Source organism: Bacillus sp. FSL W8-0770 (assembly GCF_038008705.1).
Classification (GTDB): Bacteria; Bacillota; Bacilli; order Bacillales; family Bacillaceae_G; genus Bacillus_A; species Bacillus_A cereus.
This window is the reverse complement of sequence record NZ_JBBOZR010000001.1, coordinates 2,445,148-2,560,490: the sequence shown is the minus strand read 5'-3', so window position 1 is coordinate 2,560,490 and position 115,343 is coordinate 2,445,148. Positions and strand designations below refer to the sequence as shown.

The window sequence follows — 115,343 nt, the reverse complement described above, 5'->3', positions numbered from 1 at the left end:
ATTCCTACAAATCGTTTAAAAATAACAAAGGCGTAAAAAGTATATGGAATTAAAATAGAGAAAAGACACCATTCAAGGTGTCTTTTCTCTATTTTGAATATGAAATGTAAGTAACTCGATTGTATGTAATAGTATGTGATATTTTCACACTAACTGATTAAGAAAAATTTAAAACTCTTTTCTTAATCTATTTGTAATAAATTACATCATAAAATTTTATCAATATAATAAATAAAACTTTCTCAACATTATTTGATTTAATAACTATATTCAACCGCTCTCCAATCCATTACAATAATTTCACATTGGAAATACATGAATATTCTCAATGTTATAAATGGTTTATACCTTATAGGATTACTATGGGAAAGGATGTGAAGTATCCAAAAAGAAATCATTTTTTATGATGAAATAAAAAATTTTAATGAAGAAAAAGTTATTTCATTATTTTCAGGTTTCGTTAAAGTACATGTATTTATAATCACTATGAGACAAGGAGCAGAATCTGAAAAAATTTTTGTAAATTAGAAAATTGCATTTCAAAAATAAGTTAAACGTTTATGGAGGGTTATATGAGCGAGAAAATTTATTACTGGTCTCCGATTAAGCATTGGGAGAAGTTGCATAATGAAGTTTTGATAGGGGAAATGAGATTTACAGGTATTCTGTCTGAGTGGTTTCCAGATTTTTATTTTATGGCTCAAAAAGGTGTGAAAATTAGTGAACTAGTAGAGCGCTTTTCGTTAGGAAATGTAGAAGAGACACAAAAAAACATAGAGCTCATGATAAAAAATCGTGTGTTAGTAAGTAATATATTACACCCAAGAGAAGTATTTTCTTCACAAGAAAAGATTTTTTCAAATCCATATAGCAACCAGATTCGCTTTTCTAAAGAAAAGTTAGATAAGTATATGAGTGAACAATTAAATCGCACGCACGTTGCTGCACGGTCGACCGAAATTCAACTTGAAACAACAAATGAGCTACCTACTATAATCAAGGAACGTAGGTCCTGTCGTCAATTTGATATGGAAAAACATATTAGTTTTTCGGAATTTTCCCAACTCTTATCAACTCTAAAACAGGTTAGGGAAGAAAAAATATACTATCATTACGCAAGTGCAGGCGGGCTCTATCCCATTGATATCTTTGTTTATGTAAAACCAAAACGTATAGAGGATATGAAAGCTGGATTTTATTATTATAACCCATCAAAAAATAGTCTTGTGATTGTAAACAACATTGATCAAGTAATCAAAAGTGATCATGAGTTAATTAATCAGGATTTATTTACTCAATCTGCCTTCTCAGTTTATTTGGTTTATAATGCGAACGCTTCCATCCCGAAATACGGTTCAGATGGATATTTATTTGCTTGTATTGAGTCAGGCATTATCACTGCTACCTTAAATATGGTTGCTGAGACATTAAATTTAGGGATTTGTTCAGTTGGTCATATGAAATTTGAAGATATTCAGCAATTTTTATGTTTGGATAATCATCAAGTGTTTCTCCATGGGCTTGAAGTTGGCTTAAAAATTAACGAGTAGAAGAAATGAATATTAGGGGGAAAAAGATAAAAATGCACATTAAAGATCGAAGTTCGATTCATGAAAATAAAGAAGTAGAAGCGTTTTGGAAGGAGCAATTATCTTCCGAGATTCTCGATTTTTCTGTATTTAAATTTAATAGCGATTACCAACTAAATAAAGAAATACCTTGTGAGTACGTTCAAGTCATAGTGAATGTAGAATTTAGTAAAAGTATACAAAAAATAAGTAAGTCTCAAGATTTATTATTATTTAGCTGGTTTCAAGCCGCTTTAAGGGTTTGTTTGGCACATTATACAGATCAAGAAAGAATTACTATTGGTATTCCTATAATTGAAAAGAATCTTGAACAAAGTGAGAATCTTAATAAGTTGATTCCTTTAGGAAGTGAAATCCATCCGCATCACACCTTTAAACAATTAGTAAATGAGATTGAACAAACGACTTTATTCGGGTATGAAAATCAGGAGTATCCGCTCTCTGAATTATTAGTTAAACACAATTTAACTCCTTTTCAAATTGTAATCGGGATGGAAGGATTACATAATGAAAATTCGCTAGAAGAATACGCAGAGAATAATTTAGTCCTATGGATACGAAGAAAATGGAATGAAATACATAATGAATTTGAATTTCAAATTTCTTGCAAGTCCCGTTCATTCTCTTCTTTGCAACAGTTTGCCAATTCGTATTGTTATGTTTTAAAGCAAGTTTCACAAAATCCGAATTTGGCATTGAAAGATATTTGTATTATTGCAGAAGAAGAAAAAGAGTTGTTAGAAGGATTGAATACTTTTCAAACGGGCATAGATTTGTTTCAATCATTTCAAGATTTGTTTGAAGCGCAAGTATTAAAAACTCCAGATCAAATTGCTGTTGTTTGTAATGATCAATCTTTGACATATAGAGAATTGAATAAGAAAGCGAATCAATTGGCTTCTATTCTTCAAAGTAAAGGTGTTTCAAAAGAAAGTATTATTGGCGTTATGGTAGATCGGTCATTAGAAATGATTATTGGTATGATGGGGATTTTAAAAGCAGGAGCAGCGTATTTACCAATCGACCCTAACTACCCAACTGAACGAATTGAATATATGTTACAAGATAGTCAAGCAAAATATTTACTTAGTAAGCGAACAGAGGAAGTATTGCCGCAATTTGCGGGTGAAGTACTGTATCTTGATAAAGAATATCTTTTCCAAGATGAAGAAAGTAATTTAGTACGAGAACATAATCCTAATGATTTGGCTTATGTTATTTACACATCAGGATCGACAGGAAATCCAAAAGGGGTAATGATCGAACAAAAATCGCTAGTTCATTTTTTAAATGTAATGAGAGAAAAAGTAAAGGCTAATCAATCATTCTTGTTTCTTGCTAGTGTATCTTTTGATATTTCCTTGTTAGAAATATGTCTTCCTTTAACGCAAGGTTCAAAAGTAGTAATTGCTACAGAGGACCAGTTTGCAACAAAAGAATTGGCTCTTTTAGTCAAAAAACATAAGGTGGATTTATGGGAATCAACGCCATCGCGAATGGAAGTGATTTTGAGTGATCCAGAAGGGGCAAATTTTCTAAAAGATTTAAAATCTATTTTATTAGCAGGAGAATCATTTTCCATTGATTTGGTTGAAAAAATTCGTTGTATCAGTGAAGCAACAATTTTAAATATTTATGGTCCCACAGAAACAACCATTTGCGCAACAGTAAAAGACTTGAGCACTTCCAAAGAAGTTACGATTGGCAAACCTAACCCGAATTATCATTCCTATATATTGAATAAGTATGGCCAATTAAAACCATTTGGAATTCCCGGTGAACTCTGCATTGCTGGCGTAGCGGTAGCACGAGGGTATCTTGGTAAAAATAAACTGACAGATGAAAAGTTTATACCGAGTCCTTTTGCGGCAGGGGAAATGATGTATCATACAGGTGATCTCGTTCGTTGGTTGCCTAATGGAGAACTTGAATATTTAGGTCGAATGGATCATCAAGTGAAAATTCGGGGGTATCGGATTGAATTAAGAGAAATCGAAACTCGATTAAGGGAATATCCAGAAATAAACCAGGCTATCGTTGTTGATCAAGTGTATGGAAATAGGAAATTATTAGCTGCCTACTATGTATCGGATAACAAGGTGTCTTTTGGTGAAATCAGAAAATATTTAAGTGATAAACTACCTGAGTTTATGATTCCTGAAAAAATGATTCAGGTAGAAGAGATTCCATTGAATCCAAATGGAAAAGTAGATAGAAAAAGATTGTTGGATATAACACAAACGGATTATGTATCAATTCCATACGTTGCTCCGCGCAATGAAATTGAACAAAAATTAGTGCGTGCATGGGAAAAAGTTATGGAGATTGAGGGAATCGGTATTCATGATAATTTTTTTGCATTAAAAGGAGAATCTATTAAAGCACTTCAGGTAATTAATTTATTAAGAAAAGACTGCTTAAAAATAAGTACAACAGATTTTTTTAAGCACCCCACAATCGCTCAATTGAGTTCTTGTGTAACGTTAGAGCATAAAGAGGAAAACCTTGAAAGTAGACCAACTCATGTTAAAGATTTGTCTAAGCCATTTTCCTTAACAGAAGTTCAGACAGCGTATATGATAGGACGGAATTCACAGTTTGAATTAAGCGGTATTTCACCTCAAACATATTTTGAATATGAAACAGCATTGGATATCAATCGTCTTTCAAAAAGTTTTCAAAAGGTAATTCATCGTCATCCAATGTTGCGAGCTGTAATTTTACCAGAGGGAAAACAGCAAATATTACAAAGCGTTCCTGATTACGAGATTGAAATAGTGAGTCTCATAGATTTAGATGATAGGAATCAACATGCTCGCTTACAAGAAGAGCGTTCTCGAATGACTAACCATGTATTCCCTTTGGGGCAATGGCCTTTGTTTGAATTGAAAGCTTTTCTTTTAAAAGAAGACACGTATTTATTATGTTTTCGATACGATGCTTTATTAATGGACGGAGCAAGCATGAACATTGTTGGACAGGATTTGTTGCATTATTATTATAAACCAAATCAAAAATTAGAATCTTTATCTTTTGATTTTCAAGATTATATGTTTATCTATGATGAAATGGAACAAAGCGAAGAATATAAAACAGCAAAAGATTATTGGACAAGTAAGCTTCCTGACTTTCCTTTTGCACCTTCTTTGCTGTTAAAAAAGGATCCAGCAGAGATTGCTACTCCTAACTTCCAATCACTTACAAAAATCCTGGATAATAAAAAATGGACAAAGCTACGAAAGTTAGCACAAGAGAAAGAGGTAACGCCTTCCGCTCTACTTTGTACAATATATGGTGATGTGTTGGCATATTGGAGTAATCAACGTCGATTAGCAATTAACTTGACTGTATTTAACCGTTATCCTGTTCATGATGAAGTAGAACAGATTGTTGGAGATTTCACATCACTTATTTTATTGGATGTTGATGTAAAACCAGAGCAAACTTTCTTTACTAGAGTAAAAGAAACGCAAGCTACTTTATTAGATGGCCTTGAACATCGTCATTACGATGGAGTTAACTTTATTCGAGATTTTACTCGATATCATCAAATGACGCCAAAAGCAGTTATGCCAATCGTTTTCACCTCGATGTTAGCAGGTGCAGGTGCTTTCTCTTGGGAACAACTTGGTTCTCTTCGCTATATTCATGCTCGGACTCCACAAGTGTATTTGGATAATGTAGTAATTGAAAAAAATGGAGAGTTATTAATTAGCTGGAACTACGTTGAAGAGTTGTTTGATGTTGATGTAATAGAAGCAATGTTTTCTCAATTTGTTGACTTATTGGAACAATTGGTGAAACAAAGCGATATAACATCTTTGCAGATGAAAGAATCGGATCAAACTTTAATTAAGCAATACAATGAAACAACAGAAAAAATACCTTCAACTACTCTGTATCAATTATTTACAGACCAAGTAAAACGTACACCCGATGAAGTAGCAGTGGTATTTGAACAAGAATGGTTAACATACTCAGAACTTCATAAACGTTCTAATCAAATTGCCCACTTCTTAAAAGAGCAAGGTATTGGTCGAGGTGACAAAGTGGGTCTTTTAGCAAAAAGGCGAGTTGACACAATTGTTAATATGTTAGGTATTTTAAAATCAGGTGCCGCTTATGTTCCGATTGATCCCGATCATCCTTTAGATCGCCAAACATATATTTTAAAAAATAGCTCATGCAAGCTTTTATTAGAACCTAGTCTTTATGAAGAAAATCATTTGTCATTTTATACAACAGAAGATATGCCCGCTATTGCTGGTCCAGAAGATATTGCCTATATTATATACACTTCAGGAAGTACAGGAAAACCAAAAGGAGTAATTATTACTCACCAAGCGGTTACAAATACTATTCAAGACATAAATCAAAAATATGAGGTGAATGAAGATGATCGTATTATTGGTATCTCTTCCATGTGTTTTGACCTATCTGTATACGATATTTTCGGAGCTTTAAGCACAGGTGCAATGTTAATAATGATTCGTGATCCAAGAGACATGCAAGAATTAATCCGCACTGTCGAACGTAGAGGGATTACAATTTGGAATACAGTGCCTGCAATCATGGATTTGGCATTGGATCAAGTAGGTTCTCATTTTGAATATCCTTCTTTACGTTTAGTTTTACATAGTGGAGATTGGATTCCGCTTTCTTTACCAGAAAAAATAAAAAGACATTTTCCAATTGCAGAAGTAGTTTCACTAGGAGGGGCAACAGAAGCATCGATTTGGTCAATTTATTATCCGGTCAAACAGGTGGAATCACATTGGAATAGTATTCCATATGGGATGCCCTTGGCAAACCAAACGTATTATGTGTTGAACTATGAAAAGAAAATTTGCCCTGTTGGTGTAATTGGAGATTTATATATCGGGGGAGTGGGCCTTGCTAAAGGATATTTAAATGATGAAAAGAAAACAAATGAAGCGTTTGTGTCACATCCTGATTTTGGTCTTATATATAAAACAGGAGATTGTGGAAAAATGCATTCTGAGGGATATATTGAATTTTTAGGCCGCCAAGATTACCAAGTGAAAATTCAGGGATATCGAGTAGAGTTAGAAGAAATCTCTCATTGTCTTCTAACTTATAAACAAGTCGAACATGCTGTCGTAATTGATCAAACAGATGAGAACGGAATAAAATTTTTAGTTGCATATGTGGTAACTGAGCAAAATATTAGTACAACAGAACTACGAAAGCATTTGCGAGATCACTTGCCAGATTATATGATTCCTTCTTATTTTGTTTATTTAGACCAATTACCCCTGACTCCAAACGGGAAATTAGATAGAAAAGCGCTCCCTACTCCGGAGAAACAAACAAATGAAGTATTTATTGCCCCAAAAACTGAAATGGAAAAAATATTAACTAGTATTTGGCAAGAAGTACTCAAAATAGATCAAGTTGGAGTAAATGATCATTTCTTCGCCTTAGGTGGAGATTCGATAAAAGCGATTCAAGTGTCCGTTAGACTGTATCGACAAGGATTCGAGCTTGAACCAAAAAATCTATTTTCATTTCCTATATTAAGGGACATGGTTCAATTTGTTAAAAAGCTAGACCAGTTTTCAAGTTCACAAACAAATGATGTAAATATAATGAACGATAATAAAGCTATATTACTAAATGTTAAAGATAAACAACTTAATCAACATACACTTACCAAAATACAAGAAAAAATGCCGGATATAAAAATAGAACGTATTTATCCGTTAGCACCTTTCCAGGAAGTTATTTATGAGCATGCTACGAATGAACCTGATACAAATGCATATTTTGAACAAACAATTTGGGCACTTGAGGGGGAGCTGGATATTAAACTCTTTATTCAGTGTTTTCAACAATTAGTTGATCGTCATGATTCTTTAAGAACAATAATTGTGCAAGATGAACAAGCAAAACCTTGGCAAGCTGTTCTATATGATGTTCAAATAAATTCAGAAATAAAAAACTTAATTGAGATGACGAAACAAGAACAGCAAGAATTCCTAGATCAGTGGATGAATGAAAATTTAAGTCAAGGATTTAAAAATGGTGAACTTATGACCCGTCTCTGTATATTCCAACTAGGTAATAACGAGCATAAGGTAATTTGGAGTTCCCATCATCTATTATGTGATGGTTGGAGCGTTAGCATTTTGATAGACGAATTATTCCAGCTCTATGAAACAACAAATGCGGGAACTACGGCGGAGTTACCTATGGTAAAACCTTTTGAAACATTCATAGACTGGACTTTGGCACAAGATCATGAGAAAGCACGTCATTTTTGGCAGGATTATTTATCAGGATACAATCAGAAAATTAGTATTCCTAAAAAGAAAGTCCCATCTAAAAGTGAAGGGTTAAACTTCACTTTTATGGATTTAACATTAGAAAAGGATTTGACTAATCAGTTACAGACATTTGTAACTAAAAACAATATAACTATGAATACAGCACTACTAGCTGTATGGGGAATATTACTTGGCAAATTTAACGGAACGAGAGAAGTAGTATTGCCTAATCTAGTATCAGTCAGACCTCCCGAAGTAGAAGGAATTGAAAATATGTTCGGGCTGTTCACAAATGTTTTGCCTATCCGATTAGCATGGACAGAAACACAATCTTTTGTGGATTTCCTGCAAAAGGTACAACTAGAGACATTGAAATGTAATGAGTATGCATACTATTCATTTGTTGATATACAAAAGCAAAGTGAATTAAAAACTGAGTTGACTGACCATCTTTGGGTTTTTGAAAACTATCCAACTAATCCAGCAATCTTTTCTTCAAATGAAAACAGACATTTTGCTATCACGGATTACGAAGTTGTTGATGAGCCACATGTAAAGTATGGAATTATGTGCTTCCCTGAAGAAAAACTTACAATAAAGTTTGGATTTGATCAAACGGTATATGAAGCAGAGAAAATACAGGAAATATTAAATCACATCCATGGATTAATCAACATGATTCTTCAAAATCCAATACAAGCAATTGGTGATTACAAATTATAAAAAATGAAAAGGCGAGCAAGAACTCGCCTTTTTAAATAGAATAGGAGTAAATCAAATGACAAAAAACTTGCAGTTATCAGCCGAAGAGATGCGTCAGTTAGGATATCAAGCGGTTGACTTGATTGTTGATCATATGAATCATTTAAAAAGTAAACCAGTTTCAGAAACGATTGATAATAATATTTTTACAGACAAGCTAATTGAAACGATTCCGGAAAACGGATCTAATCCAAAAGAATTACTTCATTTTCTTAATAACAATGTGTTTAATCAAATTACTCATGTGGATCATCCTCATTTTATGGCTTTTGTGCCAGGTCCTAATAATTATGTTAGTGTATTAGCAGATTTTTTAGCAAGTGGGTTTAATGTATTTCCTACAGCTTGGATAGTAGGTGCAGGTGCCGAACAAATTGAATTAACGACAATTAACTGGTTAAAATCAATGCTAGGATTCCCTGATTCAGCTGAAGGACTATTTGTCAGTGGTGGTTCCATGGCTAATTTGACTGCACTTACTGTAGCGAGACAGGTCAAGCTGAATAATGACATAGAAAATACGATTGTTTATTTTTCTAACCAAACTCATTTTTCTGTAGATCGAGCACTTAAAGTATTAGGTTTTAAACAGCATCAAATTTGCCGAATTAAGACAGATGAAGATTTAAAAATTTCAGTTAGTACTTTAAGAAAACAAATAAAAGAAGATCGATTAAAAGGGAAAAAACCATTCTGTGTTATTGCTAATGCAGGGACAACGAATTGCGGAGCGGTGGACTCCCTCGATGAATTGGCTGATGTATGTGGCGATGAAGATATATGGCTACACGTGGATGGAGCTTATGGGGCTGCAGCAATTCTCAGTGAAAAAGGAAGGGAGTTATTAAGTGGAATTCATCGTGCCGATTCTTTAACGTTAGACCCGCATAAATGGCTTTTTCAGTCTTATGATGTTGGTTGTGTACTTATTCGAAATAGCCAATATTTAAGTGAAACATTCCGTATGATCCCAGAGTATATTAAGGATACAGAAACTAATATAGAAGAAAAAGTGAATTTTGGGGAGCGTGGAATTGAACTTTCTCGTAGATTTAGAGCATTAAAGGTATGGCTTTCTTTTAAAGCATTCGGAGTTACAGCTTTTCGTGAGGCAATTGATCATGGCATTATGCTAGCTGAACAAGTTGAAGAGTTTTTAAGGAAAGAAAAAGATTGGGAAGTAGTAACACCTGCCCAATTAGGAATTGTTACTTTTCGTTATATTCCATGTGAGCTAACATCTACAGATACAATTCATGAAATAAACAAAAAATTGGTGGAAGAAATTAATCAAAGAGGATTTGCTATGCTAAGTACGACTAAATTAAAAGAAAAAGTAGTAATTCGACTTTGCTCTATCAACCCAAGAACCACAAAAGAAGAAATACTTCAAATCATGATGAACATAAAAGCATTAGCAGAGGAAATAAACACATCGCCTAAACATCTTATATCTGTTTCTCAACCTTAATATATTAGGCGGATTTTACATATTAATAGCCGATTCTTATTTAGAATCGGCTATTATATTTAAATGATAAATACATATATACTATTTATAAGTGTTTCTCTTGTAATGGGATTAAGCCTCAACCTTGGATACTCGTTTGAAACCAGTCTTTATTGCTTGTACTATTTCGTTCACAGCATAAATAGATACATCGGCATTTGGATTTAACCCTTCAAACCAGTGATAGGCATTTGGATATAAATGAAACTCCACATCAACACCAGCTTGTGCTAGTTTGCTTACATAGGTTAATGTTTCGCTGCGGAATGGATCTAATTGACCAACAAATGTGTAAGTATACGGTAAGTCACTATAATCCTCAGCTCGAGAAGGTGCTGCATAGGCAGGGATTTGATCCGTTCCATACATTTCTCCTAAATACATTTTCCAGCCAGCTTCATTTGCCTTTTGGTTCCAAACAAATCCCTCTTTAATTTCATTCGCTGAAGGTGTATCATTTCTGTCATCAATCATTGGATATAGTGGCATTTGTAAACAAATTGAAGGATATTTTCGATCTCGGGCTAATAATGATAATGCTGCTGTTAGTCCACCGCCAGCGCTTACTCCTGCAACCCCAATTCGATTCGAATCAATGTTTAATGACTTTGCATTATCAGCAATCCATTTTAAAGCTGAATAACAATCCTCAATTGGTGCTGGGTAAGGGTGTTCAGGTGCTAAGCGGTAGTCTACAGACACAATCACACAGCTAGCTTCTTTTGCAAACCTCATACAAGTATCATCGTTATCATCTATAGACCCTAAGATATAACCTCCACCATGTATCCATAATAAGACAGGTAAAGATTCATGATTTGATTTTGGACGATAAATTCGTAATGGTAACGGATTATCATCAGGCCCAACAATGACTTTATCTGTTAAAGAAAGAGAGTCATCAACAACGGTAGGTGGTCTCATTTGAGCTATTCCTTCTCTGATTGATTGCAAATTTTCTGGGCGTAAATCGAGATCCGGAAACATCTCTAACCCTTGTAATAATTCTGGATTTACTCTAGTTTTCATTTTAGCACCTCTATTTGTAATTGTTTTCAAATAAATGAAGTGTATTCTAAGTAGTTTAATTGTGAAAGAACACCACAATTAAATTGTAAATTGGATATGTTATAACGGTCAACAGAATATTCGGAAATTAAAACCTTTCTCAAGAAGGAGTTTCATGCAATTAATAATACAAGTAGCGGATTTAAGAGCAAAGTGTTTTAATGTCGTTGTAATTATGTACATTAGAAAAATTTATTTTCTAGACTCATGAAGAATTATGAAAAGCAAAATTTTATAGATAGTTACCTTAAAAATAAACAAAAAGAGAAGAACTAACCAATGTTCTTCTCTCTTTTTCATATGTAATTAGGGTATCCATAAATGTAAATAAGGATGGTATAGATTAATGGATGAATAATTTATTTTTAAATTAATAACGTAATAAATAAATATTTTTGTATGTAATATTGCATATACAGGGACCACTGGTGAAAGTGCTGAGCAATGTTTTTCCATATGGTAAATTAGTTCTTTAGTTATTTATTTTATTTCATTTTCAATCGTGTAAGGCTTGGGGCTAAGATTTACAAAGGTGACTAGTAAAAAATATAACAATATAAGTATAAGATTTTGTACTTAGTAATCTCGCGATTTAAGGCATGGCATTAGATAAGTGCGGGGTGTTCAATCGATTTTGAATAAAATTGATAGTATCAGTTGCAATTTTTTTACGTTTAAGAACGATCCCGGCATGCCCGCATGTATAAATATATCGTGTAGGTTTTTCCCAAGCTTCCCACAAGTAGTCTGTATCCTCAGAATGCACATATAGATCGTGCTTACCTGAAATTAATAAAATATTTTCTTTTTGTACTTTTGGTAATGCTTGACTCGGTTCAGTGATTTTCCAATAATCTATTAAATCAACATACGTAACACCATGATTTTCCAAGTCTTCTCTAATAAATTTACCTGGAGTTGTATTCCAAATAGAATAAGAAAGTCGATTTGCATAGAAAATGGATGCTAACACATCAATTTCTTCTTCAACAAGAGAGGTTAAGTTAGTAATAAATCCGCCTAAACTAATTCCTATTAGAATCAGGGGCCCCTTTTTATTTGCTTTAATCCATTTAATCAAAGCTCGTAAATCAGCTACCGCTTGTCTAGTTGCTTGTAATGTTCGTTCAATATTTGCACTTACCATATACTCTCCACTGAATAAGGATTGATCGGGTTTTCTTTCAAAATGATAGGGTAGAGTGAAATAATACATATTCCACTTCAGGCTGGTCATATGATCGTGGAATATTTTTTTCACACGTTCGTTAGAATCCATTCTCCAACCGTGAACAAAGATAACATGAGGTGCATTTTCATTTTTATGTAAGAATAATTCCCCAGTTACAGAGTCGTTGCGTGAATCACCGGATTGAACCGAACTTTTATAGTTGAATTGCCCAACCATGTATTCATTTTCCTGCTTTGAATGCTTAATGTCAAAATGAAAATGTGATGGTTTTACTTTATAAAAAGATTCTATGTTCTTTATATTTAATGAAGTGTTAGAAAGGGAAGTAAACTGAAATGCTACACTTCTTTTTTTGTGTAAATCATATAAGGCGTACCGATCAATGAGTTTTGAAAAAATCAAATTAACCTCCTCCAAAATACATATTGTTTAAAACATAGACAAAATTTATGTTTTAAATTAATTAGGAAATATACTCTTTTCCTAATAGTAGGTGCTTGAATTATAAAAATAGGTGATAAATTTGTATATTATATTATAAATCGTGCAATAAAATAAAACTATAAATAATTTATATTAAAATTTAAGAAGAATGTTAACTTGTTTCTTTTCTTATTAAAAGATGTAATTTTTATGAGGAACTTAAATTCCCATCTAGATATTCACAAATAGCTTCTCTATATTTATTGTATAGAAATTATACAATAAATATATTTTTTATATTATATACATTAAATTAAGCTTAACCTCTCTTTTCTATAAGTCTCTTAAATTGACTAACTCCTTACCAATATTCAAAAACGACTGCATTTTTGAATTTGTGTTCTAGTTTTTCTTGAACAGGTAAATGAATAACTACACATAAACTCCTTATATCTCTAGTTAAACTACCGATTAGCTCCATATAAACTCTAGATAACCTATATAGAATACAAGTTATCAAGGAGGTAAGAAAAATGAATTTTATGAAACGAGCAATTCTCAGTATGAAAAAAAGGATAGGAACATCATTAATTTTGATGGCAGTTTTTCTGATTGTTACAAATTTGGTTCTTTCAGGTTTCACAATCCAAAATGCATCAAAAAAAGCAGCGGATGCTGCAAGAAAAAAACTTGGTGCAGATGTTACTTTAGGTCTTGATTTCGACAAAATAGGTCAAAAAGCTAAGGAAACTGGAGAAATGCCAAATCCGCCGCAGCTCGATGCAAAAGAAACAGATCAATTAGCGAAGTCCAAGTATGTAAAAGATTATAATTACATAGCTAACACTTTCGGTATTTCTGATGGGCTTAAACTAGTAGGAGCTTCAGAAGGAGAAGAAGAAGGAAAAGGTAAAGTGGGAATGACGGCTGCGCGAGGCGGTTCAAGCTCTGGTACAGAAATAGATATGAATGCTTCTTTTATGATTGAAGGAGTTCGCAAGACTGCATTACAAGAAAGCTTTAAAAACGGAAAAAGTAAAATCATTGATGGAAAACCAATAACAGAGCAAATGAAGGATCAGAATGTAGCTTTAATGGAAAAACGATTAGCGGAATTAAACAATTTGAAAGTAGGAGACAAAGTTAAAGTACAATCAGGGGATAAGAAGGAAACTCTTGAGGTTGAAATTATCGGCATTTACGAAACAAATGAGCAAGCAATGGGTCAACAGGCTCCTCCTATTATGGATCCAGCTAATAAACTATATATGCCGCATTCAACTATGAAAAAATTAGAAGTAGACCAAGGTATAAGTAGTGGTCAAGTCGTGTATTTCTTGAATGATCCACAATATATTGATGCATTTAAAAAAGAAGCAAAAAAATCTAACATTGATTTTAATTATTATAAATTAGATGCGCATGATTCATTGTACAAGCAAATGATTGGTCCTATCGAAAATATCTCTTCGACTTCTCAAATGATTATTTATATTGTATCGATTGCAGGTGCAATTATTTTAGGATTAATCATTATGCTATCAATTAAAGGACGTCGTAAAGAAATGGGAATTCTATTGTCTATTGGAGAGAAAAAGTGGAAACTGATAGCGCAATTCGTAGTAGAAGTAGTGTGTGTCGCTATTTTAGCATTTGGATTATCCATAACAACAGGAGCTAAAGTTTCTCAATATATCGGAGATAATTTACTTTCGAATGAAATTGCTACTGCAAGCGAAGAAACAGATACTTCGCAACATGGTACTGTAATGATGGCTGGATCTGGTGGTACTCTACAAAATCAAAAAGAAGATCCAATTGATAAAATTGATGTAAGTGTAACAGGAGAAGATGTAGGGAAAATGGGTGGAATTGGACTAGCTATTGCTATAATAGCAACGCTTCTTCCAGCATTATCTATTCTACGTTTAAACCCAAAACAAATTCTTTTAAAAGATGAATGAGGAGGCTTAATATGAAGACGATTTTACAGTTTAAAAATTTGGATTATTATTATGAAAGTAATGGGAAAAATGTAGCGATACTAGATAATGTTAACTTTTCTTTTCAAAAAGGACATTTCTACACGATTTTAGGACCATCTGGATCTGGTAAAACCACAACTCTGAGCTTAGGTTGTGGACTGGATGTCCCTAAAAATGGTTATGTACTGTATAATGGTAAAGATATTAGAAAAATTGGTTTGGATCGATACCGTAATCAAAATGTATCTGTAATTTTCCAATCTTATAATTTGATAACCTATATGACAGCTCTTCAAAATGTCTTAACAGCAATGGAAATTACGGGTGTTAAAGTGCAAAATAAAACAGCAAGAGCATTAGAATTGTTAGAAAGGGTAGGACTCACAGAAGTTGAAGCGAAACGAAACGTCCTGCAACTAAGCGGCGGACAACAACAGCGTGTAGCAATTGCTCGAGCACTATCTTGTAATGTTGATTTACTGATTGCAGATGAGCCGACAGGAAACCTCGACGAGGAAACTGCAATGGATATAATAGAACTATTTCAAGAACTTGCACATAAAGAGAATAAATGCATTATTGTTGTGACGCACTCACAGGAGGTTGCTAAAAAATCAGATCGTGCAGTGTATTTAAGTAAGCAGAAGTTGGTCGTAAATGAAATCTAATATAAACATCGTAGCTTTTTAATTCACATAATTTTCAAAATCTAGACCTTTCAAAAGCTTATATTTGATTTATAATAAAATCAAGCCATAATCAAAATGGTCTCCCTGTACTGAATGTTAAAATAGTTTGTTGTTCCCGTTTTAATAATATAATAAAAAGAACTTGTAGGATATTCTACAGGTTCTTTTTATTATAATTGGTTACCTATATCATGGGATAATCACACATAAAAAACGGGACATTACCTAGATGTATGACCTAAATATCGTCCCGTTTACCTACTCTGTATAGTTATTGCAGAATTAAACCTACAATCATAATTAAACTAAATACTATTATCCAACCAAACGCACAATAGCCAAAAATTCTAATCCATTTAGGTAATTGATGCATGTTAATTTTATTTGTGGGAACTCCTTGCATAGAAAACATCATTTTTTGATCTCTATCTCTATTATTTTGTTGTTCATACATACTATCATCACCTTTCCAGAACTATTGCGTTTATAGTATATCAGCCTAAAGAAAATTATGTACAGAATAAGAAGGGATAGCATAAATATTATGTGGTGAATTTTATAAATAAATGCATTTAATTGCCATGGTTCTAAGCGCTAATTCGTTATAAATACTGAAAAAGAGCACTACATAAATAGGACTCATTTTCTTCAAATATTAAGTTGCTGGATATAAATCAGAACCAAGGTAACGTTCTTTTATAATTTGAAGATGATGAAGCTCATGACCAGCAATAATGTATGCTAATGCACGAACTGTAACTTCAGAATTATTCGCATTTCCTCTTTGTGACCAAGCTTCTTTATCTAAGCTTCTAAGTAAATGCAGGGTAGATTGGCGAACAACTATTAAATTCCCAAGAAGATCTTGCATAGATTGCTTATCAAAAGCAGCTCTAAGAACATACATATCATCATTATAGCCTGGAAGTTCTGCTGTCTCGCCTCGAGCGATTGATAGCAATCGATACGCCATAATCCGTTCTGTATCTGCTATATGACCGATTACTTCTTTTATACTCCATTTAGTAGGAGCATACCGGAAAAGTCCCTCACTATCAGAAATTCCCTTTAATAAAAGATTTGTTTCCTTCATTTGTTGTTCTAGAATATGTATGATATTTCCGTCTGATACCAAGTTGGTATACGTTGCATAATAGGAGTTATATTCACTTACCTCTGGTCTTATTTGCATATGAATCCTCCTTTATGTTTTATATTTAATCTTTACATATAGCTTATCATAAAAGAATTCTAAATTAATCTGAAAAATGGAGGGAAATATGCATTTTTCATCTTCCTTTTCATCTTCATAGATGAAATGCATCTCGAATAAGAGAATCTAATTTGCTGTTAAGCGGAATTTCGTTTTTTTGCTATTATAGTAGAAGATAAATATGTAAATTGAATACAGTTTGTCACTACTTATGATAATCGCCATTTAAGAAGCAGCATTTGTCCATTAAGTGAAAAACCTGTTAATAAATTTATACTTACTACAAAAACAAACAAACTCGTCCTATTTAAAGGAGCGTTTGTTTGTTTTTATGTTTAGATAATGGAATACTCATGTAAAATTGCACACTATGTTCCATATTTTTTATTGAATACTTTATATCTAGCGTTTCAAGAATTTGCTTAACAATATATAGCCCTAAACCATTTCCTCCAGTATTTCGATTTCTTGATTTTTCAATTCGATAAAATGGTTTGAAAATTTGTTGTAAATCTTCATCTTTAATATTGACACCTGTATTTATAATTTGCATTTTGATTTGACCTTGTTTCGAATCCTCACTTAACTTTATATAGACTTTTTCATTATGTGGTGAATACATAACCGCATTGTGAATAATATTTTTACATGCTTTTTCTAAAAGAGCACAATCGGTATAAATAGAAAGGTCAGAATCAATTTCTTTTATTATTTCAATGCTTTTTTGAGAAGCAAAAAATTCGAGATCTTTTGTGATTGCACCTATTAACTTTGAAAGATTAACTTCCTCTACTTTTAGTTTGAAGGTGTGTTGTTCTAATTTCGATACGCTTAAAATTTCACGAACTAATTGTTCCATACTTTCAATAATTTGATGATTTTTCTTTAAATATTGATCGCGATTTTGATAAGGGCCAATATTGTATATCATTCCTTCTAAGTATCCTTTCATTACAGTAAGAGGGGACTTTAATTCATGTGCTACAATCGCAAAAAACTCTCTGCGTTTTGTTTCTATTTCTCTTTCTTTTTCAATATCATTTTTTAATTGTTCATTTGCTTTTTTCAAATCAAACATAGCTTGTTGCAAGTTAATAGACATGTCATTCAAACTATTAGATAATTCTCCTAACTCATCTGTAGAGCGAACCTCAATTTTTTCGGAGAAATCTAAATTTGCCATCTTTTGTGCACCTTCATTAATATAAATAAGTGGCTTTGTAATAAACCTGGAATAAAAATAAGCACTTCCTATACCAATAACGAGCACAATGATACTAATATAGGGGAGAAAGCGTACTAAAACCTGTGAAGCTTCATCAATCGGTTGAAATGTAGCAAACACTATAAGCGTTAAACTACCATCTTGAAATTGAATTGGTTTCGTAACGTTATATGAATTGCTAAGGGTACTTGCATTCTCGAATCGTGTTGCTTTAGTAACTACTGTTTTTTGCGTACCACTTTGAATAAAAGAAAATGAAGGAGAGTAAATAATTACTCCTTCTTTATTTTGAAGATAAAGCATCGCATTATTTTTTTTGGCGTATTCATCAAAAAGTGGTATCGCATCTTGAAACATAAGATTTTTAGATTTATCAATGATTTCGTTTATCCCTGTTTGAAGTTGATCTGTTTTATATTGCTCATAAAACGTCGGAAGAAAGAAGTATAAAGTTAAATAAATCAATACTGCAAAGGATAATAAAATGAGAGATGTAGTCATAAAGAGTTTATAAGTAATTTGCTTCATTTTCATGAGTTTCACAATACTATTCATCAATTTTATATCCAATACCCTTTATTGTTTTAATATAAGGGATAGCTAATTTTTTGCGTAGGTTTTTAATATGTGTATCAATTATTCGTGTTTCTCCAAAATAATCGTAACCCCAAACCTTTTCAACGATATTTTCTCTTGTGAGTACTTTTCTCTCATTTTGAAATAGTAGTTGTAGAATTTCAAACTCTTTTGTCGTTAATATAATTTCAACGTCATTTACATATACTCTATATGCATCCACATCAATACGCACTTCTTTAAATATCAAATGATTATTTACATTTTTATCATAACTTCTTCTAAGTACAGCTTCGACTCGTCTAATCAAAACATGAAATGAAAAGGGCTTTGTTATATAGTCATCGATCCCAAGGTCGAATCCTTTCATTTGATCTTCCTCTTCTTCCAACGCAGTTAGCATAATAATTGGTACGTTTGACTGACTTCGGATCATTTTAGAAACTTCAAACCCATTAAGATTGGGCATCATGACATCTAGAAGAATTAAATCAAATGATTGCTTATTAAATTGTGTCATACCCTCTAGTCCATCTGAAGCGACTACCACTGTATAATGCTGTGTCATTAAAAATTGTTTAATTAATTCCTGAATTTCTTGATCGTCCTCTACCACGAGAATATGATAGTTTTTCATAATATCACCTCTGGTAGTCATTATAGCCGTACTATCTGGAGTTTATGTGGAGATACAATAGGAACTTCATAGGACGTTTAACGTAGTAGCTCCATTTTCAAGATTGTGTATTCTCCATAAAAAAGTATTATTACCCATATTCCTTTTTTATAGAGAAATATTTGTGCGCTTGAAAAAACTTATTATATAAAAAGCTAAACAATTAATATTTACAAAAAACTAATGTATAATAATGTAAATTGCATGTAGTTTTTTAAACTGTTTGAAAATATACTTTTGATACTTTACTAGAAGGGGAAAGGGAGATGAATTTAAATATAAAAGAAGCCAGCGAAATTTTAGAGCTTACGCCACAAATTTTTTAGTTTTTTTGCTAATTTAGTAAAGGCTTAAGGTGCAAACAAGGGATTATTTAAATCATGTGAGAAAGGTTGTGAAATTATTTGATGGGTTATAAAGCGATGCTGTTTGATTTAGATGATACGTTAATTGATAGGGATAAGGCAGTAGATAACTTGTTTTTATTAGTTTTAGAAAAATGTTATGAGGATGTTAGTGATACAGTCAAAAACAATATGTTACAGAAATTCAAAGAATACGATAAAAGGGAATACGGCATTAGTGATAAAACGATAGTTTTAGAATCATTATTTGATGAATTCGCGCCGAAATATAGATTGCCACACAATTATATCCAAGATTTTTGGAATGAAAATTTACCTAAATGTTTTTCAATAGACCAAAATACTATTCATTTCTTAAATCAAATAAAGAAGCACTTTAAAGTTGGAATTATAACAAATGGCTCAACTCAGAGGCAAAAAGCTAAAATATTTAATACGAATTTAAATAGATATTTTGAAACAATCATTATTTCTGAAGAAGTGGGATTTAGTAAACCTGATAAACGTATATTCGAACTAGCATTAAATAAGCTAAATTTACAGCCGGAAAATACTTTATTTGTTGGGGATGACTTAGAAAAGGATATTGTTGGTCCTCAAAATGCAAATATAAAAGGTGTGTGGTTTAACCCTCAAAAAATCAAGAATACGACCAAAATACAACCATATGCCGAGATTAACACTTTGGATAGTTTGTTAAGTTATGTTACTCCACAATATTTTTATAACAAGTAAAAGCAATTTCACATATATACATTCAAAAATATAAAAAAGAGAAACTATCATTAATTTCATTGACCGTATTAGTAATAAAAAAATATATATTTACAATAAAAAATAGAGGCAATTTTAATAGCTGCGGCTAATTTAATCTATGATTAATACGAAGTTTTGTAAAACAATTTTACTCATACTCTGTAAATTATAAAGGGGTGGGACTATGGAAATAAAGAAAGTAGTAATCGATGGAATCAATATTGCGGTCATTAGAAACGATAAGGTATTAATATCGGATGTTCAGTCTGCATTAGATACTATGGCAACAGTTCAATATGAGGTAGATGCGAAACATATTATTATCCATAAATCTTTAATAAGTGAAGATTTCTTTGATCTAAAAACACGGCTTGCGGGCGATATTCTTCAAAAGTTTATAAACTACAAGGTAAAGATTGCTATTGTTGGAGATTTCTCTATGTATACTAGTAAAAGCTTAAAGGATTTTATTTATGAATGTAATAAAGGGAATGACATTTTTTACTTAGCAACTGAACAACAAGCAATTGAAAAACTAAGTACATTAAAGTAATAATTATATCCCGCTAAATTCCCCCATTTCACTTAGTTCATGATTATATACGATATAGAAGAACTGATGTTTGTGGTAAACTAAGAGATGAATAAAGGGGGAGTTTTCTTGAACAATTTTAATAATATAATCCAAAATTTAAATAATATAGTTTACAAACCTAACAACTTAATGATTACGAATCTAAAAGAAGAAAAGCAAAACGCAGAATATGCAGGATGTTTATTCCATTTAAATAACAAAACTATTCGTTTTAGAAAATCAAAAGTTACTCCTAATAAAATTGGTCAATTTGTTTCTTTTTGGGAGAAAGATGAAAATATGCGAAATAGAGCTTTCTCTTATGAAGCTGCTCCTGATTTATTAGTAATCACTTGTATTGCTGATAACAAACTAGGACAATTTATTTTTCCTAAAGAGATTCTTCTTAAAGAAAAAATATTGAGAACACAAAGTCAAACAGGGAAAATGGCAATGAGAATTTATCCTGTTTGGGATACCACTGTTAGCAATCAAGCTAAAAGGAGCCAAACGTGGCAACTTCACTATTTTGTTGATTTAAGTGATATTGATAATTTGCCTATAGATAAACTATTAAATTTATATTCGTAGCTTTTGATTTGCCCCAAAAAGAAGTAATTACAGAAAAGACATTTGTAATGACGCCTTCTATTAATTTACCTTGTGAATCGTAATTTTTGTACCGGTACAGTTAAATGAAATGTACATTGTTACAGTGCCCCTTAAAATTTACAATCAGCATATATTATTTAAACTTATAAATTTTTAAGGGGTGCTAATTATGACAAGTTTACAAAATCAGCTTTTCACAAGATTAAATCTTAAAAAACGTAATGAAGTAACGTTCGAAGAATTACCTACTATACTCTTTTCATTTGCACACACTATACCATTTGAGAATTTAGATGTTATAGCACGAAATACGAATCAAATCTCTCTGGAAAACTTACGAGAGAAAATTTTAACTAGTTCCCGTGGTGGACTCTGCTACGAATTAAATACTCTTTTTTACTATTTCTTAAAAGACTGTGGCTATGATGTACAACTGGCATTAGGTACGGTGTATAAAAATGATATAAATGCATGGGCACTGGAGGATGGCCATATAACAATTATTTTAACTTATGATAATCTACAGTATTTAATTGATGTAGGTATAGCTTCGTTAGTACCTCTTGTTCCTGTACCTTTTACTGGCGAGTCTGTTTCTTCAAAAAATGGTTCGTACCGAGTGAGACGAAAAGATACGAGTAAAGGAAATTATGTTTTAGAAAGAATAGATGCTGCTGGAGAATGGAAAGTTTGTCATGCTTTTTATAAACATATTATTGATGAGATAGTAGTAAACGATGTTCAAAGAAGAGTGATAGAAGATGAGAAGTCTATTTTTAATAAAGGACCAATTGCAGTAAAGTTGACGAACTCCGGTCATATTTCATTAACGAATACAAGTTTAACTGAAGTTATTCATGGGGAAAAAACTAAGCGTGAAATTACAGAAAATCAATATAAAGAGTTTTTATATACTTTATTTGCTATTAAGTTATGAATAATAAAGATAGCTGGTTTTTATTCAGAAGCGGCTATCTTTATTATTTTGGTGTAAATGGTTTTCTTCTAATATGTTTCGGAAACTGCGGTATAGTTAATGTTTTTAATGTTTCCTCCGCTTCTTCATATGTATGAAAAATTGGTTCTTTTCCATCATCCCCTTGTAAAACTAGCCCTTCATCTCGGATTACATATGGCATAAAACCACCCCATCTAGTAAAGAATTATATTCTTTTGCAGCAGAATAATACGATTTAAAGTTGATTTTCTTAATACATATAATACACTAGAACAGTACGCAAAAGTATGTACAATGAATTTTGAATGTAAAGGAAGATTAATATGTCAGTTATTGATAAATTGAAACTTAATAAGTATACAAATATGGTCGTTATTAACGAACCAAGTGATTATGACATTTTTACAGGTAAAGAAACTGCATTCTCAAAAGAACACGATGCTATCTTTATATTTGTAGAAACGCTTGATGAAATGGTGAAACAAACGAATTTTATTATAAGTAATGAAGAATTACTAATTGAAAAAGGTTACGTATTCTTCGCATATCCGAAAAAAGGTAATGCTCGTTATAGTACGTTTATTCACCGTGATGAGATGTTTCCGGCATTAAATGTTGGAGAAGATGGTTATGTGGGAGAAAGTGATATTAAATTTGCACGAATGGTAAGTATGGATGAAGTCTTTACTGTTGTAGGTTTAAAACGCGAGAAGAAAAAAACAACGAAAACATCTGCTATGAGTCAATGTGTTGCCGATTATGCAGATCGAATTAAAGATGTTGAAGCATTATTAGCTAATCATCCGAATGAACTTAAGTTTTATCAAAGTTTAACGCCTGGATATCAGAAAGATTGGGCACGTAATCTTTTTTCTGTAAAACAAGAAAAAACACGTGAAAAACGTCTAGAGAAAATGATAGAGATCCTTTCACAAGGCTATAAAACAATTGAATTATTCCGTAAGAAGAAAAAATAATGATTAAGAAAGTCACAATGCTGCAACAATTAATTGTGATGAGTACATTGAAAAAAGTATTCCTTCTATTATACTAAGGAATGTTCTTATATTTATATAATTAGCAAAAGAGAAAAGGTGTTTGAGATGAAATCGTATATTGTAGTTGGATCTGGAATTTTAGGAGCGTCTACTGCTTATCATCTTGCTAAGGCAGGTGCGAATGTTACTATCGTGGATCGCCAACAATTAGGGCAAGCAACTGATGCAGGAGCAGGTATTGTATGTCCATGGCTATCGCAGCGTCGTAATAAAGCATGGTATAAAATTGTTAAAGGCGGTGCACGTTACTATTCTTCGTTAATTCAGCAATTAGAAGAAGACGGTGAAACTGACACAGGATATAATCGTGTAGGTGCAATTAGTTTACATACTGACGAGAAAAAGTTAGATCAAATGGAAGAGCGAGCTTATAAACGACGTGAAGATGCCCCAGAGATTGGTGAAATCACTCGCTTATCAGCTGAAGAAACAAAAAAATTATTCCCAGCATTATCAGACGAATATAGTTCTGTTCATATTAGTGGTGCTGCACGAGTAAATGGAAGATTATTACGCAATGCATTAATAAGTGCTGCGAAAAAACATGGTGCAACTTTAATAAAAGGCGATGCTATATTAGTCCGTGAAGGAAATCATATTACGGGAGTTACAGTAAACGATGAAACAATTTTAGCGGAAAAGGTTATTGTAACTGCAGGCGCATGGGCGAACGAAATCTTGAATCCATTAGGAATTAATTTCTTAGTTACATTCCAAAAAGGACAAATTGTTCATCTGCAAATCGAGAATACAGCAACAGAAAATATGCCAGTTGTTATGCCACCGAACGATCAATATATTTTAACGTTTGACAATGGGCATGTCGTAATTGGTGCAACACATGAGAATGATACTGGTTTCGATCATCGTGTAACAGCAGGTGGTTTACATGAAGTATTCCATAAGGCATTAGCAGTTGCACCTGGCTTAGAAAATGCTACAGTGCTTGAAACGAGAGTTGGATTCAGACCATTTACACCAGGATTCTTACCTGTTATCGGACCACTACCTAACTTTAAAGGAATTCTCGTTGCGAATGGATTAGGAGCTTCGGGTTTAACAGCTGGTCCATACTTAGGAGCGGAACTTGCTAAATTAGCGCTGGGACAACCAATTGAGTTAGATTTAAATGATTATGATGTTGCTGGCGCAATTGAATAATATAGGGTACTGCTAACATTTAGGAAGAACCATGCTAAACAAATTCGACAAGGAATAAGCAGTTTTCCCTCTGTTAAGAGTAAGCCTGTTTATGAAAAATAAAATTCTTTAAAAATAGAAGGCCGACATTATAAACCTGCATTAATAATGTAGAATTGTGATGTCGGCTCTTTATTTATATTTATTTAAAACTTATTTTTGAGAGGAGCTTAAGCAATGAGAGCGCCATATCAAGTATTGATATTTCCTTATATAAAAACTACTGATTCCATTCAATATGCTATTTTCAACCGAAGTGATTATAGTTATTGGCAAGGAATAGCTGGTGGCGGAGAAGTCGGTGAGATTCCTATTGAATCAGCAAAACGGGAAGCGTTTGAAGAGGCTGGTATTACAAGAGAATGTCCATATATACAATTAGATTCTGTGTCTTCACTACCCGTAGAGGATGTAGTTAGAGGATTCCTTTGGGGAGAAGAGGTTTATGTAATAAAAGAATTTTCTTTTGGAGTTAAAGTCCCTACAAAAAACATATCATTATCTAAAGAACACTTTAATTATAAATGGTTATGCTTTGAGGAAGCAGTAACGCTTTTGAAATGGGATAGCAACAAAACAGCATTGTGGGAATTAAACAAAAGACTATTAAAACAATAAAAGTTTTTGCTAACAAAAATAGTTGTGGAAGAAGAATTGAACCATTAACAAACCCTTGCTACATTTCTAAACAATGTTTTAGGTTATAAAATAGAGTAATATAGATTTGGCATGTTATGCTAAAATTCGCTTAGTGTATATTTTCGTTAAAATGTGGGTGGGCCCCCTTTTAGCAAAACCGGAGTGGGAATGATGAGTATAAATAGTTTTGTGGGATTGATAAATGACGAATTATTAAAAGAGGTAAGTATAAGAAGTGATGATGAATTCGAGCCTGTAGTAGTTAAAGATATTCCTAGACTTTGGAAGTGTTTAGGAACAGGTAATTATGCCGCAGTATTCATGCACAGAGAATACAAAGATTGGGTAGTGAAAGTTTACGTGCGAGAAGGAGAAGGAATTGAAAAAGAGTCAGAAGTATACCGAAGAATTGGAGATCATCCTTCTTATTCAAAGCTTATATATAAAGGGAAAAATTTCATAGTATTGAAACGTTTAAAAGAAATTACCTTATACGATGCCCTTCATAAGGGGATTAAAATTCCTAAGCAGGTGATCCTTGATATAAATAAAGCTTTAGAGTATGCGAGGGAACAAGGATTAACTCCTTGTGATGTTCACGGGAAAAATGTGATGATGGAAAAAGGAAGGGGATATGTAGTCGATGTATCTGATTTCTTAAAAACAAAAGAAGATAGTAAGTGGAGGGATCTAGAAAAGGCATATTTCACCTTTTATTTTCCTTTCATTTATAAATTGCCTTTCTCTGTTAAAATACCGTATTTTATGTTAAACATTGTTAGACGTTCGTATAGAAAATATAAGAAGCTTAAAAAGAACTTCAAATTATAAAAGGACCACATATGTTCCTGAAAACGAGTTAAATTCACATAAATAACTTTAGAAAAATTTTAAATTTTGTTTAGGGGCTACTTCAAGACCTTAGCTTGCTGGGCATGTGGTGCTACCTCAAAATATAAAAAGATTAGGAGTGAACCCTAATCTTTTTATTTATACATATTTTTGTTAGTTATATATATCACTATCAATTCCAAAACGGGATATTTTGAATAAATGAAACCGTCAAAATAAGTGTTGATGCGGAACCAGCAGTTACTAAAGTTACTATTTTTCGTACGTTCTGTTCTTTTGAAGGTTTTATAAGTTCTGTAATTAACACAATCCATATTATGATAGAAACTATTGAAATAATATTTATAGACATATGTAACACATCCCTTCTTGTTTTCACATAAATATTGCTTCTTTTATAAAATAAAAGCAATTTAACAAGAAAATATGTAACGCATTAAAAATCAATATTTTCCTGTTAAACCACCTTTTTTAAATAGAAATACGACTGATAAAACGATAACAACAGCCTTCAAACTGCCCCAATATGGATAAATAGCATGATCAGTTAGACTAGCATGCTGAAAAATATTCTCTAAACCGAAAATTCCTATCATGACTGCTAAAAGGAATGAAGCTGATCCATACGTCCCTTTACGATAGAGGGTAAATAAATAGACTGCGAAAATTAGTGGTAAGATGATTTGTAGTACGATTATCATAGTTCGTCCCCCAGATTATTTATAATTATATTATATACAAAATTGTAATAAAAAGGAATAAAACTTATTTGATACTAACAGAACTACTCTAATCATATTCTTCTATAAAAAAGAAGAAAAAGGGGTGTACAGTTAATTGACAAAAGTTAAAGTTAGTTTACGACCCATTGTTCATAACGTAAATTTACCAACTGTATTGAAAACAACGATACTTCCAGGTGAATCGACCGAAAGACTATTTATCGCAACTCAATTAGGAGAGATTTTTTACATAGGGGACGGAGTTATAAAGACATTTTTAGATATTCGTCACCTAATTATTAAATTAGGTACATTTGAAGAAGGTGTTTCTAGTAGCGGTTATGATGAACGCGGATTGCTAGGACTTGCGTTCCATCCACAATTTTATCAAAATGGGTTATTTTATCTTCATTATTCAGTAGCCGGAACTCAAGGACCAGGTGCACTTTCTGAACAATTTAAACCGAATCCTTGTGACCCTAAAACGTTAAATTTAAAGTGGGTTAATAGAAATACGCAATATGATCACATTGATACAGTGGAAGAATGGACTTTACAATCTAATGGTCAAGCTCAAAAGCGACGAACATTACTGAATGTAAGAAGACCATTTTTTAATCATAACGGAGTCAATAGTTTAAACTTTTCACCTGAGACTGGAAAACTTGTTTTTACAAATGGAGATGGTGGATCAGGTTATGATCCATTTAATTTAAGCCAAGATGATTTAGAAATAGCAGGAAAAATAATTGAAATCGATGTAAGTAAAAATACATTTATAAATAACCCTCCTGTAGTTACACGCTTTAATGAACTTCCTTTATCTATACAAGAAACACTTACAGTAATTGCAAAAGGAGTACGTAATATAACCGGCATTTCATTTCAAAGGTTTTATAATCAATATATCAAATACGCCGGAAATGTCGGACAAGATATTGTAGAGTCTATTTTTTCATTTGTTCAATATAAACCTATACCGGTAACAGAACTTGTTCAAATGCATTTTATGAGGTTAACTCCCAATCAAGATGGGTTTATCAATTTTGGGTGGCGAGGATGGGAAGGGGATTTACCTACTTCTTTTATACGACATTGTTCTGAGAATCAGACTTTGGATGAGAGAACGACGGTTTATTATGATGAAACAATACAAACCTCAGTGAAGCGTATTCTGCCTCTACTTAGTTATTTTCATAAAGATTCTAGAACAGATAAGTTTGGAGGAACTTCACTTACAGGAGTTCAGCCATATATGGGAAATGCAATTCCAAATTTAACAGGTAGCGTTGTTTTTACTGACCTTGCGAAGAAAGGAGAATCCCAGTCTCCAATTAAGGGTGTTTTAGCCTATACTAGAGCAGGTACAGACGGTAAACATGCTGACTTTTATGCTATTGAAACCAATTATGATTTTGGTACGCAAGCAGCTTATTATATGAGTTTAGGAACAAATTCGAATCAAACTAAATTATATTTAGGAGTTTACAGTTCTATGAAAGTAACTGATTTTAACAAAGGTACCATTTTTGAAATTATTCCTTGATACGATATAAATTCTCAGTTTAAAAACATAAAGAGTTTATTCTGCTTCCAAAACGCACAACTTGACTTGTCCCCCTAAAAATCTTCAATCTATAAGTATCTATTTTATATAGTGATTTATAACTAGTAGAAAGCAACTCATAAACCATAAGTGTATGAATAATATAGAAAGTAATGAATGTGGTATCTTTAGGGGGGATTTTAATGAATTGGTTTGTACGTTATTGGTATCAACTGATGATAGAACATGATACGAGCTTTGTTCATAAAAGAAAATTGTCCCTTGCGAATAAGTTAGTACTTACAGCTTTGATGAGTGCATTAGCCACCATGTTTCAAGCAGCTGGGAACTTAGTTCCTGGTATAGGTTTGCTCATTAGTCCATTTTCGACATTACCGATTTTTTTTGCTATTTTCTATTCTATTCGTGAGGGAATACTTTCTTATATTCTTACTATTTTTCTATTATTTATTATTGAGCCCAGTGAACTAATTGTCTTTCCTTTTACTACAGGCTTATTAGGTCTAGCCTTAGGAGTATCCTTTTTAAAATTAAAGAGGAGAATATGGATTGTTTCTTTTTCAGCAACTTGTCTACTTATAGGTATTATGATCGTTCTCGATGTTTTCCACTTTCCGGTACTTGGTCCTGCTGTTCATACAACTATGGATATAAAAATTATTTTATCAATATTTATAATGAGCTTTCTATACTGTTGGATTTATGCAGGTTTTTGCAGAATAATGATGAATAGATTATATAAAGTGTTGTATTAACAATGGCATAATGAGGATTGGAGATTGAATTCATGACTAACGTTGCAGTTAGACGACCGAATTTGAATGATGTAGATGAACTATATTTATTTTTCCGTATAGTTATTACGAATACATACAAAAATGAAGGATTGTCACAATTATTGGATGACATAGAAAATGAAATTAACTCAAAAAAGCAGTATTTGAAAAGTGATTTTGATAGTAACGGAGAAAGTCGTTACTTTTTATTAGCAATTGATACAAGTAACAATAAAATCATTGGAACAATCGAAATCGGTCCAGCAAGTACATTGATTAATAGTTGTACAGGTGGTGTACTTAAAAATTTGTATGAAATAGGAACTGTATTCATACTTCCGGAGTATCAAAGAAAGGGAATAGGGAGTTTATTACTACATACAATGTTTCTTACATTACTTAGCAGAGGGATAACAGAATATTGTTTAGATAGTGGATATAAAAATGCGCAAAGTATATGGACGAAAAAGTTTGGAAAACCTAACTATGTATTGAAAGATTACTGGGGAGAATCCAGTGATCATATGATTTGGAAGAAAAGTTTACATGATACACCTATAATATTTGAATTATAAAATGAAATATGCCTCTGAACATAGCTTTTCTTACTTATGTATGCTATTATTTATCTTTATAATAAAAGAGGACGTGAATGAACTTGATTAAAATTAATATTCCTGAAGCTGATGTTTCAATTACTGAACGTAAACAAGTTATTAAAGGAGACGAGCCAATCATTACTCCAATTAATGGATTTATCGATTTCCACTTGTTCCCTAGAGATAAAGGCGGCATTTTTATGTTTTACAATATTAATGACGAACTTCTTTTCGTAGGTAAAGCTCGTAAAATTAGACAACGTATTAAGAAGCATTTTGAAGATAATGTTTCACCAATTAAAAATCACCGTGATGAAGTATACCGCATTGATGCATGTATCGTAGAAGATCCAACAGAAAGAGAAATTTACGAAACATATATCATTAATGAATACAAAGCGAAATATAACGTTGATAAAGTATTCTACAAATAATCAACATTAATAAAAAACAATCCTAGCTAATATGCAAGGATTGTTTTTTATTTAGATTTATTCTTCATATCTTTCTCCTTTTTTCAAATGATTAGCAGCAACAAAACAGATTACACCTATAAATATAAGTACAATACCAACCGTTTTCTGTTTTCCCTCAAAGAAAGGAATATCTGAAATAACATTTGTCATACATAGTCCTAAAAATACAAAGATAGGGCCCACCCAAAGTAATACATTACCGAATTTTGTGTGCTTCCACATAATAACCCTCCTTAACCCTCTTTACATATATATCCATAAATAAAAAGTAAATTCATAGAGAAATATAGTTTTTTTCATATCGAAAATTTAACCCTCATATATTGGTACAAGCAAAAGAGAAAGGAGACCATCATGAATTGGTTAGAAGCTTTCATACTAGGTATAATTCAAGGTTTAACAGAATTTTTACCAATCAGTAGTACCGGACATCTTTATTTAGGAAGGCATTTGTTCCGATTAGATGAGGCTGGCTTATTTTTAGATACGATGCTGCATATTGGGACTTTACTTGCGGTTTTTATTTATTACAAAAAAGAATTTATATATTTAATTAAAAACCCATTTTCAAAGCTCATGTTATTACTTATCGTTGGGACAATACCCGCAGTTGTAATTGGTTTATTGTTTAAAGACTTCTTTGAAGATATTTCAAAAACAGGAATCACGATCGGTTGGGAGTTTTTAGTGACCGGATTCTTTCTCTACATGGCAGATAAACAAAAGAATGGTCGTAAAAAAATGGATCACATAACATATAAAGACGCATTAATTATCGGTTCATTTCAAGCTGCTGCTATTTTTCCAGCCATTTCCCGTTCTGGAATGACAATTGTCGCTGCATTATGGAGAAAATTAGACCGTGAAACTGCTGCTTACTTTTCTTTTTTACTATCGACACCAGCCATCGTTGGAGCTATCATTTTGCAATTTGTAGACGTTTTTCAAGGGAAAGCAGAATCTATTTCTAGCACATCTTTAATTGTCGGAACGTTATCAGCAGCGTTTTTTGGATACATAGCCGTTTCATGGATGATTCAATATTTAAAACGTCACTCCTTAAAAGTATTCGCGTATTACGTATGGGGATTAGGTATTTTAATTTTAATGTTGCAATTTACTGATGTATTTTAAGTATAATGATAAAGAAGTTAATTAGTTTAAGATCCTGTTTCATTCATACAAGGCAGGATCTCTTTTTATTAAGGGGGAAAATATGTTTAATAAGGCTATCGTTATTGGTGGAAGTATGGCAGGAAAGTTTGCAGCAAAAGCATTATCAACTTCTTTTAAAGAAGTAATCATTATAGAAGCTGGTGAAAGATGGGATGGAAAGTCTTCGAGAAAAAGAGTTCCACAAAGTAATCATCCTCACGTGTTATTAAAAGGTGGAGAAAACGCAATTGAAGAATTGTTTCCTAATATTACGAATGAATTAATAGAAGCAGGTAGTATCGTAAATAACTTTACTCGTGATTTAAAATGGCATCAATTTGGTTTATGGAAACAGCCGTTCATAGGGGAAGTACATATGATTCAACAAAGTCGTCCTTTACTAGAATGGCATATTCAAAAACGAATACATCAAATTTCAAATATTACTATTAAATATGAAACATTGGTTAAAGGGTTATTGGTAGATGAAAAGCTTAACAAAGTGTGTGGAGTAAAAGTTAAATATTTAGAGACAGACATACAAGAAGAAGTTCATGCAGACCTTGTAGTTGATGCGAGTGGATTTGGCTCAAAAAGTATAGAGTGGTTACGAGAATACGAAATTGAAGTACAAGAAGAGAAAGTTCGTATTGATTTATTTTACGCAACGAAAATGTTCAAACTTAAAGAAAATGAGAAATTAGACTGTTGCAATGTGCTAATGTCTCCGAGTTTCCCTGATAACCCTTATGGCGTTCTTATTCAAACGATAGAAGATAATCGTTATTTTGTTACTTTCAGTGGATACGCAAACGAGAAAGCACCACAAACAGATGATGAGTTTTATGATTTTGCTGAAAACCTATCAATTTCTAATGTTACAGACTTCCTAAACAAGGCTGAGGGAATTACTGATATAAAGACATACAAAATTCCCTATCAAGTACGCCGGCGATTTGATTTAGTGAATAATGTACCAGAAGGCTTATTAGTTGTTGGAGATGCGCAATGTCGTTTTGATCCCGTTTTCGGCCAAGGCGTATCAGTTGCTGCTATGGAGGCTCACCAGTTGCAATTACTTTTGCAAGATAGAAAACAACTTGATAAAACATTTACACAACAATTTTATAAAAAGGCAGCTACTATAATAGAAACCCCTTGGGATATGACAACAACAGAAATATCACGTCACCCGCAACTAAAGAGAGAATTAACTACAAAACAAAAATTTCAACTATGGTATACGAAGCAAATATATCGACTATCCGCAAGTAATTCTGATGTTTATATTCGGTTAGTACGAGTGATGAATTTAATTCGTAGTCCATTTCATCTCTTTCATCCGAAAGTGCTACTATCTGTATTACTTAATCGAAAGAAATAGCAGGAATATAATTGATTAAAAAAGAATGTATAACAGTTAGTAAATCAAGAAGGAGAATACGGAATGGAAATATACATAGAGCAACTAAAGAAACAAGATGCTAAGGATTTATTTACGTTTGAACTTACAAATAAATCTTTTTTTGAAACAATGGTACCAAATCGTGGCTCGAAATATTTTGAATTTGAATATTTCCAAAAACTACTAGACGATTTATTAATAGAACAGGCAGATGGAGATTCTTATTTTTATTTAATTCGTAATGAAGAAAAAGAAATTGTAGGGCGAATCAATTTAGTAGATATAGATACGGAAACTCGAATTAGTTCGCTCGGGTATCGTGTCGGAGAAAAATTTACTAAAAAAGGAGTTGCTACAGCAGCCGTAAAATTAATTTTAGATGTAGCGAAAAATAATGAAATTACTGAAGTTTATGCTAAAACAACGACTAATAATCTCGCATCACAAATTGTACTAGAAAAAAGCGGATTTTCTTCTTATCAAAACGAATCAGATATAACATCTGTAGAATTAAATGGAGAACATGTGAAGTTTGTACACTATATTTGGAGAAATACTTCACACTTATAATAAGGAGGACTTATTCATGAATGATTTACGTTATCCAATTGGCCAATTTACATACAAACGTCCTATAACTGAAGAAATGATTGATACATGGATTCAAGAAATTGAAGATTTACCTAATGAACTAACAAAGGCAATTAAAGATTTAGATCAGAAGCAGTTAGATACACCATATCGCGTTGGAGGTTGGACTGTACGTCAAGTAGTTCATCACGTCGTTGATAGCCATATGAATAGCTACATACGTTTTAAATTAGCACTGACAGAAAAGAATCCAACTATTAAGCCGTATAAAGAAGAGAAGTGGGCAGAGTTACCCGATTCAAAATTACCGGTAGATGTTTCACTAGTAATGCTAGATTCATTACATAAAAGATGGGTTAATCTTTTATATTCTCTAGAAATTGAAGATTTAGAAAAGACATTTAACCATCCTGAAACTGGTGAAACAAAACTTGCTGTTGCAATAGGACTATATGCATGGCATGGTCGTCACCATACCGCTCATATTACTTCTTTAAGAAAGCGTCTAAATTGGTAACATGGAGATTATATTAGAAAAGGTGACAGAAACTGATGCAGAAGTTATATTTCAAATGCAAATAGACTCATTTAGCTCTTTATTACATAAATATAAAGACTATGAAACAAATCCAGCAAATGAAACTATTGAAAAAACTATTTTTAGAATAAATAATCCCAGCAGTAATTTTTATAAGGTGATAATAGATTCGAAACTTGTTGGAGCGATATGTATATCCGCAAAAGAACTACCTTATAAATTTTGGATTAGTCCAATGTTTATTCATCCAATCTATCAAGGGAAAGGAATTGCTCAGAAGGTACTTATTTTAATTGAAGAAATGTTTCAAGAAGCACGAAGTTTTGAACTTGCTACGATTTTAGAAGAAGAAAGAAATTGTTTTCTATACGAGAAAATGGGGTATAAAAGAACAGAAGTAATAAAGAAATTAAATGATAAAACTACACTTGTTTATTACAAAAAAGAAAGGTAAAGCATTTAAAATACGCTTTACCTTTTTACATTATTTTAGATTAAATATACAAAAATAATGTATGTTCTTCCAAAATACTCGGGTTAGTAATTTTGAAAATGAATAAAGATACAAAAACCACTACTTTGTCGTAAAGGTTACTAGCGCTTTTTGAATGCTTAAAATACTATCGTCACCTTTAAATTCTTTCGTAATTGGTTCCTCCATACTAGACACCCAAATTTTAAGTTCTGCATCTAAATCAAAATGTCCAGCTGTTTCGATGCTATATTGTGTAATACTTTTATAAGGAATAGAATGGTATTCTGTTTTTTTGCCAGTTACTCCTTGTTTATCTACTAATATAAGACGACGATTTGTAAATACGATTAGATCACGAATTAATTTATAAGCATGCTCTACTTTTTCATCGTCTAGCATAATCTTCTCTAAATCACGTTCTACACTTTCAGAACTCGTATTTGATGCATTTCCTAAAATACCGCTAAATAAACCCATATTAAATTCCTCCTTTAATATATGTGGAATGAATTACTTATATTGTAACATGTTACTCACAAAGATATTATCACATTACTTTAGTAGTTTCTGGTTATTGTTGTGATTAGTTTATATAACCTCACCTTAAAATCTTATGCTAATATGAAATTAAGAAAAAAGAAGCAGAGGGATATAGAATGAAGAATATCGGTTTAGTATTAGAGGGCGGAGGAATGAAAGGTTTATATACTGCAGGTGTACTCGAATATTTCATGGAAAAGAACTTATTCTTTCCATATGTAGTCGGCGTATCAGCTGGAGCCTGTATGGGAGCAACCTATTTGTCGCGTCAACAAGGGAGAAATAAGAAGGTAAATACAGAGCTAGTATCAGATTACAGGTATATATCTTATCGAAATTTAATTCGAAAACGTGAATTATTTGGAATGGACTTTTTATTTGATGAAGTACCTAATAAAATTGTTCCATTTGATTTTCAAACTTTCTTAAACTGTAATGAACAATTTGTTATAGGGACGACTGATTGCGAATCAGGACAAGCTGTTTATTATAATAAAACAGAACATGGAAATGATATTTTAAAAATCATCCGTGCATCCAGCTCTGTGCCGTTTATAGCACCTGCTGTAGAATATGATAATCGAAAATTACTAGATGGAGGAATTATAGATCCTATACCAGTTTTAAAAGCTCAAACTGATGGTTATGAAAAGAACGTTGTAATTATGACAAAGCCAGAAGGATATGAGAAGCAGCGGAATAAATTTTCAGGCCTAGCTAAAATTTTATATAGAAAATATCCGAAAATCGCAGAGAATTTAGTAGGCCATTATCGTTTTTATAATGAGACGATATCTTATATGAATCAAGAAGAACAAAAAGATAATTTTTATGTAATTCAACCAAGTGTACAGCTTCCTATAAGCGGAATAGAAAGAAATAAGGAAAAGCTCGTTAATTTATATAATCTTGGGTATATCGATGCTCAATATCATTATGAAAACTTATTAAATTGGATAGAGAAATAAAGGAGGAGAAAGTTGAAGTTAGGAAAACAAATTATTTTTAAGGAATTGCAGAAAATGCATATTCCACTTCATAAACCGTTTCCTTATCGTGCTACAGCAAAATTGCAGCGAGACTTAAAAAGTAAATTTACCGAAGATGACTGTATAAACGCTGATTTTAATCATTATTGGATGCATACAGCAGCTACTTTAAATTCTGTACTAAATGGAAACGAACAGAACATTACGTTTCAACAAATAAAGTGGTTAAGAAAATCGTTTTTCGAGTGGTTTCCGCAATATCGTTTTCTAGAAACAGAAATTGTGAATTATCCCATTTTGTATAGAGATTTCATAAGTTATGAGAAGACCAGAAAGCTATTACTTTATTACCTTACTGAATAAAAGCGAAAACGTACAGGTTACATTACTTGTACGTTTTTTTGTTCATAAAACATTCAATATTAACAACTAGTTTATATAGGAATTCTAATGAGAAGAAAGAAGTACATATAATAGAATGATGCAGGGGAGGAGAGAGGAATAGCTGTTTTACTTTAAGTTATTGTCCAACTCGAATACAGTTAGTTATTTATGTTAAAATATTTCGAGTGAAATCAAACTTTTAAGCATTTCATTAAACATTAAACAAAACAAGTTAGCAACGTAGAAGGGATAACATTAACATGAAAAACGTATCAAATATAGATAAAGTAGAATCAATAAAATCTTTACAGTCAACAATTAGTAAACTTGAAAATGCCTTATCACAGATGACTCACAAAGGATCAAATACTACTTTAGTGAAAAAAAGACTCAAAGCAGCTAGTGTCGGCTTAGCTATGTTAGAAAGTGTTTGGAAGCAAGAAACTCATCATTATACTCAGGAAGATTTAGCAGAAGCTCGTAATGTTCTAATTGGTTTGCTTCCATCAATTGAAAAGATTTACGTTAAGTCAAAGCTTGGGAGTCCTCAAAGAACGCTTTTAGAAAGAAGAATAAAATCATTAGAACTTTCTATTCAGGCAATTGATTATTTTTCTAATAAATAACTTCGCTAAACAAATAACTTACGACTACTTTTATATAGGGATTCTAATGAAAAAAACTACATATAGAATACTACAAAGGATGAAGAGAGGTGACTACAATAATCAGTCCTAAGTTAGAGAAGCTTAAAAATCAATTAAAGAATGGAAACGAAAAAGCTCTTTATACTTTTTTGCATGAAATAAAGTCAAATCACACGCCACTAATAGAACAATGCCCTGCAGATAATCAGTATAAGCTTATAACGTATATATGGTTAGGGGATCAAAACACTGAAAACGTTTATGTATTCGGTAGTTTTCCTGGTTGGGATTTGTCTGTAAATCAATTACAACGATTGTTACAGACAGATATTTGGTATGTAACGTTTAGGACGGATAAGAGTTTTATTTCAACGTACTATTTTTCAGTAAACGATGTTTTCGAAAATGATTGGATAAAGCGTAGTGAACAGTACGAAATAGACCAATATAGCAGTCGTTTTCCTTCAAATGATTATCCATCCGGAAAGATTGAAACATATTCTTTTTATAGTTCGATTTTAAATAACACACGCAAAATTCATATTTATACGCCTCATGATTATTCTCACACTTCACATCTTCAAGAACTTCTCATTGTATTTGATGGGAATTCATTCATTAATGACCTTTCAATCACAAAAACACTTAATTATTTAATTTACGAAAAAGAAATCCCATCGTGTATTGCTGTTGCTATAGATCCTGTCGATCGATTAGAAGAGCTAACTTATAACGATAAAATGAATGCATTTTTAACGAAGGAATTACTTCCGTGGATTCAAGCTAAGTATCACGTTTATCAAGAAAAGAATCATACAACAATTGCTGGTTTCAGTCTTGGTGGCTTAGCAGCTTTTTATGCAGCACTTCAAAATCCACATATTTTCGGAAATGTGTTGTCACTGTCTGGATCCGTACATTGGAAAAAGGATAATTATGAAAATACAATTCCTTGGATTGAAAATCAAATTTCATTAATATATTCTAATGCGACTCATCTACATTCTTACATAGCAGTAGGTGAACTCGAAAACGAACCTCTTTTAACGGCTAATAGACGGCTATATAAAGCTTTAGAAGAAATGAAACGCCAAACCCACTTACGAAGAGTTTCAAGGCGGACATGATAGCGTATGGTGGCGAGAAAAGCTATTCGATGGATTAAGGGCATTAGAATTTACAAAAACGACATTAGAAAATAAAAAGGAGAGGGAATCTATGAATCAAGAAGAACTAGATAAAAAACTAAAAAAACAAGAGATTTTAGTAAAAGATGAGAAAGTTTGGTCTTATACGTATGAGGATCATATTAGTTCTATCGTTAAACAAGCAGAACAGAAAGGAGCTTTTGATAATTTACCTGGTAAAGGGAAACCTCTTAATCTTGATAAAGATCTTTCTTACAATCCTGAAAAGCAACTTTATAGAACTTTAGCAAATAATCATGTTTTACCTAGGTGGATTGAGCTTTCAAAAGAAATTGATGATTTAAAAGAAAAACTAAAAGAAAATACAAATACTGCAGAAGCAGCGGACTTAATTCGAACTATTAATAAAAAGGTTTTAGAACATAATTTACTTTGTCCACCAAGCGCGCAAAAAATGAGGGTGAAAATGGATTTTTAACGATTTTCAATTAAGCTATCGCTTACTGTATAATTAAGTTAGGCATTTTCAATTCATTACTAAAGGGAGGCAAATGTAGTGAAGAATATGTATCAACTTCAAATTCCGAAAGAACTAGAACAGTATCGTAGTATTTTAGAAGAAAGTGTGAAACCGTATGTTAAAGTGTCTGGAACATTAGCTGAAACAACGCTTTTTGAAAGTAAGTTTGGTGGTTATCCGTATTTACCTATAGATCAAGAGCATCCTAAAGACTCAAACGGACAACCTATGATGCTACTTGCGCAGTTAAACCTTGAAGAAATACCTAACATTGAACATATGCCTCAACATGGAATGTTACAGTTTTTCATAAGTGCTGAAGAAGATCTTTTTGGAGCAGATTTTGATCATCCCACAAGCCAAAAAGACTTTCGGATTGTTTATCATTCTACAATCACAGCGGATTTAACTAAGGTGATTACTGATTTTAGTTATTTAAACACTTTAGATTTAGAGAATTTTATCATACCCGAAGCAGCAAAACTAAAGTTTGAGTTGGCATATCAGCCAGTAACACCAAGAGATTATCGATTTGAAATGATTTTTAGTGATAAAATTGATTGGGAAGAAATTGTTGATGAAGAAAATAATACAGAATTAGGCGAACTGTATGATGATTTATGTAAAGAACAAGGACATAAAATTGGTGGTTATCCATTTTTCACACAGACAGATCCGAGAGAATGGGAAGAAAAATACCAACAACATGATATATTATTACTGCAAATCGATACAGACGATTCATTAAATATTATGTGGGGAGATTCTGGCGTTGCTAATTTCTTTATACGTAAGGAAGATTTGTTAATTCTAGATTTTTCCAATGTCATTTACAATTGGGATTGTTACTAGAGGATATAAATAAAATAATAGCAAACAAAAATTCTTCCTGAAGGTGAGGAGGATTTTTTTATGTTAAAAACAAGCGTTATGTTAACTAGAATAAAAAACAATGAGTGTAATGAAAGTCAAGCATAAATAGCAACAAATAATCTAAAGTTATAAAACGTGTGCAAATAGCAACAAATTCATAAAGTAAAACATAAAATGAATATAATAGTTTATATTTTGTATAGCAATAATTTTTCTGTATAAAAAATTTCTTGTCGATCAAAAATGTTTTTAATTCGTTAAATCTTAAGTGATTATTGATTAAGATTTGCTGTGATGAATTTATAACAAATAAAAACGATAAAAACTGAAGAAATTTGTTTAGATAAGATTTCATGTGAATCTCACTAAAAATCTCTGTTTCGTCTCATTAAGTATAGTTTACTTGAGTTTTGATACCTGATATTGCTTTGTTTCTATAACTGCCTATAATATATATTATGTTAACTGTAAAAAAGTAATAAACTTACTAAGTTTTAGTTGTGTTTATTATGATCCCCTTTTCCACCGAATTAGTAATGTGTGATTGGTTATGTATTTATTCGCTTTATTAGCTATTGATAATAATATTTTCGGATATAAATTAGATTTTAAATAATAAAAATACAATTCGTTTAATCTGTTCATTTTAAACGAATTGTATTATGATGACGAATATTTTTTTATAACTAGTTTGCTACAGCGATTGCTTCGATTTCAATTAATAAGTTATCGTTAATTAACTTTCTAACTTCTACAGCTGAACTTGCTGGTGGATTATTAGTGTCAATGTATTGATCTCGAATATTTCTCACAATGGCCATTTGAGAAATATCTGTTAAGAAAAATGTTAATTTGACTACATCATTAAATTTTAATTCCGAAGTTTCCAATGCACTTTTAATATTTTCGAATACTTGTCGCGTTTGTGTAGCTAAATCGTCAATTCCAACTATTTGACCGTCAGTGTTAATCGCTACTTGTCCAGATATGTAAATTGTTCGTTTAGCGTTTGTAACTTCGACTACATGCGAGTATCCAAAAGTTGGTGGCATCGTTTCTGGATTGATAAATTTCTTTTGCAAGGCTCTTCTCCCCTTTAAACATTTCATTTTCTTAATGTTAGGTTTTGATTTCAGATTATCCTCTATTTACTAATAATTATTTATCGATTTAGCTGCTACATTTGTAAAAGTGTATTAGCACTTTAATTTAAAGTTATTAATGGATTATGTACGTTTGATTTTTTTGTGCTTGTTATAATTACACCTTGTTTTATTAATTCTTCAGTTACTTTTGTATAGAAAAAGTGATACCACCAGATAAAAAACTCTTCATAAGTAATTTCTTTTGAGTATCTGCTGCTGGCAAAGTATTCTTTTAAAGATTTATCGTTTTCATTAAACAATAAGACTAAATCTTTACTGATCCAAGATGAAGCATTACAAGTAAATATTGAAGTTTCGTTCCTTTTATTTTTATAGATGGCGAATTATCTCCAGAGAAAATCATTTTAGCTTCATAAGCTGTATGTAATATATTCTCCGGAATATTATTAGTAAACACTTCATAACCCCTCCCTTACTAGTAAATTCATTGTAAGATTTATGTATTTACTAACTTCTATAAACGAAAATAAGTATCCTCTAATAATCTCAAATTAAAAACCTTAGCATAGATATACTAAGGTTTTTTGTATTTTTATAATGAATGAATTCTTTCATAGTCTTTTTTAAATTGATTATCATTTTTTAACCAACTTTTAAAAGTTGGTTCCTTTATTTCTAAAATTGAACAAGTTTTAGCGATACATTTATTTTTCATATATTCCTTAAGGAAATTTTGTTTTCTCTGCTTAACAGCAGATTGGGTTCTTTTTAGGTTTCGATCTTTTAATTGATCTAGACTTAGACTTTCTTTCTGAAATTCTTCATATTTTCTATGCAAATAAATATCTTTGTCTTTATAAATCCAATTTGAAAATAGTTGTATTGATTTTCTCCCGGTTAAAATGACGCGATAATGTTTATTTTGATTTAGTAAATCGGCTGGTAAATTGTGATTTTGTAGTACCTGATTTAAAGAATTCATAAAGCTATATGATCCTCCTACAAAGCTTACTGTATACGTTTCATACTTGACGTAACCATCCCCATCAAAATATCCACGAACAAAATGATGTAAATATTCTTCAGGCACGAATGGAAATTTAATATTTAATGATTTACATGGCATGATTCCATGTATGTTCATAAGGTCGTCTTTTATTGTTTTGCTATTAATGTTTAGCATATATACGTCTGTTTTTTTGTTTTGATAAAGTGGCTGGTTGGTGTTTAATTCTTTTTTTATATCTTCTAAAATATAACTTTCTTTTTGTGATATACTGACGCATTGATTTTCTTTTTGTATAACGCCGTCAGCTGCTATAAATCCTAAAATATAAGCCATATTATTTGACCAAGTTTTAAAATAATTTTCTTTTATGTCATACTTTCTCTTCCAACTCCCTATAGCGCGCCTTGGGACGTTGCTGTCTGATAAAACCATACGAATATACCTTGCAGACACGTTAGCAAGCATAGCGATTTCTGAGGTGCTCTTCCCTTCAGTATACAAATGCATGATTTCAGATTTTGATAGTTTACATTTTGATTTCTTTTTTCGCTCTATGTGCACTTACATCCTCTCCTTCCTTTCTTTTATTAGAGACATATTTTCTTCTATAACATACAATGAAACATATGTTCTTTGTTGCGTATAAGAAGGAATTTACTAAATAAAAACAATTTACATGTACTTAATATTTGTCTTAGCTGCTGCTATGCGATTTGTACTTTATAGATACAAATAATGAATTTGACGGATTTATGAAATAGAAGGCATTTTAGATGAAAGGTAAAATAATATAGTTTAAACTACAAATAGCTACAATAACAACATACGTAAATTGTTAATCGTAAAAAGGAGAACGAATGAATAAGAAATATACAAATCAAATTCATACTGATATGAGTTTTAAACCGAAAGATATTATAAGTTTAATGACGGATTACTTTAAAATAAAATCAAAGCTGCGTCCTATAAAGGATTTGCCTGTTGTTTTATCAAATAAAGATAATGAAGCGTTAGAGAGTGTTACATGGTTTGGCCATTCTGCTTCTCTTTTGAAAATAGAAGGTAAAAAACTGTTATTAGACCCGATGTTTGGAGATGCCTCTTCCCCATTTCCCTTGTTTAATAGTAAGCGTTATAGTGGTGCTTTTTCTTTAGAACGTGATGACCTTCAAGAAATTGATGCGATTATCATTTCTCATAATCACTATGATCATTTGAATTACAAAAGTATTATGCAGTTAAAAAATCGCGCAAAACACTTTTATGTTCCAACTGGAGTTGCACAATATCTTATTAAATGGGGTGTTTCACCTAGTAAAATTAGTGAGCATAATTGGTGGGACGAAATTACGTTTGATAATATTAAGTTAGTATGTGCGCCTGCAAGGCATTTCTCTGGACGTGGTATGACAGATAGAGATCGTTCATTATGGTGTTCATGGCTTATTCTTGGTCAAGAGACTAAAATTTTCTTTAGTGGTGATAGCGGTTATGCCCCTCACTTTAAGGAAATTGGTGATAAATACGGTCCATTCGATCTTACATTAATGGAATGCGGGCAATATGATCCGAGGTGGTCTGCTATTCATATGTTGCCTGAAGAAACGGTACAAGCTCATATTGATGTTAAAGGAGAATTACTTCTTCCGATTCATTGGGGTGCTTTTACGTTAGCATTACACGAATGGAGTGACCCGATAGAACGTGTTACGAAAGAAGCTAACCGTTTAGGAGTTAAAATTACAACGCCACAAATTGGCGAATCTATTACATTAAAATCTACAGACTATCCTTTATCCGCTTGGTGGAAGGAAATTTAATTTTAAAATATAAAAAGAGCGAATCCTCTTATAAAGAATTCGCTCTTTTTTCTGTATTTAAACTTATTTCACTATATTGGATCTCCCACTATCTAATACTCTATTTGCTGGTACACTGGACATTTCAACCACTGTATTCATACTCTTATCAGTCAGTTCAATGAGTTCGTTTTCATGTTTTATTTTATTTAAATCCCACACCATCCCATGAAATTCATTATGTTGACCACTTACCTGTATAATGCTTTTTGTTTTATTTGAAGGCTGTATTTGAAGGTTTGTAAATTGATTCCCACTAATTTCATTTGGCGTAGTTACTTGACTATCCATATAAATCATATTTACACAGTCTTCTAAAGAAAAGTTCATAAAACGATTGGCATTTATCCAAGCTTGTCCAGTGCTCGGTTTTTTCGCTACTAATTTCAGTCCGGTTTCCATTCCTACAATTTTAATGTTTTCGAAGTTAACAAACGAAATTTCATTTTCTTTTCCAGCAGAGTATAAAGAAATTCCGGTACCTTTATTCGTTTCCGTCCAATTGATAATATTTATATCTTTTATTTGTGTTTTGTTCCAAGTGTTATAATATTTATTTTTACCGTCTAAATAAATAACTTCAGAGTTAAATTTAGGATCGTCAATAGCTATATACGCTCCTTCAATGGATGCGTTTTTCTCTAGTTCTAAAACTCTAAAGTTTCCCTCAACTACAAATTGGGATCCGTAACCAAATAATAATTTCACACCTTTTTTAACAATGATTGGTGACGTAATTTTATACTTTTTATCATCAAGCAATACAGTTTTAATTTTACTAGACTCTGCTTTATTAATAGCAGATTGTATTTTTATTGAATCATTTTCCCCTTTAAAGTTTTCTACATACAAGTTAGTACTTTTAGCTGCATAGTCTTTTTTGTTGTATTGATAAAAAGCAAAAATAATTAAAACTATACCCATGAGTAAAACAATTATTTTCTTCATCGTACTCACCCCATATCTATTAATCTATGGCTTTTATATTCAGGTTATTATTATTTTGCTTTGTATTTCAGATTACCATTTCTGCTTTGTCTATGAATTATATTATGTAGGAATTAGTAAACTGTTTGCTTTACTAATACATCATTCTTATAATGTATTAATTTATGATTTCATAAAACAACAGTCTGCTTGCACATAATGAAATCCCTTTCTCTATTCCTAATAAGCTCTTACTGGCGATATAAGATGTACTGCTGCAGATTGCTCTCCTGCTTCAATCAATATCGGTCGCATAGAACCTCCAAAACTTAAAGTAATCGTTTCTTCTTTTATTGCTCTTAAAGCATCAACCATAAAACGCCCATCGAAAGATATATTTAATTGTTTTTCACCTTGAATCGCATCTATTTGTTGCGTTTCAGATATTTTCCCAATTTGAGAAGCGTTTGAAGAAATTTTAATTGTGGATTCGTTTATGATTTCTAAGTTAACATTGTTATTAGCCCATTCACTTGCTAATAAACTTGATCGGTCTACACCTTGTAATATCTTTTTTCTATCTACGTTAATAATCGTTTTAAAATCATTTGGAATAAGGTTAGAAATATTAGGATATTTCCCTTCAATTAGTCTTGAATATAATGTAGTTGTTCCGATCGTAAATATAATATGACTCTCTGAAAGGTAGATATATACGAATTCCGAATTGCTGTTCATTAATTTTAGAAGTTCACTAATGGTTGCGCTTGGTACAATACAATTTGCTTTTACATCTGAGGAAAGTAATGTTTCGCGTATCGCTAGTCTATGTGAGTCAGTTGCAGCGCAAATTAACTTATTATTAGATAACTCTATATGCACCCCAGTAAGAACAGGTCTAGATTCATTTTTTGCTACCGCAAAGATTGTTTGTTTAAATACTTCAATCAATTGCTCTGTTTCTACCTTGATTTCTGCATGATTGTCTATAAGCGGTACATTCGGAAACTCATCTGCAGGAAATCCATTTAAACTTAATGTGATTTCTTCTGATTGTATCTTAATAATTTGCTCATTCTTACTTTTTATTGCTATATCACTTGGCATTTTCTTTATTATTTCAATGAAATACTTTGCAGGTACAACAATAGTTCCTACCTTTAAAATAGTTGCAATCTTTTCGTCTTCAATTGAAACAGGAATGAATTTTTCAATAAAAATATTTGAGTTACTTGCAATTAAAGTAATTCCAGATTGATCTGCAGTTATTTTTATACCAGATAATATAGGAATTAAAGATTTTGTTGATATTGCTTTGTTGACTTCTGAAAGTGCTTGAGTGAATTGTTTGTGATTAACGATAAACTCCATGTTTCCCCCGCCTTACATGAGATAATATTTTTATGAAGATTGATGAACGATTGTTCCGTTAAAAAAATAAGGTACTGTTTCTTTCTTTTGTAATAAATATAGTAAATGTTCTGGTATGCGTAAATACGGTGCTGCTATATGTAATTCCATCCAAGTAATCTCTTCGATTTCTTTTGGCCTTGATATATATGTCTCCCCGCCGATTATTTCGCCTAGAAAATTAAAGAAAATTGCATGATGATCTCTTTCCTCGAAAAAGGCTTCACTGATAGAACAAATCCCGTTTACGTTTATATGTAACCCTGTTTCTTCTTTTACTTCTCGAATTACTGCTTCTTCTAATGTTTCTCCTAGTTTAACTGCGCCACCTGGTAATGTATAATAAGAACCATTTTCCCCTTTGTTTTTTACCATTAAGATCTTTTCATTAGTTTTATCGTACAAAATCGCGTATGTAACATTAACTTTTTTCATATATACCTCCTCTATTTTAAATAAAAGGAATTTTCTGCCTTCTATTCATTCTACCATTAACTCCTTTTAATATATATAAGTTAGTTAAGTCTTGCCTTTACCGCTATTGTTGGAGTTAATAAGAATAGGCTACTGATATAAAAAAAGAACGTACCTTAGGAAGATTATCCAAAGTACGTTCTTGCAGTAATACTAACGTTAACAAATTCTATATACTTTTTAACCGTTTTTCTAAATAATAATGATTATGTCCTTTCGGATGATCTTCACTTACTCCAATTACTTTATATCCATGTTTCTTATAAAAATCAGGTGCTTGGAAACTAAAAGTATCTAAATTAATTAACCTACACCCTTTTTCAATTGCAAATTCTTCAATAAGCTTTATTAACTTGCTTCCGTAACCTTCATGCCTATATTCTTCAGAAACCCATAGAAAGTCAACGTGTACATGGTGCCAAAAAGTTATTGCTGTTACCCCACCTACTATTTCTTCTTTTTCATTTCTTACTATGAAACTAACCTTTTCTGAAGGTGTTTTTTCTTCATCTGCAAGATATTTTTGATTGTATTCAATTACTTTCTCTCTTATGTAATCACTATCTTCTTGTACCCACTGCTGTACTATTTTCATTTTAAGTGTCACGCTCCTTTTTACTTATCTATTCAATTTTATAATGAAATTGTCCTGTCTTTAATAAGTTCGTAAAGAAGCAAAGTTAATGGAATAAAAAAGAGCCCTAACATGAGGACTCTTTTTAAAATTAAGCTACTTTCCGATGTAAATGTTTTAGTTCCTTTTTCTTTTCTACATTTGGTGGGCGGATTAATATTGAAATAATGAAGGAAATAACACTTAAAACACCGATAATAATGAAAGTTGGTTGAAATCCCCCGAGTATCGCTCCAATAAATGATCCTGCAAGCGCACCAAATCCGAAACCTTGGTAGACAATCCCGTAATTTGTACTATGGTTTTTTAATCCAAAGAAATCTCCGACAATAGCTGGGAATATAGTTATATTACCGCCGAAGCAAAAGGCGACACTTGCTACACAAGCAAAATAGATTCCGTAATTTAGCGGAATAAAACTTAAAGTAAAGACTGACAATCCTATAATAATAAACGTTGCAGAGACAATTTTCATTCGGCCGATTTTATCTGATAACGTCCCAAGAATAATTCTACCTACTGTATTAAAAATTGCAATCATAGCAACGGCGTTTGCAGCGGTTGCTGCGCTAAGGCCAACGAGTTGTACACCGATATCTTTTACCATACTGATTAAATACAAACCACCCATACACGAGGTGAATAACATAAAAAATAGCAGATATACTTGTTTCGTTCGCATCATTTCACGCGGAGTATAGTCATTGTGCAATGTTTCAGTTACAGCATTACTTACAATTGCCTCACGTAAGAAGAACGATCCGATTAACACTAAAAGTAACACGATAATGCCCCAATATAAGAATGCTTGTGATACACCAAGATTATCGATAAGATTTCCGTTTATATATCTAAAGATTAAGCTGCCCATTCCATAAGCTGATACAGATATACCTGAAATAAGCCCTTTCCGATTTGGAAACCATTTAATTAAATTAGATAGTGATGTAATATAAGCTGTTCCATCCGCATAACCAACAACGACACCAGCTAATAAATATAATAGTGGTAAGGAAGAAACTTGTGAACTAAGTATTAAGCCGAGTCCTAAAACAATTCCTGCAGTAGCAATAAGTTTCCGAAGTCCTAATTTTTTCTGCAATTTTGCTGCAAATAAAGTTGAGAATGATAAAGAAAAACTTGTTATAGAGAAAGTTATCGCTACTGAATTAAGATTCCATCCAAACTTACTTACAAGGGGTTGATTAAATAAACTCCATGTATAAATTGTTCCAAGGCCAATTTGAACAATGATTGTACCTAGAACAATTAGTAACGGATTTATAGAAGTTTGTTTCATACTAACTGTCCCCTTCTTTTATCTTGACATAGATTTTCACAGTTAGTATATCCATCGTAAATTGCAAGATACTGTACGGAAAATGGTAATTAAGTTCATATACACAAAAAGACACTTCATAAAGAAGTGTCTTTTGCAGGTTATATCAGATGTTTCTAAAGAAAGCTTTGTTAAGATAAGCCATTTTCGAATGCTTATGTATATATGTTATCAAATAATTTCTTATATGTGATGAGACTTAAGACGTATTTTTCATTCATCATATAGTCGGATGAAAAATTAATATTCGATTTCATCAAAATCCTTCGGCTGCGGTACAGTTTGCATATTAGCTGCATCTTTAGGATCGCTATAAATTGCATTTTGCTCTGTATTTACATCTTTTATATTTTGTTTTTTATTTTTGTTCACTTTATCTTTCACTTACAATCACTCCTTTTTGTTATAGGAGTAATTATGCCCTATTACCGTTACTAAATGTATCAGCGACTAAATTACTAAATTCACGTAAATAATATAAGTAATTATCACCGCCGTAGTTATATCTTTTGTTATACATTTTTGCAACAACTACATTATATTCAGGTATTACTAAAATAGTCGGTCCAGTAATCCCTAATATTTGATATGACCCTTTTGGAACACGTTCACCAAGTTCGCTTAATTGTGCAGGTTCATTTTGAACGAACCAAAACAAGCCATTTTGTGGTAGCTCTTTATTTACATATGTTGGACTCTGCAAACTCGTAGCGATTTTTATAACTTCTTTTGGAACAATTTGCTTACCGTTTATCACACCTTGATTTAAATGAAGATTGCCCCAATAAGCAAATTCTCTAGCTGAGACAAACAGATTTTTTTCAGTACCGTCATCTACCGTACCAATTTCACTAGTCGCGTCTTCATTTGGATTATTAACAACGTCAACTAAATTTTCATCTCGCTGAACTCTCCAACCTGTTTCTTGAAAATTAGCAGGCTTAAAAACACGCTCCTTTAACAATTCAGGAAAACTTTTGTTATATAGCTGATAAATAAGACGTGTCATCATTCTTACATTAATATCTCTATATGCCCATGCTTGTCCCGGTTCAAATTCACGAAAAATTGTCCCGTCATTCATTTCTTCTAATCCGTGCGAATGTGTTACTAAATGTCTTATCGTTGTTTTACCAAGCAATGCAGGATTAAAGTCTTTAAAATATTTTATCGCTTCATCATCAATAGAGTTTATTTTCCCCTCGTAAAGCGCATACGCTATCATTAATCCTAAATAACTTTTTCTAGCAGAAGCAACGTTGAACTGCGAAGATGCGGTTACTTTTTTATTAGTCGATGTATTTGAGTGATAACCGCTATAATGCTCTAATACGACTTTATTATTTTTTATAATACAAATTGCTGTAGCAGAACTATGATTTTTTTCTTTTATATTCTCTACCCAAGAAATCAACTTATCATATGTATACAAATAAATCCCCCTTAATACACATCAAAATTACAGCATGAAAGAAAAGTATAAACAGTATTTACACCTTTCTTTCATATAAAATATTAATGATGTACTATATTTAAATAATCCACCAGTTCCAGCAATTAAAGCAACCAAAACATCCGGCACAACCTACGCAACCACCACATCTGCCACCGCCGCAACCGCCACAGCGTCCACCACAACCTCCGCATCCGCCACAACGACGTGCATCGCCTTGGATGTAATAATATGGATATTGGCTTTGTTGTTGATCCCAATACACAACATTACCAGTTTGATAATCATTAAGGTTTAATGTTTGTAATTCATGTTGAAACTGATTCATTACGAACCCCTCCATTTATAAATATAAATTTCGCCCAAACGTTAAAGTTTATATATTTTTGTAAACAAAATAGAAACAAGACTATAGACTAAATGCGTACATCAACAAAATATGAACTTACACTAGGTGATGTACCTTGTTTTTCAGCCTATTTTCTTTATATTTATTCGATGGACGTATTTACTATAAATAAAGTGATTTAAAAATTACTAATCCAACAATTTAGTAGTTCATCACTTAACTTTCTTTCTAGTAATTCCTTCACTAAAGGCATTGGCATGATTTCATAATGATTTAAGGCTTCTTTATTATAATCTATCCAGTGAAATGCTAAATGAGACTCGCTCGATTTCGGTGTTAAGTCCGTATGTAAATCTTGTGACTCTACTTCAAAAATGTGATTAATTTCATGATGGAGCACTTCTTTATCTTGCCATTGATTTTCTATGACTCCTAAAAATTGTTGTATACTACAGTTTACTCCAAGTTCTTCTCTTAACTCTCTTATTAATGCATTCTCTACTGATTCTCCAATTTCAACATGGCCACCAGGTAAAAAATAATGATGGCCGATATATTCAGCAACTAATAATTTCCCATCTTTTATCATGACTGCTCGTACAATATGATGGAATTTACTTTTCAATTGAAATCCCTCCTAGTTATTCAATGTATAGTTGCTCAAAATAGTCATTTAGTATTGGTATAATATAAATCATAGGTGTTTCATACGGATGAATATCATTAATAACTTCAAGAGCATCTTTTACAAGTTCTCGTTTACACTTTATTTCAACTTTACATTCTTGCCCTTCGCATATTCGCCCAATTTCTCCATTAAGAGGAGATGCTTCGTCTAAAGGTCTCCAATATCCTTTCACTGAACTATAGGAAAGGCAATGGTCATATTCGCCCGTTTTACATGCTCCAATTTTATTTAATTCATCCCTTAATGTTTCAATATATTCTTCAGGAATGAACACTTCAATTTTCACTTCAGTAAATTGCATATTTCATTTACACCTTTACTTCCTAATAGTTAAACAAATAAACGATATACTTGCTCACCATCATACTCTTGTCCTAATGATATGAAACCATATCGTTCATATAATTTCTTTGCAGAGAGATTATCTTTATGTACTGTTAATCTAATTTCTTTACACGATTTAAAAGTATTTTTTATTATATTAATACTTTCTTGTAATGCTGCTTTTCCATAACCATTACCTTGCTGCGATTGATCAATAATAAATCCGTTAATCCAATACATATCCGATGTCTCTCTTACAACAGCATGCATAACAAAACCAACCATAAGGTCACCATGGTATATAGCGAATGGTATGTACTCTACATTGTCACCATCTGGTTTTATATATACTTTAGCAAGCGAAACTGCTACGGATGGAACAAATTTCAACTGATTTTCTTTAACTTGTAGTTTTAATGCTTCTTCCCAATTTTCTCTCGTAACAACCTTTAACTGGATATTCAATATTGTAAGCTCCCTTATATAGAGGATGTATGTTTATATTCAACGCATTGAAATAATTCCCTTTTTCGACAACAACTTATAACATAATTTTTATAAAATCTTGAATGAATTTTTCTGCATCTATTTCTAAAGCTATACGGGCTCCTTCAGATATAGAGCTAAGGCGAAAATCAGCAAATGTTTGTCCTTTCGTATCTCCGTATGTATCAACATTCACTGTACGATGCGCAAATTCAAAAAAGTTTGGATTTACTAATCCACTTATAGCAACCACATCATGAAGCAATGGCCCTTCGATAGATGGATTAAGTTTTTGGTATGCAGAAAAATAGTAATCATACATTGGTTTCATTATCGTATGGAATGGATTCTTTGAATTAGCTTGAATATAGTCAAACACATTTGGTGTTAACACAGCTTTGTTTGTTACATTTAAAGGGAATATTAATAAATTCTTTGCTTGATGGAAAACAATTTTACTTGCTATAGGATCTCCATACACATTTGCCTCTGCTAACGGCGTAACGTTTCCTACTTCTAAAAAAACACCACCCATGAAATAGATTCCTTTTACATTTAGCATTAAATCATTCCACAAATTAAAAGCAATTGCTAACGAGGTAGATCTTCCTACATCAACAATCGTTAAATCTTTTCCGTACTTTATAAGAATCGCAGCAATACTGCCAAAATTGTATATTGGAATAGATAATACGCTTTCTGGAACATGGATGGTACCTAATCCTTCTGCTCCGTGAATTTCAGGGTAGTACGTAGTAATTTCTTCTGTAAGTGGTTTTGTTGCACCACTAATGACAGGAATGCCTTGTCTATTTGCTAACTGCAAAATATACGCTGCATTATGTGCAGCATGTATATGCTCAACATTTCCGTATCCAGTTACAATACCGACAATTTCAATTTCGGGATGCAGTAAGCCATACATAATGGCAAATGAGTCATCAATACCTGGGTCTCCGAAAAATAATACTTTTTCCAAGAAATACGCTCCTCTCACGAAAAAAACGAGTCATTAGTAACTATGTATATGAAAAAAGCAAGTATATCTATGCAAATTTTAGAATGGATAATGTTTTACAAAATATTAAAAAGGAACTAGCGTATGCTAATTCCTTTCTTGAGTAACCATTCTCAAATTTAATTAATTATCGTATCCTTCATAAATTGCATCATTTATTTGATTTTGTATTTTTGTATCATCAGGTACAGGTTTCCACCAATTTCCTGTAATGAATAACATAGTTAATAAATTATAACTATCACTAAAATAACTTTCTCTCTTATTCTTCATCCAATCCCAACCGCTATTTACCCACTTTTGATTATTGCTACTTGTTATACTTGCAGCAATAAACGGTGAAACAAATACAGCAGTTGAATAACTACCAATATTAGATCCATTTAATTGATAACCATCCACAATTTTAGAAGGATTTCCATTCGTTTTATTTTGAATCCACGAAGAAACTTTATCAGAAATGACTTTACTTCTTTTCTCGCCGTACATCGCATAGTCCATTACAATTCTCAATGGTACCCGACTAGCATTGTAATAATATGCATTTGTATATTCTGACTCCTCTAAGAAGTCTTTAGGTGCGGGTTGTGGTGGGTTTTTTACAACGAAATCTGAAATAAGTCCTGTATTTGGAGAGTACTTATTACTAAATTGCGTATAAACATCGTACAAATTATTAATAACAGTAAGCCAAGTTTTATCACCTGTAAATTCATAAAATGCTCTAAGGTGTGACATCATCCAATCAGATGGTCTCGTATCAAGTGAACTTTTAGAATCCCAATCTCCTAAATTTAGTCGGTTATTATTTGTAACATTACTAGCTTTAATACCTTTTGTAATCATGTCTTTTGCTTCTTTCAAATAATTCACTGTTCCATTAGATCCCCACTGCTTATGAGCAAGAAGAAGAGAATACGCAATATCTAAATCTCCATCAGTAGCAGAATCAAAATGACCTTGTGCTTTTTTACTATCTGCGACAACCCATCCCATTAAATTAGGATTTTGAGAACTTTTAAAAGTTCTTGCTGTTTTAAATAAACCGTCATAGATTTTTTGAGCATTCGAATCATAACCAGCCATTAATACTGTAATTATCATCCCATACCCTTGACCTTCTGAAGTTCCAAGTGGCTTAAACCCATCAGCATCACCTGTAATCTCTCCTTTTACATAATAACCACCAGGTAAAGAAGATAAATCATTTTTCAAATATTTCTTTTTCCAATTATCGTAGTAACTTCTTACAGAAGCATTTAAACTTTCCTGTGTAACATGATTCGGTTTTATAACACCTGCATAATTAACTTGCTGCGGAAATGGTTTCATTTCCTTTGCAGCAGCTACTTGTTGATTAACTACGGGAATAGAATTTTGTACTGAATTGTCCGTTACACTTGCTGCGAAACTAGAATTAGAAAAACTAGCTAGTCCGATTCCTACAATAGAAATACATGTAAAAATTTTTCTTTTTCCATTCATTATGTTGTCAGCTCCTTTTAAAATACTTACTACATAAAATGTAACATACAATATTTAACTGAAATACAAAATATTATATTTATCAACATAAGAAAGAAACTATATAAAAAAGTATCTTAAAGTCATTATTGAATTACATTATACGGATTGATTATTTGCTAAATTCCCATGTTTTTCTTTTCTTAATACTGGTATATGAGCAATCACAATTCCAAGTATAGTAATTCCGCCGCCAATTATCGAAACTAAAGTTGGCACTTCTCCTAACCATATCCAAGCAATGAAACACGCAGTTATTGGCGTTAAATATAGGGAACTTGTTGCTTCAGAAGCACCAGCACGAGATATAATATAGGCCAATGCAATATACGGGAGTACTGTTGGAAAGACACCTAAATATATAACGCTCAAGTTAACTTCAAGAGGAGCTGCTAATATTTCTTGATAAACTCCGGGTAAGAAAATAAGCATACATACAGTACTAGAAAAAATTGTATATATGGTAAATGGTAAGAAACCGTATTTTTTTAAGTAAGATGTTTGGAAAACGAAAAATAGACTTTCTGAAATCGCCGCTAATAATATAAATAACCCCCCGCTATTTAATTGAATAGCGTCGCCTTGGCTAAATGAAATTAAGGCAATTCCTGCAAAACTCATTACACCACCGATCCAGCCATTTAATTTCATTTTTTCATTCAAAAAAACAGAAGCAAGAATTGCCGTCACTATTGGAGTGACTGAAATTATTAAACTTGCAGATCCAGCATTTACTGTTTTTTCGCCGTAGTTTAATGCGATGTGATAAATAGTAAACCCTAAAGCACCAAATATAAAAAATGCTGGGATATCCTTTAAATCCGGTAGTCGTAGTTTGTATATAAATGAAAATAACAAAAGTATAAATGAAGCGATTAATAAGCGTAGTAAAGTAAGGTGTTCAGGCGTATAAGATTCAAGCCCCATACGAATTGCCGGAAAAGCAGTTCCCCATATAAGAATTGTAAAAGCGTGAGCACATATAATGCGTAAATCCCATTTTTTATTATGCATGTTTTCTCTCCCTCCCTAATAAACCAACCATTTTTAAATTACCAATTATTTCTTTTCATCATATTTAATAGTTGATACAATGTCTTCAACCAGTTATTTATTGGAAAAACCAACCACTTTGAATCTTTTAAATAAACGAGGGAGTTTTTTATATGACAAACGATAAAAAAGTGCCCAAATATCGGCAGATAATAGACTATATGAAAGAAAAAATTGAAAACGGAGAATGGCCAATTGGAAGTAAAATCCCTAGTCAGCGGCAGTTAGCAAAATTATTTCATGTAAATCGAAGTACTGTAATAACTGCGCTAGATGAACTTATGGCAGATGGTTTAATTCAAGGACAAATCGGAGCAGGAACAATTGTAACAAATAATACATGGTCATTATTAGCAACTAATCCCCCGCCTGATTGGAGTGAATATGTAAAGGCCGGTATTCATAAACCAAGTAAGTTAATGGTGCGAGAAATAAATGAAGCAGAAGCAAATAAAACGCTTATCCATCTTAGTAAAGGTGAACTTGCACCTCATCTTTTTCCGCTCGAAACTATGCAATCTATAATAAAAAACGTCAGTGAGGAATTAGATTATTTCGGATACGAAGAACAAAAAGGTTTTTATCCGTTACGTGAAGCAATAAGCAAATACGTAAAATCATTTGGAATACATGCATCACCGGGTTCTATATTAATAGTCTCGGGTGCACTCCAAGCATTACAATTAATATCAATTGGTCTTTTACATAGAAAATCAACTGTTTTACTTGAACAACCTTCTTACTTATATTCACTTCATGTTTTTCAATCAGCAAATATAAACTTATCCGGTATATCAATGGATCATCACGGTATTTTACCTAACGACTTGTTAAAACGAATTAAATATAGTCAAAAGAATAATATTTTATATTCAATCCCTTGTTTTCAAAATCCAACGGGGATATTGATGTCCAAAGAGCGAAGAAAAGAAATATTAAAAATATGTAAAAAAGAGCAGTTGCCTATCATCGAGGATGATATTTACCGAGAGTTATGGATTGATGAATCACCTCCAGCTCCTTTAAAGTCAATAGATAAACATGGACATGTATTATATATTGGTAGTCTCTCTAAAACACTTAGCCCTGGACTTAGAATTGGATGGATAATTGGACCAGAACCTGTTATTGATAGATTGTCAGATATAAAAATGCAAACAGACTATGGATCAAGCTCTTTATCTCAAAGAGTAGCTGCTGAATGGATAAATGAAGGTTTTTATGAAGAACATGTAGCAAACGTAAGAATGCACCTGAAAAAACGAAGACAAATAATGATACGAGCTTTAAATAAATATTGTGCAGATATTGCATCGTGGGATATTCCTAGTGGTGGAGTTTTTATATGGCTAAAGGTTGTACATAACATTCCGATGAAAAAACTATTTTTAGAGGCACTATCAAAAGGAATTCTTTTAAACCCGGGACGTATTTATGAAGAAGAATCAGATCAGTACATTCGTTTATCATATGGATATGCTTCTCCAGAACAAATGACTAACGGAATTAAATTGCTCAGTGAATTAATTCGGAAGTTAACGGCATAAAAAAAATCCTCTTTTGTTTTTGGAGGATTTTTTTATGTATCTTATTTACCACAATTTCATTTCCTGCCCTAATAAAATAAGTTCTTCATAAGGATCTCCGTCAATATTTAATACTTGAGCAAAAGCAGGTTCTGTTTTTAAACCTTGTTCCTTTAAGTGAATAACTTCTTCCCTTATATGGGGATGCTGCATTAATAACATGTGTTCCACTATCATATGTCTATATGCATTTTGATTACGCACTGGCTTAGGTTGAGCAAATAATTCAAATTCAAAACCTTCGAATTCAAAATTCACCTTTATCGATTCAGTACCTTTCATTTTTTTCTTTTTTATATTGAACCCTCTATAAGAACCATATAAAGATCTCATTTCCTGCTCAAAAACATCAAAATTATATACTTCCATTACAATATCTAAGTCAGATTGAGAAGTATCAATTCTTATCGGGATTGTCCCGCAAAGAACGGGATTATATAAAGCTAAACCCTCCATAATATTTAGTTTGTTCAAAACATCATATACTTTTTGTTGCTTGTCATTCCCTGATTGTAAATATGTAATAGATGTAAACATGGAAGTCTCTCCTTCATTTCACGTAATACGTGTCTCACTAAACTCAAGAAAAATTTGTCCGTTTAAACTTGTTCTTGAAGTACCTTTACTTCAATATATTAAAGTGAATAAACAATATGTTTCAACTTTTCTCCTATGCTGCAATACTATAAAAATAAAAAGGGAGGAATTATGATGAGCATTTTCAACATTCTTTTAACCATCCACATATTATTTGGAACGATATGTTTAATAACTGGGATAATAGCGATGGTTGCTCAAAAGAAGAAAGGTAAACATACGGAATGGGGTGAAATATATCACGCATCCTATGTCGTTATCACCGTTACTGCCATTATATTATCCATTATAAACTGGGATAAAATCGCATATTTATTTTATGTAGCAATCTTCTCTTATTCATTTGCGATTTATGGATACCTTGCACGAAAAAAACGTTGGAAAAATTGGCTCCATCACCACATTAGAGGTATGTTAGGTTCTTATATAGGTGCAGTCACCGCACTTTTAGTAAATGTCGGCATCCATATTCCCATTATAAATTTACTTCCGCCAATATGGTTTTGGTTTTTACCCACCTTAATTGGTATCCCCCTCGTAGCCAGTGTATCAAAAAAATATAAAAAGCGTAGTTGAAATTAATTACATTTTGATTACTTTCTGATTATTAGAATGAAAAATTATAATCTATGTATCACGAATGATATCATGAGTGCTCGCCCTATGAATATTTAAAATACAATGCCGCCCAACAGGACGGCTCTTATTTTTACTTTACAAACGTAACATATTCACCAGAAACCCATTGATTTCCACCAACATTATACCAACCATCTTTATATCCAAATGATTGATATTTTTCACCTTGATACACGTTTTTCACAATGCCGTAATTTGTTCCTGGGCCGGTACGAACACGCAATACATCAGCGATTATAGTAACTACACCTATACCCCCGTTTGATGATTGTGAAGGTGTTGGTACATTTCCTCCCGTATAACGAATATATGATGGATCGTTAAAAATCCACTGATCGCCACCGAGATTTAACCAGCCATTTGATTGCCCAAATACTTTGTAGGACTCTCCTTTCCCTAATTGACGAATAACGCCATATCCAGTACCAGGTCCTTTTCGTAAATTTACATTACTACCGTTAATATAAGCAATCCCTACACTATCATTCGACGTGGAAGGAGTCACTACGTTTTGAGCACCTTTTCCAAAAGTATCCGTTCCATATCCTTTGTAGTTATATTGCAAATGCGGGCTATCCACAAATCCTTTCCAGTCACCGCCCCATTCAAAACCAATTTGTTTAGCATAACGAATTGCTGATGCCCACGGTTCTTTATTATAGCCATTCCAATCTTCTGTACCATTCGACTGAATTGGAACAAAATCTAATGCCTGTCCTACTAAGTGATATGAGCGCATCGTTTGTGATGCTCCTTTACGAACATATTCACGTTGTTGCTCGACCGTTCGGATTGTTTCATAAATTAATACTTCAATTCCATTGTCGATACAGTACTGATACCACTTAAAAGCTGCAGCTTTCGTATTATCCGCTAATTTATTCAGATTACTTACATTTCTATTGTGGTATTTCAATATGCAACATCTCCTTTTCTATTATCCTATGCAAAACTCTTCTCACGGGTTGTACATATACCTACAACGATACGAAGTACAAATACATAGGAAGCCAATTCAGCTAAAAAGGTTTTCACTTCTAGCTTCAAACTTTGTAAGTTGAAATCGAAGCAATAAAAAAACCACAACCTAAGTCTTCCCAGTTGCGGTTTTTGGTATTTTCTTTTTATATGCTACATGCCTTCTTGCATTGATAATCCTAATATACAGGTTTTGTAAATTTTCCCTTTATGAATAACACTTCTTATTCATGACTTTTCAAATCCAATAATATTGAATGTAAATGATCCGGATAATTAGTAAACATCCCATCGACTCCCCATGAAAGTAACTTTTTCATATCTTTTTCATTATCTACTGTAAATGGATGAACTTCTAATCCGTTTTTCTTTATTTTCTTTACATAATCTGAATCAATATATTTGTAATTCATACCAAGACCTATGCAGTACATTTTATACTTTTCTATCTCTAATTTTGTTAATTGAACTGCTTTTTTATAAGGTAATAATTGTACTATGGATATATTACTATTTAAGCTATGAATCTTTTGTAGACTTTCTTCACTAAACGATTGAATAATCACTTTATCCTGTATTTCGTAGTGATTAATAATTTCTAATAATTTTTCTTCCATTCCTGGATATTCATCAGGTGTTTTTGTTTCGATATAATAGTTCGCGTTATGCCCAAACGTTTCAATAATTTCTGTTAATGTTGGGACTTTTGCATTTTCAAATTCTTTCTTTGCTAAGTTCGGATATTTTTCATTGAAAAGAGAGCCGGCATTTAGTTGCTTTATTTCTTCTAATGTATGCTCTTTTACCAGCCCAGTACCATTCGTTGTACGGTTTAATGTTTCATCATGCATAGCCACTAAATGTCCATCTTTTGTCATTTGAAGATCAATTTCTATATAATCTCCATTCATTTGTTGGCCTAATTGATATGCTGCTATTGTATGTTCAGGTGCATACGCAGAAGCACCTCTATGTGCGATATTTTTTATATGATTTGATTGATTAATAGCTTTAGTATACTTATGTTCATTTATTTTCTGAAAAACAAAGATACTTATTACTATAAAGGCACAAATTATTGTAGCGAGATATATCTTTTTCATAACGATTTATAAGCTCCTATATAAAGACGATTTAACTTGAATGATTTACTCAATTAAATGTCGATTTTCCAATACAGTCATTTTGCCAATAGCTTGAAATCCCGATTTTTTATAAATGTTGATTCCATCGGGTGAAGCTTGTAACACACAATACGTATTTTTTAATTTTTGTGCTTCTTGCAGAAGGAAATTGAACATAGTAGATCCGAATCCTCGTCCTCTCATTTCCTCTTTAGTTGCGATGTCATAAATACCAATACTATCTTTTGAACATATCAATGAACCAACAGTTACGACTTCCCCTTCATAAAATCCTAAAAATAGTTTCATATTTTCACTGTTCCATAAATCAAGATTAGAAATTTGATTATAGAATGCTTGTACATGTATACCTTCTTCTGATGCGCCGAATAGATTAGCTAACATTTCTCCAAATTTTTTTATTTGTGCAGGTGAAGATGCCTGTTGAATTGTAAAACTTACTGGCATGTTTATTGTTGGAGAAATTGTTTTTAAGTCTGCTACCATCGCAATATTTTGCTCCGCTTCTTTTAAACCGATTTTATTTAACTTGCTTTTTATATCCCGCTCTTGCTCTTCATCCCATAACCAAACACTCATTGGAAATTTCTTTTGATTATAGTAGTCTACCTCCTTATATAATTTCTCTATCCCTACCGTTAAATTATTGTTTAGTAGAGTAATGACATTGAATGTATCTGCAGGTAATCCGCAATCAACAGCAATATAATCTTGTGTTTCTTTTATACTCATTCCGGGCACAAATTGCGCAACATATGAAGTTTTAAATGCAAAGTTATCTATTAGTAGTTGTTTATAATTCATCAATAGTTCTCCTTTTCATAAAAAGTACTCCTCGAATTCTTCTATATTAAATATAACATATTAAAAATTTACCTTTTTCTATAAAAAGTACCTCTTTAAATTGTGCTCTATAGTTTAAAATAATTAAAAATGATATAACGTTGTCGGAATGAAAAAAGTGGTATATAATAAATATTAACATTACTAGTAATTATTTTAGGTATTCCTAGAATAAAGGAGCGATACATATGAAAATTACTATTTATTTCGGAAGTCATGAAGATCAAGATGTTCGTACTATGGACTGTCATTTAGATGTAGAAGATACAGAAGAGATTGTTTCTGTATCATAATATAAATAGTTAGGGTAAACCCTATTCCCTACAGCGTTTAAGGCACCTTTTATAAGGTGTCTTTTTTGTTATATTTTCATCAAAAACCCTTTACTTTATAGCGTTTTAATAGTAAAATATAAATATACGAACAAACGTTCTTTTTATTTTAAACGTACATGAAGGGATGATTTTAACAATGGCTCCATTAAAGCGCAGAGGAAGAAAAAAGCAAGCACCTATTATTTCAAATACAGGCTTTATCGGCTCTGTCTTTATTGATACATTGGAGTTACAAAAGAAATCCTATTATTTCGCTCGTAAAAAACTTCAAATTGTTCATCACGTATTAGATGGTCTCTCTGGAGCAACAAGTGCTTTATTTAAAGAACATAACATTTCAGCATACATGTCATGTGTGTATTTACATAAACAAAAGAAAATTGGCTTTGTTCTTTCAACGAAACCATTTGAACAAAGTGATGGTATTGCTTATTTTGTAAATTATTTAATCGAAAAGAATTTTTACGGTAATGATGAAGAAGTAGAATATCAAGAAGTATTTAATACAGGTTTTATCGGTGTAGTATTCGCTGATTTATGTAGTATAGATCGCTTTAATTTCGAGTTTGAAATGGGTATGCTAACGAAATTAATGAAAGATATGATTATTCCGGTTAAAGAACTCTTTTTACGCCATAATGTACCGGCTTACATCTCCACTTCTCACTTAGAAGAACAAAACAAATTAGGTTTCGTTCTCTCTGTAAAGCCATATGACGAACGCGCTGAAGCAGATTTATATTTTGAAGCATATTTAAAAGAACGCGGATTATTTATTGGTGATGAAGAAGATGATATTGATAAGATTGTCATTAGAAAAACCGCTGAATTACGATAGAAAAGCGCAGGATGCTGATCCTGCGCTTTTTATAATTTATGAAACTGATTTACCAAATAAACGGTATTAATTTTTTTGTTTTCTGTTTATAGACTGTAAATTGTTCTTCATACTTTTTCTGTAAGTAACCATCAGATTTTGGAATATATTCAAAAACGAATACAAAGAACAGGCCTAGAGGTATAAATAAACTATAAATATTGCTAGCGATAAATGCTAAACCTAACACCCAAAGGCAATCCCCCAGGTAATTAATATGAATCGCATATTTAAATAAACCACCTGTATATAGCTTACCTTGATTTACAGGATTGTCTTTAAAGGATTTTCTAAGTAGCTCTGAAACTGTGTTTAACATACTTCCTCCTAAAAACAATATCCAACCTATTGTAAGTAATATTAAATTAGGATCCTGATTACTAGTAATCATTAAGATTGGAAAACCTAAATAATAAATTCCAAAAGCAATACTGTTCATAATGGCTTCTTGCCATGAAATCCCTCTAGGCAACCATATAAACATCATAGCCGTTAATCGTAAAGCGGTGATAATTAAAGCTATAAACAGCCCTATTGAAATGCCTGGTTTGAAATAAGTAATGAAAAGTAAGTAATACGCAATGATTAGATAGATAATCTCAGTAACTAAAATTAATATTTTTTCTTTTATTGTTGGCCGGTTTATACCATACATTGTGATACGCTCCTTCCTTTATTCATTTTATAGGAAAATAAACTTCTATGATATTATTCTCCTCCTGTGTGCTATAAGGATTCGTTTTATAAACTTCAAACGGAGCTCCATTCAGTTTATAGTTATTTTCTTCAATCCAAACGTGTAGCTTTGTATGAATAAAAGGTAATTCTTCATAAGAACCAATAAGCGTAGCCATTGCGCAAAGACCGGGATTAAACACTTTTGTTTTATTTGTGGCTTCTGCAAGGGGAATCGCAATTTCCACATCATAATTTTCAGGTACATATTCTGAACTATGGAAAATAGCAAGTGGTTTTGCAATAGGTAATAAATTTTCAAATGAAATTTTACTAAACAACTCATTAAAGTGTGTTAGGAAATCAACGGTATTAATTTGTTTTCGCTGAGATGATATATTATAGGTTAAGTGATTTACAAGATTAATCTCAATATGATTTAAGTAACCTATGATACTTTCCTCTTCATCTAATTGTTGAATATCACGCTTTAATTTTTTTAATAAAGAAGAATAATATGTTATCTGCTGTGTTAGATTTTCTTGTTTGGTTTTCATTTTAGAGTTAAGCAATTCAGTTTTCTCCCGATTTTCTAAAATATCCTTAATTTCTTCCAGCGAAAATAAATAAGTTTTTAATCGTGTAATCAATAAAGCTATTTCTAATTGGAAAATATCATAGTAGCGATATCCATTCTTAGGGTCTATGAAAGCTGGTTTTAAAAGCCCAATTTCATCATAATAGCGCAGCGTCTTCATTGTAAGATGAGATATTTTTGAAAACTCTCCAATTGAAAGCATAACACTCACCTCCTGTAATTAATTATTTTAAATATACTGCTTCCTGTAAGGGGAAGGTCAATCAACAAAGTTAAATTTTCTTATTGTATTTAGAACGATATTCATCCCCCTCAACCTACAATTTTAAAGTAGTCTCCAAAACGAATATGTAATCTTTTCAAAATTGTTCATGGGAAATCAGCCGATTTTTTCATTTTATAGTATTTGCATTTCTTATCTTGAAAAATGTAGCAGTATCCATTATATAAATAATCTAAGATCTACTAAGCGCTATAATCTTTCGAATGAACTTCTAATATGAAACAATTCGATGAAACTTTAATTACTATTAAATATAAGATTCCCCCTACAATTGTAATCATGTAGGCTGGAATATAATTTAATAATAGACCGGATAGCGCCATTGCTATAGGAAGCATCATTTTACTTATACTTAATCCAATGCTGAGAACCCTCCCTCTATATTCATCAGGAATCTCTTTTTGCATGAAATAAGCTATAGGTATATCAATAAGCACTATAATTAGTCCTAAAAAGAACATAACAACACAATAGGTAATAACGTATACAAAATCATTTACCTCAAAACTTTTGAATAAAACTGGAATTCCTGAAATAATCATAAAAACCGCCAACATAAAGCTTAACTTTTTCAAAAGATAAGCGTAAGAAAAACGATCGGTTATCTTTTTTACTAAAATCGCACCAATTATCATGCCTACTGGAAAAGTCCCTTGAATCATACCAAATTGTTTAGAACCAAGATCGAGAACTGTATTAATAATGTATGGCAATGGAACAGTTACAGCAAACCCTAAGAAGAAATTAAGTGAAATTAAAATACTGAACGTATTTTTTAAGCTTTTCCGCTCCATTAAGTAAGAGTATCCCTCCTTTATATCTTCAATAAAATTAATTTTTCTAATTGAACATTCCTCATTTATGTTTTGCTCAAACAATTTAAAGTTAATAAATAATATGGAAATAGCCGAAAGGATAAATGAAATACCGTTTATAATTATAAAAATTTTAATATCAAAGACTGCAAAAACAATACCACCTAACATAGGACCTAGAATTAAAGATATAGAATCGATAATTTTACTTATAGAGTTAATACTCATTAGCCTCTCTTTGGAGACGATATTTGGTTTTGCAGCTTCTAATCCTATTCCAAAAAATGTTGTAAATACCGTTATAAGAAAGGTAGTAGCATAAATGGTGAATAAGTCTAATCCATAATTACTGCTAAATATATAAACAGTAATTAATAAGCTTCCACTTAGTAAATCCATACAAATGACCAATTTCTTTTTATCAACTTTATCTGCAATTACACCAGCAAATGGATTCATAACAATCATCGGAATAGTTCCTAAAATAAGCGTAATGGCAAAATTTAATGCTGATCCGGTTATATGTAAAACATATAATCCTAATGCAAAACTATAAATAGAGCTACCAAATATTGATACTGTTTTCCCGAATGAATAGAGACACATATTTCTTAGTTCTTGGTTTCTTTTTTTATTTTCTATATGTAATCGTAAACTTCCCATCACTTTTCCCCCTACCTAACTTTGTGTTACGTACATTGTAAGTTCTTGGGTCAACCCAATAGCAATATGTACTATTTGAAAAGTTTTAAGGGGAAATAAATAAAAGATGGGGTTAACCCCATCTTTTTCCGAAAAATGAATATGTATAAATTTCTTCTCCTTGAACAAAGAAATCCTCGTACCTTCCCCCTCGTATCAAATAATTTGAAGTACTTTCATCAATAGATTGAAACTGTAAATTTTCGATTTCTTTTGTTACTTTTGCAGATGTAAAATTCTCTCTGAGTCTAGGTGCAATTTGGCTATTTATGCTGAATTTATTAAATAAAATAAATGAACTTAATAAATAACAATTGTGTTTAAAAAGGGAATTTAATTCACACAATAAGAACTCCTCATATTCAAAACTATAATTACTTGTACCTGATTGATCGATTACAATATCAACAGAATTATTCTGAATAGGTATGTTTAGAAAGTCGGCACAGATAAATACAATATTTCTTTTCACATTTCTTCTCTCAATTACATCTTTTAAAAGTAAAAGTTTATTCAAATCTCGATCAACAGCAATATATAAACACTCTTCCGGTAGTTCTTCATAAATATTTCGTAAAAAGAACCCAATACCAGACCCTAAATCAAGTAGTATTTTTTCATTTAAATCTAATTGCATTAGTTTCTTTTTCGCCCATTCTCCTCCTCTTTGAACATTTTCCAAAAAAGCAGTATCCGTTTCATGGATATAATCTGAAATAGAATCTTCAAGTGATTTCCTCTTATACACCTCAAATAATTTTCCAGCTGTTAAAACTCCGGAAGTAATCGCGTATTCTTCACCACAATTACAAATTAATTTCCCCTCAACAATTTGATTTTTATTAATAATGCCATCTTCAAGAATTAAATTTCCGTTACACTTAACACATTTAAATAAATGAAGTACTTTTAAATCTACCCCTAAAATTGAACTCGAAATTTCAGTTTCTATAGATAAATTATTTAACGTTTTCTTTAATTTATCTTTTCGTTCCTTTAAGGTTTTTATCTCTTGTTCAATCTTTTCATATTTTACTTTAAATAAAGATTGATAAAAAATATCCTTTTCATAGTCTAAGGATTTCCCTAAATTTTTATAAAGAAACAGTTCTTTAATTTCATTCAAGCTAAACCCTATCCATTTGTACTCTAATATAAGTTCTATATCCATTTGACAATACTCGTCAAAAAAATAGTGACTTCCTTTTTTCTCAGGAATAACGAGTCCGAGATCCATATAATGTCTAATCGTATCTACACTTACATTATTTACTTCTGCAAACTTACTGATTTTCATCCTAATCACTACCATTTATATATTTGTTTATACATACTTCTTTATTATTTTAAAAAATCCTTTCATCTCCCTATATAAAATTGTTTATATTATGAAAAAGATGTAATTAATTTTAGAGTTCCGCCACATATCCATCAAGCTAAGCTTATTTAAATTTAGCTACTCTTTTTAATCTTGAATTTTAAAAAAGAGTAGCAGGTAGTACGGTTATGTCTATATATCTAAAAAACTTAAAATTAAACTATGAGTTCATGGATAAATTAAAAACTGCGGCGTAAGTACTACAGTTTCTTCCTTCTTCATTGAGTTGAAATATGTAAAGTTACGTACTTTAACTGTAGCGGACTTGTACTACGCGTTCATATTAATTTTATAGACGTTTAAGGATTTTGTTTTATGGTAAGTATTTTTGCTGTGAAATCAGGATTGTAAATATAGATGAACGTGATTCAAATCAAAAAAAGGTACTCCTAGAAGTACCTTTTTTACTATTCTATATGTGCGAACGCTTTCAAGATTATTGGATATAAATTGATGTACGCATTGTATTAAATGGTGAATTTATAGATGTCTTTTGGTACTCAAACGTTCCTTGTTGGTGTCCAGAAGCATCCCATTTATAATACCAGCCAACGATTGGTCTTCCGCCAATTATAGTGGAATCAATACTTTTTACATTAGAACCATTCATTTTAGCAAATGGGTTTTGGCCATAGCCCATTTCTTTCGTTGTAATATATAAATATTTTCCCCCGTGGTTACGCGATGTGCTGAAGCTGTTCTGATTAATTGTTTCTACCCCGCCTAGCTCAGACTCTACTTGTACGACGTTTAGTGAAGTAAGTGGTGCTGCTGGTCCAGCTGAAGCTTCTGTTGCCATTCCTAATCCGACGAACGCTGTAATTGCTAACGATGAAATCCCTAGTGCTGCTTTTTTAAACATAAAAAACATCCCCTTCCATCTATTGTTTTCTCTTTCATTTTCAATATAATCCTAATAACCTTATATGTAAATAGATTGTAGCTGTATAAATATTAGTGCGAATATTCTATTATATATTTCTACAATTCTATTACTCAATATGAATGATTTACAGTGCAAAACGAAATACACACATGTCAAGTTTGTAGTGTTGACATAAAAATTGTAAACTGGCTTATGCCTCGTATTTATCATATTTTATATCCAATATTCCTAAGCTTCTGTATTCTAGAATGTTTTTACTACAACTATTCATTTTTTCTTTGCAGGAACAACTGTGATAACATCTCCTTTATCATTTAAAGTCAGAGAATGTAGAAATTATAGCTAGCTATTGATATGCTACCTACTACGTACTGGAGCGCAACCTATCTGATAGGTGAATGATTCATGTAAAAAAGGAAACGCTACCAGTTCTATAGCACCTCCTTTTTATTTAATAAGTTAGACAGAAAGAATAGAAATAATGTTTTTCCTGTTTCACTATCCTTTTGTTTGTAAATGAACTGAGTTTTGAAAAACTATCCTATATAGTATGAATCGGGTATAGACATTAAATAATAGAATAGGGCACCTATTACTCCACAAGTAAAAATAGTAAATCCCATATTTCTTATGCCTTTAATTTTTGACCACAATCCAATAAATCCTGCTATTAACCCACTTAAAGAGAATAGTGAAAAGTTGGAAACGGGTGTAAGAAGAAATTCCGCATTAATCCCTGTCCCCCAACAAACAATAGGTAACACGACAAGGGTAAGACAAAGTAATCCCATTACACTTACAAGTAATTTAAGATATTTGATACCTGCAATAATTAAATAGATTCCACCTATAAATCCACATAACCAGTAAATTGGCATAAAGTAAATCCAAAGAAAATGCAAGATGATCATATGTAATTTCCTCCTATTTATTTTCGCTCATTGTAGTTCTGGTTATTTGATGTTCTGAATTCGTTGCTAATTTATTAAGTTGATTTAGCGTTTCTTCTAAATCAAACGAATTGAACCAGCGATAATCCTGTCTGTCTAGAATACGATAATGCTGACTAATTAGATTTTGTTGTAAGCGAAAGTTCCCTTTTTCTTGAATCTGCTTCCACCAGACTTTTCCTCCCAATGTTTTTTCTTTGAAGTTGTTAGTGCTATTGTGGGCCATTGTTTCGATTACTACTAATGGATCATCCCCAAGAGTATTCTGTAAAACTTCACTATCTCTAAACAATGCACAAATAGCAACAGTGTTGGTCCAACCTGCATTCGTTCTCCCTTTCTCAATTTGAACAAGCGTTTTTTTTGATATGCCGAGAACTTCAGCCATTTTATCTTGTGTATATCTTTTTTCAGTGCGTATTAACTTTATTTTCATTGAAATAAGTTCAATTGCATGCTCCTTATTCACTTTACTTCCCCCTCAAAAGTAACTAATGTGTTATTTAGTGTAATTTTACACTTTAATCAATTCATTTTCAACTCAATCCTCCTTAAACCTTGTAAGAAATAATTGGATAAGTCATAAAAAAGGCATTCCACAGTTATATATGAGAAGGTAACTCGACCATCGATTTCTAACCTCGATGGAGATATGTCGAGATCACATTTCATTTTAATTAAATAAAAAACCCGTGAATAATTCACGGGTTTTACTTTAATAACTAATTGCTATTGTACCTTCACCTGCATGAACCGCAAATGAAATTGGTAATGGATATAATTTGAAATCCATTTCAGGGAATGCTTGTCTAATATCTGCAATCCATTCTTCGGCTCCATCTTTATCATTAGCATGGAACATATGAAGTACTTTGGGTAATTCTTTTTCAAGTTCATTTTTAATATATTCTCGACATTTTTGGATTTTACGAACTTTCTTTTCAAGTAAAAGCTCTCCACCTTTTACTTCTAATATTAAGTTAACACTTAATAAACTTCCAAGTAAAAATTGAATGCCCTTTACACGACCACTTGCATAAAGGCCTTTTAAACTTTTCGGGAATACGTGGAAAGGTCTTCTTTTTTCATCTACTAATGTTTTGTGTATATCTTGTAAAGTCATACCATCATTGTATAACGATTTCGCTTTTCTAATTAGTTCATCCATTGGATAACTTGTTGTTTCACTGTCTAATACCGTTAATGGAAAACCTGCCATTTCTGCAGCTAACTTCATATTTTGATAGGTTCCACTTACTTTTCCGCTAATAGCAACTGCAAATCCCTCTTCATATTCTTCTTTGCATTTCGAAAATAACTCTACCATTTCCCCTATGTTAGGCTGTGATGTAGTGACAGTTTTACCTTCGTTCAAAGCATTATAAACGCGCTCACGCACACCTTCTTCGCAATCTTTGTACGACACACCATCAATAATAACTTCAATTGGGATAACAAAGTTATCTCCTTCTGTTTTAAAACTCGCAGTTGTACTATCAGTAATCCAAGCAACACGCTTCATGTTGTTCCTCCCTTAATTCAATTCCTCTTTTCTAATTTTTCTATATATTTATGTTATGAAAAGAGAATATCCCTGTAATAGTAACAGGACTTTATTGTTTTGGCTATAGTAGATGTATATTAAATGTGACTATTTCTTGTCTATTTCACAAATAAAAAAGAAAATCAAGGAATTTGCTCGATTTTCTTGTTATCATATACTATTTAAAAGTTTCATTATCTAAAATTACAACATAATCATTCGTTAATCGGCCAGCTTCTTTTGTATAACTAACAAGCCTTTGTATATTATCACAGCAAATTTTTGCTCCCCATACGAGTAACGGTACACCAATAAAATCGATATGGAACCTTCTAGAAAACAGCCCACCGAAAGTCATTGGTAAAGGTACGGTTGGTGATGTATTAGAAAAAATAATCTTTTCATGACTTTGATAATGTTTTTGCAAGATTTCTCCTAAATGCTTCATCGCTGGTACAACAACTTTTGATGCGCCACATCCAATCGTATATACAGGATGACCATGTTCATCGATTCCATGAAAAATAATTTTCCCCATATCTTCTGTTTTCAATTTATTAAAGTAATCTACATTCAAGATTTCTTCTTTCGTTAACTTACGATCCGTTGGTAGTTTATTTAAATGATACGCTGCAGCTAGTGAGGTAGTATGTGTTCCACCAAAATCTGTGTAAATGTATATCATATTATCATCCCTTGTTGTAAAAGTTCAATGTTAATTAGTATTACCGTTCTTAGCAATGTTAAACAAGGGGTGAATGTATTTACGTTTTTTGTGTTAATTCATTATATTTTTTCCAAATATAATAACGTCTACTAATCACAGTGCCTAATGTAATACATAAAAAGGCATTTGTTACAACCATTAATGTCTGGTGCGTACTATCAGAAAACATACTTTGTTTAATCATAATTTTTGCTCCTAAAATAACAAGAAGGATTATTGTACTTACCCAATTTCCTTTTCGTAGTACATGACCTGTTTTACTATCAAATCGAAATGTTAAAGCTCTTCCCCGTATAATTCCTAGACCTAAGCCAATTCCAAGCATTACAACAAACAGTAGTCCTTGCAGCAAAGTTATTTGTCCCATATGAATAATGGACTGGATTGTTACAAAGCACAACAAAGCCGGAATGAGCCAAATACGGTTTATTTTCACTTTTCGTTCTTTACTTTGCATCAAAACAATAATAAGAACAACAAGTAAAATATCCATTTAAAATCCTCCTATAAACTTGTTTATCTTTAAAGATTATATTCTCCTCTTTTCATTCCATACTTGAAATACCATAGCTACTTTCAAGTGTAAGATGGAAAATGTGATTTCTCATCAGCCTTAAGCATTATTTATAAAAATAAAAAGACGTACTTTTTACTCGTACGCCTTTAATAACTCGTTTAAACTCCTATTTATCAACTAATTCCACACCTTTAGAATTAGCTTTACCCAACACTCGAATGTTAAATTTATTAATGGCTTTTAAAAAAATATTATAAATACAATATCCAACAATAGAACCTATAACATTACAGATCACATCATCAATATCAGTAATACGTCCCACTCCACTAAATAAAGACTCAATTAATTGTAGCAATTCAATACTAGCTGATATAGAAAATCCTAATAAAACTGTACTTTTGAATTTCTTATATTTATCCCATAGGATAGGTGCTAAAAATCCTAAAGGCATTAATAATAAAAATTTACAACTATATAGTAATGTTTTCTAATTTAAAAATCCATATAATTATATATAATTGTACAGAATTACAAAAAACCCTTATTTAATAAATAAAGGGTTCCTCGTTAACTAAAATATTTTTCAAAACGGAAACAATCATGAACCCGTTTAAATTATTTTCGTATCTCTTCTTTTAAATCCATATAATTAAAAAGTTCTTTCTATTTCTGTCATTAATTTTTCAGGTCCTGCCCCTTTATTCGATGGAATAACTAAAGTGATTCCTAATTCTGGATATATAGCCGAGCGAAAACTGACGCCTGGATCATATCCCATTACATGATATTTGAATACCTTGTTTTCTCGTGTTTCAATCCATATTCCATAGCCGTAGGACTGTTTATCATTTACTTGAATGTGAGGAGTTAAAAGTAATTTTGTATATTCCTTTCCTAAAATTTCATTATTAAATAGGGCCGCCCAAAATTTCAGCATGTCTGGTGCAGTAACATATGCACCTCCATCAGCTCCTCCTTTTATCGGTATAGAGTAGGCGTTTGTTCTCCAATTTTGGTTGGTTTCGTCCTTTATATATCCTAGAGCTGTATGTCTTGGTAATCTATCTAACGAAAAATAGCCAGAATCATTCATGCCAATCGGATTAAAAATGTTCTTTTCTATATACTCCGTAAATTTAAGTCCCGTCTGTTCTTCTATTATTAATCCAAGTATGATAAAACCTGCATTGTTGTAGTGAAACTTAGTTCCAGGTGCAAACATCATATTACTTTTTTGGAATAATGATAAAAAGTCTTTTAAGCTCTTTAATAGATACATAGGTGTTTGTTTCCAAAGATCTTCGAAGTTATCCATAATACTTTCATCAAAATAATCTGGTATACCAGCGCTATGTGTTAGTAGTTGATGTATTGTAATATCTTCATCGAAGTTTGGAAATTTTATCTCTAGACAATCTTTTAATTTTGTATGAAAAGAAATAAAACCTTTTTCAACAAGTTGACAGATCCCAATTGCAGTGAAAATTTTACATCCTGAGGCAATGCCAAATCTTGTTTGTATCGTATTGTTCATACATTCACTTTGGTTTGCGTAACCCAAAGCTTTTTCATAGACTAAGTCTTTTTCTTTTTTTACTAAAACTACTCCAGAGAAATCTATTTTCTTTTGTATTTCTTTTACAATTTTATCAATTTCATCTTTTGTTTTTATCACGACAACCACCCTTATCTTTCGGTATTGTTCTTTCCCCTTATTAATTTTTCCATATAAAGGGGAAAGAACCCTTTTATTAAATACGATAAATTGTTAATGAGAACACAAAGTTCATTTCGAATTTATCCCGCTATTTGTGGGCAGTAAGACCCCCATCTCAAAATTCAGCGAAAGCAAAGAAGTTAAGTGGGGACCCTGCTGCCCGTAAAAGCCCGATTGGTGAGGGCTGATAATCAGTGGGGGATGCCCCCTGATTAAAGTTTCACTTTATTGATTCAGTAGAATACAACTTAGATTGTGCTGGGAATAAAGTAAACACACATAAGACGATAGTAATAAATAACATGACCAATGAACCTACAATAACTACAAGTTGTATAGAAATGAACTGAGTCGCAACACCAGATAATATTGTAATAAAGATTGTTACTATCGCAATAACAAGTCCATATATACTCCCAATCCGTCCCATCATATGAACAGGGATATTATTTTGGTAAAATGTATAAAATCCTGTATTTGCATATGCCATTGAAAAAGATAAAATAAAGAATCCAATAGCAGCTATTAAAAATACATTTGAAAAAGCATAAATTAAATAACCAATTGCGATGAATAATGACCCTATTCCAATTAGAAGTGAAGGTGCTAATTTCTTTGACAAAATTGTATTTGTTATAGTAGCGGTTGCTAATACGAACATACTTTGAAATAAGAAGTACACGCATACGACATACACATGTTTTCTACTAAAATTTATAACAGTGTTCCAATCTTTTTTTAATACTGTAAGAGATAATGTATTACTTGTTGTATCCGAAGCTTCTTTCTTATCAAGATTAGGTAAAAGTAATGTAATGAATCCTGATAAGAGAAATGCTATAGCATTTCTATATATAGCAATCTCTGGTGTACTCGCAATTAATAAAACCCCTGCTATCGCTGGACCAATTAAAAATGCACCAGATCCTATTAAACTACGTAATGCGTTGAAACGTTGTCTTTGTTCTACCGGAATTAATTTCGTCATATACGTCATAGCAGTTGGCTCATAAATTGCACTGGCCATACTTATAAAGAATACAAATACATAAACAATCCAAAGTGACGGAAGTAAAGGTAAAATAGCGATAGATAACGCACGATATATATCGAGGTGAATCATTAATTTCCGTTTATTTAAACGATCAATCATACTCCCAGACCAAGCGTTTGTAAATAAAGTGGCTAATGGTTTTATTACATATAAAGTAGCAACAGCTAAGGCTGAGCCACCCATATTATAGACAAGTACATTCAGTGCTATTAAGTAAATCCATGCCCCTAAATTCGCAATACCAACACCGGACAGTAGTAATAAAAGATATTTCCAATCTTTAAGAAAGTTTTTCATTTTTGGCCCCCGCTTTCAAAATTGTTTTAAAACAATAAAAAAATCCCACCCCCAAGACTTTTAATCTTAGGGACGAGATTTATCATCGCGGTGCCACCCTAGTTTGTTAATATGTCACCATATTAACCTTATCAGGTACTGCATTCTAACTCATGCTTATACCATAGCTCTATAACGGGAGCTCCCGTCACACCATCCCCTAATAATAGGTTCCGATGCGCTGCTCAGAGGCTTGGTTCAATAAAGAATTTTTACTCCTTTTCAGCTAAATGGAGCTCTCTGTAAAAAATTCATTTTATTTACTCTTCTCTTCACTGCATTTGATTTTTTCCATATTATCACAATTATTTTTAACTGTAAATAAAAAACAATCAGATATTTATATTTCCGTCATTTTTGCTTTACGACCAATTCGACATACGAAACGCATTAGCTTTTTATGAAGATAAGGAAATAAAGTAAAGAATACGTCCATCGTTTTTTTTAATGGCATTGGACAAATTACTAATTTATTTTTATGAATAGCTTTCAGTGCAATTTCAGCAAACTTGTCAGCTGAAATTGGCTTATTTGTTTTTAGTTGTTTTATAATTTGATTCTTATTCATATTAATTGCAATTGATTTTTTAAATATGGGTGTATCTACAAAAGTTGGACAAAGCACACTTACATTTACACCGTATTCTTCCGCCTCATAATGTAATGAAGTTGTTAAACCTACGATAGCATGTTTGGTTGTTGCATACGCGGTACAAAGGGGAGCTGGTCCTAAACCAGTTGCAGAAGCAGTATTAATGATATGACCAAATCCTTGTTTTTTCATGAATTGGTAAGCCAATTGTGTTCCGTAAATTACACCTAATAAATTTATTTCAATAATATGTTTCCAATCATCCAAAGACATATCGTATACTTCTCCATACATAGCAATTCCTGCATTATTAAACATATAATCAATTCTACCAAACTCATTAACTATTTTTATAATAAGTTCTTCTACGGATCCAGCGTTAGTAACATCTAAATATTCGAACCTAGCTAGTTGATTATTATTTTTTATATTATTCACAAGGTTTTGGCCACAGGCTTCATTAATATCAGCGATAATTACAAATATATCTTTATTTGCTAATTGAATGGCTAAAGCTTTACCAATACCAGAAGCGCCGCCAGTTATAATTGCGACTCTTTGCTCATCCATATAAATAACCTCCTGTTGTTTATACATATAATGAAAACGGACGAGTGTAAGGATTTGAACAATCGTTCTAATTCGCGTGTCACGCTACATATATTTGTTTGAAATAGAGAGTAAAAAAATTTTAATAGCTTCTTCAAATAAAACTTCTAATTTCTCCATTTCAATTGAATGAATGAATTGACATAATCCACCTAGCCATGAACCTAATAAAAGGCATGAACCCTCAACATTTTTCATATAAAACTCACCACTTTTTATACCTTCATCTAAAATTTGTTGATATGCCTTTAAAGGGACAACAGCTAAACCATAAAGTTGTTGAACTGTAGAAGGATTCGTGCTCGGATCAGAGGCAAGTTCTTGCCCCGCTCTTAATAACGGCGTTTTGTAATTATAAAGTACAAATTTAGCCATTCCATATAATTTTTCAGTTGCGTTTGTATACTGTTTTTCTGCCATTTTCCATTTATCATGCCAGTTTTTCATACTGTCTTTAGCTAAATAAACAAATAATTCTTCTTTATTTTTATAATGATAATATATATGTCCTTTACTATAACCAGAGGCTTTAGCAATGTTATCAATGGAGGTTTTTGTATACCCTTTTAAGGAAAATAACTCTATCGCTTTTTCTCCTATTATTTCTTTGGCTAAATCACTATCATATCGTCTTTTATTCAATGTAGACTCCTTCCATCGTTTAATACAAAAATTGAACAATCGTTCTAATTTCAATATATGTAAGTTTTTTTGTTTTAGTAACTGTTAAGTATTTTATTTATTATTTTTTCTAAAAAATACGGTGCGTGAAATTACTCATAAATTTTTAAAAAAGAACCTATTGGATATAGGTTCTTCAACAAGTTTGAATTAATTCGTATTCGCCTCTGTTAACGGTTGTAACGGCGGTTCTAATTCTAGTTCTAGTGTATCTCCTTCTTGTAAATTTTGTCCTTTTTCAATACTTTGGCTCGTTACATAACCTGTACCAGAAGTTTTCAAATCTAATTTCAAAAGCTTAGAGAAATACATAATATCACGCATGGACCAACCTTTTACATTTGGCATTTGTGCGTTATTCCCTAATAAAAATATACGATCACCTTCACTCATTACCTCGCCAGACTGTGGATATTGTTTTATTATTTTTCCTTCTCCTAAAATTACCGGCTGTAGCTTCTCTTTTTCTACACTTTTCTCTGCTGTACCCATCGATTGATTTACATAATTTTGTACTTTTAATTGAGATTGCTTCGTTGCATCAGCTATTTGTTTTTCTGTATACGGTTTCACCTTTAAATATTCAAGGCTGTTTTTTATAACAGGTTTAAATATTTCAGCAAGAGGCTGAGCTCCATACTCATCTCCTTTTAACTTTGGCTGCTTAATAGCTAAGTATACGATTAACTCCGGATCATCAATTGGAGCCATTCCTAAAAAGGAGAAAATGTAATTCTCTTTCCCTTCCATATATCGGCCGTTTTCAGGATTCGGGATTTGTGCTGTTCCTGTCTTACCTCCAATTGGATAACCATCCACTTTATACATTGTACCAGTTCCTTTTGAAGATGTTATAACACGCTCCATTAAGCTTCTAACCTTGTCCGCTGTTTCTTTTTTTATCGGATTCCCAATTTCTTTCGGTTGATTTTCCATAATAACTTCTTTATTTGTTGGATTTACAACTTTATCAACGATATATGGTTGCATCATTTTCCCGTCATTTGCTATAGCAGTAGCCGCTTGGATTAATTGAATCGGAGTTACTGTAGAACCTTGACCGAAAGAAGTTGTAACCTGTTGAATTTGCGTATTTAATAATAAAGTATTTTTACTTTCTCCAGGTAAATCTATTCCTGTTTTTTGATTGAATCCAAATTTATTCATATATTGCTTAAATTTATTTGGTTTCAGTAACTGATCTTCTAAAATAGAAAAAGCTACGTTTGATGATCTTTCAAAACCTTCATCAAATGTAATTGATCCCCATCCAAATCCACCATTATGATCTTTTATATCAGAGGAACCAACGGAATATTTTCCAGATTGAAAATATTCTTTTCCGTTATATACACCTTCATTAATGGCAGCTGCTAACGTAAAAACTTTCATAGTTGAACCTGGTTCATATGCATTTGCAATCGGATCATTTAAAAAGTATTCGATATCACCTACATTAGGATTGTAACTAGGTTTACTAGACATCGCTAAAACCTTTCCTGTTTTTGGATCAGCAATAATTCCAATTAACATAGAAGGATCATAATGCTCTTGTGCTTTGTTCATCGCTTCTTCTAAAAAGCTATTAATTTGTTTATCAAGCGTTAAATACACGTTATTCCCATTTTTAGCAGGTTCTACTTTACCTATATCATTTGTAAGCGGAATCCCCCTTCGTGTACCCACATATTCTATATTCCCGTTTGTAGAGCGCAAATATTTATCCAAACTCTTTTCAAGCCCAAACTTTCCTTCCGTATTCCCTTTATCATCTGGTCTAGCAAAACCCAGTATATAGGATGCAAAATCTTCATTCGGATACACTCTTGCTTTTTCCGACATAAAAGATACACCTGGTATTTTTAAATCGTTAATTTTTTCCTTCGTTTCCCTAGATAAGTTCCGACCAATTTTCCCAATTTCAACTTGCGTACGCCCTTCATGAAAGTTTTTTAATACTTCTTCTTTATCAATTTCAAGCACATCGGCTAATTGTTGTGCGGTTTCATCTTTATTTTTCACTTTATCTTTTCCTTTTAAATTCACAACAACTCGATATGTTGTAGAATCTTGTACTAACACCTTTCCCGTTTGGTCATAGATAGTGCCACGATTCGCTTCTAAAATACCCTTTTTATTATGTTGTTCATCCGCTAGATCCTTTACATTTACATTATGCACGACTCCTACTGCCTGAATATAGACTATACGCAAAATCATAATAAGAAACAAAACAATAAAAGCAATCATCATATATCGAGCGCCTTTATTCGTTTGAAGTTTTTGCATACTTATCTCCTCTCTTTTGGAATGGATTCGTACGAAGATGCGTTTTATAATTTGTAGTTTTTGTTTACGATACTATATGTTTCGAAGTTTTCTTTTTAATTCCTTTAAAACAATACGAAACTAACTATTGTTATTTTTTGTTTTTGTTTTATTTCATTAAAATACGGTGCGTGAAATTTCTGAATATTAACTTCACCAAAACTTGATTGCATATCACTCTAAACTCTTTTCTTATTTCCTATAAAAAGTTCCCCTCTGGATTTCCAAAGGGGAACTTTTTATAAGAAAATTATGCGATATGGTTATATTTTGCTAAGAAAGGAATTCGTCTCGCTACTAATGCATACATTTTGAATACAAGTTTCGCTATTGGTTCAAACATACGTGTACTTTGCATTACTAAAGCGCTCGTAATAAGCGTTAAGAATGCTGCACCAAGTATATCTAAAGGATAATGAACACCTACGTACATACGTGATATACCGACTAGCACTGCCCATAATAGCGCGATATATTTCAGTTTTTCGCCTCTAAGAATAAATACGAAGGCGATTGAAAATACAAGTACAGAATGATCGCTAACGAATGATGAATCTGCTGCGTGTGGCACTAATTGGTGTACATCATGTGATACGAACGGACGCGGATGGTAATATACTGCGTGTATAAGAACATTTACTACTAATGCAATAATAACCGAAAGCGTCGTATATAAAACTGTATATTGTTTTCTAATTGCATTCTCTTTCTTTCCATTATTAAACCATAAGATAAGCATAAATAGAACGGCTACGTATGCAGCGCTATTTGTAATAGCAACCATTATCGTATCTAATAGTTTGGATGAATCAGCAAAATTATTAAACCACCGAAATACTGTGTAATTCATAATACTCTCTCCCTACTTACAAGTGTTCTTGATTTACACAGTATACAATACCATTATGAAAATGGGCTTAAACTTTTCTCATCTAATTCTTATTTTACTATTACTCATGTGACAATTATAAAACAAATTTTATACGCTATTTATGTATAAAGTTCGTAAACCTTTATAATAAGGCGATTCGTATTTTTTTCATGTTTGGAATACATAACATGTTCATTTAAATATACTAATTGCAAAATCATATTTTTTAATTCATTTGAAGTACAATATTTCCGAATTGTTCTCCACGTTCCATACGGCTTAGTGCTCGAATTGCTTCTTCTAACGAGTAAACTTTATCAATAATTGGTTTAATTTGATGTTTTTCTATAAACTTTATCATCTCATTAAATTCCTCACGGCTACCCATGGATGTTCCCATAATATCAATTTGATTGTAAAATAGCGCGCGTAATGGTAATTCAATTTTATCTCCTGAGCTTGCACCAAAATTCACGATTCTTCCGTTTGGTTTTAATACATCAAAATATTTCAAAAAAGTTGCTGGACCTATACTATCTATTATTAAATCTACTTTTTCACCTTGTAAGCTCTCTCCCCAATTTCCGGCACTATGAAAAGAAATATCTGCACCATATTTTGCAGCAAGTTCCCTTTTATTCTCTACCCTTGAAGTAACACTCACTTTTGCGCCAATTGCTTTCGCGAATAACATGGCAAATGTAGCAACACCACCGCCTATTCCCGGAATTAAAACGTGTTCGCCGCGCTTCAATCTACCTTTAGTAAAAAGCGCTCTGTATGCAGTTAATGCGGATAAAGATAAAACACCTGATTCTTCCCAAGTAAGATATGACGGCTTTTCTACAACATTTTCAACTGGTACAATTACATATTCAGCAAACGTTCCATCTTTCGGCCCACCTAGCACTTCCGGTAACTCCGGTACTTCAGTAGCATGTTCCCATCCAATACTAGGATTAATAATAACTTCTGTATGTAGTGTAATATTTGAAACTCCTTCTCCTATTTCTGTAACAATTCCTGATCCATCTGACCCTATTACTAATGGTAGATCCATTTCTTTTCTATTATTTATAATAAATAAATCCCTATGATTTAACCCGGCAGCTTTTAACTTTACTTTTACTTCACCTGCACTAGGACTTATCTCAGATGAAAATTTATATCCTACTCCCTCTAATCCTTTTTTATCTTGATGTACAATAGCTTTCATTGCTTAATTCCCCCTTAATATTTCCAATGTACTAGAAATATTAAAATAAATAAAATAGTTTGCCTCCAATAATTAGAAATTATATATTTAGTCATGAAAAAACAAAAAATCCCCTCCCTATAAAAAGTGTAGGAAGAGGTTTCAAAACTAGTTAGATAAGAATCTATACATTCATTGAGTTCTAGCCAATTCTAATATTTTTCGAATAAACGGCGCTTTTGCCTTTGTATATGAAACACGATCAAAAGCATATGTAATAGCAAGTATCTCTTTTAATTCTCTATATTCTTTACGTGCCCATTCATGGCTTATTAGAAAGTCACGAAATAAAATATTGTTCCTCCATTCGTCACTATTATAAATATAAACATGCAAATGATGAGTACCCGCTCTCCACTTTCCTTTTCTAAAAAAACGCCAATTGGTTGCATCTTTTGGAACATACTCATATCCAATTTCCGATAGAACTTCAATCCACTTTTCAGTTATTTGCAATTCTGTTACGCCAATCATCATATCAATAAGAGGTTTAGCTCCTAATCCTTCTACTGCTGTGCTTCCTATATGTTCAACAGCAATTATTTCTTGTCCTAACAAGGAACAGAATTTCTCTTTTTCTTTTATATACTCTTCAACCCAGTCTTTTTGATACGGTTTAATAACAATTTGTTGATCCATTGTATTCACCTCTTTATAAGTATTTATCATTATGTTTATAAAATTTTATATTGTTAGCATAGGATTTCCATAAAATATGTCGAATAGTGGAATGTACAACTTAATTATATTAAATGTGAGGTAAGCTATGAAAGATAATTCCGTCGAAATTCAGTTAAATAGTGTAACATTCCAATTAAAAGAATATCATAATTTTGATTGGCTTATTAAATTAGGGACCGTATTTGCAGTTTTTGACCAGCAAGACTCAGGTAATATAAGTTTTGGTGTAGAAAAAGATGGTCACAAGAAATTTATCAAATACGCAGGAGCACAAACAATTGCATATGAAGGAACAACGGGTGATGCTATTAAAAGGCTAAAAAATTCAGTTACTATCTATGAAGATTTAAAGCATGAATCGCTCATAAGACTAATTGATCATTTTCCAGTTCAATCTGGATATGTATTAATTTTCGATTGGTTTGATGGTGAATGTCTTCATTCGCATTGGAGTTTCCCACCTCCTGAAAAATATAAAAATCCAAATTCACCATTTTATAAATTTAGGCATTTATCTGCTATAGAACGAATTCATTCCTTACATTCCATTTTTTCTTTCCATACTTATGTAGAAAAGAAAAACTATGTAGCAATAGATTTTTATGACGGCAGTATTTTATATAATTTTAATACAAACGAAACAAAAATTTGTGATATAGATTTATACAGTAAGAAACCTTACATAAATAAAATGGGCCGGCTATGGGGTTCCTCCCGTTTTATGTCACCAGAGGAATTTGAACTAAACGCAACAATCGATGAAAGAACAAATGTATTTAATATGGGAGCAATGGCTTTCTCACTTTTAGGCGGTGAAAAAGATCGTTCTTTTATAAAATGGAAAGCAAGTAAGGAATTATATGAGGTAGCGTATCGTGCTGTAAATAAAAATCGTGCAGAACGTTATGCATCAGTTACAGAATTCTATGAAGCGTGGTTAAAAGCGGCTAATGCAGAAAAGATATAACCCTAAATTATTAAAAGAAATATAGAGTTTATACTATTATCATGTAAATTAAAAATGGTTTTATGAGCGTTTCGTACTAGTGTGTTCTAATTTATTATGGCTATTATTGAGGAAGACATATCAGCGATAATTTATGTATATTTTGTATAAGTGTTAGCAAGTTCGTTTGCAAACTTGTTAGCACTTTTTGTTTAAATAATTCACACATTCTTTCTTTACATACTGATTATATTTCCAATTGTGTACTAATGTGTGAGTTTAACTCCCCATATTTTAAACAAAATGGATCGTACAGGGTAATGACAATATAAGTATTTCTTTTTCCTACTATTGCAATTTTTGAAAAGGCCTTTTCTCTCATATCAGGCTCTTTTATTTATTAAAAAAAGATTATTTTATATAGATTACTATAAGCATCCATAAAGCCAAAACACCAATGATAGCGAGTACTATACGTGTTGATAGTATCCTTACTTCAAAGTCTGTTTTCTTAGAGGGTTCAGGATATGCAATTATGTAAATTCCCTTTAATAATGCAAGCCATGCAATAACCGTTAGGAATCCCTGCCAGTTGAATACCCCCTGCTAACAATGTTCTAGCTTCTTGCTCAGATATTCGAATAAAAACAAATTCCTCTATGGCTACATTTCCAAATTCCACTTCAATTTCTACTAGAAGAAAGAATCTGTTTCTAATTCTCACTATACAATTTGCCCCAATTGAAATAATATCTTCATTCATTCTTTTCACCTCCTTTAATACTATATAATTCATAAAGAGGTGAAATGGTGTGGACAAGCAAACAAAAAAGTTGTTTTTTGAAATGTGAGACATCAGTTAACAACTATCATCAAAAAAACAGAAAAAACAACCTACACGACAGGAAGTTTTTTCTGTTTTTAGTCTGTATACAATATTCAAACCTAATTAACATAACGTCTCATTATCGGTAGCAATGAAAAGAGGAAACCGTACGCTTTGACATCCCTATTTCGTTATAAACCATGTAATCACATGCGTCCTCTTCTTCTAAATAACGTTTCTAAATAATATCTCTTTGAATGCTTCCTGCACGTCCGTTCCCTAATCGATTTAGAAACTGATCAATACGACATTCTTTCAAGCCACTCTTCTCGTTTGCTCTGTTGAATATTTGCTATAGCAACATCTTCTAATGGTTTTCCAACTGCATGTGTAGGATCGTGCTCACGTATTTCATAAGAAGGAGTGACTTTCTTTCCTTACGCATCATCCCAAGTTTCCTATGTACACGTATGCTTTCCAACACACCTTCTAATTCTTTTTGTGTCGCTGTTATGTCAATTTTTTTGTAAGAAAGATAATTGTTTAGTCATGTAAGACCACTCCTTTTTATGTTTTAATTACTTTTGTCTTAATGCTCCACGTCTTAGTTCATAACAAGGTCTATGCATCCCCATTAAATCCTCAATTTCACGAGTGCTAAATTTCTCTTTTCGTTTTTTCTTCTTTTTCTTCTTTCCTTACTTAAATTTCTTTTTCCATTCACGTAACTGATCCTTTAACGCCTTCATTTCTCCATCTCCCTTTTCAAAATAAAAAGAACACCTATTCCTAAAACAGCCTTACTTGCTGCTTTAATGAATTGGTTTCCTTTAGTTTTCTAGCTTGACTGTATGAAAAGATTCATCCATGCTTTATCTAATCTTTCTTTCTCATATTTTTGTATAGCCTTTGTGCGACGAGAAATTGCTTTTTTTAATTTCTTCTTCTTTAAATTATTCAATCCTCTCACTCCTTCTTACGAAACACTTTTACTCTCCATTTTTGGGTGTTTTCATTAATTTGATACCTTATTACATTCAAAAAACTGATTGAATGTGAATGGTACCTATTTAACTTCAGTTGCGATAGGTAAGACTTTGAAGTTATCTCCATCTTTTCCCCCGCTTAGCACTGTACGTGCGACTTTCATCGCATACAGCGCCCCATCTTATCCTCTTATACTAAAGTAACTAGATTACAAGCTTTACGGAGTTTGTTTATTTTCTTCAATTGTTTATCGTTCAATTGAAGAATTCTCATATATGTTCTAATCGTCTCGTCATTTGTAGCGTGAATCAATCTGTGGACAAATTCATGTACAATAATCAGGTTATTAAACTCGTCAGTTCCTCCCATACCTTTCGGTATTTTATGGTGACAGTGCACATCTTCAGCTATTAAGAAGATTCCGATGACAGCGCATTTACCATTTTGCATGGAATACCTGGATATTCTGTTATCTTTATACTCCATGCTTTGTCCTTTATTGGAGGATAGCAACATCTTTTGCATTTCATTGGCAATGTTACCTTTTAGGCTTTTGATGAGTTTTTGTCTTCCTTGCTTAGTGTAATTGCATATGTCTTGACTAAAACTTTGAGGGAATCGTGTTTGTATGTCCGCTAGTGGATATACATGATTGCCCGCTATTTCAAAGGTTCTATAATTGTTCCTATGAGTTCTTTTGTATAATGCATTCACATTGGTAGGAATCTTATATTTCCCTATTGATTTTAGACGATTAAACAAAGTTTTCGAGAGACGAAAGGCTATTTCAGCAAAGTCTATAGTTACATGTGTTGCAATTTTGTAATAATTTTTTATACCAAGCACATAAGAGTTATAGTCCTGTACTGTTTTCCCTGATGGGCTTTTTTGAATTGCTTTAATCCTTGTCTTTGCTTTTTCAAGGATATCTTTTTTCTTTTTCTCGCTTACATGTGTGTTTGCCACATATTTTTCGCACTTTTTAACAGATTTGATAGAGAACCCCAGAAAATCGGAAGATTTTCTTTTTAGGTTAGTTATAGTCGATTTTTCATTAGATATATTAAGGTTTAATTGATTTTTAAGATAACCTTTTACTGCATGGAATATTTTGATTGCAGATTGATGATTGTTAGTAAATATTTTAAAATCATCTGCGTATCTAACGATATGCATTTTCTTCAATTTTGTTTTTATCAGCAATGGATTTTTGGTTGCTGTTGTGTATGGTCTTCTTGTTTTAATATTCTCCCATTGCCTAGATATCCACCAATCCAAATCGTTTAATACAACATTACTAAGTAATGGGCTTAGGATTCCTCCTTGCGGAGTTCCTTTTGTAGGAATACCTTTTCCTTTGATTGGTGCTTTTAACATTTTAGAGATAATTGTCAGCACCCTTTTATCAGTTATGCCTATGTTGTATAGTTGTTTTAATAACTTGGAATGGTTCACGTTGTCAAAGAAACCTTGTATATCAATGTCTACTACGTGACTAAATCTTCCTCTGTTTATCAGATATTGACACCTAGCCATTGCATGGTGTGTTGACCTGTTAGGTCTGAATCCATATGAATGCTTGTGGAATTTTGCCTCGCATATTGGTTCTAGAACCTGTTTGAACATTTGTTGAATCAATCTATCTCTCATTGTAGGGATTCCTAATGGGCGTTTCTTCCCATTAGGTTTAGGTATTTCTATCCTACGTACCGTATTTGGTTTGTAATTTGTGAGAGTTTTTCTAATATCGTCAACGAAGGAATTTACATCTTCCATTTTATAATGGTCGATTGTGATACCATCTGTTCCTTCAGTTTTAGAACCACTGTTAGCCTTTATACTTCTATATGCCAATAGAATATTTTCTTTTGATATGATGTATTTATATAGATTTACACCTTTAGTAGCGTTATTTTCACTACGTTGGTATAAATCATCGAACATTTTTTGTATATCGTAATATTCTGCATTTCGTAATGTTGTACTCACCGATGTATTATTTCCCCTTTCTTACGAAAAGTCCCATCATCTTACTCGATCCTGTGAGTTACATCTAGTTAATTTAGTTTTCAAAGAACAAGACTAGGGACTATCCCTCCACATTCGTTACATGCTTCGTCGGTACTTTGTCCCCACCTTCACAAGAATGAAGCAATTTCGGTTCGTTAGAACCTTATATGCATCTGTCCGCTAGTAGGCGTTGGTGACAGTTTCTTGCTTACCACGTTCCGATTGACTTAGCTATACATATATCCTTAGGTGCTTGCTTTAAGCCTGTTATCTTTACACCCTCATCGTTAGATGTTCCGAATTTCGTATCCTTTACTCTTACTTTTCGGTAGATAACGTCATCATTGACGACATACAAATTTCTATTGTATTAATAATTTAGACCCGTACATTCGCAAGTTCGCCAGTCCGTTATTTTAGACATTCTCACCATAGATATTTTGTAGCATCCCGGCCTATCCATTACCATATGATTTCTCACTTAGGTTTTGTTCAGCCGACTTCACCTAGCTTCATACAATTTGTGACTACTATCACGCCTTGCATGTAGGAGTATTAGATAAGTAGTTTCAGCTCAACATGACGGCTTTCATTCCTACTTTCAGTCAAACAGTTGTTGTTATCAAATTGATAACCCTCCTACTTCATGTTTGCACACTTATGAGGAAACGTGTCGCACAAAGGATTATTTTATTAAGTTATGTTTCTTTAACAAAAACCAAGTCTCCATGCCTTTTACATCTCTCTCGTACACTTGCATTACATATATCTCTTCATTTATTAACAGTTGGAACTCTACACATTGTTTTTCTTTGTTCCATCCGTAAGATGCCATTGGAACCATTTTCGGCTCTGTTTTCCCTTCCATTTCTCTTCCTCCCCTGAATAAAACTCAATATTCCGTTCATACTATAAATACACTTGAGTTCTGAACTTCCTTCTTAACGTTTTTTCGGAGAGCAGTTAGCTTTTGCTAGCTGCTCTTTTAATTACACATTTTTGTCTTAACACTCATATATTATTGAGAATTAAAAAATCATTTCATGTATAAAAGGAAAGTATTCTTTTTCATTACTCCACTCCCTCATTAAATACCACTGTTTGAATAAGGTTTTTAAAGAGGGAATACATTTAAAAATCTTGGTTACACTGTAAACAGGCTCGTGAATAGCCAATTTTACTAATACCCACTCTATGTCTATTACCTTGGGCCGAGCAATTAGCAAACGCTAATTGCTCTTTTATATTGAGTTAATAATAAAATTTAGGTCTTATTCCTTTTCTATATCATATATTTTTAACCTAACCATCCAGCTCAAAGTGTTACCTCCTATCTTAAAGAGCACTGATGCATGGTGCTCTTTTTAGTTTCCTTATCTCTACAAAATGAAATTTTTATACAAAATACACACAACTAAATTCACATAATTTCATATGATATATTGCATCATTTCTTTTTAGAATGGATAGTCGTTACAGAAGGGCGCTTTCCGAAGCGCTCTTTTTTAATATCCCCTGCACTAAATAATTTTTGAATTATATCTTAATTTCGAGAACACTCACAAGTCATAGGTTTACAATAAGTCTTGGTCAGAAGAGCACTTAGATATGGTGCTCTTTTTGGTATGGAATTTAAATTAGAGGCTTGCTCTTAAAACCTATTATGTAATTTTCATAGGTTTTTTCCTTACACCCCTGTGTCTGTTTACTCATAAGTTGTTAAAGTATAAATATAAATTGATAGTTAATTTATAAGGGAGGTGTAAAAATGAGTAAATTTAAAAAGCATTGTTGTCACATACCCTTTCCTTTACCTCAAATAGGGCCTACTGGATTAACCGGTGCTACTGGACCTTCGGGACCTACTGGAGCTACCGGACCTTCAGGTGGACCTCGGGGACCTACTGGAATTCAAGGTAACCTGGGACCTACTGGACCTCAAGGTATTTCTGGACCTCAAGGGATTCCTGGGATTTCTGGATCTATTGGTCCAACTGGACCTTCTGGAATTCAAGGTATCCAAGGCATCCAAGGCATTCCTGGCATTCAAGGCCCTATTGGACCCACTGGAATAACGGGAGTCACTGGAATTCAAGGGATTCCTGGCATTCAAGGGATCCCTGGCATTCAAGGCATTCAAGGGATTCCTGGCCCGACCGGACCTCAAGGGATTCCTGGCATTCCTGGTTCTGAAGGTCCAACTGGACCTTCTGGAGCTGTTGGACCTACCGGCCCTTCCGGGGGACCGCCAGGACCAACGGGCCCGACTGGACCTTCCGGGGGACCACCAGGACCAACCGGAGTGACTGGCCCCACTGGACCAACTGGGTCACCAGGACCAACCGGACTTCAAGGTATCCAAGGTATCCAAGGCATTCCTGGCCCCACTGGACCTCAAGGAAGTCAAGGGATTCAGGGGATTCAAGGTAATCCAGGGCCTATTGGTCCTATTGGACCCACTGGAATAACTGGGGCAACTGGAATTCAGGGTATCCAAGGTATTCAAGGTAATCCAGGACTTATTGGACCTATCGGCCCGACTGGCCCAACTGGGCTTCAAGGTATCCAAGGCATCCAAGGCATTCCTGGGCCTACTGGATTACCAGGAACCGCTGGAGCTACCGGACCTACTGGGCCTGCCGGTCTTACAGTATCTGGCTTATCCCAGTATGCTTATGTTTTCAATACAGCAGCTCAAGTTGTTGCCTTAGAAGCACCTATTCTTTTTAATTCACACGGTAGAATCACATCCGGTTTTACTCATACGCTCGGAACTTCTCAGATGACAGTTATTAATGCTGGAGATTATAAAATTTCTTTTTCTGTATCAGGAGTTGAACCTAATCAATTTGCCCTCTTTTTAAATGGGGCTCCCGTTACCAACTCCATTTATGGATCAGGTGCAGGTACTCAACAAAACAATGGGCAAACAATTCTCACTTTAGCAGCAGGTGATATTATTACCCTTAATAATCATACTTCCGCTGCTGCAGTTACTTTGCAGACTTTGGCGGGTGGAACACAAACAAATATAAATGCTTCAATTGTAATTGAAAAATTAAATTAATTTAATCATTTATTTCTTGAAACTCTGCCAGTAAATAACCTGGGATGGATTCTTTTTTCAACAAGCAGTTAGCTTTTGCTAGCTGCTCTTTTTTCCGGACAGGTACCCATTTACTTTAAAATGAATAAACTATCTTGAACCCTATCTTTACAGACATCTATTGGTTCATCACTCACAAACATAACCTTAATACACAGAATGTTTTTTAAGCGAGCACTCTGGAACAAGTGCTCGTTTTACTTTGGCGTTTTTCTACAAAATGAAATTTTTATTAAGTTTTCTATTAATAACATGTATTGATTTCTTTTCTAAATTAATTTAGAGATAAATAGTTCACTGGTGAACTATTCTATGTTAAACTAAATTAAAAAAGAAAAGGGACGAGTATTATGAGTTTAAAAAATCAAAGTTTCAAACAAGCAGGAGAAGTTGTCCAATCATTTGTAACAATAAACAAAGAAATTATAAAGTTCACACATCAAAACGCCTCCAGTTTAGGATTAACAGTACAACAAATGGGTATCTTAAATACAATTTATGCACTCCCTAATGTTACTCTTAAAGAGATTTCAGAACGTCTTTCAGTTCCTAAAAGTACAGTGAGTGTGAATGTAGATGAATTAGTTAATCTACAGTTCATCGAGCGAAAACAATCAGATGAAGATCGTAGAGAAATAAAATTAAAGGTAACAAACCAAGGACAAGAAGCATCGAAAAAATCCATTGAAAACTCTACTTCCTACAAGGCAATGGAATTAGCACTACAACAACTTCAAGAAGATGATGTCCAAACATTATTGCGTATTCATAAAGATTTATTAATCTCTCTACAGCAATTTCGTTAATTGATGTAAACCATTTTAAACATAAATTCTAATTCTTATTTTTCAAAGAACTGAGCAGTTAGATTTCACTAGCTGTTCTTTTATTTAAAATAGCGTTTTTATTAAGAAATTAGTCATTCCAACTAAAACGGATGTAATGTTCGTAATAAGATCCACCTTAAATTCAACTTTCACACCATCCATTAATTCTTGTAACTTTTCCGTGAATGGTTTTGAGTGCAGAATATGCTTGTCTGGATTTTCTTTATGAATTTGATATCTATAACCTGAATATCCATTTGCAGCACTTTCGATTATTACGCATTCCATTTCCTCTGCAAATTCCAATACCTTTTCATCAATGACTTTTTCTTGGAGTTCTTTCAAATTCCCTACTAAGGACATTTCCATTCTCCTTTTTCTCAAATAACGATTTTGTTTTAAATCCTCACATTCCTAAAAAACATACATACAGTATCATGAGGTATTCTTTTTTATTTTTCTTAAGGAGCGCTTTAAAAAGCGCTCTTTAGTTTTTAAATAAAGATTTTGTTTTACTTTTGCTAATTACCCTTCCCTTGTATAAATGCACCTCTTTTACATACCATATTAAAATCCAAATAATTCTCTTTTAGGACGGTACTAATATGAACAAGGCAGTAAAATACATTTTAATCTTCTTTTGTACGGTGTTTTATATTGTAATTATTGGCAGTATTGTCTATCAAAACTTTGTTCAAGAGTATTTTATTCCTCCAAGCAAGAAATCTAAGATTGAACATAAACATTCATAATTAGCTATAAGGAGCGCTCCACAAGACATTCTTTAGCTTTAAAATAAGACTTTGTTTAGTTTCCATTAACCATTTTGATTCATTTGCATACAGTATTATCACAAGGAATTTCACAGGTTGCTCTGGTCCAGTTACCTTGAATTTCTTGCAGACCTTGTGGGAAGAACCCGTTTGTAACGAACGGATTCTTTTATTTATTTTTCATACAAAATCTTTTCGTTTTTCTAAAACCTAATTTACCGATTACGAATAAGAGATTCCTTTTAAATGTTCAGAAGAAATCTCTTATTCTTTTGTACATAAATAGACTCCAATACATATCTCATTTTTTAAAGTTACTTAATTTTTCATTGCAATTTAAAGGGCTTAAATTCATATAAAATAAACTTTAAATTCCTGTATGAAGGAATATTGTATACACAGCATTTTGCGTAATACCTGGCGTTATAAAAAGTGATATTGCATCACCTCTTGCAACTATGTCACCAGGTATTGTACTACTCCAAGCAACTGTAGCAGGTGCTATTACTAAATTAGGGTTAAATACTTTTACAGGCTGTGCACCAATATCAGAAGGGTTAATAGTCAGTATAATAGTCCCACTAATCACTGCTGTAGTTGTAAAAATAATTGTAGATATTACTTGGCCAGGCCCCGGCGCAGCAAGATTAATAGGAACATTTTTACAGACTTGCATTGTATATACTCCTATTGGTAAATTATTAATACTTATAGAAGCAGAAAGAGCTACAACACTACCAGCTCCGCCAGTTACATAAGGAATGTCTTGAGAATCTGCACCTGGTGATCCAGATACACGTTGAAACCCTGCATTAGTACCCCCAAAAAGAATAGCTTTTGTGGAAAGTGTACTAGCAGGGCCAGGTGGACCTTGGATTCCTTGAGGTCCGGTTGGACCTGGAATACCTTGAATACCCTGTAAGCCTTGAATACCTTGAAGCCCGGTCGGACCTGTCGGGCCAAAGGGACCAGTCGGACCAGTTAGTCCTGTTGGGCCCATTGGACCTGGAATGCCTGGTATTCCTTGAAGTCCTTGAACTCCTTGGATTCCTTGTGAACCAGTTGGACCTGGAATACCTTGAGTACCCTGCACCCCTTGAATACCTTGAATTCCAGTTGGGCCAGTCGGACCTGTCGGGCCAGTTAATCCTGTTGGACCTCCAGCTGGACCCGTTGGACCGGTTGGACCTGGTGGGCCTCCGGCTGGACCCGTTGGACCGGTTGCACCAGTTGGACCTAGTGGGCCTCCGGAAGGGCCGGTAACTCCAGTAGCACCTTGAGAGCCTGTCGGGCCAGTTAATCCTGGAATACCAGGAATACCCTGAGGGCCAGTTGGGCCTACATCACCTTGAATGCCTTGGATACCTTGAACTCCCTGAATCCCTTGAATCCCTTGAAGTCCAGTTGGGCCAGTTAGTCCTATTGGGCCCATTGGACCTGGAATGCCAGGAATTCCTTGAATTCCTTCAACTCCTTGAAGTCCAGTAGGACCAATAGGACCCATTGGACCTGAAACCCCTGGAATCCCTTGAAATCCTTGAATTCCTTGAGGTCCAGTAGTTCCTGGATTCCCTTGAATCCCTTGTAAACCCTGCGGGCCGGTTGGACCAGTTGGACCGGTCGGGCCTCCAGCTGATCCAGGTGGACCAGTTGAACCAGTCGGGCCAGCTTCAGGAATTGGTAAAGCACATGGAAATGGTATAAATTTACCTTTTTTAAAGCAATCCATTTTTTCAACTCCTCATAATTCTTCAATATTGAATCCTACAATATATGAAATTGCCTATAAAGAGTTAAAAAACAACCAATCAAAACATACTAATACTTCATTGATTCCCTATATTAAATTCTTAACCATTACCACATTTTTAAATTGTATAATTAAAATCGATTCCCAATATTGGCATTCTATAGTTCATAATAGTTCCATCTCTCACTCACTTTTTCTTAACAAAATTCAAATTTGGTCTTACTTTACATCTACACGTGTTTGACTTGCTTCTCGACTAAAACCATCAGGATATCTTTTAGCTAATTTTGCAATATTCATTTCAGCAATATCTTGTAACGTATATCCCAGTTCGTGTGCCATAATTGATAAGTAATACAGAATATCTCCAAGCTCTAAGACTAATTTATAAGTGTTTCCATCCTCTTCTCCTGGACAATGCGATGGTTGGAAACCATGTCCATGATAAATTGCTTTTTTTACAATATCGGCAACTTCACCAGCTTCGCCTGTAAGTCCTAAAGCTGCATTTGAAACTCGTCCTCCAAAATCAGTTTTGCTATTCCAAGTTCGTAAAGTTGCTTCCTGATAATCATTTAATTCATCAATCGATAAGATACTTGCAATCTGTAAAACTGTAGCTTCATTTATAACTTGTTCCTCATTTTTTGCTTCACTCATTAATTTAGTTGCTTCTAATACACCATTTTCCATAATGTTCATTTTGATTTCCCCTTCCTATTTAGCAAATCCCTAATCCTATTGGACGATTTTCAATTAAATACTTATCAGCTTGATCTATTACAAGAAGTGCAACTTCCGCTTGGTGTCTCCTTAACGCTTTTGCCATCTTCGGCAAACTCATACCTTGACTCCACATTTCACGAAAACGTACTACATCTCTTTCATCCCAAATGAAGTTAGCTTCTTCTAAAGCGATGTATATTTTTAACCGTGATTCCTTCATCGCTTTATGATTTCTTGCTACACTCATAAGCGAACCTACTTTCTAAAATTGATTATTTTATCTTTTCAGTAAACTTAGTATCTACACGATCAACTTTACCGTTTACCCAAACCGCCACTTGCTCACCGAATCCACTCATTGGCGGATTTACTGCTGTTACATTTCCGTCCTTCACTATTAAAAGTTTGTTGCTACTAACATCAATTTCTATTTTTGTCATATGTCCCTCTCCCTTTTACTACCGCATGTACTCGACAACATCAGGCTTAAATCCACTCCCTAAATAAACCCGTACCGGAATTATTTCTTTTTTATCCCTTGCTGCCTTACACAATTCTTCAGCTGTATCCCAATTAAAAAACTTATCTACAGCTCTTTGAAATCTCCATATTGCCATTACATATTGTTCAAAGATGTCATAGCGATCATCTTGTTTAGTTGTGCGTGGTAACTCATCCGTACACTTTGCATTCGTTGGAACTTGGACGCGTACATCAGCGTATGTAGTGCGTCCAGTTCCTCTCTTCACATTTGCCTTCATTACATCGAACTCACAAATTGCTGGCTCTACATCGAAAATATTTAGCTGCTTAGGCATGTGCCAGCCCACTCTTCTGAATAAAATCCAGTAATTCACTTGCCCCTTCCTTGCTTAAAAACATTCGGCCACCTAGCAACTCTATGTTGGTTTCAGAAACTTCACCCGTTACAAAGCATGACTTTTCATATTTTCTTAGAACAATGTTTTCACCCTCAACATGAAAATCTAGTGCCGTACCTTCGACAATCCCTAAAGTTCTGCGTAACTCTACTGGAATTACTACACGACCTAGCTCGTCCACTTTTCTTGCAACGTCTGTGTTTTTCATACCTTACTCTCCTTTAGTATTTTTATATTTATTTAGAATCTCATCCAAACGTTTCTTATTATCTTCAAGATCATCGCTTTGAGTTTGCTGTGGCTGCTGTATTGGCTCTTGTTCTTCTTGTTTGCGTAACCAATCCGGTACAACTTCCGTTCGTTTGGAATAACCTTTACCAGTACGTTTGTTGTTTTTCTTACTCATTTCAAATCGAGTATCTAAAGTAGCAACATCATTTAATGTTTTTACTTTTTCCTTTTCCCAACTACTTAAAATACTGCGAATATATCTCCACTTTGGTACATTTTCATCAATCGCTTTATTAACAGCGTGAATAACTAATTCATTACCGAATCTATCGCAAAACTCACCTAATTCTTGAATTGCAATTTCACTTAACGGAATTCCCTTTTCAAGTAAAAAGTTGTAACTAGTTTTAAATTCTTGATCAATTAATTTCTGAGATGAAGTAGCATCATCATCATTTATATTTGTAGTAATATTTGTAGTAATCTCTGTATTTGTCTTACGTTCTAGTGTAAGAGACTCTTCCGTTTTATCGTAGGAGGGTATTGCTTTAGAATGTAAGACCCTCTTGCTTTCTAAAGTAATAGGGCTATTACTTTTCAGTGTAGGAGGGTTACCATTTCCCCAATATATAATAGATATTTTCTGAATCATTTCAGGTACAGGTTCAACATACATAACGTTATTACACCTAGTTCCGTTAACAAGAATCGTCCTAAATTCAATTTTTATAAGTCCACGTTCTTTCAAAAAGTCACACGCTTCTTTTACTTGTCTTTTTGTAAATCCAAATGAATCGGCTAATTGTTGATAACTCTTTTGAAGTGTGTCTGCCTTAAACTTTTGTTTATATTGAACTTGACTAGATTCTTCACTTCTTACTTCAGTAGGTTTATACCAATAAACAATTTCTCCTAAGATAGTAATTGCAACAATATTAGGTTTACCATTACCTAATGTAAGTGTTTTAAACCATCCATGATCTATAACATTTCCACGAAAATTTATTTGCCCTATTTGTAATACCTTGTTGTTCATAGCTTTCACTCCTTTCCATAAAACCAATGTGCTATTTTCCTACTTTTCATGGTATACTTATAACAACTTGTTTTTTGAAAAGGACCCACTGCCATGGGTCTTTTTACTTTTCTTCACATCACTCCAAGCCCATTGTTTTATCGGCTCATAAGTTATGTAAAATAAAAATGAACCACATGCAATTAATATCGCTAATATAGCTAATGATGTTGTATCTTCCACTAAATCACCTCCTTTTGTGCTTCAAGCCAGGCTTCTAAATCCTTTTGTAAAAAAAGTAGCTTACGCCCTTCTCTTATTACTGGAAACTTAGGATGATTTGCTAATTCATACATTCTACAAACCGCTATGTTTAAGAAAGCTGCTGCTTCCTTCACTCGCATTACTTTGTTTGGTTGTGATTGTTGTTGGAATGAAGCTAAAGCTGCTTGAATTTCTTCGCGAACAACTTCGCGGATTGACTCTTTAATGATTTGATCTAATCCCATTTTGTTTTGCTCCTTTCTGATTTACTTAACTAACCATAGCTTAACTTTAAGTTAAGTTATGGACAAAAAATTTTAATTGCATCTAGCTTCACTTTAAAAAACTCAGCAATTTTCACAATTAAATCATAATAAGGTCGACGCTTCCCGTTTTCTATATACCAATAATAAACTTCAGTAATACCCACGGCTTCAGCTACTTCCCTACATGTATACCCCTGCTCTACACGTAGCTGCTTTAGAGTTTTCATAAACAACTCCTCTCTTCCGTTTTTGTTGTTAATTACATAATAACTTAACCATAAGTTAAGTTCAAGTGTTTCTCAAATCTTTTTTCAAAAAAATTATCTTTCCACTTAACTGATAGTTAATATATAATGACAGTGTGACACCATAATAGTAATTAAGAAACAATAATTTCATATAAAATAAACTTGGGGTGTTTTTTATTATGTTTAGTCATAAGAGGTTGAAATCATTAATTGAAAAGAAGAGCATCACCCAACAACAGTTAGCTGATGCAATTGGTGTTAGTCATGTTTCTGTTTATAATTATGTCGAGGGGAAAAAAGCACCCGGTACACTTACACTTCAGAAGATAGCAAATTATTTAAAAGTAACAACGGATTATTTGTTAGATTTATCTGATTCACCAGATTTAACAGCCGGCGAGGATATACAGTTAACAAAAGAAGCACACGAAATTCTTCAGATCATTAATGACTTACCTGAAGAACAACGAAAAAAAGCATTAGAACAATTAGAGATGTTTGTGAACTACGAGAAATCTAAAGGAAATATGTAGTGTAAAAAGACTATCCAAAAAAAGTTAGATAGTCTTTTTTACATAACTTTTTCTTTTTTTGGTTCACTCAAACAGATAGAAAATAATTTCTCTTTCGGATTATCCTCTTCTTTTAAAAGTAATAAAGCTTGTTTAATTAGATTAACTTCCCCTTCTTTGCTCTTCATATTCTACAATCTCCCTCTTTGTATTTTTGTATTTTTTTTACAAAAATTTCTTTTTTCTTCTTTTAGCAAAAAAAGAAATTTCTCCTAAAACTACAAATGACACCGTCAATTAAGACGATGCCATTTGTAATATATATATAAACCTTTATTATGTATTTTACCAACCGCCACCAGGGTCAACCATCATGTGTTGGACTGTAGGTTTTAAATCATTTGTACTAGGTTTTTCTTTAATAGAATCAGTGTTAATGAATAATGTAGCAGCTATTAATAGTGCAGGAAGGATTGTAATTATTTTTTTCATTATTTCACCTCTTTCCAAAGACAATTATACCAATTATTCAAATTAAACCCAAGTATATTTTTGGTAAATTCGAATAATATATATTACCTGATTTTTGACACATCAAAAGAGAGCGTTTCATTAACTCTTCTTTTTTAGTACCTTCATATGTTAAACCTAAATATGCAGTCTGTATGTCTGTTAATCTTCCATTCTTCTCTTTTAATTGATTCAAAAGTTTTCTCGCTTCCATCTTCTTACCTTGTTTAATCCTTAAATATGCTAGTTCACCTGAATGAACAACATCTAAGCTACTAATTTCTTTATCATGATGAATCTTTAGAAATGATAATGTATGTTGCACCATTTTTCTTTTTCTCTCAATTCCATTAGTCTTACTATCCCCTATCACTTCTAAGGTCTTTTCCAAATAATATTTCGCCCTTTCATATTCATTCGCTGAAAAAACATACGATTCTCCTAACTTTAAATATGCATTTACTTTTGGAAAAGAAAAAAAGTTATCCCATTCAAGATCATCTAATAGTTCCTTACTAACATGCCTTGCTTCAATGACTTCACCACCCTGCAACGAAGTAACGGCAATGGCTTCTTTATATCGTAATTTATAACATTCTCGAATGTACCTATTACTAATTGTATTTATTTTTATTTCAAGAGATTTTAATCGCTCATTTAAAGAAGTAAAGTTACCAGATTGATATTGCGCTTGGCATAATAAAATTTCAATTAACACCTCCATCTCTGAAGTTTTTATTGATTTACTTTCCAAGCTTAATGCCTCATGATACTGTGCAGCATCAATTTCACCTATATATCGTCTATATATAATTCGATACACATTAGCGAATTCTCTATTTTCTGCTACCTTTGATTGAGATTCACTATTTATAATATTAATTAATAGATTAAACTTTCCTCTTAAAGCTAAATCCTCCATTGCCTCACGTAAGTTTTCTGATTTCGGTTTCGTTATATGTATATAATCTGTTAATAAATTTTCTTGAACCTGTATGCCTTTGTTTAATAGGATGATAGTCTTGGAAAGAAAGCCAAAACTCATGTCTGTGTTACCTTTAAAAATTTTTGTAACAGTACTAGGCTTAACTCCCCAATAATCTGCTAGTTTATTTTTCCTTATTCCAGCTGCACATAACTCTTTTTCAATTTGATTTAGAGCTTTCCACATGTTTTGTCCCCCTTATTGGAACAAGACACACTTCCCTATCATGAAAACGCAACTCAATGATGAATTACATCTAAAAGTTGTGTTATACTAGCCGTATATGTTACGTATAGTCGTAACTGAAAGGCTCATGGCAAATGTTTGCCCTACTACAATTAGGGCAAACGGTGTAAGAGTGTTCCCAGCACAATTACACACGCTATGGGTCTTTTTCGTTCCATCAAATTATATTATTAAGAATATTCTATCACAAATAACCCAAACAGCTATTCTCGCATATTCTGAAAAAACTTGAGAAAGTTAAATATAGTTATAAACACCTAGTTTTTTTACCCTTTCAAATAAATTATGCAATGTTGCATTTGATAACCCTTTTCGTTGTAACCACACTGATTATATTTTTCTTTTAACTTAAATTTTATATATAGAGGATTGCCCAGTTTTACATTTATATCCATAATTTAAGAATAAGAAAAGCCACTTAGATAAGTGGCTTTTCTTATTCTTAATAGACAAAATTAATTTAAATTCATCATTTTCTTCACGCTATTTTTAAAATGAACATAATTATGTTTTTCTACTAAACGGCCTTTTACTCCAATCTGCAGATAAATTATTTAACAAGAAAAGTGTATTGGGAACTGGTGATGGAAACCTCGCAGCTTGAAAATTTGTAAGAAGCGGAGATGCAATAACGCCATCTATGGTACTACCGGCTTGAACTTGCACCATATCCCCTGCATTCAATTGTACAATGGTAGAAACTGTTACCGCATTTAAAAGCCCAGTATTTCCACCAAAAAAGCTATCATCCCCCGCTATTAAAGCGCTGTTAACTGTTATAAATACTTCCGTCACATAATTTAGAGTATCATCAGTAGGACTAAAAATTATAGTAGTAATAATTAAATATACTCCATCTTGTTGCGGTATAAATGTTGATACACCATCATATTCACCATTTAAATCGAATTGTGTAGTTTCAAATGTTACTATAGACAGTGTATTAGCAGTAACGGACTGATCAATAGATTTGAAAGCTCTGAATGCAGATTCAAACCCTGTTGCTCCCGTTGGACCTGTTGGGCCTGTTATTCCGGTTACTCCTGTTGGACCTGTCGGACCTGTTATTCCACTTACTCCTGTTGGGCCTGTCGGACCTGCTATTCCACTTGCTCCCGTTGGGCCTGTCGGACCTGTTACTCCACTTGCTCCCGTTGGGCCTGTCGGGCCTGTTATTCCGGTTACTCCTGTCGGACCTGTCGGGCCTGTTATTCCACTTGCTCCCGTTGGGCCTGTCGGGCCTGTTATTCCGGTTACTCCTGTCGGACCTGTCGGGCCTGTTATTCCACTTGCTCCCGTTGGGCCTATTGGCCCCCCTGAAGGACCTGTTGGTCCTGTTGGTCCTGCCGGGCCTCCTGAAGGACCCGTTACTCCGGTTACTCCCGTTGGGCCCGTCGGACCTGTTGCCCCACTTGCTCCCGTTGGGCCTGTCGGACCTGTTATTCCACTTGCTCCCGTTGGGCCTGTCGGACCTGTTGCTCCACTTGCTCCCGTTGGGCCTGTCGGACCTGTTATTCCACTTGCTCCCGTTGGGCCTGTCGGACCTGTTACCCCCGTTGGTAGAGTAAATGATGGAATCGGTGGTAATGTAGGTCCTATTAAACTCGAATCCAGTGAACTACTAGATAGATTTTTAGCTTTTAATCCTTCCCATTTCTTTTTCTTCTCCATATATGTCACTCCAAATAAAAATTATGTGTAAATGAAGAAAACATCAATTGTACAAAATATGATATATACAAGATGTACTATTCCAAATAAAAATATTGTTTTAAGTATACAAAATTCTTTTATAAAATTAACTTTTGCAAAAAAACAACCAACATTTTAAATAATCGAGTTTGTTCATATATGGTAAAATATATCCATCGCTGATATGTCCAACTATGTAATTTTCATAGCAGCAAAATTACAACTAGACTTATACAACATGATTCAAAACAAAATGAAGGAGTGTTTTAAGTGAAAGGACATATTATAAAAAGAGGAAATAAGTACAGTTTCGTTATAGATATCAGTCCACATCCAGAAACAGGGGCTAGAAGACAAAGATGGTTTTCTGGGTATAAAACAAAAAAAGAAGCGCAAGCCGACATGGCTAAGAAAATTACAGAGGTGAATGAGGGAACTTTTATCGAGCCATCTAAAGTTACCTTAGAAGACTACCTAAATCATTGGTTAGAAATTAAAAGTATGAGTATAGAAAGGAGTACCTTTGTCGGCTATAGAGCATTTATCAACCAACATGTTATACCTAGTATTGGAATGGTCGTACTCCATAAATTAAATGTTATGCACATTCAAAAGTGCTATAAAACCGCGATAGATAGAGGTATTGCAAACAATTCTGTTCTACTTATGCATAGAATTTTAAAGAGCGCTTTAAATCTCGCTGTAAAACAAAATATTATTTCTCGAAATCCAGCTGATTTTGCTGAGATACCTAAAAAAGAAAGAACCTCTATCCAAACTTGGACAGAGGAGGAAGTAAAAAAATTTCTTTTGCATTCACAAGAATCACGATATCACATTGGGTATCTTCTTGCAATAACTACAGGTATGCGTATGGGTGAAGTTCTAGGCTTACGATGGCAGGACGTTGATTTTGAAAAACATACCGTTACAATAAACCAAACATCTGGCCATGACAATAAAATCAAAAAAACAGCAAAAACAAATTCGTCAAAACGCACAATTCCTGTACCTAATGAAACAATAGTAGCCTTAAAAAAACATAAGACTTTAATTAATAAAGAGAAATTAAGGTTTGGTTCTGCTTATCTAGATCAAGATTTAATAAATTGTGATGAGTTTGGAAGAATCATAAAAAGAGCACATTTCAGAAAAAGTTTCATTAGGGCGACACACAAAGTAGGTATAAAAGAAATTAAATTCCATGATTTAAGACATACACACGCAACTATACTATTGAAACAAGGAGTTAACCCTAAAATCATCAGTGAGAGATTAGGTCATACAGATATTTCAATGACATTAAGTGTCTATTCTCATGTTTTACCGAATATGCAGGAAGAAGCAGTTAAAAACTTCGGTAAAAGTATCTTTGGATAACCTATGTTTGCAAAATGTTTGCATTTCATCAAAAAAAGTCAAACAAACGTTGTCATATCAAGATTTGTTTGACTCAACATCTTATATTCTTGATAAAATCTCCGAATCCCTATTGAAATATTTAATAATGGAGCGTTCTCACCACCGCGGGTTATGCATTGGAATCGATATACATAGGAGAAAAAATCTTGTGTTTTTTCATCTTTTATCGGCTCTGACATCGCCTCACAAATATTTTGTGATCTAAGAGGAGAAAAATAGATTTCTTCTTCATTTGTATTTTCTAAATATATAGGACGCTCACAAAAAATATGTGAGATTAAAGCGGGTACCCACTTAGAATACGTTTCATTATCATGTAGTACTGGCAAATTAGAAATCAAATCGGATTGCCATTCATATTTTGGTAGTTCTACTAATCTATTTGGCTTCCAATCATGAATAATCTCATACCAACTTTGAAAAATATAATCGAGTTGCTCTTGTTTAATAGGTTCTTTTGATACAATCCATGGTATATTTTCATTTAATACGTACGGATTATGCTGAATAAACAATATATCCGAAAACATATCATATAATCTTTCATTCAAACGTTTCAACTTACTCGTTAATAAAAACGTCTTATAATGTATCTCTACGATGTCCAGCCATTCAATAGGAAAGTATATAAATGATACCTTTTCATTTAAAAGGGGCTCTACTATATTTTCAAATGTTAGCAGCCTTAATTTTTTCATAAAATGATTACTTCCTTTCTTCATTTTTCTTGATCTCAAAAAACTAAAGTATCATCACATAATTTAATTATTTAAAAGAGAAGCAAATACCGCTTATCCGACTTATATATTAATGACATGACTCTGATAAAAGTTAAAAGAAATTTTCATACATATCCCCCTTATAAATCATAAATGTATTACATTCAGATTATACAATATTAGTTACGTATTGTATTTGTGATTTACAATAATTTTACAAAAGATTATAAAAGAGGTATTGACCATACATAATATGTATGGTCAATACCTCTTTTCACTATCCTATTATTTTTTTCGCTTCTGTTTTCACTGGCAACTGTTAAACCTGCAGCTGGAACGAGTAGTAATTCAAGCATTTTCTCAACTCCCCATATACCCTTTATAAGGGTATATATCCCTTATTTTCGGAAGACTCCCATACATGTTCTATATCAAATACCAGTAAATGTCCTACAATTCCATATCGGTATTCCCTTATAGAAACACGAAAAGCACATAACGTAGAATATACAAGAACGAGCCTGTTAGCGTTGTGTACATAGTCATACGTGGAAGCTAACGTGGAACACTCTTCTCTATTTTTTCTGCGACCTTCATCGTAATTACTGACAAGCTAGTTGCCGTCCATACCACTACCGCTTCACCTACGATTGTCATTTGAATCCCTCTTTTCGAATAAGTTGTAACCCCTTAGAAGTCATAACCGGCTGATACTCATTGATGACATCTCCCCAATCAAACACTTCATCCTCATATAAATCATCCATTATATCGTTTGATAAACGGTAATAACCTTTATACTCACGATTATTGAAAACCTCATGTCTTTCCATGTGATCCACAATTGCATTTGTTTCTTTTTTCCACTAGAACCCTTATACTTAATTCTTAATTCTTTTGATGGATACAGGTAAGGTGTTTCATTCAAATGTGAATATTGCCAACGCATACGCGCGCTCTTCCCTCTTGATGACCTTGATTCCACTCGGTATTCCTCGTGGTCTTGATAAAGGTATATAATCTAGAAAGAAGGAGTTTGCCTATACAAGCGAAAAAATAACAGAAAAATCTAGTACTTTTTTATAAAGAGGTAGGAATATTTTGCGAAGTCATTTAGAAGTAATGGATCCAAGAGAATTTCAATACTTTGTAGCCGACTTCTTTTGCTCTCTTGGTTATAAAGTTCAGGTTACTTCTGGTTCTAATGATGGTGGAAAAGATATTATCCTTTACAAAGGGAATGAAATGAAATTCGTTGAGGTAAAGCGCTATACAAAAAGGAATGTTATGCTGCTTCAATTTACTCCAGTGGCCCTTTATATGGAATACGTGGCATATTAATGAAATCATACGTGGCAATATCTTCTACATTTGTCAGATAGGCATGTAAGCTTTCGACTAACATAAGATTAGGTATGCTTTCTTTTTCTTTTATCAAAATAATAGGCTTTTGAAATACATATGCATAACCAATTTCAAAAGCCGTACCACTATCTACACATCCATTCACAAAGTCATGAATTACCACTACTACATCCGCTCTTCTTAAATATTTTAAATCATTATGAAAAACTGCAGTTCTCCACTCCATAGATCCAAAAGTTAAATGTTCATGTTGATAAAACCTGGCTGAAAAAATATCTGCAACAAAAGGATTGTTACTAAGCGCATTTTCTAGTCTTTTTACCCTGTTAAGTTGTTCATCATTAAAAAATGGACTTGCTATAAAAACCCTAACAACCCTAGTATTCTTTTTATCCATACCACCTATACCTCGTTTCACTCTTATAAACTTTTAAATATTACATAGATAGTTTCGTTTATTGAAAAATACGAATATCCACCTCTTCAACAAAACGAAATATTCTGTCTATAAAAAAAGTACAGTTTCTTATTCCCTTCATACCCAGGGTCGAGTAGTTAGCTTTTGCTAGCTTCTCTTTAATGTATGAAAAAAAGATAAGACTCTTTAAGATGATTCTTCTTGATTTCTCAATATAAAGAGTCTTGGATTTCCGCTAACAATCCTATACTATATGAACAAAGAGTAAGGTACGAGTTACTCTTTTACTTGAATGATTGAATATATCCACTAGCGATGGTGCTATATTCTTTGTCGACATGTACATATATAAAGCTAATATTTTATATGAATATTCGTAGTCAATATTCATATATTACAATAGCATCAGAAGTACCATTAAAACAATTAGAGCAACTACCACAGCTTCCACAACCGCCACAACTAAAACAACCAAAACAACCGAAGCAACCAAAACAACGAAATCCACCACAGCGACCTGCACAACCGCCACAACGACCACAACCGCCACAGCGACCACAACCACCACAGCGGCGAGCAGCATCTTCAATATAGTAATATGGATATTGGTTTTGCTGGTCCCAATACACAACATTTCCAGACTGGTAATCATTAAGGCTTAACGCTTGTAGTTCTTGTTGAAACTGATTCATTTTCATGACCTCCGTTTATTAACTTTAAACCTTTCGACGCTTTCCTATATTTCTGTTCGTTAAATCTAAGTAGAAGTAGCACACGATACTATAAACTAAGTTCAATACGTACACCAACAAAGTATGACTTATCACTAGATGATGCACCTTGTTCATATACCTATTTTTACTATGGGCTCATTTTTATAAAGTGAAACTTTAATCAGTGGGGTTTTGTTCATCCCCTACCTAACTTCTTTGCTTCCGCTGAATTTTGAGGTGGGGGGCTTACTGCCCGGCAAATAGCGGGATAAATAAAAATTAAAAAATATGAATTCTAGCGTCATATCTTCATACTTACTAAGTTCAATTAATTTCTCAACAATTATGATGCCATATCCTATATATTTCCGTCTGCTGCTTAGATTTTTCTGTACTGTAAATGGCTTTCGCTATAACACCTCCAAGTGACCGGTTTCTATGACGGTTAAGAAATTCCAACAAAAAAAGCCCTAATTAGGGCTTTTCATTCTATTTCTCCAGCAAAGCTCTCTATGAAATTGTTAATTAAAAAAAGATACACTTAGATTGATGCGTCTTTTTTTGATGCCTCTTTTGTGAAATCATATAAAGCAATTGCGCCTAAAAGAACAAGTATCCCTTGAGGAACATCTAGTAAAATAGTTTTCCAAATTTCTGGAATTACCCATTTAATATCTGCTGCTGTTTCAAGATATGTTTGGAAATAGCTGATTGTAAAATTAATTATCCCTAAAAATACAAACAACGATAAACCAAATCGAATTAATTTCTTATTTGTAAACATATAACACCTCTCAAAATTCATTGGATATTCCTGCTTTTGCTTCTTTATATTCACATATCCCTATATCTAATTTTAACACATAAAGAACTCAAAAAAATACGATATGCATATTTGCATATCGTATTAACAACACTCCATGATAATTTAGAAACTCCTGCAAAGAAAAAACAACTCCGTTACAGCTAACAGCTCGGGTTTCTTTTCTTATTTAACTTCATACCACCAACATTTACGTTCTTTGATTGTAAAATAAATGTGACAGAAGTTTATCCAGTTAATGCGTAGACAAGTAAATGAGCTAAATTATCGATATTCTATTTCGCCATATCCGTAGCACTAATGACTTTACGCAAATTTGACAAGAAAAAATATATAGATAGGTATGATCCATACCTATCTATAACATTACTTCTATTCTTTATCCAATTACGTCTTTTACGTCTGTATCCACTGGCCACTTTTCTAATGTATAAGCCATTTCCCAAAATGAATATTCATATTGACTGCTAATAATAAAATGCTGTTTCATACGCTTGCGGTCTGTCTCTGTTACTTTTTCAGCGATAGTATCTAAACGTGTAATTTGCTCTTCAACTAGCGTACGGAACCAATCAGATCCATAAGCAGAAATCCATTCGTTATAAATTTGCTCTTCCGGCTGGCACTCTTTTAAGCGTTCGCCAATTTCATAATACAACCAATAGCAAGGTAAGATTGCTGCAATAATATCTCCTAAATGTCCTTCATACGCAGCACGATACATATGTGAAGTATACGTATATGCAGTTGGCGCAGGAATAAAATTATCTTTTTCTTCTTTTGTTATCCCTAGCTTTTTAGCAAAATTCTCATGTAATGATAATTCCGCCTCATATGTATTTTGGGCATGGTGTGCCATACGAGCTGTCGTTTCTAATTCAAGAGCTTTTGCAGCTCCTAATGTTTGTACTCTAGCAAAATGACTCAAATAATATGAATCTTGAAGAACATAATAGCGAAAACTAGCTAAATCTAACGTTCCTTCACCAAGTTTTTTTACAAAAGGATGGTTAAAACTCGCTTTCCAAATTGAATCTACTTCTTTACGTAACGATTGTGAAAAAGTCATTTAAATCCCTCCAATAATATATAAAATATAGATATTTATCCACAGCTATTAACGCTTTAAAATAAAAAAACTTTCTTTACAGGCGTAAAGAAAGTGAAATTGACAGTATTTATTTACTCATTAAATAGCAACGTCTTTCCCACTTCCCTACGCTGGCATTAACCAGATCAGGTACTAAGAGTCTCAAAATCACATTTGATCTCAGCCTATAAAAGGCCCCCCTAGTGGATAAATATTTTGTTTTTATAATGTATTCATCATAGCATACTTCGTGAAACTGTCAAAAAAATTAGTTATATAATTCCCTTAAAACCCCTCTTCTTTTCTAACTTTTAATGATGTTTCAATAATCATATCTAATAGTTTGCTATAACTAATTCCCGCTGCTTCTGCACTTTTTGGCAATAAACTTGATTGTGTCATCCCTGGTAATGTATTAATTTCCATTACATATGGAACTCCGTCCTTCACCATCATATCAACTCTTGCATAAACACTACATTTTAATGCTTTATAACAAGCGAGTGACGCTTTATTTACACGTTCATTAATTTCTGCTGGAAGTTCAATAACTTCCTCAACTGTACTAGTATCATCATATTTTGCATTGTAGTCAAAGAACTCGGCTGCATGTCGAATTGAAACTATAGGTAACTGTTTTCCATCCAGAATTGAACATGTAATTTCATCACCTTTTATATACTTCTCAATTACTACTTCAGAATCCCATTCGAATACAGTTTCTAGCATTGAGATCAATTCATTTTTATTATAAACGATTTTCACTCCGACACTCGATCCGCCAGAGTTTGGTTTTACTACTAATGGAAATCCTAACTTATCTAACTCATCAAGATTTAGATCCTCCATTTTTGTAAGTTCAATCCAATCTGGTGTTTCTACACCTTCATAACGTAAAATCTTTTTCGAAATATTTTTATCCATACATATACTGCTAGATAACATATTACTTCCGCTATAAGGAATCCCTAAACTCTCCAGTGTTCCTTGAACTGTCCCATCTTCTCCGTATTTTCCGTGTAACGCGAGCAACGCAAAATCAATGTCTTTCGCTTTTTCAATTAAATCCACTTTTTCATTTAATGTAATTGGAACTATTTCATACTTATTTTTATCTAAATGAGCAATCATTTCATTCCCCGTCATAATTGAAACTTGTTTTTCAGACGATACCCCGCCCATAATAACACCGATTTTCATTTTCTCAACTCCAAATTTCATTTTTTAATGTATCACCAATTATTTTAATTCCCCGAACTATTTCTTCTTCTTTCAAGCGCGAAAACCCTAATCGGAAAGTGTTCGCTCCTTCTCCATCAGAGTAAAAAACATCCCCAGGTGAAAACGTAACGCCTTTCTCATAACACTTTTGTAAAAGTGTGCGGGCATTCATATGCTCTTCTAGTTCTATAAATAAATGAAGTCCACCATCTCCAGTCATTCTTTTGAAATGAATGTACTGGTTACATGCCCCGACAGCTAACTCATATTTTTTCTTATAAACAGATCTTGCCTTTTTTAAATATTTCTCAAAATATCCCTCATGTAAATATTGAAACAGAACAGCTTGATCTAGCGTAGATGTGTGAATCGTTCTTGCTCTTTTTACGCTTTCTAAATAATGAATCAGCTCTTTATCTGCAATAATCCAGCCTACACGTAAACCAGGGAAAAGTACCTTTGAAAAGCTACTAATATAAATCACATTATTGCCAGCTCCCGCAAAAGTTAATAATGGAGCTAAATGTGAACCTGAATAACGTAATTCTTCATTAAATCCGTCCTCTATAATAGGAACGTTGTATTTTGAGAATAACCTCATCAATTCCGTTCTTTTCTCTGAACTCGTAACAATACCGGTTGGATTATGATAAGAAGGAATTAAATAAGCAAAATCAAAATCTTTTTCACGCAAACTTTTTTCAACTTCATTCGTATCAATACCATCCTCATGCATATCAATCCCATGAACTTCAAGTCCATGTAAACGGAAAAGCTTAAGTGCAGCGTGGTGAGTTGGATTCTCACAAATGACACGACCGGATTTTTTTGATAAAGAAGAGAGTACAATATCCAATCCTTCTGTAAATCCATTTGTAATTAGAATATCTTTATTCGAAATGTCTACACCTTTCATTTCCATGTAATGAAGTAAATAATTCATTAACGGTCTATATCCCTTTGCATATCCGTAGTTCAATACGATGTCTCCTTCAATGGACATACGAGTAAGAAAAGCTCTTTTGAAATTTTCAACATCAAATAGCTTCTCATCTGGGGCTATACTATTAAAAACAATCATTCCCTTTTCCCAACGAACACCATGTTTCATTAAATCTAATTCATCCGCTAATGCGGTCACTGTATTAAGTTTATTTTTCCAATCTATTTCAACAGATGAAGTGTTAGATATATCCACCTTCGCAACAAAGTTCCCTTTTCCTTTAACTGCATAAATGAGTCCTTCTTGCTCTAAATCTGCATAAGCAGCGAGTACAGTGTTTCTACTCACACTTAGTAATTCACTTAGTTCCCTTGTTGATGGGATTTTTTGATCCCCGAGCAAATGCCCTTTCATAATCATCTTCTTCAAATAATCTTTCAATTGAATATAAACAGGACGATCTTTAACAACTTTAAAATCCTTAAACAATTCCTTACCCCCTGCAATCATTTTTGCATATTTATTTCATTCTCAAAAGGTCCACGACATATGTATTTTTTATAAAGGGCGGTACGGTCTTACAAATCTTTTCGATATAAGTTAATTACATCTTTTAAAGCTGCAGCTGCAGCGCCTCGTGGATTAGAAGCCCCACCAATTGTAGTAACTTGTCCCATCGTATCTGTAAAGAACGTAATTCCTTTTTCGGTCCCATTTACTTTTGCTAACGGATGATCTTTCTCTATTTCGCACGGTTCAACATTTAAATTGACATTGCCACCCTTATCCTTATATGTTGATGCTATTAATTTAATAATTTTATGTTGTTCCTTAGCATTTCTAATTTGCTGTTTTGTAACGTGCTCGATTCCTTTTATATGTATATCAGTAAGTGTTTTCTCTGTTTCCATTAAGCTGTTTGTCAAAAGTAACAATTTACACGCACTATCTGAACCACTTATATCTAATATAGGGTTTGTCTCAGCAATTCCTTTATCTTGTGCTTCTTTCAATGCTTCTTCAAATGTCATATCTTCCTCATACATTTTCGTAAGAATATAATTAGTTGTTCCATTTAATATTCCTTCTATTTTTTCAATACTGCAACCGGCTAAACTAAATTGTCCGATATCTAGGGTCGGTAATGCAGCGGCTGTTGCACCGCTATATCGAATTCGTACATTGGCGCCTCTTGCTGCTTCATTTATTTCTCTCCAGTTTGTAACGAGCGCCCCTTTAGAAATTGCTACTATATCCATCTGTTTCTCAATCGCTTGTTTCATATATTGTTTCCCTGGATTTCCATCTTTAAGATTTGTAACTGTTGATTCTACCAATACAGTACCACTTATGCTAGTTGTTGCACGTTCCTTCGGATGATACTCTAAATATTTTTCAATTGCAGCGGTACCGCCACCATACATCAATAAATGATGAAGTGATAAGCCGTCTTCATTATGTATTGCAATATTTCTCCCTAATACGCCACTTACAACTAATTGAATCCCATATGTTTCATATATATATGAATATTTTTCATTTAATAATTTTATAAACTCTCTGCCTACTGTTCCGTATCCTGATAATACAACTTGAATTTTCATAATATCCCCCCATATTTTTCTACCAAATCCCTCTTTCAATATAATATAAAGCGCTCTCGAATTCCATCGAGAGCGCTTTATTATTACCTATTTCGGTAAACGTGATAGCTTTTCAGCAATTGTTCTATAAAACTCTTGAATGCTAGAAAAACCTAATGAGTCTGAAACACTTAATCCTACCATATCGAGATGATCCCAATTCGCTTTCGTTTCGATATGATTCCATTTTCCAATCTGTAATGACCCATTATTATTTACAGCAACATTAGAAGATGGTGCAATCATAGAATTCGTATTTACTACACCATCATTTTGCCACCAAGAAGTATCAACTAACGGACGGTTTTCTTCATATCTCGCATAAGAACCTAAGAAAAATGCATTCCCCATCAACACTTTATTCATCGTAATATGCGGTAAATGTAAACCTGTTATAGGTGCTGCTTGTGATGCATGTCCACTATAGGATAAATAATACACATCTGGTTGCGTCTTTACCCAATTATTTAACTCCTTTGCACCATCTGTACTTAAATCCCATTGACTTATATCTTTTGTATTTTTCCAAAGTGAACTATTTAGAATACGATTACTATATTGGAAAAAGGACTCTCCAGCATTCTTCTTTATCCCCCATTGATCCAATTTGAAATCATATAACGATAAATTATTGTTTCCTCCAAAGCTCGCAGCTGTAATGAGTAAATCTTTAACGAACGGTAGCAGAAGACTACCATCCGCAAGTGTTGTACCGTTGTGAGGGGTTGCTAATGTTGTAACACTATGAACATATGATTTTCCGCCTTCAAATAGTGGTGATATTTTGATGTCTGGGTGATTTTTCACATAATTCTTTTCTTCAAAACTACCTACTTTTAATAGCTGTACTAATGTTCTAATCGTTTGTCCACCCATGCTATGTCCAACTAAATGAACTTTATTTGTTTCACTCCAATTCGGCGCAAAACCACTATAAGTTCTGCCAAAACGATTATGTCCATGTTTCTCGGCATGTACTGCACCATAGTCTACTGTCCCACCGCTAATTTGTGCATACAATTCACATGCACGATCCCAGTTACTAGAAACAGGTCCAACAGCTGCGGTATGTACCGTATAACCATTGCGTTTCAAATCTTCCTGTATATCATGAACACCACCCCAATATTTTACGCCAAGCATTTCTTCTCTACCCCATCCAGCAAATCCATTTACCAATATGATAGGATAATTATTTTGTTGCCTCTCTTCAGCGTATGATATTTTTGCTACGAATGAACATACGGTCACTAATGCGAAAAAACATATTTTTAAAAATAACTTCCCCATACTTTCTCCCCCTAATAAAACGTTTACATGTTTCTTTTTTTAAAAAATTAACAGAATAATTTAACAACTTAAACATAATGTAAAGTATTTTATATACGTTGTATATATAGAAAACATATACAAATGTTGATAAATATTAATTCAAGTAAATATTTACTTTTTACAATACAACTTGTAAATCTGTTTATTTGAATTTATAATTAGGTATAGTTTCCTCATGTTAAAAAGATTTAAAAACCATAAGAAAACTAATCTCATTGCTTGAAAAGGAGGAAAAAACATGCAAATCGGATCAAATATTCATACATTATCTCAACCTACTAAAATAACTTCATCTACTCTTGAGCATAATACTATCTCTTCTACTAAACTTGAAAGTAAGAAAATAAATGATCCTATCAAGTTTGATATTCGTTCATCTGAAAAAGAAATGAAACAGCCTGAGCATAAATTTAATGAATTAGATTTATGGAAGATGTTAAAGGATAAAGGTGTTCCTTTATGGATTATACTTGAAATGCTACAAAAGGCTCGTAAAGAAAAAGAAGCCCAAAATAATTCAGTTCAAAATTCAAATGGGATTGAGGAAACAAACGAGACTCGATTAAATGAAGTAATGTAAAGCATAGTAATTGATTTGTCTATAGACTAAAAAGAGTTCGAAGCTGATGAAATTTTTATCAACTCCGAACTCTTTTTTAAGGTTTTTGGCCAATCGTTACAAATTGAAAAGATACTTCTCCTTCCAAACCTTTAATTAACTTTTTTACTTTGACATTTTCATTAACCATTGTATTATCTGTCGACATTTTAGGTCTTTCGTCACCTAGAGATTTTTTCAAATGAAGAAGGTGCATTTTCGTTTCATTTGCCTTTATTTCTTTATAAACACTATTTTTTGCTACGATCATATACCATTCCGTTGAATATTTACGATTGTTACCTATCCAAGCATCACTATCGTATGTAACAGGAATCTCTTCCTCTCCTATTTTAATACTTTTCATAGTCTTATTGTCTTCACTTGTAAATAATAGCGCCCCTTCTTTTGGGAATTTCGGTAACGTATCTATAATATAATTGGAGCCATTATCTTGTTTTCGAAAAAGTTTTTCTTTAATCAATGCTTGTGCTGTAGATTCATTTAAAATTAAGACATTTCCATTTCCAACTTCCCCTTTTTTCACAGAAAACACTTCATTTTCTTCCGTAATTTCCTGATAACGATTAATAATTGGTGAAATATTATTTTCATCTCCAATAATTAATACACCGTTTGCAGGAAATGGATTCTCCTTTTTAGAACATGCACTAAAACTTATTAATAGTAGTATCGTTAACATAAAAATAGTTAAAGTTCTTTTCATCTCGTTTCCTTTCATCATACAGTTCATTTTTCTACATACTTTATTGTAGTCTTACAAGCTAATAAATTCTATTGCTCCATAACCTTATAAAGCTTTTGCAGATAACGCCAACGGGTTATAAAGAAATATAAAACTTGTATACATATAAATGAAATTAAAATAACGATAGAGCTATTTATGATAGAAAAATCGACTAATTGCTGTAATGCTATATAAGCGACTACAGTATGAATCACTGCAACGACAATTGGTAAAAAGAACATTAATAATAACTGTCTCGTTACAACTTTTTTTAACTCACCTTTACTTAATCCCATTTTCGAAATCATTTTATATTGCTGCTGATCGCGATCCAAATCTGTATATAATCGGAAATAAATAAAACTAGCAGCGAATGTAAAAAAGACGATTCCGACTAAAATACTTACCATAAGTAATAAACCATTCTTTTGCTTTGCTTCCAACAAGTTTAATGTTAAAGCTTCAAAGTAGAAATCTCTGTCCCTAAGATCTTTATCGAATATACTCTTTAATTGATTGGAAATCTCTTTCGTTTTTATCCAATCCTCTATAACAAATCCGTAAGTACGATATGGAATTTCTTTATTAACTGGGTCACTAGTAAGAGGCATTCCATCATATACCTGATCTTGAACAGCGATATAAATAGTTCTAGAATCGTGTGGTAAAACTAAATTTTCTACAGCTTTTTTCACATGAAATGTCTTTGTCCAGTCACCTTGAATGACTTCTATATTCTTTTTATACTCGCCATTTTTAAATTCTTGTTTTTGTGATACGACTCCAGGAATTAATAAAATTTCATCTTCTTTTTCAATTGTTTCTTGTTGATAGCCTAGTGCTTTAGCAAGATCGTTGTATTCACTTAACTTCATTACATTTACGCCATTTTCTGTGTATATATATGAAGATGAAGCCATTCGATACGGAATATTAGCATCAGAAAGGTGCTTTTTTATAATAGAAAGATTTTTATTCAATACTTTGTCATTTTCAAGACTTCCATACAAAAATGTATACGGATTTGTCATCCTTACCAAATCCCTATTTCCAATTGCGGCTGTTGTACCAATTGCTGTAAATGCAACTGCTGAAACAATAGATACTATAAAAAACATCGTTGCATTATCTTTCATACGGTAAATCAATTCAGAAAATGTTAATATATTTGTTCTCTTTAAAAAGAAAGAGTCCCTCCTTTTAGCAAGGCGCAATATATACACGCTACACTGTGTATATAAAAAGTACGTTCCTATAATTACTAGGAGCACACCTATTCCAAGCGTAATAAAATTGGTACTTGGTATGAAGCGAAATACTGAAAAATATCCATACCCTATACTAATTAAAGAAAGTAGCGATAATAAAACTGAAGATTTCGGTTCAGGTTTTGGCTTTTCCTCTGCTCGAATAAGTTCCACAAGTTCCGTTACTTTTATCATTTTAAATGTAAATAATGAAACAATTAAAAACAAGAAAAGAAATGTGATAACTGTTAATAATACAGCCCGCACTGGTATATAAAAAGGTAAACCATTATTAATCATTAATACACTTGCACTTATCAATAAGACTAGTTTAGAAAATATGAGTCCAATGAAAATCCCTATACAAATTGAACCAAGTCCAATCAACATATTTTCAATTAATAATAATTTCTTAAGCTGTCTCATTGACATACCTTGCATCATTAAAACGCCAAATTCTTTCTTACGCGTTTTTAAAAACGAACTAACTGAATATAAAATGAAGAAAAATGAAAATACAAAAATCAATCCTTGCGAAACTGAAAATCCCAATGTACCAAATGCACTTATTGTTGCACTTGTCGATTTCAACTCACCTTGTAAATCAGGATGAAATAATAAAAGAGCATACGTAAAGAAAATCATAATAGAAAATGCACTACTTAAAAAATGGGCAGCATATGTACGCTTATTGCGAAAAATATTATTAAATGCGAAGTGACGAAAAGTCATGCCTTTTCCCTCCTAACAAAGAAAGGACATCCATAATCTTTTGATAAAAAGTTTGCCTAC

General features: G+C 32.7%; 117 protein-coding genes, 10 pseudogenes, 1 riboswitch and 1 other annotated feature (1 of these 129 running past the window's edge). Of the genes and pseudogenes, 39 read left to right on the top strand and 88 right to left on the bottom strand.

The genetic code is table 11. The features are described 5' to 3' along the window. The first annotated feature begins 572 nt into the window (after nt 1–572). The 3 genes from NST27_RS13135 to NST27_RS13125 are packed head-to-tail and all read left to right on the top strand — an operon-like array spanning nt 573 to nt 10,109. A complete protein-coding gene (locus tag NST27_RS13135; RefSeq protein ID WP_001290962.1) occupies nt 573–1,550 on the top strand; it encodes a SagB/ThcOx family dehydrogenase in 978 nt (325 codons plus the stop codon). Between the two features lie 32 nt (nt 1,551–1,582). Beyond that, nucleotides 1,583–8,599, top strand: coding sequence for a non-ribosomal peptide synthetase (locus NST27_RS13130; protein WP_047386301.1), 7,017 nt, complete (start codon nt 1,583–1,585; stop codon nt 8,597–8,599). 55 nt (nt 8,600–8,654) lie between these two features. Beyond that, nucleotides 8,655–10,109: a pyridoxal phosphate-dependent decarboxylase family protein gene (locus NST27_RS13125; protein WP_000164805.1), complete on the top strand. Its 1,455-nt coding sequence runs from the start codon at nt 8,655–8,657 to the stop codon at nt 10,107–10,109. Between the two features lie 111 nt (nt 10,110–10,220). On the opposite strand, the gene NST27_RS13120 is transcribed toward NST27_RS13125, so the two are convergent. Continuing rightward, nucleotides 10,221–11,177: an alpha/beta hydrolase gene (locus NST27_RS13120; protein ID WP_000857941.1), complete on the bottom strand. Its 957-nt coding sequence runs from the start codon at nt 11,175–11,177 to the stop codon at nt 10,221–10,223. 631 nt (nt 11,178–11,808) lie between these two features. Beyond that, nucleotides 11,809–12,810: an alpha/beta hydrolase gene (locus tag NST27_RS13115; RefSeq protein WP_000577708.1), complete on the bottom strand. Its 1,002-nt coding sequence runs from the start codon at nt 12,808–12,810 to the stop codon at nt 11,809–11,811. A 554-nt stretch (nt 12,811–13,364) separates the two neighbouring features. On the opposite strand from NST27_RS13115, the gene NST27_RS13110 reads away from it, so the two are divergent. Continuing rightward, the gene (locus NST27_RS13110; RefSeq protein WP_001010213.1) at nt 13,365–14,795 is read left to right on the top strand and encodes an ABC transporter permease; all 1,431 of its coding nucleotides are present in this window, start codon (nt 13,365–13,367) and stop codon (nt 14,793–14,795) included. 11 nt (nt 14,796–14,806) lie between these two features. After that, a complete protein-coding gene (locus NST27_RS13105; protein ID WP_000849224.1) occupies nt 14,807–15,484 on the top strand; it encodes an ABC transporter ATP-binding protein in 678 nt (225 codons plus the stop codon). Nucleotides 15,485–15,776: 292 nt separating this feature from the next. Here the strand turns inward: NST27_RS13105 and NST27_RS13100 are convergent, their stop codons facing one another. The 4 genes from NST27_RS13100 to NST27_RS13085 all read right to left on the bottom strand — a co-directional run bounded on the left by NST27_RS13100 (nt 15,777) and on the right by NST27_RS13085 (nt 19,156). Beyond that, nucleotides 15,777–15,959, bottom strand: coding sequence for a hypothetical protein (locus NST27_RS13100; protein ID WP_000273232.1), 183 nt, complete (start codon nt 15,957–15,959; stop codon nt 15,777–15,779). A gap of 201 nt (nt 15,960–16,160) precedes the next feature. Continuing rightward, nucleotides 16,161–16,697 (bottom strand): DinB family protein, encoded by a 537-nt coding sequence (locus NST27_RS13095; RefSeq protein ID WP_001167105.1) that lies wholly within the window; start codon nt 16,695–16,697, stop codon nt 16,161–16,163. A gap of 328 nt (nt 16,698–17,025) precedes the next feature. Beyond that, nucleotides 17,026–18,498 carry a sensor histidine kinase gene (locus NST27_RS13090; RefSeq protein WP_001084885.1) on the bottom strand — a complete coding sequence of 491 codons (1,473 nt, stop codon included), beginning with the start codon at nt 18,496–18,498 and terminating at the stop codon, nt 17,026–17,028. Next, nucleotides 18,491–19,156, bottom strand: coding sequence for a response regulator transcription factor (locus NST27_RS13085; protein ID WP_000800727.1), 666 nt, complete (start codon nt 19,154–19,156; stop codon nt 18,491–18,493). The genes NST27_RS13090 and NST27_RS13085 overlap by 8 nt, the downstream gene beginning before the upstream one ends. A 446-nt stretch (nt 19,157–19,602) precedes the next feature. Here NST27_RS13085 and NST27_RS13080 point away from each other — a divergent pair, with 446 nt between their 5' ends. From NST27_RS13080 to NST27_RS13065, 4 genes are all read left to right on the top strand, one after another. Beyond that, on the top strand, nt 19,603–20,295 hold the full coding sequence (locus tag NST27_RS13080; protein ID WP_000540706.1) for an HAD family hydrolase: 693 nt from the start codon (nt 19,603–19,605) through the stop codon (nt 20,293–20,295). Between the two features lie 205 nt (nt 20,296–20,500). Next, nucleotides 20,501–20,869 carry a DUF4180 domain-containing protein gene (locus NST27_RS13075; RefSeq protein WP_000403464.1) on the top strand — a complete coding sequence of 123 codons (369 nt, stop codon included), beginning with the start codon at nt 20,501–20,503 and terminating at the stop codon, nt 20,867–20,869. A gap of 87 nt (nt 20,870–20,956) precedes the next feature. Then, on the top strand, nt 20,957–21,481 hold the full coding sequence (locus NST27_RS13070) for a MepB family protein (RefSeq protein ID WP_080009036.1): 525 nt from the start codon (nt 20,957–20,959) through the stop codon (nt 21,479–21,481). Nucleotides 21,482–21,671: 190 nt separating this feature from the next. Next, nucleotides 21,672–22,439 carry an arylamine N-acetyltransferase family protein gene (locus tag NST27_RS13065; protein ID WP_000202802.1) on the top strand — a complete coding sequence of 256 codons (768 nt, stop codon included), beginning with the start codon at nt 21,672–21,674 and terminating at the stop codon, nt 22,437–22,439. 20 nt (nt 22,440–22,459) lie between these two features. Here NST27_RS13065 and NST27_RS13060 read toward each other — a convergent pair. After that, a pseudogene (locus tag NST27_RS13060) lies at nt 22,460–22,641 on the bottom strand (hypothetical protein). Nucleotides 22,642–22,783: 142 nt separating this feature from the next. On the opposite strand from NST27_RS13060, the gene NST27_RS13055 reads away from it, so the two are divergent. The 4 genes from NST27_RS13055 (at nt 22,784) to NST27_RS13040 (ending at nt 26,188) form a co-directional block, all read left to right on the top strand. Beyond that, nucleotides 22,784–23,437, top strand: a complete 654-nt coding sequence (locus tag NST27_RS13055) for a YdeI/OmpD-associated family protein (protein ID WP_000110844.1) — start codon at nt 22,784–22,786, stop codon at nt 23,435–23,437. A gap of 126 nt (nt 23,438–23,563) precedes the next feature. After that, a complete protein-coding gene (locus NST27_RS13050) occupies nt 23,564–24,679 on the top strand; it encodes an NAD(P)/FAD-dependent oxidoreductase (protein WP_000844391.1) in 1,116 nt (371 codons plus the stop codon). 216 nt (nt 24,680–24,895) lie between these two features. Next, nucleotides 24,896–25,336, top strand: coding sequence for an NUDIX hydrolase (locus tag NST27_RS13045; RefSeq protein ID WP_001202618.1), 441 nt, complete (start codon nt 24,896–24,898; stop codon nt 25,334–25,336). 192 nt (nt 25,337–25,528) lie between these two features. Next, on the top strand, nt 25,529–26,188 hold the full coding sequence (locus tag NST27_RS13040; protein WP_000026531.1) for a serine/threonine protein kinase: 660 nt from the start codon (nt 25,529–25,531) through the stop codon (nt 26,186–26,188). A 193-nt stretch (nt 26,189–26,381) separates the two neighbouring features. On the opposite strand, the gene NST27_RS13035 is transcribed toward NST27_RS13040, so the two are convergent. Both NST27_RS13035 and NST27_RS13030 read right to left on the bottom strand, forming a co-directional pair. Continuing rightward, the gene (locus tag NST27_RS13035; RefSeq protein ID WP_000026328.1) at nt 26,382–26,561 is read right to left on the bottom strand and encodes a hypothetical protein; all 180 of its coding nucleotides are present in this window, start codon (nt 26,559–26,561) and stop codon (nt 26,382–26,384) included. A 91-nt stretch (nt 26,562–26,652) separates the two neighbouring features. After that, nucleotides 26,653–26,910, bottom strand: a complete 258-nt coding sequence (locus NST27_RS13030) for a hypothetical protein (RefSeq protein WP_000587704.1) — start codon at nt 26,908–26,910, stop codon at nt 26,653–26,655. A 136-nt stretch (nt 26,911–27,046) separates the two neighbouring features. On the opposite strand from NST27_RS13030, the gene NST27_RS13025 reads away from it, so the two are divergent. The 4 genes from NST27_RS13025 to NST27_RS13010 all read left to right on the top strand — a co-directional run bounded on the left by NST27_RS13025 (nt 27,047) and on the right by NST27_RS13010 (nt 30,307). Beyond that, nucleotides 27,047–28,477 (top strand): PQQ-dependent sugar dehydrogenase, encoded by a 1,431-nt coding sequence (locus tag NST27_RS13025; RefSeq protein ID WP_000170008.1) that lies wholly within the window; start codon nt 27,047–27,049, stop codon nt 28,475–28,477. A gap of 203 nt (nt 28,478–28,680) precedes the next feature. Next, on the top strand, nt 28,681–29,253 hold the full coding sequence (locus NST27_RS13020; protein WP_001103993.1) for a hypothetical protein: 573 nt from the start codon (nt 28,681–28,683) through the stop codon (nt 29,251–29,253). A gap of 32 nt (nt 29,254–29,285) precedes the next feature. Then, nucleotides 29,286–29,849 (top strand): GNAT family N-acetyltransferase, encoded by a 564-nt coding sequence (locus tag NST27_RS13015; RefSeq protein WP_000185963.1) that lies wholly within the window; start codon nt 29,286–29,288, stop codon nt 29,847–29,849. A gap of 77 nt (nt 29,850–29,926) precedes the next feature. Next, nucleotides 29,927–30,307 (top strand): nucleotide excision repair endonuclease, encoded by a 381-nt coding sequence (locus tag NST27_RS13010; RefSeq protein ID WP_001048941.1) that lies wholly within the window; start codon nt 29,927–29,929, stop codon nt 30,305–30,307. Nucleotides 30,308–30,364: 57 nt separating this feature from the next. Here the strand turns inward: NST27_RS13010 and NST27_RS13005 are convergent, their stop codons facing one another. Beyond that, complete coding sequence (locus NST27_RS13005; protein ID WP_000265471.1) at nt 30,365–30,571, bottom strand: hypothetical protein; 207 nt, start codon at nt 30,569–30,571, stop codon at nt 30,365–30,367. Between the two features lie 132 nt (nt 30,572–30,703). Between NST27_RS13005 and NST27_RS13000 the strand changes: the two genes are divergently transcribed. From NST27_RS13000 to NST27_RS12980, 5 genes are all read left to right on the top strand, one after another. Next, complete coding sequence (locus NST27_RS13000; protein WP_001104300.1) at nt 30,704–31,483, top strand: undecaprenyl-diphosphate phosphatase; 780 nt, start codon at nt 30,704–30,706, stop codon at nt 31,481–31,483. Nucleotides 31,484–31,565: 82 nt separating this feature from the next. Then, entirely contained in the window at nt 31,566–32,888 is a 1,323-nt protein-coding gene (locus tag NST27_RS12995; protein ID WP_000482058.1) for an FAD-dependent oxidoreductase, read from the top strand. A 63-nt stretch (nt 32,889–32,951) separates the two neighbouring features. Further along, entirely contained in the window at nt 32,952–33,479 is a 528-nt protein-coding gene (locus tag NST27_RS12990) for a GNAT family N-acetyltransferase (RefSeq protein ID WP_000409244.1), read from the top strand. Between the two features lie 16 nt (nt 33,480–33,495). Continuing rightward, nucleotides 33,496–34,017 carry a YfiT family bacillithiol transferase gene (locus tag NST27_RS12985; RefSeq protein WP_000999070.1) on the top strand — a complete coding sequence of 174 codons (522 nt, stop codon included), beginning with the start codon at nt 33,496–33,498 and terminating at the stop codon, nt 34,015–34,017. 1 nt (nt 34,018) lies between these two features. Next, nucleotides 34,019–34,492, top strand: coding sequence for a GNAT family N-acetyltransferase (locus tag NST27_RS12980; RefSeq protein WP_001987769.1), 474 nt, complete (start codon nt 34,019–34,021; stop codon nt 34,490–34,492). A gap of 120 nt (nt 34,493–34,612) precedes the next feature. Here the strand turns inward: NST27_RS12980 and NST27_RS12975 are convergent, their stop codons facing one another. Further along, complete coding sequence (locus NST27_RS12975; protein ID WP_000522476.1) at nt 34,613–34,990, bottom strand: PH domain-containing protein; 378 nt, start codon at nt 34,988–34,990, stop codon at nt 34,613–34,615. 179 nt (nt 34,991–35,169) lie between these two features. Between NST27_RS12975 and NST27_RS12970 the strand changes: the two genes are divergently transcribed. The 6 genes from NST27_RS12970 (at nt 35,170) to NST27_RS12945 (ending at nt 39,593) form a co-directional block, all read left to right on the top strand. Further along, nucleotides 35,170–36,021 carry a patatin-like phospholipase family protein gene (locus NST27_RS12970; RefSeq protein WP_000789293.1) on the top strand — a complete coding sequence of 284 codons (852 nt, stop codon included), beginning with the start codon at nt 35,170–35,172 and terminating at the stop codon, nt 36,019–36,021. A gap of 12 nt (nt 36,022–36,033) precedes the next feature. Then, nucleotides 36,034–36,405, top strand: coding sequence for a YxiJ-like family protein (locus NST27_RS12965; RefSeq protein WP_000765913.1), 372 nt, complete (start codon nt 36,034–36,036; stop codon nt 36,403–36,405). Nucleotides 36,406–36,686: 281 nt separating this feature from the next. Next, nucleotides 36,687–37,052, top strand: coding sequence for a hypothetical protein (locus tag NST27_RS12960; RefSeq protein ID WP_000800300.1), 366 nt, complete (start codon nt 36,687–36,689; stop codon nt 37,050–37,052). A gap of 170 nt (nt 37,053–37,222) precedes the next feature. Continuing rightward, a complete protein-coding gene (locus tag NST27_RS12955; RefSeq protein ID WP_081338728.1) occupies nt 37,223–38,200 on the top strand; it encodes an alpha/beta hydrolase-fold protein in 978 nt (325 codons plus the stop codon). Between the two features lie 91 nt (nt 38,201–38,291). Next, complete coding sequence (locus tag NST27_RS12950) at nt 38,292–38,699, top strand: DnaJ family domain-containing protein (protein WP_001987779.1); 408 nt, start codon at nt 38,292–38,294, stop codon at nt 38,697–38,699. Nucleotides 38,700–38,777: 78 nt separating this feature from the next. Continuing rightward, the gene (locus NST27_RS12945) at nt 38,778–39,593 is read left to right on the top strand and encodes a YwqG family protein (RefSeq protein ID WP_047386290.1); all 816 of its coding nucleotides are present in this window, start codon (nt 38,778–38,780) and stop codon (nt 39,591–39,593) included. 707 nt (nt 39,594–40,300) lie between these two features. Here NST27_RS12945 and NST27_RS12940 read toward each other — a convergent pair. From NST27_RS12940 to NST27_RS12925, 4 genes and pseudogenes are all read right to left on the bottom strand, one after another. Further along, a complete protein-coding gene (locus NST27_RS12940) occupies nt 40,301–40,696 on the bottom strand; it encodes a RidA family protein (RefSeq protein WP_001169714.1) in 396 nt (131 codons plus the stop codon). A gap of 136 nt (nt 40,697–40,832) precedes the next feature. After that, a pseudogene (locus NST27_RS12935) lies at nt 40,833–41,040 on the bottom strand (hypothetical protein); the annotation flags it as partial. Next, entirely contained in the window at nt 41,025–41,177 is a 153-nt protein-coding gene (locus NST27_RS12930) for a hypothetical protein (protein WP_002005131.1), read from the bottom strand. The pseudogene NST27_RS12935 and the gene NST27_RS12930, both read right to left, overlap by 16 nt. Nucleotides 41,178–41,312: 135 nt before the next feature. After that, nucleotides 41,313–42,290 (bottom strand): LAGLIDADG family homing endonuclease, encoded by a 978-nt coding sequence (locus NST27_RS12925; protein WP_000546832.1) that lies wholly within the window; start codon nt 42,288–42,290, stop codon nt 41,313–41,315. A gap of 296 nt (nt 42,291–42,586) precedes the next feature. Between NST27_RS12925 and NST27_RS12920 the strand changes: the two genes are divergently transcribed. Further along, nucleotides 42,587–43,549, top strand: coding sequence for an MBL fold metallo-hydrolase (locus NST27_RS12920; RefSeq protein WP_001037071.1), 963 nt, complete (start codon nt 42,587–42,589; stop codon nt 43,547–43,549). Between the two features lie 63 nt (nt 43,550–43,612). On the opposite strand, the gene NST27_RS12915 is transcribed toward NST27_RS12920, so the two are convergent. From NST27_RS12915 to NST27_RS12850, 14 genes are all read right to left on the bottom strand, one after another. After that, nucleotides 43,613–44,536, bottom strand: a complete 924-nt coding sequence (locus NST27_RS12915) for a hypothetical protein (RefSeq protein ID WP_000721086.1) — start codon at nt 44,534–44,536, stop codon at nt 43,613–43,615. A gap of 219 nt (nt 44,537–44,755) precedes the next feature. After that, nucleotides 44,756–45,886: a DNA polymerase III subunit beta gene (dnaN, locus tag NST27_RS12910; RefSeq protein WP_000394479.1), complete on the bottom strand. Its 1,131-nt coding sequence runs from the start codon at nt 45,884–45,886 to the stop codon at nt 44,756–44,758. Between the two features lie 30 nt (nt 45,887–45,916). Continuing rightward, complete coding sequence (locus NST27_RS12905) at nt 45,917–46,360, bottom strand: NUDIX hydrolase (RefSeq protein WP_000757608.1); 444 nt, start codon at nt 46,358–46,360, stop codon at nt 45,917–45,919. 208 nt (nt 46,361–46,568) lie between these two features. Next, nucleotides 46,569–46,994, bottom strand: a complete 426-nt coding sequence (locus NST27_RS12900; protein WP_000706906.1) for a GNAT family N-acetyltransferase — start codon at nt 46,992–46,994, stop codon at nt 46,569–46,571. 130 nt (nt 46,995–47,124) lie between these two features. Continuing rightward, a complete protein-coding gene (locus NST27_RS12895; protein ID WP_000815136.1) occupies nt 47,125–48,333 on the bottom strand; it encodes an L-lactate MFS transporter in 1,209 nt (402 codons plus the stop codon). Nucleotides 48,334–48,612: 279 nt separating this feature from the next. Continuing rightward, nucleotides 48,613–48,756 (bottom strand): hypothetical protein, encoded by a 144-nt coding sequence (locus NST27_RS12890; RefSeq protein WP_000653680.1) that lies wholly within the window; start codon nt 48,754–48,756, stop codon nt 48,613–48,615. Between the two features lie 31 nt (nt 48,757–48,787). After that, on the bottom strand, nt 48,788–49,804 hold the full coding sequence (locus tag NST27_RS12885) for a serine hydrolase domain-containing protein (RefSeq protein WP_000288900.1): 1,017 nt from the start codon (nt 49,802–49,804) through the stop codon (nt 48,788–48,790). 100 nt (nt 49,805–49,904) lie between these two features. Further along, nucleotides 49,905–50,153 carry a heterocycloanthracin/sonorensin family bacteriocin gene (locus NST27_RS12880; RefSeq protein WP_001071345.1) on the bottom strand — a complete coding sequence of 83 codons (249 nt, stop codon included), beginning with the start codon at nt 50,151–50,153 and terminating at the stop codon, nt 49,905–49,907. 199 nt (nt 50,154–50,352) lie between these two features. Continuing rightward, on the bottom strand, nt 50,353–50,799 hold the full coding sequence (locus NST27_RS12875) for an NUDIX domain-containing protein (protein ID WP_000836837.1): 447 nt from the start codon (nt 50,797–50,799) through the stop codon (nt 50,353–50,355). Between the two features lie 16 nt (nt 50,800–50,815). After that, nucleotides 50,816–51,163: a divalent cation tolerance protein CutA gene (gene cutA / locus NST27_RS12870; protein ID WP_001160790.1), complete on the bottom strand. Its 348-nt coding sequence runs from the start codon at nt 51,161–51,163 to the stop codon at nt 50,816–50,818. A gap of 29 nt (nt 51,164–51,192) precedes the next feature. Continuing rightward, nucleotides 51,193–51,651: a GNAT family N-acetyltransferase gene (locus NST27_RS12865; RefSeq protein ID WP_001025614.1), complete on the bottom strand. Its 459-nt coding sequence runs from the start codon at nt 51,649–51,651 to the stop codon at nt 51,193–51,195. A gap of 76 nt (nt 51,652–51,727) precedes the next feature. Further along, a complete protein-coding gene (locus NST27_RS12860) occupies nt 51,728–52,651 on the bottom strand; it encodes a nucleoside hydrolase (RefSeq protein ID WP_000416792.1) in 924 nt (307 codons plus the stop codon). Between the two features lie 162 nt (nt 52,652–52,813). Then, nucleotides 52,814–54,175, bottom strand: coding sequence for a glycosyl hydrolase family 8 (locus NST27_RS12855; protein WP_001013596.1), 1,362 nt, complete (start codon nt 54,173–54,175; stop codon nt 52,814–52,816). A gap of 138 nt (nt 54,176–54,313) precedes the next feature. Next, nucleotides 54,314–55,228 carry a DMT family transporter gene (locus NST27_RS12850; protein ID WP_000551612.1) on the bottom strand — a complete coding sequence of 305 codons (915 nt, stop codon included), beginning with the start codon at nt 55,226–55,228 and terminating at the stop codon, nt 54,314–54,316. A 152-nt stretch (nt 55,229–55,380) separates the two neighbouring features. Here NST27_RS12850 and norG point away from each other — a divergent pair, with 152 nt between their 5' ends. Then, entirely contained in the window at nt 55,381–56,814 is a 1,434-nt protein-coding gene (norG, locus tag NST27_RS12845) for an efflux pump transcription regulator NorG (RefSeq protein WP_047386283.1), read from the top strand. A 45-nt stretch (nt 56,815–56,859) separates the two neighbouring features. On the opposite strand, the gene NST27_RS12840 is transcribed toward norG, so the two are convergent. Then, complete coding sequence (locus NST27_RS12840; protein WP_000495193.1) at nt 56,860–57,390, bottom strand: DUF4269 domain-containing protein; 531 nt, start codon at nt 57,388–57,390, stop codon at nt 56,860–56,862. A 174-nt stretch (nt 57,391–57,564) separates the two neighbouring features. On the opposite strand from NST27_RS12840, the gene NST27_RS12835 reads away from it, so the two are divergent. Continuing rightward, nucleotides 57,565–58,026 (top strand): DUF2306 domain-containing protein, encoded by a 462-nt coding sequence (locus tag NST27_RS12835; protein WP_000021727.1) that lies wholly within the window; start codon nt 57,565–57,567, stop codon nt 58,024–58,026. Nucleotides 58,027–58,159: 133 nt separating this feature from the next. Here the strand turns inward: NST27_RS12835 and NST27_RS12830 are convergent, their stop codons facing one another. From NST27_RS12830 to NST27_RS12820, 3 genes are all read right to left on the bottom strand, one after another. After that, the gene (locus tag NST27_RS12830; protein WP_000873743.1) at nt 58,160–59,005 is read right to left on the bottom strand and encodes an SH3 domain-containing protein; all 846 of its coding nucleotides are present in this window, start codon (nt 59,003–59,005) and stop codon (nt 58,160–58,162) included. 286 nt (nt 59,006–59,291) lie between these two features. Next, nucleotides 59,292–60,170, bottom strand: coding sequence for a glycerophosphodiester phosphodiesterase (locus tag NST27_RS12825; RefSeq protein WP_000725621.1), 879 nt, complete (start codon nt 60,168–60,170; stop codon nt 59,292–59,294). 45 nt (nt 60,171–60,215) lie between these two features. Then, the gene (locus NST27_RS12820; protein ID WP_001107067.1) at nt 60,216–61,016 is read right to left on the bottom strand and encodes a GNAT family N-acetyltransferase; all 801 of its coding nucleotides are present in this window, start codon (nt 61,014–61,016) and stop codon (nt 60,216–60,218) included. Between the two features lie 498 nt (nt 61,017–61,514). Here NST27_RS12820 and NST27_RS12815 point away from each other — a divergent pair, with 498 nt between their 5' ends. Beyond that, nucleotides 61,515–62,228, top strand: a complete 714-nt coding sequence (locus NST27_RS12815) for a hypothetical protein (RefSeq protein ID WP_100070391.1) — start codon at nt 61,515–61,517, stop codon at nt 62,226–62,228. 49 nt (nt 62,229–62,277) lie between these two features. Here the strand turns inward: NST27_RS12815 and NST27_RS12810 are convergent, their stop codons facing one another. The 19 genes and pseudogenes from NST27_RS12810 to NST27_RS12720 all read right to left on the bottom strand — a co-directional run bounded on the left by NST27_RS12810 (nt 62,278) and on the right by NST27_RS12720 (nt 81,426). Next, nucleotides 62,278–62,922, bottom strand: a complete 645-nt coding sequence (locus NST27_RS12810) for a methyltransferase family protein (protein ID WP_000274257.1) — start codon at nt 62,920–62,922, stop codon at nt 62,278–62,280. A 22-nt stretch (nt 62,923–62,944) separates the two neighbouring features. After that, on the bottom strand, nt 62,945–63,742 hold the full coding sequence (locus NST27_RS12805) for a MerR family transcriptional regulator (protein WP_000948769.1): 798 nt from the start codon (nt 63,740–63,742) through the stop codon (nt 62,945–62,947). Between the two features lie 263 nt (nt 63,743–64,005). Further along, complete coding sequence (locus tag NST27_RS12800; protein ID WP_000535174.1) at nt 64,006–65,301, bottom strand: MFS transporter; 1,296 nt, start codon at nt 65,299–65,301, stop codon at nt 64,006–64,008. Nucleotides 65,302–65,413: 112 nt separating this feature from the next. Next, nucleotides 65,414–66,637, bottom strand: coding sequence for a methyltransferase domain-containing protein (locus NST27_RS12795; protein WP_000703290.1), 1,224 nt, complete (start codon nt 66,635–66,637; stop codon nt 65,414–65,416). 517 nt (nt 66,638–67,154) lie between these two features. Continuing rightward, nucleotides 67,155–67,580 carry a DUF4879 domain-containing protein gene (locus tag NST27_RS12790; RefSeq protein WP_000472917.1) on the bottom strand — a complete coding sequence of 142 codons (426 nt, stop codon included), beginning with the start codon at nt 67,578–67,580 and terminating at the stop codon, nt 67,155–67,157. Between the two features lie 560 nt (nt 67,581–68,140). After that, nucleotides 68,141–68,515 carry a hypothetical protein gene (locus NST27_RS12785; RefSeq protein ID WP_000584709.1) on the bottom strand — a complete coding sequence of 125 codons (375 nt, stop codon included), beginning with the start codon at nt 68,513–68,515 and terminating at the stop codon, nt 68,141–68,143. A 13-nt stretch (nt 68,516–68,528) separates the two neighbouring features. Further along, nucleotides 68,529–69,023 (bottom strand): helix-turn-helix transcriptional regulator, encoded by a 495-nt coding sequence (locus NST27_RS12780; RefSeq protein ID WP_001031006.1) that lies wholly within the window; start codon nt 69,021–69,023, stop codon nt 68,529–68,531. Nucleotides 69,024–69,269: 246 nt separating this feature from the next. After that, nucleotides 69,270–70,076 carry a DegV family protein gene (locus NST27_RS12775; RefSeq protein ID WP_000831932.1) on the bottom strand — a complete coding sequence of 269 codons (807 nt, stop codon included), beginning with the start codon at nt 70,074–70,076 and terminating at the stop codon, nt 69,270–69,272. Nucleotides 70,077–70,275: 199 nt separating this feature from the next. Further along, the gene (locus tag NST27_RS12770) at nt 70,276–70,782 is read right to left on the bottom strand and encodes a DUF3189 family protein (RefSeq protein ID WP_000639421.1); all 507 of its coding nucleotides are present in this window, start codon (nt 70,780–70,782) and stop codon (nt 70,276–70,278) included. A gap of 79 nt (nt 70,783–70,861) precedes the next feature. Further along, a complete protein-coding gene (locus NST27_RS12765) occupies nt 70,862–71,317 on the bottom strand; it encodes a DUF1453 family protein (protein WP_000353709.1) in 456 nt (151 codons plus the stop codon). A gap of 190 nt (nt 71,318–71,507) precedes the next feature. Next, a pseudogene (locus NST27_RS12760) lies at nt 71,508–71,804 on the bottom strand (VanZ family protein); the annotation flags it as partial. Nucleotides 71,805–71,993: 189 nt separating this feature from the next. Beyond that, on the bottom strand, nt 71,994–73,019 hold the full coding sequence (locus NST27_RS12755) for a serine hydrolase domain-containing protein (protein ID WP_000598048.1): 1,026 nt from the start codon (nt 73,017–73,019) through the stop codon (nt 71,994–71,996). Between the two features lie 262 nt (nt 73,020–73,281). Further along, nucleotides 73,282–74,412 (bottom strand): MFS transporter, encoded by a 1,131-nt coding sequence (locus tag NST27_RS12750; RefSeq protein WP_098289690.1) that lies wholly within the window; start codon nt 74,410–74,412, stop codon nt 73,282–73,284. Between the two features lie 65 nt (nt 74,413–74,477). Continuing rightward, nucleotides 74,478–74,736 (bottom strand) — a binding site (T-box leader). Nucleotides 74,737–74,791: 55 nt separating this feature from the next. Continuing rightward, nucleotides 74,792–75,613 carry an SDR family NAD(P)-dependent oxidoreductase gene (locus tag NST27_RS12745; RefSeq protein WP_000344373.1) on the bottom strand — a complete coding sequence of 274 codons (822 nt, stop codon included), beginning with the start codon at nt 75,611–75,613 and terminating at the stop codon, nt 74,792–74,794. A gap of 84 nt (nt 75,614–75,697) precedes the next feature. Next, nucleotides 75,698–76,294 carry a TetR family transcriptional regulator C-terminal domain-containing protein gene (locus tag NST27_RS12740; RefSeq protein ID WP_001042683.1) on the bottom strand — a complete coding sequence of 199 codons (597 nt, stop codon included), beginning with the start codon at nt 76,292–76,294 and terminating at the stop codon, nt 75,698–75,700. A 189-nt stretch (nt 76,295–76,483) separates the two neighbouring features. Beyond that, entirely contained in the window at nt 76,484–78,622 is a 2,139-nt protein-coding gene (locus NST27_RS12735) for a penicillin-binding protein (protein ID WP_001170959.1), read from the bottom strand. Nucleotides 78,623–78,911: 289 nt separating this feature from the next. Continuing rightward, the gene (locus tag NST27_RS12730) at nt 78,912–79,511 is read right to left on the bottom strand and encodes an undecaprenyl-diphosphatase (protein ID WP_001110155.1); all 600 of its coding nucleotides are present in this window, start codon (nt 79,509–79,511) and stop codon (nt 78,912–78,914) included. Between the two features lie 247 nt (nt 79,512–79,758). Beyond that, nucleotides 79,759–80,748, bottom strand: a complete 990-nt coding sequence (locus tag NST27_RS12725; protein WP_000644502.1) for a zinc-binding dehydrogenase — start codon at nt 80,746–80,748, stop codon at nt 79,759–79,761. A gap of 171 nt (nt 80,749–80,919) precedes the next feature. Continuing rightward, complete coding sequence (locus NST27_RS12720) at nt 80,920–81,426, bottom strand: GrpB family protein (RefSeq protein ID WP_000372688.1); 507 nt, start codon at nt 81,424–81,426, stop codon at nt 80,920–80,922. 127 nt (nt 81,427–81,553) lie between these two features. Between NST27_RS12720 and NST27_RS12715 the strand changes: the two genes are divergently transcribed. Beyond that, nucleotides 81,554–82,435, top strand: coding sequence for a protein kinase domain-containing protein (locus tag NST27_RS12715; protein ID WP_000654550.1), 882 nt, complete (start codon nt 81,554–81,556; stop codon nt 82,433–82,435). Between the two features lie 390 nt (nt 82,436–82,825). On the opposite strand, the pseudogene NST27_RS12710 reads toward NST27_RS12715, so the two are convergent. The 6 genes and pseudogenes from NST27_RS12710 to NST27_RS12685 form a co-directional block, all read right to left on the bottom strand. Then, nucleotides 82,826–83,011, bottom strand: a pseudogene (locus NST27_RS12710) (hypothetical protein); the annotation flags it as partial. Beyond that, a pseudogene (locus NST27_RS12705) lies at nt 82,989–83,177 on the bottom strand (hypothetical protein); the annotation flags it as partial. The pseudogenes NST27_RS12710 and NST27_RS12705, both read right to left, overlap by 23 nt. Before the next feature lie 229 nt (nt 83,178–83,406). Continuing rightward, a pseudogene (locus tag NST27_RS12700) lies at nt 83,407–83,791 on the bottom strand (ArpU family phage packaging/lysis transcriptional regulator); the annotation flags it as partial. 287 nt (nt 83,792–84,078) lie between these two features. Beyond that, on the bottom strand, nt 84,079–84,201 hold the full coding sequence (locus NST27_RS12695) for a DUF3983 domain-containing protein (RefSeq protein ID WP_141526351.1): 123 nt from the start codon (nt 84,199–84,201) through the stop codon (nt 84,079–84,081). A 215-nt stretch (nt 84,202–84,416) separates the two neighbouring features. Then, entirely contained in the window at nt 84,417–86,216 is a 1,800-nt protein-coding gene (gene ltrA, locus NST27_RS12690; protein WP_000108308.1) for a group II intron reverse transcriptase/maturase, read from the bottom strand. A gap of 706 nt (nt 86,217–86,922) precedes the next feature. Then, nucleotides 86,923–87,105, bottom strand: coding sequence for a hypothetical protein (locus NST27_RS12685; protein WP_047386187.1), 183 nt, complete (start codon nt 87,103–87,105; stop codon nt 86,923–86,925). 900 nt (nt 87,106–88,005) lie between these two features. Here NST27_RS12685 and NST27_RS12680 point away from each other — a divergent pair. Further along, entirely contained in the window at nt 88,006–89,304 is a 1,299-nt protein-coding gene (locus NST27_RS12680) for a BclA C-terminal domain-containing protein (RefSeq protein WP_047386185.1), read from the top strand. Between the two features lie 389 nt (nt 89,305–89,693). Then, entirely contained in the window at nt 89,694–90,149 is a 456-nt protein-coding gene (locus NST27_RS12675; RefSeq protein WP_000053893.1) for a MarR family winged helix-turn-helix transcriptional regulator, read from the top strand. A 109-nt stretch (nt 90,150–90,258) separates the two neighbouring features. Here NST27_RS12675 and NST27_RS12670 read toward each other — a convergent pair. From NST27_RS12670 to NST27_RS12620, 11 genes and pseudogenes are all read right to left on the bottom strand, one after another. Beyond that, nucleotides 90,259–90,533 (bottom strand): annotated as a pseudogene (locus tag NST27_RS12670) (hypothetical protein). 777 nt (nt 90,534–91,310) lie between these two features. Beyond that, a complete protein-coding gene (locus NST27_RS12665; protein WP_047386182.1) occupies nt 91,311–92,672 on the bottom strand; it encodes a collagen-like protein in 1,362 nt (453 codons plus the stop codon). Between the two features lie 240 nt (nt 92,673–92,912). Further along, a complete protein-coding gene (locus NST27_RS12660; RefSeq protein WP_001024294.1) occupies nt 92,913–93,395 on the bottom strand; it encodes a nucleoside triphosphate pyrophosphohydrolase family protein in 483 nt (160 codons plus the stop codon). Between the two features lie 19 nt (nt 93,396–93,414). Beyond that, nucleotides 93,415–93,666, bottom strand: coding sequence for a hypothetical protein (locus NST27_RS12655; protein ID WP_000109500.1), 252 nt, complete (start codon nt 93,664–93,666; stop codon nt 93,415–93,417). A 25-nt stretch (nt 93,667–93,691) separates the two neighbouring features. Next, on the bottom strand, nt 93,692–93,859 hold the full coding sequence (locus NST27_RS12650; RefSeq protein ID WP_000161123.1) for a DUF3954 domain-containing protein: 168 nt from the start codon (nt 93,857–93,859) through the stop codon (nt 93,692–93,694). Nucleotides 93,860–93,877: 18 nt separating this feature from the next. Continuing rightward, nucleotides 93,878–94,237 (bottom strand): hypothetical protein, encoded by a 360-nt coding sequence (locus NST27_RS12645; protein WP_001125968.1) that lies wholly within the window; start codon nt 94,235–94,237, stop codon nt 93,878–93,880. After that, complete coding sequence (locus NST27_RS12640; RefSeq protein ID WP_047386180.1) at nt 94,230–94,508, bottom strand: AbrB/MazE/SpoVT family DNA-binding domain-containing protein; 279 nt, start codon at nt 94,506–94,508, stop codon at nt 94,230–94,232. The genes NST27_RS12645 and NST27_RS12640 overlap by 8 nt, the downstream gene beginning before the upstream one ends. Before the next feature lie 3 nt (nt 94,509–94,511). Continuing rightward, on the bottom strand, nt 94,512–95,567 hold the full coding sequence (locus NST27_RS12635; protein WP_047386193.1) for a DnaD domain-containing protein: 1,056 nt from the start codon (nt 95,565–95,567) through the stop codon (nt 94,512–94,514). Nucleotides 95,568–95,624: 57 nt separating this feature from the next. Beyond that, nucleotides 95,625–95,789: a hypothetical protein gene (locus NST27_RS12630; RefSeq protein ID WP_047386177.1), complete on the bottom strand. Its 165-nt coding sequence runs from the start codon at nt 95,787–95,789 to the stop codon at nt 95,625–95,627. After that, the gene (locus NST27_RS12625; RefSeq protein ID WP_000522028.1) at nt 95,789–96,055 is read right to left on the bottom strand and encodes a helix-turn-helix domain-containing protein; all 267 of its coding nucleotides are present in this window, start codon (nt 96,053–96,055) and stop codon (nt 95,789–95,791) included. Before NST27_RS12625 ends, NST27_RS12630 begins: the two co-directional genes overlap by 1 nt. A gap of 56 nt (nt 96,056–96,111) precedes the next feature. Beyond that, entirely contained in the window at nt 96,112–96,303 is a 192-nt protein-coding gene (locus tag NST27_RS12620) for a helix-turn-helix domain-containing protein (RefSeq protein WP_000854271.1), read from the bottom strand. Between the two features lie 200 nt (nt 96,304–96,503). Here NST27_RS12620 and NST27_RS12615 point away from each other — a divergent pair, with 200 nt between their 5' ends. Further along, on the top strand, nt 96,504–96,857 hold the full coding sequence (locus NST27_RS12615) for a helix-turn-helix domain-containing protein (protein WP_047386175.1): 354 nt from the start codon (nt 96,504–96,506) through the stop codon (nt 96,855–96,857). 38 nt (nt 96,858–96,895) lie between these two features. Here NST27_RS12615 and NST27_RS12610 read toward each other — a convergent pair whose 3' ends face one another. The 4 genes from NST27_RS12610 to NST27_RS12595 form a co-directional block, all read right to left on the bottom strand. Next, nucleotides 96,896–97,024 carry a hypothetical protein gene (locus tag NST27_RS12610; RefSeq protein ID WP_255258933.1) on the bottom strand — a complete coding sequence of 43 codons (129 nt, stop codon included), beginning with the start codon at nt 97,022–97,024 and terminating at the stop codon, nt 96,896–96,898. A 157-nt stretch (nt 97,025–97,181) separates the two neighbouring features. Then, nucleotides 97,182–97,328, bottom strand: coding sequence for a hypothetical protein (locus tag NST27_RS12605; RefSeq protein WP_000720927.1), 147 nt, complete (start codon nt 97,326–97,328; stop codon nt 97,182–97,184). Nucleotides 97,329–97,365: 37 nt separating this feature from the next. After that, the gene (locus NST27_RS12600) at nt 97,366–98,517 is read right to left on the bottom strand and encodes an AimR family lysis-lysogeny pheromone receptor (RefSeq protein WP_047386174.1); all 1,152 of its coding nucleotides are present in this window, start codon (nt 98,515–98,517) and stop codon (nt 97,366–97,368) included. A 564-nt stretch (nt 98,518–99,081) separates the two neighbouring features. Continuing rightward, a complete protein-coding gene (locus tag NST27_RS12595) occupies nt 99,082–100,248 on the bottom strand; it encodes an exosporium leader peptide-containing protein (RefSeq protein ID WP_341035104.1) in 1,167 nt (388 codons plus the stop codon). Between the two features lie 291 nt (nt 100,249–100,539). Between NST27_RS12595 and NST27_RS12590 the strand changes: the two genes are divergently transcribed. Then, nucleotides 100,540–101,649 (top strand): site-specific integrase, encoded by a 1,110-nt coding sequence (locus NST27_RS12590; protein ID WP_047386171.1) that lies wholly within the window; start codon nt 100,540–100,542, stop codon nt 101,647–101,649. Between the two features lie 38 nt (nt 101,650–101,687). Here the strand turns inward: NST27_RS12590 and NST27_RS12585 are convergent, their stop codons facing one another. From NST27_RS12585 to NST27_RS12570, 4 genes and pseudogenes are all read right to left on the bottom strand, one after another. Beyond that, nucleotides 101,688–102,389, bottom strand: coding sequence for a pPIWI_RE module domain-containing protein (locus tag NST27_RS12585; protein ID WP_047386169.1), 702 nt, complete (start codon nt 102,387–102,389; stop codon nt 101,688–101,690). 245 nt (nt 102,390–102,634) lie between these two features. Continuing rightward, on the bottom strand, nt 102,635–102,766 hold the full coding sequence (locus tag NST27_RS12580; protein ID WP_000891530.1) for a hypothetical protein: 132 nt from the start codon (nt 102,764–102,766) through the stop codon (nt 102,635–102,637). Nucleotides 102,767–102,884: 118 nt separating this feature from the next. Then, nucleotides 102,885–103,067: pseudogene (locus NST27_RS12575) on the bottom strand (hypothetical protein). Next, nucleotides 103,064–103,359: pseudogene (locus NST27_RS12570) on the bottom strand (hypothetical protein). Before NST27_RS12570 ends, NST27_RS12575 begins: the two co-directional pseudogenes overlap by 4 nt. A gap of 155 nt (nt 103,360–103,514) precedes the next feature. Between NST27_RS12570 and NST27_RS12565 the strand changes: the two are divergent. Continuing rightward, nucleotides 103,515–103,697 (top strand): annotated as a pseudogene (locus NST27_RS12565) (restriction endonuclease); the annotation flags it as partial. A gap of 13 nt (nt 103,698–103,710) precedes the next feature. Here the strand turns inward: NST27_RS12565 and NST27_RS12560 are convergent. From NST27_RS12560 to NST27_RS12525, 8 genes are all read right to left on the bottom strand, one after another. Then, nucleotides 103,711–104,172: a nucleoside 2-deoxyribosyltransferase gene (locus tag NST27_RS12560; protein ID WP_000358744.1), complete on the bottom strand. Its 462-nt coding sequence runs from the start codon at nt 104,170–104,172 to the stop codon at nt 103,711–103,713. A 401-nt stretch (nt 104,173–104,573) separates the two neighbouring features. Beyond that, the gene (locus NST27_RS12555) at nt 104,574–104,891 is read right to left on the bottom strand and encodes a heterocycloanthracin/sonorensin family bacteriocin (RefSeq protein ID WP_002006106.1); all 318 of its coding nucleotides are present in this window, start codon (nt 104,889–104,891) and stop codon (nt 104,574–104,576) included. 556 nt (nt 104,892–105,447) lie between these two features. Next, nucleotides 105,448–105,711, bottom strand: a complete 264-nt coding sequence (locus tag NST27_RS12550; protein ID WP_002101034.1) for a DUF3937 family protein — start codon at nt 105,709–105,711, stop codon at nt 105,448–105,450. Nucleotides 105,712–106,108: 397 nt separating this feature from the next. Beyond that, complete coding sequence (tenA, locus tag NST27_RS12545; protein WP_000144527.1) at nt 106,109–106,798, bottom strand: thiaminase II; 690 nt, start codon at nt 106,796–106,798, stop codon at nt 106,109–106,111. A gap of 127 nt (nt 106,799–106,925) precedes the next feature. Continuing rightward, a riboswitch (TPP riboswitch) is annotated at nt 106,926–107,031 on the bottom strand. 73 nt (nt 107,032–107,104) lie between these two features. After that, complete coding sequence (locus tag NST27_RS12540; RefSeq protein WP_001987735.1) at nt 107,105–108,019, bottom strand: D-alanine--D-alanine ligase; 915 nt, start codon at nt 108,017–108,019, stop codon at nt 107,105–107,107. Between the two features lie 4 nt (nt 108,020–108,023). Beyond that, nucleotides 108,024–109,472 (bottom strand): MocR-like pyridoxine biosynthesis transcription factor PdxR, encoded by a 1,449-nt coding sequence (gene pdxR / locus NST27_RS12535; RefSeq protein ID WP_000471610.1) that lies wholly within the window; start codon nt 109,470–109,472, stop codon nt 108,024–108,026. Between the two features lie 89 nt (nt 109,473–109,561). Next, nucleotides 109,562–110,587: a homoserine dehydrogenase gene (locus NST27_RS12530; RefSeq protein WP_000701763.1), complete on the bottom strand. Its 1,026-nt coding sequence runs from the start codon at nt 110,585–110,587 to the stop codon at nt 109,562–109,564. A gap of 87 nt (nt 110,588–110,674) precedes the next feature. Continuing rightward, nucleotides 110,675–111,916 carry an esterase/lipase family protein gene (locus NST27_RS12525; RefSeq protein ID WP_000517078.1) on the bottom strand — a complete coding sequence of 414 codons (1,242 nt, stop codon included), beginning with the start codon at nt 111,914–111,916 and terminating at the stop codon, nt 110,675–110,677. 280 nt (nt 111,917–112,196) lie between these two features. Here NST27_RS12525 and NST27_RS12520 point away from each other — a divergent pair, with 280 nt between their 5' ends. Beyond that, nucleotides 112,197–112,538: a DUF3914 domain-containing protein gene (locus NST27_RS12520; RefSeq protein WP_001165523.1), complete on the top strand. Its 342-nt coding sequence runs from the start codon at nt 112,197–112,199 to the stop codon at nt 112,536–112,538. A 76-nt stretch (nt 112,539–112,614) separates the two neighbouring features. Here the strand turns inward: NST27_RS12520 and NST27_RS12515 are convergent, their stop codons facing one another. The 3 genes in view from NST27_RS12515 to NST27_RS12505 are tightly spaced (at most 50 nt apart) and all read right to left on the bottom strand, a layout consistent with a single transcriptional unit that may run on beyond the window. Continuing rightward, the gene (locus NST27_RS12515; RefSeq protein ID WP_000975420.1) at nt 112,615–113,301 is read right to left on the bottom strand and encodes a lipoprotein BA_5634 family protein; all 687 of its coding nucleotides are present in this window, start codon (nt 113,299–113,301) and stop codon (nt 112,615–112,617) included. Nucleotides 113,302–113,351: 50 nt separating this feature from the next. After that, nucleotides 113,352–115,283 (bottom strand): ABC transporter permease, encoded by a 1,932-nt coding sequence (locus NST27_RS12510; protein WP_047386165.1) that lies wholly within the window; start codon nt 115,281–115,283, stop codon nt 113,352–113,354. Further along, nucleotides 115,258–115,343, bottom strand: partial view of an ABC transporter ATP-binding protein gene (locus tag NST27_RS12505; protein ID WP_000404275.1) — the 3' portion only. Its footprint extends 685 nt past the window's final position; 86 of the gene's 771 nt are visible here — the last part of the coding sequence; its start codon lies off the right edge, out of view; its stop codon occupies nt 115,258–115,260. Before NST27_RS12505 ends, NST27_RS12510 begins: the two co-directional genes overlap by 26 nt.

Excerpts from the sequence above, each read along its gene's own strand:
- NST27_RS13135 (WP_001290962.1), top strand. The coding sequence starts at position 573 with ATGAGCGAGAAAATTTATTACTGGTCTCCGATTAAGCATTGGGAGAAG.
- NST27_RS13130 (WP_047386301.1), top strand. The coding sequence starts at position 1,583 with ATGCACATTAAAGATCGAAGTTCGATTCATGAAAATAAAGAAGTAGAA.
- NST27_RS13125 (WP_000164805.1), top strand. The coding sequence starts at position 8,655 with ATGACAAAAAACTTGCAGTTATCAGCCGAAGAGATGCGTCAGTTAGGA.
- NST27_RS13120 (WP_000857941.1), bottom strand. The coding sequence starts at position 11,177 with ATGAAAACTAGAGTAAATCCAGAATTATTACAAGGGTTAGAGATGTTT.
- NST27_RS13110 (WP_001010213.1), top strand. The coding sequence starts at position 13,365 with ATGAATTTTATGAAACGAGCAATTCTCAGTATGAAAAAAAGGATAGGA.
- NST27_RS13105 (WP_000849224.1), top strand. The coding sequence starts at position 14,807 with ATGAAGACGATTTTACAGTTTAAAAATTTGGATTATTATTATGAAAGT.
- NST27_RS13100 (WP_000273232.1), bottom strand. The coding sequence starts at position 15,959 with ATGTATGAACAACAAAATAATAGAGATAGAGATCAAAAAATGATGTTT.
- NST27_RS13095 (WP_001167105.1), bottom strand. The coding sequence starts at position 16,697 with ATGCAAATAAGACCAGAGGTAAGTGAATATAACTCCTATTATGCAACG.
- NST27_RS13090 (WP_001084885.1), bottom strand. The coding sequence starts at position 18,498 with ATGAATAGTATTGTGAAACTCATGAAAATGAAGCAAATTACTTATAAA.
- NST27_RS13085 (WP_000800727.1), bottom strand. The coding sequence starts at position 19,156 with ATGAAAAACTATCATATTCTCGTGGTAGAGGACGATCAAGAAATTCAG.
- NST27_RS13080 (WP_000540706.1), top strand. The coding sequence starts at position 19,603 with ATGGGTTATAAAGCGATGCTGTTTGATTTAGATGATACGTTAATTGAT.
- NST27_RS13075 (WP_000403464.1), top strand. The coding sequence starts at position 20,501 with ATGGAAATAAAGAAAGTAGTAATCGATGGAATCAATATTGCGGTCATT.
- NST27_RS13070 (WP_080009036.1), top strand. The coding sequence starts at position 20,957 with ATGAATAAAGGGGGAGTTTTCTTGAACAATTTTAATAATATAATCCAA.
- NST27_RS13065 (WP_000202802.1), top strand. The coding sequence starts at position 21,672 with ATGACAAGTTTACAAAATCAGCTTTTCACAAGATTAAATCTTAAAAAA.
- NST27_RS13055 (WP_000110844.1), top strand. The coding sequence starts at position 22,784 with ATGTCAGTTATTGATAAATTGAAACTTAATAAGTATACAAATATGGTC.
- NST27_RS13050 (WP_000844391.1), top strand. The coding sequence starts at position 23,564 with ATGAAATCGTATATTGTAGTTGGATCTGGAATTTTAGGAGCGTCTACT.
- NST27_RS13045 (WP_001202618.1), top strand. The coding sequence starts at position 24,896 with ATGAGAGCGCCATATCAAGTATTGATATTTCCTTATATAAAAACTACT.
- NST27_RS13040 (WP_000026531.1), top strand. The coding sequence starts at position 25,529 with ATGAGTATAAATAGTTTTGTGGGATTGATAAATGACGAATTATTAAAA.
- NST27_RS13035 (WP_000026328.1), bottom strand. The coding sequence starts at position 26,561 with ATGTCTATAAATATTATTTCAATAGTTTCTATCATAATATGGATTGTG.
- NST27_RS13030 (WP_000587704.1), bottom strand. The coding sequence starts at position 26,910 with ATGATAATCGTACTACAAATCATCTTACCACTAATTTTCGCAGTCTAT.
- NST27_RS13020 (WP_001103993.1), top strand. The coding sequence starts at position 28,681 with ATGAATTGGTTTGTACGTTATTGGTATCAACTGATGATAGAACATGAT.
- NST27_RS13015 (WP_000185963.1), top strand. The coding sequence starts at position 29,286 with ATGACTAACGTTGCAGTTAGACGACCGAATTTGAATGATGTAGATGAA.
- NST27_RS13010 (WP_001048941.1), top strand. The coding sequence starts at position 29,927 with ATGAACTTGATTAAAATTAATATTCCTGAAGCTGATGTTTCAATTACT.
- NST27_RS13005 (WP_000265471.1), bottom strand. The coding sequence starts at position 30,571 with ATGTGGAAGCACACAAAATTCGGTAATGTATTACTTTGGGTGGGCCCT.
- NST27_RS13000 (WP_001104300.1), top strand. The coding sequence starts at position 30,704 with ATGAATTGGTTAGAAGCTTTCATACTAGGTATAATTCAAGGTTTAACA.
- NST27_RS12995 (WP_000482058.1), top strand. The coding sequence starts at position 31,566 with ATGTTTAATAAGGCTATCGTTATTGGTGGAAGTATGGCAGGAAAGTTT.
- NST27_RS12990 (WP_000409244.1), top strand. The coding sequence starts at position 32,952 with ATGGAAATATACATAGAGCAACTAAAGAAACAAGATGCTAAGGATTTA.
- NST27_RS12985 (WP_000999070.1), top strand. The coding sequence starts at position 33,496 with ATGAATGATTTACGTTATCCAATTGGCCAATTTACATACAAACGTCCT.
- NST27_RS12980 (WP_001987769.1), top strand. The coding sequence starts at position 34,019 with ATGGAGATTATATTAGAAAAGGTGACAGAAACTGATGCAGAAGTTATA.
- NST27_RS12975 (WP_000522476.1), bottom strand. The coding sequence starts at position 34,990 with ATGGGTTTATTTAGCGGTATTTTAGGAAATGCATCAAATACGAGTTCT.
- NST27_RS12970 (WP_000789293.1), top strand. The coding sequence starts at position 35,170 with ATGAAGAATATCGGTTTAGTATTAGAGGGCGGAGGAATGAAAGGTTTA.
- NST27_RS12960 (WP_000800300.1), top strand. The coding sequence starts at position 36,687 with ATGAAAAACGTATCAAATATAGATAAAGTAGAATCAATAAAATCTTTA.
- NST27_RS12950 (WP_001987779.1), top strand. The coding sequence starts at position 38,292 with ATGAATCAAGAAGAACTAGATAAAAAACTAAAAAAACAAGAGATTTTA.
- NST27_RS12920 (WP_001037071.1), top strand. The coding sequence starts at position 42,587 with ATGAATAAGAAATATACAAATCAAATTCATACTGATATGAGTTTTAAA.
- NST27_RS12915 (WP_000721086.1), bottom strand. The coding sequence starts at position 44,536 with ATGAAGAAAATAATTGTTTTACTCATGGGTATAGTTTTAATTATTTTT.
- dnaN (WP_000394479.1), bottom strand. The coding sequence starts at position 45,886 with ATGGAGTTTATCGTTAATCACAAACAATTCACTCAAGCACTTTCAGAA.
- NST27_RS12905 (WP_000757608.1), bottom strand. The coding sequence starts at position 46,360 with ATGAAAAAAGTTAATGTTACATACGCGATTTTGTACGATAAAACTAAT.
- NST27_RS12900 (WP_000706906.1), bottom strand. The coding sequence starts at position 46,994 with ATGAAAATAGTACAGCAGTGGGTACAAGAAGATAGTGATTACATAAGA.
- NST27_RS12895 (WP_000815136.1), bottom strand. The coding sequence starts at position 48,333 with ATGAAACAAACTTCTATAAATCCGTTACTAATTGTTCTAGGTACAATC.
- NST27_RS12880 (WP_001071345.1), bottom strand. The coding sequence starts at position 50,153 with ATGAATCAGTTTCAACATGAATTACAAACATTAAACCTTAATGATTAT.
- cutA (WP_001160790.1), bottom strand. The coding sequence starts at position 51,163 with ATGCAATTTACTGAAGTGAAAATTGAAGTGTTCATTCCTGAAGAATAT.
- NST27_RS12855 (WP_001013596.1), bottom strand. The coding sequence starts at position 54,175 with ATGAATGGAAAAAGAAAAATTTTTACATGTATTTCTATTGTAGGAATC.
- NST27_RS12850 (WP_000551612.1), bottom strand. The coding sequence starts at position 55,228 with ATGCATAATAAAAAATGGGATTTACGCATTATATGTGCTCACGCTTTT.
- norG (WP_047386283.1), top strand. The coding sequence starts at position 55,381 with ATGACAAACGATAAAAAAGTGCCCAAATATCGGCAGATAATAGACTAT.
- NST27_RS12840 (WP_000495193.1), bottom strand. The coding sequence starts at position 57,390 with ATGTTTACATCTATTACATATTTACAATCAGGGAATGACAAGCAACAA.
- NST27_RS12835 (WP_000021727.1), top strand. The coding sequence starts at position 57,565 with ATGAGCATTTTCAACATTCTTTTAACCATCCACATATTATTTGGAACG.
- NST27_RS12825 (WP_000725621.1), bottom strand. The coding sequence starts at position 60,170 with ATGAAAAAGATATATCTCGCTACAATAATTTGTGCCTTTATAGTAATA.
- NST27_RS12820 (WP_001107067.1), bottom strand. The coding sequence starts at position 61,016 with ATGAATTATAAACAACTACTAATAGATAACTTTGCATTTAAAACTTCA.
- NST27_RS12815 (WP_100070391.1), top strand. The coding sequence starts at position 61,515 with ATGATTTTAACAATGGCTCCATTAAAGCGCAGAGGAAGAAAAAAGCAA.
- NST27_RS12810 (WP_000274257.1), bottom strand. The coding sequence starts at position 62,922 with ATGTATGGTATAAACCGGCCAACAATAAAAGAAAAAATATTAATTTTA.
- NST27_RS12805 (WP_000948769.1), bottom strand. The coding sequence starts at position 63,742 with ATGCTTTCAATTGGAGAGTTTTCAAAAATATCTCATCTTACAATGAAG.
- NST27_RS12800 (WP_000535174.1), bottom strand. The coding sequence starts at position 65,301 with ATGGGAAGTTTACGATTACATATAGAAAATAAAAAAAGAAACCAAGAA.
- NST27_RS12795 (WP_000703290.1), bottom strand. The coding sequence starts at position 66,637 with ATGAAAATCAGTAAGTTTGCAGAAGTAAATAATGTAAGTGTAGATACG.
- NST27_RS12790 (WP_000472917.1), bottom strand. The coding sequence starts at position 67,580 with ATGTTTAAAAAAGCAGCACTAGGGATTTCATCGTTAGCAATTACAGCG.
- NST27_RS12785 (WP_000584709.1), bottom strand. The coding sequence starts at position 68,515 with ATGATCATCTTGCATTTTCTTTGGATTTACTTTATGCCAATTTACTGG.
- NST27_RS12775 (WP_000831932.1), bottom strand. The coding sequence starts at position 70,076 with ATGAAGCGTGTTGCTTGGATTACTGATAGTACAACTGCGAGTTTTAAA.
- NST27_RS12770 (WP_000639421.1), bottom strand. The coding sequence starts at position 70,782 with ATGATATACATTTACACAGATTTTGGTGGAACACATACTACCTCACTA.
- NST27_RS12765 (WP_000353709.1), bottom strand. The coding sequence starts at position 71,317 with ATGGATATTTTACTTGTTGTTCTTATTATTGTTTTGATGCAAAGTAAA.
- NST27_RS12750 (WP_098289690.1), bottom strand. The coding sequence starts at position 74,412 with ATGAAAAACTTTCTTAAAGATTGGAAATATCTTTTATTACTACTGTCC.
- NST27_RS12745 (WP_000344373.1), bottom strand. The coding sequence starts at position 75,613 with ATGGATGAGCAAAGAGTCGCAATTATAACTGGCGGCGCTTCTGGTATT.
- NST27_RS12735 (WP_001170959.1), bottom strand. The coding sequence starts at position 78,622 with ATGCAAAAACTTCAAACGAATAAAGGCGCTCGATATATGATGATTGCT.
- NST27_RS12730 (WP_001110155.1), bottom strand. The coding sequence starts at position 79,511 with ATGAATTACACAGTATTTCGGTGGTTTAATAATTTTGCTGATTCATCC.
- NST27_RS12725 (WP_000644502.1), bottom strand. The coding sequence starts at position 80,748 with ATGAAAGCTATTGTACATCAAGATAAAAAAGGATTAGAGGGAGTAGGA.
- NST27_RS12720 (WP_000372688.1), bottom strand. The coding sequence starts at position 81,426 with ATGGATCAACAAATTGTTATTAAACCGTATCAAAAAGACTGGGTTGAA.
- NST27_RS12715 (WP_000654550.1), top strand. The coding sequence starts at position 81,554 with ATGAAAGATAATTCCGTCGAAATTCAGTTAAATAGTGTAACATTCCAA.
- NST27_RS12685 (WP_047386187.1), bottom strand. The coding sequence starts at position 87,105 with ATGGAAGGGAAAACAGAGCCGAAAATGGTTCCAATGGCATCTTACGGA.
- NST27_RS12680 (WP_047386185.1), top strand. The coding sequence starts at position 88,006 with ATGAGTAAATTTAAAAAGCATTGTTGTCACATACCCTTTCCTTTACCT.
- NST27_RS12675 (WP_000053893.1), top strand. The coding sequence starts at position 89,694 with ATGAGTTTAAAAAATCAAAGTTTCAAACAAGCAGGAGAAGTTGTCCAA.
- NST27_RS12665 (WP_047386182.1), bottom strand. The coding sequence starts at position 92,672 with ATGGATTGCTTTAAAAAAGGTAAATTTATACCATTTCCATGTGCTTTA.
- NST27_RS12660 (WP_001024294.1), bottom strand. The coding sequence starts at position 93,395 with ATGAACATTATGGAAAATGGTGTATTAGAAGCAACTAAATTAATGAGT.
- NST27_RS12655 (WP_000109500.1), bottom strand. The coding sequence starts at position 93,666 with ATGAGTGTAGCAAGAAATCATAAAGCGATGAAGGAATCACGGTTAAAA.
- NST27_RS12650 (WP_000161123.1), bottom strand. The coding sequence starts at position 93,859 with ATGACAAAAATAGAAATTGATGTTAGTAGCAACAAACTTTTAATAGTG.
- NST27_RS12645 (WP_001125968.1), bottom strand. The coding sequence starts at position 94,237 with ATGCCTAAGCAGCTAAATATTTTCGATGTAGAGCCAGCAATTTGTGAG.
- NST27_RS12640 (WP_047386180.1), bottom strand. The coding sequence starts at position 94,508 with ATGAAAAACACAGACGTTGCAAGAAAAGTGGACGAGCTAGGTCGTGTA.
- NST27_RS12635 (WP_047386193.1), bottom strand. The coding sequence starts at position 95,567 with ATGAACAACAAGGTATTACAAATAGGGCAAATAAATTTTCGTGGAAAT.
- NST27_RS12625 (WP_000522028.1), bottom strand. The coding sequence starts at position 96,055 with ATGGGATTAGATCAAATCATTAAAGAGTCAATCCGCGAAGTTGTTCGC.
- NST27_RS12620 (WP_000854271.1), bottom strand. The coding sequence starts at position 96,303 with ATGAAAACTCTAAAGCAGCTACGTGTAGAGCAGGGGTATACATGTAGG.
- NST27_RS12615 (WP_047386175.1), top strand. The coding sequence starts at position 96,504 with ATGTTTAGTCATAAGAGGTTGAAATCATTAATTGAAAAGAAGAGCATC.
- NST27_RS12610 (WP_255258933.1), bottom strand. The coding sequence starts at position 97,024 with ATGAAGAGCAAAGAAGGGGAAGTTAATCTAATTAAACAAGCTTTATTA.
- NST27_RS12605 (WP_000720927.1), bottom strand. The coding sequence starts at position 97,328 with ATGAAAAAAATAATTACAATCCTTCCTGCACTATTAATAGCTGCTACA.
- NST27_RS12600 (WP_047386174.1), bottom strand. The coding sequence starts at position 98,517 with ATGTGGAAAGCTCTAAATCAAATTGAAAAAGAGTTATGTGCAGCTGGA.
- NST27_RS12595 (WP_341035104.1), bottom strand. The coding sequence starts at position 100,248 with ATGGAGAAGAAAAAGAAATGGGAAGGATTAAAAGCTAAAAATCTATCT.
- NST27_RS12585 (WP_047386169.1), bottom strand. The coding sequence starts at position 102,389 with ATGAAAAAATTAAGGCTGCTAACATTTGAAAATATAGTAGAGCCCCTT.
- NST27_RS12580 (WP_000891530.1), bottom strand. The coding sequence starts at position 102,766 with ATGCTTGAATTACTACTCGTTCCAGCTGCAGGTTTAACAGTTGCCAGT.
- NST27_RS12560 (WP_000358744.1), bottom strand. The coding sequence starts at position 104,172 with ATGGATAAAAAGAATACTAGGGTTGTTAGGGTTTTTATAGCAAGTCCA.
- NST27_RS12555 (WP_002006106.1), bottom strand. The coding sequence starts at position 104,891 with ATGAAAATGAATCAGTTTCAACAAGAACTACAAGCGTTAAGCCTTAAT.
- NST27_RS12550 (WP_002101034.1), bottom strand. The coding sequence starts at position 105,711 with ATGAATTTTGAGAGGTGTTATATGTTTACAAATAAGAAATTAATTCGA.
- tenA (WP_000144527.1), bottom strand. The coding sequence starts at position 106,798 with ATGACTTTTTCACAATCGTTACGTAAAGAAGTAGATTCAATTTGGAAA.
- NST27_RS12540 (WP_001987735.1), bottom strand. The coding sequence starts at position 108,019 with ATGAAAATCGGTGTTATTATGGGCGGGGTATCGTCTGAAAAACAAGTT.
- NST27_RS12530 (WP_000701763.1), bottom strand. The coding sequence starts at position 110,587 with ATGAAAATTCAAGTTGTATTATCAGGATACGGAACAGTAGGCAGAGAG.
- NST27_RS12525 (WP_000517078.1), bottom strand. The coding sequence starts at position 111,916 with ATGGGGAAGTTATTTTTAAAAATATGTTTTTTCGCATTAGTGACCGTA.
- NST27_RS12520 (WP_001165523.1), top strand. The coding sequence starts at position 112,197 with ATGCAAATCGGATCAAATATTCATACATTATCTCAACCTACTAAAATA.
- NST27_RS12515 (WP_000975420.1), bottom strand. The coding sequence starts at position 113,301 with ATGATGAAAGGAAACGAGATGAAAAGAACTTTAACTATTTTTATGTTA.
- NST27_RS12510 (WP_047386165.1), bottom strand. The coding sequence starts at position 115,283 with ATGACTTTTCGTCACTTCGCATTTAATAATATTTTTCGCAATAAGCGT.